Raw genomic sequence first — 112,808 nt, forward strand, 5'->3', positions numbered from 1 at the left:
TAAATTCTGCCGGAAACTGTCCAAACGAATCCGGTCGGCTCTCTAGCCGGCGCCCCCCGGCCGCACTCCTGCCTCCGCCAGCGCCTTGGCGCCGACATAGTCGGTCTTGCCGGTGCCCAGCAGCGGAATGCGCTCGACCTTCAGCACCACCTTCGGCACCAAAAGCTCGGCCAGGCCCCGGGTCCGGAAGTGGGCCAGAACCGCGTCCCGCGAAGCCTCGGCGCGGTCGGTCAGCATCACCAGTTGCTCGCCCTTCCTGTCGTCGGCCAGGGCGACCACCGCGTGCTGGTTGTCCGGCCACAACGCGGCCAGCTCGGCCTCGACCTTGCCCAACGACACCATCTCGCCGGCGATCTTGGCGAAGCGCTTGGCCCGGCCGACGATGCGCACGAAGCCCAGATCATCGATGGTGACGATGTCGCCGGTGTCATACCAGCCCTCGGGCGGCGGCTCCAGCTCGCCGGGCTTTTCCACCCGGTAATAGCCCAGCATGACATTGGGGCCCTTCACCCACAGCCGGCCGCCTTCGTCGATGCCGGGTATCGCTTCCAGGCGGTGCGAGATGCCCGGCAGCAGGCGGCCGACGCTGCCGGCCTGGAAGTGCATCGGCGTGTTGACCGCCAGCACCGGCGCCGTCTCGGTGGCGCCGTATCCTTCCAGGATGCGCAGGCCGAACTTGTCCATCCACACCCGCCGGGTCTCGTCCTTGACCTTCTCGGCGCCAGCGAAGACATAGCGCACGCTGTAGAAATCGTAAGCGTTGGCGACCCGGGCATAGCCCGACAGGAAGGTGTCGGTGCCGAACATGATGGTGGCATTGGTGTCGTAGACCAGCTCGGGCACGATGCGGTAATGCAGCGGGCTGGGATACAAGAACACCTTGATGCCGGCCAGCACCGGCAGCAGCAGCCCGCCGGTCAGCCCGAAGGAATGGAACACCGGTAGGGCGTTGAACACGATGTCGGTGGGGCTGAAGGCGACGCGGGCGGCCAACTGGGCGCAGTTGGACAAGATGTTGGCGTGCGACAGCACCACCCCCTTGGGCGTGCCTTCCGAGCCCGAGGTGAACAAGATCACCGCCGGATCATCGGGCTTGGCCCCGGTGCGGCGATGGATGGCGGCGGCGAAGGGCCGGGCCAGCAGGGCGCGGACCTTGTCGAACGGCCCCATGCCGCCGCCGATATCTTCCAGGTACAGCACCCGGACCTTGGCCTCCAGTGCCTCGCTCATGGCCGACAGGCGGGCCTGGTCGATGAAGCGGCGCGAGGTGACGATGGTGGCGATGCGGGCCGCCTCGCAGGCCGCCAGCACATTGCCGGCCCCGGTCGAGAAATTCAGCATGGCCGGCACCCGCGCCGTCGCCTGCAGAGCGAAGAAGGTGGCGGCGGTGGCGGCGGCGTTGGGCAACAGCAGGCCGACTGCCTCGCCCGGGCGGGTGACGGCCGACAGTACCCGGCCCAAGGCCAGGCCAGAGGCCACCAGCCGGTCATAGGTCAGCGGCTTGCGGTTGACGTCATCGACCGCCAGCGCCTCGCCGCCATGGATGCGGGCGGTGTCCAACAGGGCGCCGAACAAGGTGCGGTCGCGGTGCGCGGTCTCGAACATCATCGCCGACATGACGTCGTAAAGGGCGATTCCGATGTGGCGGCGGCGGGCGCGGCCCTTGATCTCGTCCGGCACGTCGAAACGCCGGGGCGGCAGCACGGTGATGGTGATGGTGGGGAACCACCGCAGGCGCAGCTTGCCCTTGAGGCGCGAGAAGGGGGTGAACTCGGCGCCGTCGATGCGGATCGGCACCACCGGTGCCCCGGCGCGGTCGGCGATCATTCCCGGCCCCTCGTAGATCTTCATCAGCGCGCCGGTGACGGTCAGGCGGCCCTCGGGGAAGATCACCAGGCTCTTGCCCTCTTGCACCACGCGGATCAGGCTTTTGGTCGACATCGGGTTGGTGGGATCGACCTGGAAGGCATCGACCACCCGCAGGAACGGCTTTACCCACCATTGCCTGGCGGTGAAGGTGTTGATGGCGAAGACCGGCTTTTGGGGGAAGAAGGCGGCCAGCAGCGCCGGGTCGAGGAACGAGGTGTGGTTGACCACGATCACCGCGGGTTCGCCAGCCTTGGGCAGGTTTTCCAGGCCGCGCACCTTGACGCGGTACATCCGGCGGAACAACCAGGCGAACAGGCCCTTCAGCACGGCATCGGGCAGCAGGCCGCAGATATGGATGGCCACTCCCAGATTGGCCAGACCCAGGGTCAGGAAGATGTCGGTGGCGGTGAAGCCGGCCGCCAGCAAGGCAGCGCTGGCCAGGGCGGCGGCGACGATGAAGGCGGCGTTGACCAGATTGTTGGCGGCCACCACGCGCGAGCGCTCGGCTTCGTCGGAATGGGCCTGCAAGATGGCGTAAAGCGGCACGATATAGATGCCGCCGCACACGGCGAAGGCCAGCAGGTCGGCCAGCACCCGCCAGCATTCCGGCCGGGCCAGGAACTCGGACAGGCCGGCCAGGCCCGGCCCCCCCGCCGCAGGTCCCGCGGCGAACCACAGATCCAGCGCGAACAGGGTCATGCCCAGGGCGGCGAAGGGGACGTGGCGGGCCGAGACCTCGCCGTTCAGCATGCGGCCGCACAGCACCGACCCCACGCCGATGCCGATCGAGAACATGGTCAGCATCAGCGTCACCACATGCTCGTCGGCGATCAGCACCTCCTTGGCGAAGGCGGGGAATTGCGACAGATAGGTCGCGCCCACCAGCCAGAACCACGAAATGCCCATCACCGACAAGAACAGGTCGCGCCGTTTCCTGACCAGGCCGTAAAGCGTGGCGGTCTCGCGCATCAGGTTCAGGCCGACCTTGACCTGGGGATTGGCCCCATGGGCCTTGGGCAGCGCCAGGCTGGCGGCGAAGCCTAAGGTCGCCAGCGCCACCATCGACCAGGCGACGATGGAAAGGCCGTTCTCGACCAGCACCAAGGTCCCGCCGGCGATGGTGCCCAGCAAGATGGCCAGGAAGGTGCCGCCCTCGATCAGGGCGTTGCCGCCGATCAGTTCGTCTTCCTTCAGATATTCCGGCAGCACGGCGTACTTGATCGGGCTGGTGAAGGTCGATTGCAGGCCCAGCAGGAACAGCGCGATCAGCATGCCGGTCACGTTTTCGGCCATCAGCGCCCAGGCGCCCAGGGCGGAAATGGCGATCTCGGCCGCTTTCCAGCCCTTCATCAGCACGGATTTTTCGTAGCGGTCGGCCATCTGGCCGGCGGTGGCCGAGAACAGGAAATAGGGCGAGATGAACAAGCCGGCCGCCACCGTCGCCAGCACCTGCGGCTCCATGCCGGCCCGTGCCCCCAATTGGTAGACCACCAGGATGACCAGCGCGTTCTTGAAGAAATTGTCGTTGGCGGCGCCGAAGAACTGGCTGATGAACAGCGGCAGGAAGCGGCGCCGCGCCAACAGGTGGAAGGTTTTGTCAACCATGGGGGGCCTCGGTGGGATTGAGCGCGCGCCAGCAGGCGTTGGCGATAGTATCGGTGAAACGGGACAGGGGGGCGTCCAGGCGGCCATAGACGATGGCGGTGGCCGGCTGCAGCATCAGCCCCAGGATCATGGCAGTGCCCAAGGCGGCATCGGTCAAGGTCACCTCGCCGTCGCGGATGCCTTGCTCGACCAGGGAATGCAGCACCGAGACCGGGTTGTCCTCGCCGTCGTGGACGCGTGGCAACGCCTGATGCTGGACCAGCAGCAGGAAGCGGAACAGGGTCGGGTTGTCGTCGTGGAAGCGAAACAATTCGGCCACCAAGGCCGCCAGCCGGGCGCGAAAGCCGACGATGGGTCGCCCAAGCTCGGCCAGCCGGCGGGCGAAGGCGGCGTAGTTGCTGGCGAACAGGTCGGCGACCAGATCGTCCTTCGAGGCGTAGTGGCGATAAAGGGTGCCTTCGGCGATGCCGGCGGCCTGGGCCAGGTCGCGCACGCTGGTCTCGGTCACGCCCTTGGTGACGAACAGCGTCAGCGCCGCGTCGTGAATGCGCAGTTTGGTCGCTCGTCCGTCCCGCATGATCCCACCTTACTAATGTGAACGTTCACTCACAATGGCAGGAGAACATGCCGCCGTCAAGACGGCAGCCTGCTAAGTCAGCGGGACGCCGGGCAGGGTGAAGGTGAAGACGCTGCCTTCACCGGGGGTGGATTCCACCGAGATGGTGCCGCCCAGGCGTTCGACGATGCTGCGGCACATGGTCAGGCCGATCCCGGTGCCTTCGGCGGTGGAATTGGGGTCTAGCCGCTGAAACATGTCGAAGACCTTATCGAAATATTGCGGCTCGATGCCGATTCCGTTGTCGGCGATGGCGAACCTCCACAGGTTTTCGCTGTGGCGGCGGGCCGACAGCGAAACCTTCAAGGTCCGATTCGGGGAACAATACTTGATGGCGTTGCCGATCAGATTCTGGAACAGGCTGGCGATCAGCGAGTTCTCGCCCATGACCGATGGCATTTCGCCGACGACGACCACGCCCCCAGTCTTGGCCAGATCAGGCTCGAAGATCTGCAGCACCTTGCTCACCACATCGCCGACATAGACCGGGTGCAGGTTTTCCGCCTTGCGCCCGACCCGGGAATATTCCAGCAGGTCGGTGATCAGGCTGCGCATCTGCTTCGAGCCGTCGATGATGAAGTCCATGTATTCCCGGGCATCGCCATCCAGCTGCGTGCGCAGCTTGCGTTCCAGCAATTGGGTGTAGTTGATGATGTTGCGCAGCGGCGTCTGCAGGTCGTGCGAGGCGACATAGGCGTAACGCTCGAGATCGGCATTGGCCTTGCGCAGCGTCAGCTCGACCTGCTTGCGCCGGGTGATGTCGCTGAAGACCGCGATGTAATGGGCGATCTGGCCCTTGTCGTCGCGCAGGGAATTGATCGACAGCCATTCGTGATAGGTTTCGCCGTTCTTGCGCCGGTTCTGGATTTCGCCTTCCCAGCAACCGCGCTCCTGCAGCGTCCGCCACATGTTGGCGTAGAATTCGGGCGAGTGGACCCCCGATTTCAGCATGTTCGGCGAATGACCGACGATCTCGTCCGGGGTGTAGCCGGTGATTTCCGAGAAGGCCCGGTTGACCGAGATGATGACGTTGTTGGCGTCGGTGATGATGGTGCCTTCCGAGGCGTTCTCGAACACCTTGGACGACAGTTCCAGCTTGTCCTCGGCCAGCTTCTTGTCGGTGACGTCGGTGATGATGATCACCACGCCGTGGGTGTCGCGCTGGGTCGTATCGACATAGGGTGTCAGACGCATGACGTAGCGGCGGCCGTCATTGCGGACGATATCCAGCTCGTCGGTGCGCCCCGAGGTCAGGACCCGGCTGATATGGCCCAGGATGTGGGCCTCGTCGAAATGCGTGGTGATGGCGGCCAGGTTCTGCGGCTTGTCGGCGGGAATGTCGAAGAACTCGAGGGCGACCTGGTTGTAGCGGGTGACGAACATGTTGGCATCGACCACGATCAACGCCATCTGCAGGCTGTTGAGAATGTTGGTCAGGTCGTTGTTGGTCTCGGCAAGCTCGGTGCTGCGCACGCCCAGCTCGTCGTTGACGGTGACCAGTTCCTCGTTCGAGGCCTGCAATTCCTCGTTGGCGGTTTCCAGTTCCTCGTTGGAGGCCTGCAATTCCTCGTTGGCCGCCTGGGCCTCTTCGTTGAGGGATTGCAGTTCCTCGTTGGCGGTCTCCAGTTCCTCGATCACCGTCTGCAGGTTCTCGCGGTTGAGGACGATTTCCTGCTCGAGGGCGGAAATGCGTTCCGTCGCCTCGTGCCCCGCCGGGCCGGACACCTTGGCGCCGACCGCGGTGCCGGCCTGCGGCTCGAAGCAGACCAGCAGCAATGTGTCGTTCTCTTCGTCGGTCTGGCCGACGAAATGCACCGCCATGCGGTACAGCGTCCCCGCTGGGGTGCCGGGGATTTCCTGCGGTTGGGTGAAGGCGCTTTCGCGGGTGCGGCTGACCCGATGGGCGAAGGCCCGCAATTCCGACCGGAACTGCGAGATGATCAGCGTGAAGACGTTGAAGTCGGCCTTGCCTTGCCGGATGGTCAGGAAACGGCCGCAATCGCCGTAGATTTCGATGATCTCGCCGCTGGCCCCGACCAGGACGCTGGGCGGGGCATAGACCTCGAACAACCGGTCCTGTCCCAGGGCGAAGTTGGGAGACGTCTGTCGACCCGGCTTGGCCGGCAGTCGGCGTTCAGGGAAATCCGCCACGCCTTTCATCCGCGAGAATCCGCCCAGCAGCGGCGTGGCGATCTGGCGACGTCCGTAGATCTTGTTCTTGCGGTCTCGTTCGGTGAAAAGTTCGCCCAGACGGCCCACGGATTCCGACTTGCCGAGGAACAGCGCGCCGCTGTCGCACAAGGCATAGTGGAAGATCTTCAAGACCCGTTCCTGCAACTCGGTCTTGAAATAGATCAGCAGGTTGCGGCAGCTGATCATGTCCAGGCGCACGAAGGGCGGGTCCTGCACCAGGTCCTGGCGCGCGAACAAGGTCATGGCGCGCAGGCTCTTGTCGATCTGGTACATGCCGTTCTGCGCGCTGAAATAGCGGGTGATCAACCGGCTGTCGATGCCGCTGAGCGCCGATTCCGGATAGATGCCGGCCCGCGCGGTGGCGATGGCCTCGGCGTTGATGTCGGTGGCGAAAAGCTGGATGCGGTATTTGTCGCATTCCTCGCCCAATTCCTCGGACAGGATGATGGCCAGCGAGTAGACCTCCTCGCCGGTGGCGCAGCCCGGGACCCAGATCCGAATGTCGTCGCCGGGACGCTTGAGCTTCAACAACTCGCGCAGGCATCGGCGCGCCGCCTCGAAGGCGTCGGGGTCGCGAAAGAACGAGGTCACGCAGATCAGGAAGTTGCCGGCCAATTCCGATAATTCGCGTCGGTGCGACGAGATGTACTCGCCATAGGCGTCCAGGCTGGGAATCTGGATCGCCGCCATGCGGCGCAGAATCTGGCGCGAAATGGTGGCGTCCTTGTAGTTGCTGAAATCCATCCCGGTATAGGTGGCGATCTGGCGAATGATGCCGCGGATGGTCGAGGGCGGCGTGTCTTCGGTTTCCTCGGCGATGGGGGGCCTGGGGCGGCGGACGATGGCGCCCAGCTGGGCGGCAATGTCGTGCGGCGGCAGGACCACGTCGGCGCCGCCGGCGCGGATGGCCGCCTGCGGCATGCTGTCGTACTTCGCCGATTTCGGTTCCTGGGCGATGGTGATGCCGCCGGCGGCCTTGATCGCCTTGATGCCGCGGGCGCCGTCGGACCCGGTGCCCGACAAGATGATGCCGATCACCTGATCTTCCTGGTCGTCGGCCAGGCTGATGAAGAAACGATCCACCGACGGCTTGGGACCGATGGTATTGGTCGGCTTGCTGATGCGAATCTTGCCGCCATTGACCGTCACGTCGGAATTGGGCGGCACCACATAGATGGTGTCGGCCTGGGGGGCAAGATTGTTGGTGGCTTCCTCGATCTTCAGCTTGGTTTCGCGGCTCAGCAGTTCGACCATCAGGCTGCGATGGTCCGGCGACATGTGCTGGGCCACGATATAGGTCATGTTGGCCTTGACCGGCAGCCCGGCGACGAAGGGGCGTAGCGCCTCGAGCCCGCCGGCGGACGCGCCGATGCCGACGAAGTACAGCGAGCCCTCGCCGGGCGTGTTCTGGCTAGCGGTGGACTTGCTCGCCCGGCCGGCCGCCGAAGTCTTGCGGGGCGCCGCACTGGGCTTCGCGCCCCCGTCGGCGGCGGTCGGCAAGGTGGCCTTTCCGCTCGGACGATTCTGAGTCTTTGCCATGCCCGGCCGCCCTCCCAACCCAACCCATCGCACGGACCCAATGCCCGGCGCACGAATCACAAGGCAGTCCAGACAAGCTATACAGGGGATTATATCCCATCAAGACGCGATCGGCGCCCTTATCCGTCTTGCATAGGGTGCAGGAAGGAAGCGCACAAAGCGGAAACTCCTGGGAATGGTGACGGCGCGATGGGGAAGCGTCTTCGGATCGAGGATGCTGGAATCTTCGATTGTGCGCTAACCGCTTTTTAAGTGCGATCGCCGATTCTATCTCCCAGAACAGAGGGTGGGACGTGGGGATGCCGAACCGGGTTGGCGCCGTCATCTGGATCACCGGCCTTTCGGGGGCGGGGAAAAGCACCTTGGGGCATCTGGTGTGGAATGCCCTTAAAGAGGCCGGCCAGCCGGCGCTGTATCTCGACGGCGACGTGCTGCGCGAGATGCTGGGCGCGGTCGATGCCCATGGGCCGGACCAGCGTTTGGCCCTGGCTCACACCTATGGCCGCATGTGCAAGGTGCTGGCCGAGCAAGGGGCCGTGGTGGTGTGCTCGACCATCTCGATGTTCCATGCGGTCCGGCGGTGGAACCGCGACCATATCCCCGGTTATGTCGAGATCTATCTGAAGGTGCCGCTGGATGAACTGGTGCGCCGCGACCCCAAGGGCCTTTACGCCAAGGGGGTGAACATGCAGGGCCTGGATCTGCCGTTCGAGGAGCCCGAGGCCCCCGATCTGGTGATCGACAATTTCGGCGCCACGGCGCCCGATCAGGCCGTGAACCTTATTCTGGACCATCTGAAAGGACATCCGTCATGACCAGTTCGTTGCGTCCCGGAGATTTCTCGCGGCTGGCCGACGATTATTCCGCCTATCGGCCCGGCTATTGCCCGTCGGTGCTGTCGGCCCTGCTGGGGCTTTATCCGTCCTGCGCCATCGATTGCGCCGATGTCGGCGCCGGGACCGGCATCTGGACGCGAATGGTGGCGGCCGCCGGGGTGCGCTCGGTGGTGGCGGTCGAGCCCGACGATTCCATGCGCGCCAACGGCGAGCGCGATAGCGCCGGCACCGGCATCGTCTGGCGCAAGGGCACCGGCGACGCCACCGGATTGGGCGACGCAAGCGTCGATTGGCTCAGCATGGCGTCGTCGTTCCACTGGGTCGATACGGCGGTGGGGCTGGCCGAGTTCGCCCGCGTGCTGCGGCCCGGCGGGCGCTTCGTCGCCCTGTGGAACCCGCGCTGGATCGAGGCCAATCCGCTGCTGGTCGAGATCGAGTCCACTTTGACCGAGCTTTGCCCCGACCTCAAGCGGGTGTCGTCGGGACGCTCGGGCGTGACCGAAACCTTGGCCGCCACCTTGCGCGCCCATCCGCTGTACGAGGATGTGTTGTACCTTGAGGGCGAGCACGTCGCCCGCCAGAGCCCGGCCCAGTATCTGGGCGCCTGGCGCTCGGTCAACGATGTGCAGGCCCAGTTGGGGGCCGAGCGCTTCGCCACCTTCCTGGCCCGGACCGAGGCCCGCATCAAGGACATGGACTTCATCGAAACCACCTACCGCACCCGCGCCTGGACGGCCAGGCGAAAAGGATAGACATGGGCTTCGTCTTTCGCAGCAAGGCGGAAACGCTGGAGGCGCTGGCCGGGCGCCTGCAATCGGCGTCGGTCCTGCCCTTGTTCCATGTCGGTGCCGCCGAGTGGAAAGCCGACCGCGACGGCGTGCTGGCCCGCTTAGGACGGCTGGATTGGGCGGGGTCCCCGCTGATCGTGCGCTCCAGCGCCGAGGGCGAGGATGGCGACGGCTGTTCCATGGCCGGCAAGTTCCTGTCCTTGCCCGATGTCGGATTGGCCGAGGCTGCGGCGGCCATCGACCGGGTGATCGCCGCCTATGGCCGCGACAATCCCAACGACCGCGTGCTGATCCAGCCGATGCTGGCGGGTGTCGCCGCGTCGGGCGTGGCCTTCACCCGCGACCCCTCGACCGGCTCGCCCTATCTGGTGGTCAATGGCGCCGAGGGCGCCGATACCTCGGTGGTGACCGGCGGCAAGGCCGGCGCCACCTGGTGCCACACCCATTGGCGCTTCGGCCCGGAACCGCAAGACGACCGCATCCGCCCGATCCTGCTGCTGGCCCGCGAGCTGATCGCCATCACCGGCCGCGACGCGCTGGATATCGAGTTCGCCTTCGACCAGGGCGGCCGCCTGTGGCTGCTGCAGGTCCGCCCGTTGGCGGTGGCCACCGGAATCGCGGATGCCGAGCTGGGCCGCGCCACCCTTCAGGTGATGGCCAAGGTCGGCCAGGCGATGTGCCCGCATCCGCTGTTGAAGGGTGCCCGTACGGTGTTCGGCATCATGCCCGACTGGAACCCGGCCGAGATCATCGGCGTGCGTCCCAGTCCGCTGGCCTTGTCGCTGTACCGCGAATTGGTCACCGACAGCATCTGGGCCTATCAGCGGCACAATTACGGCTATCGCAACCTTCGAAGCTTTCCGCTGCTGGTCCATTTCCACGGGCTGCCCTATATCGACGTCCGCGTCAGCTTCAATTCCTTCGTGCCGCGCGATGTCGACGGCGAACTGGCGGAAAAGCTGGTCGATTATTACATCGAGCGCCTGCTGGCCCGGCCCAGCCTGCACGACAAGGTCGAGTTCGAGATCGTGCTTTCGGCCTACACCTTCGACATGGACCAGCGGCTGGAGACCTTGGCCGCCCACGGTTTTTCCGAAGGCGAGTGCACCGGCCTGGCCGACGCGCTGCGGCGACTGACCAACACCATCATCAATCGCAAGACCGGCCTGTGGCAGGCCGACATCGAGAAGGTGAGGGTGCTGGAGGAACGCCGCCAGTTGATCCTTTCCAGCCGGATGTCGGCGCGAGAAAAGGTCTATTGGCTGCTGGAGGACTGCAAGCGCTATGGCACGCTGCCTTTCGCCGGCCTGGCGCGGGCCGGCTTCGTCGCCGTGCAGATGCTGCGCTCGCTGGTGGCGGCCGGCGTGCTGGCGCCCGAGGAACTGAACGCCTTCCTGGGCGGGCTCAACACCGTCGGCTCGGAACTGGCGCACGACACCAAGATTTTGGACAAGGCGGCCTTCCTGGCCAAATACGGCCATCTGCGCCCCGGTACCTATGATCTGCGCTCGCCCCGCTATGACCGCGCCCCCGACCTGTATGGCATCGGCGAGGGTGGCGGCGGCGAGCCGCCGCCCCGGCCGCGCTTCGCCCTGTCGCTGCCGCAGATGCGCGCCATCGAATCCTTGCTGGCCCAGCACGGCCTGGACAACGACGTGGTCGGCCTGTTCGATTTCTTCCAGGCGGCGATCGAGGGGCGCGAGAAGTCCAAGTTCATCTTCACCCGCGCTTTGTCCGACGCGCTGGAATTGCTGGCCGAACTGGGCGAAAGCGCCGGCTTCGCCCGCGACGACATGGCCTTCGCCGATATCGCCGTGGTGCGCGAGTGGCAGGCATCTTGCGCCGATGACGCCGATACGTTGGCCGCCTCCATCGCCCGCGGCCGGGCGCAATACCGCCTGACCCAGGCCTTGCTGCTGCCGGCCTTGATCGCCGTTCCCGGCGACGTGTGGTCGTTCGCCACCCTGGACACCGATCCCAACTTCATCACCTTGAAGTCGGTCACCGCCCCGGCCCGGCGCACCGGCGATTCCAGCCTGAAAGGTGCCATCGTCTGTATCGAAAGCGCCGATCCCGGCTTCGACTGGATTTTCGCCCATGGGATCGCCGGCCTGATCACCGCCTTCGGCGGCACCAACTCGCACATGGCCATCCGCGCCGCCGAGCTGGGCATTCCGGCGGTGATCGGGGCCGGCCTGGCCAAGTATAGCCGCTGGGCCAATGCTTCGGTGCTGCATCTGGATTGCGCCAACCGCAAGGTCGAGGTGGTGCGATGACCCGCCTGGTCGGACTGAGCCAGCGGGTGGTGATCGATGCCCGGACCGGCGAACGGCGCGACGCCTTGGATCAGCGCTGGGCGCCATTCCTGGCCGCCTGTGGCATGACCGGCGTACCATTGCCCAACCATCCCGAATCGGCGCTGAAAGTGGCGCAAGCCTGCGGCCTGGCGGCGCTGATCCTGACCGGCGGCAACGATCTGGCGGCGCTGGGCGGCGACGCGCCCGAACGCGACGAAACCGAGCGGGCCCTGCTGGACTGGGCGGCCGAGCGGCTGCCGGTCTTGGGGGTATGCCGCGGTGCCCAGCATCTGGCCTTTCTTTCCGGTGGGCAGCTGGAACGTGTTGCCGGCCATGCCGGCACCCGCCACCAGGTCGAGCCCCTGGTCCGCGAGGTCAACAGCTACCATGATTGGGCCATTACCCTGGCCCCACCTGGCGCCGATGTGCTGGCCCGGGCCGGGGACGGCAGCATCGAGGCCTTCCGCCTGGGCAATCGCACCGCCATCTTGTGGCACCCCGAGCGTGAGCCGGTTCCCCATCCCGACGATGTCGCCCTGCTGAAAGGTTTGTGATGAAGGCCCTGATCCTGGCCGCCGGACGCGGCAGCCGCATGCTGGCCCTGACCGAGGACCGCCCCAAGGGGTTAGTGGAACTGGCCGGCCGGCCGCTGCTGGATTACCAATTGGCCGCCCTGAACGGGGCCGGGTGCGGCCCCATCGGCGCCGTCACCGGCTATATGGCCGGCGCGCTCGAGGGCAGGGGGCTGACCTTGTTCCACAATCCGCGCTGGGCCGAAACCAACATGGTCGCCTCGTTGGCCTGCGCCGAGGAATGGCTTATGGACGGGCCGGTTTTGGTGTCGTACTCGGACATTTTCTACCAGGCCCAGGCGGTCCAGGCGCTGCTGGCCGCCGATGCCGACATCGCCATCACCTTCGATCCCCATTGGCGTGATCTGTGGCAGGCTCGCTTCGCCGACCCGCTGGCCGACGCCGAGACTTTCCGTCGCGACGATCAGGGCTTCCTGGTCGAGATCGGGGCCAGGGCCGCCAGCCTGGATCAGATCGAAGGCCAGTATATGGGCCTGCTGCGCTTCACCCCGGCCGGCTGGCGCAGGGTTCAGGACCTGCGGCAAAGCCTGAGCCCGGAACAGCGCGACCGGCTGGACATGACCGGCATGCTGCGCCGGCTGCTGGAGCAAGGTACGCGGATCCAGGCCGTGCCGGCCCCCTTCCCGTGGGGCGAGGTCGATGCCGAAACCGACCTGGCGGTCTATCAGGCCAAACCGAAAAGCTTCGGCCTGCCAGAATAACGGCTAAGCTATCTCGTCTTGGAAGGCGAGATTTTAGACACAGATGAACACAGATACCCGCTTCGCGGGACACAGATGAAAGGAAAGGTATATAATTTCATCTGTGTTTATCTGTGTTCATCTGTGTCTTAGAGCCGCGCACATAAAATCATGATCAGCCTTTCTTTGTCGTCATTGCCGGGCTTGACCCGGCAATCCATGGACCCCCGGATCAAGTCCGGGGGTGACGGCAGAGGGTATGAACCAGATTAAAGGCTCGATGGTCTAACAGGCGCGCCGCCCTAATGGCTCATCAACACCGGCAGGGTCATGTGCTTGAGGATGTGGCGGGTGCCGCCGCCCTTGAAGAAGGGCAACCCCTCGCCGCTCAGCGCGCCCATCACCAAAAGATCGGCGCCCTGGTCGCAGGCCCGCGACAGCAGCAGGTCCATCACCCCGATATCGTCGCCGGCCAGCACCTCGCGGGTCACCTTGGCGCCGTGGCGGGCCAGGTGGTCGGTGATGGACAAGGGCGGCAGGCCGGCCGCCGGCACGGTCGCCTCGCCCCGGCGCACCGACACCACCTCGACCACATCGGCACCTTCCAGCAGGGCCATCGAATCATTCAAGGCGCGGGCCGCCTCGCGTCCGCCGTTCCACGCCACCAGGGCATTCGAGCCGATGGTCGGATAGTCCCCCACCGACGGCAGAATCAGAACCGGCCGGCCCGATTGCACCACCACCTGCTCGATCAGTTGCTCGGGCGCGTTCTTGCCGTCGTGATGCTGGCCCAGGATGGTGAGATCGTGGAAACGGGCGCACACCGCGGTCTCGGCCAGAACGTGCGCCGGCTCGCCATGGGCCAGGCGCCACCAGCGGCTATCCAGGCCCGATCCGTCCAGGCACGCGGCGAACTGGCGCTCGGACTGGGACGCGGCCGCCTCGAAGGCGTCGGAAGCGCGATGGGCCACCACCGCCAGCCCCTGATGCTCGAGCCGGGCGAACAGGCCGGTCAGCCGGCCGCCGAACCGCTTGGCCAACGCCATCGCCGCCGTGATGCGCAAGGGATCGCGCTCGCCGCCGTCCAGATGGACCAGGATGTCCTTGAACATGGTTCTTTCTCCGAATGGGATCAGGCGTCGATACCGCGCTTCTTCAGCCAGGGGGCGAACACGCCGACGATACCGGCCCGGAAAGCCAGGACGCAGATGACGAAGATGATGCCCTGGATGATGGTCACCCACGATCCGGCGGTGGCGAAATAGTTCTGGATGGTCACCACCAGGAAGGCTCCGGCGGTCGGCCCCAGCACGGTGCCGACGCCGCCCAGCAGGGTCATCAGCACCACCTCGCCCGAGGCATGCCAATGGACATCGGCCAGCGAGGCCAGCTGGAACACCAGGCTTTTGGTCGAGCCGGCCAGCCCGGCCAGGCCGGCCGAGATGACGAAGGCCACCAGCTTGTAGCGTTCCACCTGATAGCCCAGCGAGATGGCGCGCGGCTCGTTGTCGCGGATGGCCTTCAGGACCTGGCCGAACGGCGAATGCACCACCCGGTACAGGAAGAACACGCCCACCAGGAAGATCGCCAGCACGAAGTAATACATGTTCATGGTGTCGTTCAGGTCGATCAGCCCGAACAGATGGCCGCGCGGCACGCCCTGGATGCCGTCCTCGCCATGGGTGAACGGGGCCTGCAATGCCACGAAGAACATCAATTGCGAAAGCGCCAGGGTGATCATGGCAAAATAGATGCCCTGGCGGCGGATGGCCAGCCAGCCGACCACCGCACCCAGGCCGGCCGCGCACACAGTGCCCAGCAAGATGGCCAGTTCCGGGGTCAGCCCCCATTCCTTGGCGGCATGGGCGGTGATATAGGCCGACCAGCCGAAGAACATCGCATGGCCGAACGACAGCAGGCCGACATAGCCCAGCAGCAGGTTGAAGGCGGCGGCGAACAGGGCGAAGCACAGACCCTTCATCAGGAACACCGGATAGACGGCGAAGGGTGCGGCCAGGGCCACGATCACCAGCACCGCCACGAACAGCGACTGGCGCCTGGAAGAGGCGGCGACGGCGGGGGCCTGAACCGCCAGGGAAACCGGGGAATGGGTCATGGCGTCACGCTCCCTTGCCGAACAGGCCGGCGGGCTTGATCAGCAGCACCACCACCATCACCATGAAGATGACCGTGCTGGCCGCTTCGGGGTAGATCACCTTGGTCAGGCCTTCCAGCATGCCCAGCATGAAGCCGGTGACCACCGAGCCCAGGATCGAGCCCATGCCGCCGATCACCACCACGGCGAACACCACGATGATCAGGTTCGAGCCCATCAGCGGATTGACCGAATAGATGGGTGCTGCCAGCACGCCGGCGATGCCGGCCAGGGCCACGCCGAAGCCGTAGGTCAGGGTGATCATCACCGGCACGTTGATGCCGAAGGCCTGGACCAGGGCGGGGTTCTCGGTGGCGGCGCGCAAATAGGCGCCCAGCTTGGTCTTCTCGATCAACAGCCAGGTGCCCAGGCACAGCACCAGCGAGGCCACCACCACCCAGGCGCGATAGATCGGCAGATACATGAAGCCCAGATTCCAGCCGCCGGCCAGTTCCTTCGGCACCGCATAGGGCATGCCGGAAATGCCGTAAAGCTGGCGGAAGATGCCTTCGATGATCAAGGCCAGGCCGAAGGTCAGCAGCAGGCCGTACAGATGGTCCAGCTTGTAAAGCCTGGACAGCATGGTCCGTTCCAGGACAATGCCGAAGGCGGCCACCGCCAGCGGCGCCAGCACCAGGGCGACCCAGTAATTGGCCCCCAGATAGGTCAAGGCCAGCCAGGCGACGAAGGCCCCCATCATGTATTGGGCGCCGTGCGAGAAATTGATGATGTTGAGCAGGCCGAAAATCAGCGCCAACCCCAGGCTGAGCATGGCGTAAAAGGCGCCGTTGATCAGTCCGAGCAGCAATTGCCCGAACAAGGCGGCGGTGGGGATGCCGAACAGGGTCATCATGGCTATCGGGCCTCGCTTGGGCGGGTTCCGCCCGGGACGGGGCGCCTTGATCGCGCCCCGCCCCGGTCGGACGTCATCTTACTTCTTCACCAGATCGCACTTGCTGTCGGCCAGCGGCTGATAGGCCTCGTCGCCGGGGATGGTGCGGGTGATCTTGTAGTAATCCCAGGGGCCCTTCGATTCGGCCGGCTTCTTGACCTGGGCCAGATACATGTCGTGGACCATGCGGCCGTCGGCGCGGATCTTGCCGTTCTTGGCGAAGCCGCTGGCATCCTTGATGGGCAGGGCGCGCATCTGGTCGGCGACCTTCATGCCGTCGTCGGTCTTGGCGGCGGCCAGGGCCTTCAGGTAATGGATCACCGACGAATAGGTGCCGGCATGGACCATCGACGGCATCTTGCCGTCCATCTTGGCCGACCAGCGCTTGGATCAGGCGCGGGTCTCGTCATCCATGTCCCAGTAATAGCCGGTGGTCATCATCATGCCCTGGGCGGTGTCCAGCCCCAGCGAGTGGATGTCGGTGATGAACACCAGCAGACCGGCCAGCGACTGGCCGCCCTGGGTGATGCCGAATTCCTTGGCCTGCTTGATCGAGTTGATGGTGTCGGCGCCGGCATTGGCCAGGCCGATGATCTGGGCGCCCGAGCTTTGCGCCTGCAGCAGGAAGGACGAGAAATCCGAATTGGGGAAGGGATGGCGCACCGCGCCCTTGATCTCGCCGCCATTGGCCTTGACCACGCGCTCGGTCTGGGCCTGCAGATCGTGGCCGAAGGCGTAGTCGGCGGTCAGGAAGTACCACGACTTGCCGCCGTTCTTGACCACCGCGTTGGCGGTGCCGTTGGCCAGCGCCGCGGTGTCGTAGGTCCAGTGGAAGCCGGTGGGCGAGCACTTGGCGTTGGTCAGCGCGGTCGAGGCCGCCCCCGACACCAGGTCGATCTTGCCCTTTTCCTTCGACACCTCGCGCACCGCCACGGCGGCCGCGGTGGTCACCAGTTCGGCGATGGCGTCGACCTGCTCGGTGTCATACCACTTGCGGGCGATGGACGAGGCGATGTCGGCCTTGTTCTGATGGTCGGCCGAGACGATCTCGACCGGCACGCCGTTGACCTTGCCGCCGAAATCCTCGACCGCCATCTGGGCGGCGATGATGGTTCCCTTGCCGGCCAGGTCGGAATAGGTGCCCGACAGGTCGGTCAGGATGCCGATCTTGATCTTGTTGTCGCTATAGGCCTGCTGGGCCTGGGCCTGGGCGACGGTCATGGCGGTCAGACAGGCCGCTCCGATCAAAGCTTTCTTCAACATCGTCTCTACTCCCGTTTGGTTTTATCTTGTCCTTAAACGCCCAAATATCCCTTCAGCTTGTCCATGCTTTGGGACAGCTGATCGTTGGGGATCATGTCGATGACCTTGCCGTGCTCGACCACGTAATGGCGGTCGGCGACGGTCGCGGCGAAGTGGAAGTTCTGTTCCACCAGCAAGATGGTGAAGCCCCTGGATTTCAGTTGGCGGATGATGTCGCCGATATGCTGGACGATCACCGGGGCCAGGCCCTCGGTCGGCTCGTCCAGCAGCAAAAGCTTGGCGCCGGTGCGCAAGATGCGGGCGATGGCCAGCATCTGCTGCTCGCCGCCCGACAATTTGGTGCCCTGGCTGGAAGCACGCTCCAGCAGGCGCGGGAACAGGCCGTAGACCTCGTCCAGGCTCATGCCGCCGTCTTGCACCACCGGCGGCAGCACCATGTTCTCGCGCACGTTCAGCGAGGCGAAGATGCCGCGCTCTTCCGGGCACAGGGCGATGCCCAACCGGGCGATGCGGTTCGACGCCAGGCCGACGGTCTCGGTGCCGCCGAAGGTGACGCTGCCCTGGCGCTTGGCCACCATGCCCATGATCGACTTCATGGTGGTGGTCTTGCCGGCGCCGTTGCGGCCCAGCAGGGTGACCACTTCGCCGGCCGCCACCTCGAAGTCCATGCCGTGCAGGATGTGCGATTCGCCGTACCAGGCTTCCAGCCCAGAGACCTTCAACAGCGCGTCGGGCTTATGCATGGCTGCCCACTCCGTGTCCCATATAGGCCTCGATCACTTCCGGGTTCTTGGAAATCTCGCCGTACGGCCCCTCGGCCAGCACCTTGCCCAGCTTGAGGACGGTGATGGTGTCGGACAGGTCGGCGACCACCGACAGATTGTGCTCGACCATCAGCACCGTGCGGCTGGCCGATACCCGCCGGATCAATTGGGCGGTGCGGGCGACGTCCTCGCTGCCCATGCCGGCCATCGGCTCGTCCAGCAGCAGCATTTCGGGCTCGAGCGCCAAGGTGGTGGCGATTTCCAGCGCCCGCTTGCGGCCATAGGACAATTCACCGGCGGCGATGTCGCGGTATTCCAGCATGCCGACATCGTCCAGCAATTGCTCGGCCCGCTCGTTCAGGCTGTCGAGCGAGCGGTCGGACTGCCAGAAATGCATTGAATTGCCCTGCTTGCGCTGCAGCGCCACGCGAACGTTTTCCAGCGCGGTCAGATGGCCGAACACCGCCGAGATCTGGAAACTGCGCACCATGCCCAGCCGGGCGATGGCCGCCGGCTCGGTCCTGGTGATGTCGCGGCCGTTCAGCAAGATCTGCCCGCGCGACGGCTGCAGGAATTTGGTGATCAGGTTGAAGCAGGTGGTCTTGCCGGCGCCGTTGGGGCCGATCAGCGCGTGGATGGTATGGCGACGAACCCGCAGATTGACGTCCGAGACCGCGACGAATCCCTTGAACTCCTTGGTCAGATTCTTCGTCTCGACGATGAAATCGTCACCCATTCCCGCCTCCCGCAGTCACACCGGCGCCTTGGTCGCTGCCAAGATTGCAGATTGGATTGCCATGTCGGAATTGCAACCCAGCCATCCAAATTTGCCGATGAAAATTGTCATGCAGGACAGAAGAAGTCAAAGGTAATATTGTTCACAAACAATAGTGAATTTGAAATGATTAGTATTGTTTGCGTACAATTCGTTACAATTGATGTAATGATGCGATGCTAGGCTGGGCCTCATCTGTGAGTGCGGCCCACAAGCGTTTGCGCCGCGACGCCAAAATTCAAATCGGACAGAAGTGGATCACGTCCGGGCATGACGGAAATGGGGGCTAAGGCGCCATGTCGGCGCCTTTCCGACCCTGTCAGACCGGATCGGGCGCCAGGACGGCGATGCCGGCGGCGGCGATCTCGCAATCCTGGTCTTCGTGGGCGCCGGATATTCCCAACGCGCCGATCAACTCGCCCGCCACGAAGACCGGGACGCCGCCGCCGATGGGGATGAAGCCGGCGCGGCCGTTCAGTCCTTCCAGCACATGGGGCCGGTCGCCGATGCGTGCCTTCCACGCCGCCGTGGGGACGCCGAAGCCGGCGGCCGTCTTGGCCTTGTCGGTCGAGATCACCACCCCGTGAAAGGGGGCGCCGTCCATGCGCAACAGCGCCTTGGGATGGCCGCCGGCATCGACCGCGACGGCGGTGATCTTCAGCCCCATCGCCTTTGCCCGGATCACCGCCGCATTCACGGCGGCCAAAGCCTGTTCTTCGGTCATGAAAGGTCTCCTGTCGGTCAAACCCAGCCCATCGCGCCGGCTCCGGCGCCGACGGCGATCAGCCATAACGGATTAAGCCTGGTCTTCACCATCACCCCCAGGGCGGCGGCGAACAGCAGGCCTTGCGCCCAGTCGTGGACGGTCATGGTGGTGAGCGACCAGGCGGTGGCGCCGACCATGCCGATGGGTAAGGGCATGATAGCGCGGCGGATGGTCGCCCCCCAGCCGCCCCAGCGGATCTTGGCGCCGAAATGCAGCGACGCCATGGCCAGGATCGAGGGCGGCACGATCAGCGCGGTGGTGGCGGCGACGGCCCCGGTCAGGCCGGCCGCCTGCATGCCGACCAAGGTGGCGAACAAAAGATTGGGGCCGGGCGCGATCTGGGCCAGGGTGAAGCATTCGACGAAGACCTGGGGCGTCATCCACGGATGGGTCTCGGTGACGAAGCGCAGCATTTCCGGGGTCAGCGCCAGCACGCCGCCGCCGATGGCCATCATCGACAACAAGGCGAAATGCAGGAACAAGCTGACCGAGATTTCCAGATCGCTGTTCATCGCCGCTTCCCCCAATGGCCGATGGCGATGGCGGCCGTGGCCAGCACCGCCATCACCGCCGGCAACGGCCAGTGCATCACGCCGACGCCGGCGAACATGGCCAAAGCGAACAGCACCGGCACCGGGGCCAAGGGCAGCGAGCGGATCATCGCCAGCGCCATCGCCGCCACCATGGCGGCGGCCACGACCGACATGCCGCGAATGACGTCCTGGACCAGCGGCACGGTGCCGACCCGCTGGTAGATTGCGCCCAGCGCCAGAACGACCATCGACGGCAGCAGGACCATGCCGGTGACGGCGGCTATCGCGCCGGGGACCCCACGGCGGCGTTGGCCGATGATGATGGCCAGGTTGCAGATGGTCGGGCCGGGCAGCACCTGGGCGAAGGCGAAGATTTCGGCGAATTCCTCGGGCGTCAGCAATTTCTTCTGTTCGACCAGCGCGCGCCGCGCCCACGGCATGACGCCGCCGAAGCCGATCAAGGCCAGCCGCGAGAACAAGACGAACAATCCCCACACGGTGGGGTTCTCGCGGGGCTTATCCATGGGCGGGGCGTCCGAAGGCGGGCAGGCCGACGGCATGCAGGCGAATGCCGTCCAGGATGGCCTGGGCGATGGGCGGCAGCAGCGCGCCATCCCTCAGCGTCAGGCCGATCTGGCGGGTGGTCTGGCCCAGCGGCACCTGCAGCTCGACCAGCACGCCGGACTCGATTTCCACCTGCAACTGGCGCGGCGACATCGCCGTCAGCATGTCGCTGCTGCCCAGCAATTGCCGCACGATGGCCAGATCGCCGGTCTCGACCGAGGCCTCGGGCGGGGTCAGGCCCAGTTCGGCGAAGGAATCGTCGATCAGCCGGCGGCCGGGGGCGTCGGGGCGCGGCAGGATCCATTGCTCGTTCAGCAGGCTTTCCAGCGCGATCATCGGCCGGTCCGCCCATGGATGGCCGGCGCGGGCGACGATGCCGATGCGGTCCTCGAACAGCGATTCGGTCAGCAGGCCGCGGCACAGCGCCTCGGGCCTCAGTGCGCCGAAGATCAGGTCGATGTCGCCGGTGCGCAGGCCCGACACCAGCACGTCATAGGGGGCCTCGACCATCTTGACCCGGATCTTGGGGAAGCGCTTCAAGGTATGGGCGATGGCGGTGGGCAGGATGTAGGTGCGCCCCAGCGGCAGGGCGCCGATGATCACCGTGCCGGTCTGGGTGCCGGCCAGGCCCGAGATGTCGGCCTCCATGTGGCGCAGCTCGGCGAAGATGCGCTTGGCCGCCGCCACCAGCTTGTCGGCCTTGTCGCTGGCCACCATGCCCTGCGGCATGCGGTGGAACAAAGGCTGGCCGATGGCGCCCTCGATCCGAGACAGCGCCATGCTGGCCCCGGCCTGCGACATCCCCAGCTTTTCCGCCGCCGCCGACAGGTGGCGCAGTTCGGCCAATTGTTCCAGCATCTGCAGTTTGCGGCCGCTGAACATCAGGTTGGCAAGCACGTTGCGCGAAATCGCCCCCAGCGCGCGCGAGCGGCACAGTTCCTCGACGGTCTGCTCGGCCTGGTCGTTGATGCGCAAAGCTCGGCGCAGCACCGCCTCGCCATAGGCCGACAGCAGCATGCCGCGCGGCTTTCGCTCGAACAGCACCACGCCCAGCGCGCGTTCCAGCTCGCGGATCGAGCGGGTGATCGCCGACGAGGCCTTGAAGATGTCGTCGGACGATTTGGTGATGCTGCCGGTGATGGCCACCGACAGGAAGGCCCGCAGATGCGTCAGCGTCAGTTCCGGCGTGATGGCGTCGGCATGGACAATGTTCATCGAACCGAAGGCTCCAACATGACGTGCACCCGGCGAAAGCCTGTCGCACAACCTTATCTTAGGCCAACAGATGGCCGCTGTAGAAGGGACCATCACAAAAATAGAATGCAGTTTCACGAATGGGCAATGTCTTGTCGGCCGACCGGGCGCGTATAGTCACAGTCACAAAAAGCGAGCTGTCGTGGGCTGATTCATGGCCGGCGGCTGACCGAGAAGGCAGGAGGAGGACAGTCCATGTTCAGGAAGATGTTGGGGGCCGCGATGGCGGTCGCCGTGATGGGTGGCGCCTCGGGTGCCGATGCCCAGGAAGTGACCTTGAAGGTGCACCACTTTCTTGGGCCGCAGGCGCCGCAGCATGCCGCCGTTCTGGCGCCCTGGTGCGACAAGCTGGCCAAGGAATCGAACGACAAGCTGAAGTGCCAGATCTTTCCGGCCATGCAGTTGGGCGGCACGCCGCCCCAGCTTTACGATCAGGCCCGTGACGGCATCGCCGACGTCATCCTGGTTCTGGCCGGCTATGCCGCCAACCGCTTCCCGCGCATGGAAGTGTTCGAACTGCCCTTCATGATGACCAATGCCGAGGCCACCAGCCGCGCCGCCTGGGATTACCAAGAGACCCTGGCCAAGGACGAGTTCGCCGAGACCAAGCTGCTGGCGACCTTCGTGCACGGTCCGGGCAACATCTACACCACCAAGAAGAAGATCGAGAAGCTGGACGACTTCAAGGGTCTGAAGCTTCGCGCCCCGACCCGCCAGACCAACAAGCTGTTGGCGATGATGGGCGCTTCGCCGGTCGGCATGCCGGTGCCGGCGGTGCCCGAGGCCATTTCCAAGGGCGTCATCGACGGCGCGGTCATTCCCTACGAGGTGGCGCCCGCCATCAAGATGAACGAGCTGGTCAAGCACACCGCCGAGACCGACCGGTCCTACAACGCGCTTTATACCGCGGTGTTCCTGGTGGCGATGAACAAGGCCAAGTACGATTCGCTGCCGGCCGACCTGAAGAAGGTGCTGGACGCCAATTCGGGCGGCGAGGTGTCGGGCATGTTCGGCAAGGCCATGCTGGCCGCCGACGCGCCGGCCAAGGAGAAGATGCTGGCCTCGGGCGTCGAGATCAACGTGATCCCGGCCGCCGAGCTCGACAAGTGGAAGAAGGCCTCGGACGCCTTGGACGATGCCTGGGTCAAGGACATGGATGCCAAGGGCTTCGACGGCAAGAAGCTGCTGCTCTCGGCCCAGGACCTGACCAAGAAGTACACCAAGTAGACCGCATTTCGGGGGCGGCCTTTGGGCCGCCCCCTCCCCGAAATTCAGGAGGGTGTCATGGCTGACGCCATTTACACCGAGACGGACACGCAATACGGTCCGATCGGAAGGGTGCTTGACGCCCTGTCCAAGGCCTTCGCCATCGCGGCGGGAATCGTGCTGACCGTGCTGGCGATCTTGTCATTGGTCAGCATCATCGGGCGCTCGGCCTTCGCCATGCCGGTGATGGGCGATTACGAACTGGTGCAGATCATGTCGGCGGTGGCCGTGGCCATGTCGCTGCCGTTCTGCCAGATGGTGCGCGGTCACGTGATCGTCGATTTCTTCACCCATAATTGCCCGCCCAAGCTCAACCGCTTCCTTGACCTGATCGCCAACCTGCTGCTGGCCTTCGGCGCCTTCCTGTTCGCCTGGCGCAACGCGGTCGGCTTGATGGAGCTCAGGAAGTCGGGCGACGCCTCGATGCTGCTCGATATCCCCACCTGGGTCGGCTACGTCCCCTTCATCCTGTCCTTCGCCCTGCTGGGCTGCACCGCGCTGTACTCGGCCTGGGAAGATTTCACCGGAGAGCGCAAATGAGCGGTATCGAGTATGGCCTGATCATCGGCGGCCTGATGATCCTGCTGCTGGCGCTCCGCGTCCATATCGGCGGCGCGATGCTGATCGCCGGCACCATCGGCTATTACTGGTTCAGCGGCGCCGATCCGGTCTTGAGCTATTTCAAGCACGCGGCCTATGCCCGCTTTTCGGTCTATGACCTGTCGGTGGTGCCGCTTTTCCTGCTGATGGGCCAGTTCGCCACCCATGGCGGCCTGTCCAAGGCGCTGTTCAAGGCCGGCAACGCCATGATCGGCCATTGGCGCGGCGGCATGGCCATGGCCGGCGTCTCGGCCTGCGCCGGCTTCGGGGCCATCTGCGGCTCGTCGCTGGCGACTGCCGCCACCATGGCCCAGGTGGCCCTGCCGGAACTGCGCAGCCACGGCTATTCGCCGCGCCTGGCCGGCGCCGCCCTGGCTGCCGGCGGCACGCTGGGCATCCTGATCCCGCCCTCGGTGCCGCTGGTGATCTATGCCATCTTGACCGAACAAAGCATCGGCAAGCTGTTCATGGCCGCCTTCATTCCCGGCATCATCGCAGCCCTCGGCTACATGGCGGTGATCTCGATCATCGCGCGGCTGTCGCCGGGCGACGCCCCGGCCGGCGACCGCTTCAGCTGGGGCCAGCGCCTGCAGGCCATCATCGATACCTGGCCGGTCATCTTGATCTTCGCCGTGGTGATCATCGGCATCTATGGCGGCTGGTTCACGCCGACCGAGGCGGCCTCGGTCGGCACGGTCGCCACCGCCTTCGTCGCCTGGAAGTCGGGCGGTCTGAAGGGCAGGGGCTTCCTGGAATGCGTCTACGGCGCCGCCAAGGCCACCGGCATGATCTTCCTGATCCTGCTGGGCGCCGACGTGCTGAACGTGTTCCTGGCGCTGACCCAGATGCCGGCCGAATTGGCCCGCTGGGTGGTCGGGTTGAACCTGCCGCCCCTGATGATCATCTTCACCATCATCGCCATCTACCTGTTCCTGGGCTGCATCATGGACAGCCTGTCGATGCTGATGCTGACCATTCCGATCTTCTTCCCGATCATCGTCGGCACCGATTTCTGGGGCATGGAGCTGGAACCCAAGGCGATCTGGTTCGGTATCGTCGCCCTGATGACGGTGGAAATCGGTCTGATCACGCCGCCGGTCGGCATGAACGTCTACATCATCAGCTCGATGGCCAAGGACATTCCCATGAAGGAGGTGTTCAAGGGCATCGTGCCGTTCCTGTGCTCGGACCTGGCGCGCATCGTTTTGCTGGTGTTCTTCCCCTCGATCACGCTGATCGCGCTTAACTTCTAGGAGAGCGTTTCATGGCCCGCATCATCGGCGGCATCGCCTGTTCCCATACGCCCACCATCGGTTTCGCCGTCGATGGCGACAAGCGCAACGATCCCGTATGGAAGCCGATCTTCGACGGCTTCGAGCCGGCCCGCCAATGGCTGGCCGACACCAAGCCCGACGTCTTGTTCATGATCTTCAACGATCATGTCACCTCGTTCTTCTTCGACCATTACTCGGCCTTCACCCTGGGCATCGACAGCCAGTACGGCGTCGCCGACGAAGGCGGTGGGGCGCGTGACCTGCCAATGGTGCCGGCCCACGCCGCGCTGGCCCAGCATATCGGCGCCTCGCTGATGGCCGACGAGTTCGACATGTCCTTCTTCCAGGACAAGAAGCTGGACCATGGCAGCCTGTCGCCGCTGTCGATGCTGTGCGACCATCCCGACGGTTCCTGGCCCATCCCGATCGTGCCGCTGGCGGTCGGCGTGCTGCAATTGCCGGTTCCGTCGGCCAAGCGCTGCTGGAAGCTGGGCAAGGCCTTGCGCCGGGCGGTGGAAAGCTATCCGGAAGATCTGAAGGTGGCGGTGATCGCCACCGGCGGCCTGTCGCATCAGGTCCACGGCGCCCGGGCCGGCTTCACCAACCAGGAATGGGACCACCAGTTCCTGGACTTGTTCGAGAAGGACCCCGAATCCCTGACCCGGCTGACCATCGCCGACCTGGCCGAGCTGGGCGGCGTCGAAGGGGCGGAAGTGATCATGTGGCTGATCATGCGCGGCGCGCTGTCGGCCGGCATCAAGAAGCTGCACCAATCCTATTACCTGCCGTCGATGACCGGCATCGCCATCGCCGTCTATGAGAACCAGGACCAGACGCTGCCCAAGGACAAGGAAGCCGAACAGCGCGCCCATATCGGGCACCAACTGGCCGGGGCCGAGCAGATTTCCGGCATCCATCCCTTCACCCTGGCGACCAGCGTCAGGGCTTATCGGCTTAACAAGTTCCTGCACCGCATGATCGAGCCCGATCATCGCCAGCGTTTCCTGGCCGACCCCGAAGGTGCCTTCGCCGAATGGGGCCTGACCGAGGAAGAGAGTGACATGGTGCGCCGCCGCGACTGGGACGCGTTGATCCGGTACGGCGTGATCTTCTTCATGCTGGAAAAGCTGGGCGCGGTGGTCGGTGTTTCCAACCTGCACATCTATGCCGCCATGCGCGGCGAAACGCTGGAACAGTTCCTGGCCACCCGCAACCAGCCGACCGCCCTGTACTCGGTCGCCGGCAAGGAGGGCATGAAGGACCTGAAATGGGATAAGGCCAGTTAAGAACAACAACAGGACGACCATCATGATCATCGATATCCACGGGCACTACACCACGGCACCCAAGGCGTTGGAGGATTGGCGCAACCGCCAGATCGCCGGCCTGAAGGACCCAAGCCAGGCCCCGAAAGTGTCCGAGCTGGCCATCAGCGACGACGAATTGCGCGAAAGCATCGAGACCAACCAGTTGGCCAAGATGAAGGAACGCGGGTCGGACCTGACGGTGTTCTCGCCCCGGGCCAGCTTCATGGCCCACCATATCGGTGATTTCGCCACCAGCTCGACCTGGGCCGCCATCTGCAACGAGCTGTGCGCCCGGGTGGCGGGGCTGTTCCCCGACAATTTCATCGGGGCGGCGATGCTGCCGCAATCGCCGGGAATCGATCCCAAGACCTGCATCCCCGAGATCGAGAAGTGCGTCAAGGAATACGGCTTCGTCGCCATCAACCTCAATCCCGACCCGTCGGGCGGACATTGGACCTCGCCGCCCTTGTCCGACCGCCATTGGTACCCGATCTACGAGGCGATGGTCGAATACGAGCTGCCGGCCATGGTCCACGTCTCGACCTCGTGCAATGCCTGTTTCCACACCACCGGGGCGCATTACCTGAACGCCGACACCACCGCCTTCATGCAGTGCCTGACCAGCGACCTGTTCAAGGACTTCCCGACCTTGAAGTTCATCATCCCCCATGGCGGCGGGGCGGTGCCCTATCATTGGGGCCGCTTCCGGGGCCTGGCGCAGGAGCTGAAGAAGCCTCTCTTACGCGAGCATCTGCTCCACAACATCTTCTTCGACACCTGCGTCTACCATCAGCCGGGCATCGACCTGCTGACCAAGGTCATCCCGGTGGACAACATCTTGTTCGCGTCCGAGATGATCGGGGCGGTGCGCGGCATCGACCCCGAGACCGGGCATTATTACGACGACACCAAGCGCTATATCGAGGCGACGCTGAACCTGTCGGCCGAGGACCGTTACAAGGTCTATGAGGGCAACGCGCGCCGCGTCTATCCCCGCCTGGACCGGGCGCTGAAGGCTAAGGGAAAGTGACCATGAACAATCTGGGAATCGTGAAGCGCAATATCGACCGCGCCGACCGGGCGGCGGTGGAAAAGCTGGCCGGCTTCGGAATCGCCACCATCCACGAGGCCATGGGCCGGGTCGGGCTGATGAAGCCCACTATGCGGCCGATCTATCCGGGCGCCCGGCTTTGCGGCACCGCGGTCACGGTCTTGCTGCATCCCGGCGACAATTGGATGATGCATGTGGCGGCCGAGCAGATACAGCCCGGCGACGTGGTGGTGGCGGCGATTTCCGCCGAATGCACCGACGGCTTCTTCGGCGACCTGCTGGCCACCTCGTTTCGGGCCCGCGGCGCGGTGGGTCTGGTGATCGATGCCGGCGTGCGCGACGTGCGCGACCTGACCGAGATGGGATTCCCGGTCTTTTCCAAATGCATCAGCGCCAAGGGCACCATCAAGGCGACCTTGGGCAGCGTCAACATCCCCGTCGTCTGCGCCGGGGCATTGGTCAATCCCGGCGACGTGGTGGCCGCCGACGATGACGGCGTGGTGGTGGTTCCGGCTGCAGTGGCTGCCCAAGCAGCGGAAGCGGCCGCCGCGCGCGAGGCCAACGAGGCGTCGAAGCGCGCCCGCCTGGCTGCCGGCGAACTGGGGCTGGACATGTATGACATGCGCGGCGCCCTGGCCAAGGCGGGGCTGAAATATATCGACTGAGCCTCACTCCTCGAACGGCAATCCGACATAGTTCTCGGCCAGGGTGGTGCGGCCGGCGTGGGAATGCAGGACGTAATCCAGCTCGGCTTCCAATGCCCGTTGCTCGAAGGGCAGGGTGTCGGGGAACACGTGCAACAGGTTGGTCATCCACCAGGAAAAACGCTCGGCTTTCCACACGCGGCGCAGGGCTCGTTCGGAATAGCGGTCGATCCCGTGCGAACTGCCGCCGTAATACTCGATCAAGGCGTGGCCCAGAAAGCGCACGTCCGACGCCGCCAGGTTCAGGCCCTTGGCCCCGGTCGGCGGCACGATATGGGCGGCGTCGCCGGCCAGGAACAGCCGGCCGAAGCGCATCGGCTCGGCGACGAAGCTGCGCAACGGGGCGATGCTTTTTTCCAGGGCCGGGCCGGTGACCAGCGACTGCCGGGCCTCTGCGTCCAGGCGCAGGCGTAATTCGTCCCAGAAGCGTTGATCCGACCAGTCGTCGACCTTGTCCGACAGTGGCACCTGCAGATAATAGCGCGACCGCGTCCGCGATCGCATCGAGCACAGGGCGAAGCCGCGCGGGTGCTTGGCATAGATCAGCTCGTCGCAGACCGGCGGCGTGTCGGACAACAGGCCCAGCCAGCCGAATGGATAGATCCGCTCGAAAAGCCGGATGGAATCCTTCGGCACCGAAGCCCGGCACACGCCGTGGAAGCCGTCGCAGCCGGCGATGAAATCGCAGTGAATGTCGTGGCGGATTCCGTCCTTCACATAGCTGACGGTGGGGTGATCGCCGTCGAAGCCGCTGATGGCCACCTCCTTGGCTTCGTAGACCGTCGTCAGGCCGGCCGCCTTGCGCGCGTCCATCAGGTCGCGGGTCAGCTCGGTCTGGCCATAGACCATCACCTGCTTGCCGCCGGTCAGGCCGTGCAGGTCGATGCGGTGGCGCTTTCCCTCGACCAGCAGCTCGATGCCGTGATGGGGCAGGCCTTGGGCATGCATGCGCGCGCCGACGCCTGCTTCGTCCAGCAGGTCGACGCACACCTGTTCCAGCACACCGGCGCGGATGCGGCCCAGAACATACTCGCCGGTATGGGCCTCGAGGATGATGGCATCGATGCCGGCTTTCGCCAGCAACTGCCCGAGAATCAAGCCGGAGGGGCCGGCTCCGATAATGGCGACTTGAACTTTCATCTCTCGTCTCCGTCCGGCCCCCCCGTTGTGTCGAAGGCGTCTACAGGCTTTCCATCGCCAGCGTTCCGGCGGCGGTGTTCGAGATGGGGATGTGGTAGTTGCGGTGGACCACACCAACCTTGTCGCCCAGGGCGCCGCGGCAGGTGACCCAGTTCAGCAGCTCGACACCTTGCGTGCCGGTCAGCTCGACGATGTCGGGGATGGAATATTGGCTGACCCAGTCGGGGTCGGTGACCAGCTTGTCCATGAATTCCAGGTCGAACGTCTTGTTGATGAAGCCGGCCCGTTCGCCGTCCAGCTGATGCGACAGGCCGCCGGTGCCCAGCACCACCACCCGGGCATCCGAATCCCACGATTCGATGGCCTTCCTGATGGCCCGACCGAAGGCCAGGCACCGCTTCGCCGACGGCAGCGGGAACTGCACGGTGTTCTGGCACACCGGAACGGTGCGGATCGAGCCGGCCTGGCGGTTGGGCAGCAACAGGTCGATGGGGATGGTGAAGGCGTGATCGACCAGCATTTCCTGACAGGTGGTCAGGTCGAACTCGTCCTCGATCAGGCTGTCGATCATGTGCCACGACAGGTCCTGGTCACCCATGAACGAGCCGGTGGTGGGAATGCCCCAGCCCTCGTCGGCATGGTGGTATTCGGGCGCGGCGCCGATCGAGAAGGTCGGCATCTTGTCGAGGAAGAAGTTCAGGCCATGGTCGTTATAGACCACCACCGCGACGTCCGGCTTGACCTTGTCCAGCCAGGCGTGGATCGGCGGGAAGCCGTCGAAGAAAGGCTTCCAATAGGGGTCCTGGTGAAGATTCTTGGCGATGGCGCGTCCGATATAGGGGACATGGGTGGTGCAGATGCCGCCGACGATCTTGGCCATGTCAGTTTCTCCCCGCTTCGACCAGCTTGGCCATGAATTCTTCCTTGGTGACGCCGGTCTGCTGGGCGCCGACATCTTGCATGTCCAGCTTGTAGATGCCGCCCAGCTTGGCGATGAAATAGGCGTTGCCGCCGGCCGCCAGCATGTCCAAGACCTGCAGCGACAAGACGGCCTTTTTCTGTTGGTGGTTCAGGGCGAACTTGTCGCAATAGGCGGCGGGGTCGGCCAGGAATTCCTGGCGGTTTTCCTCGGAATTGAACGAATAGCACATCTTGTTCAGGGCATAGCCCTTGCGGGCCATGTCGCCGTCGAAGATGGTCGTGCCGGGGATGACACGTTTGGTCTTGCTAGCCACGGTGGTTTCCTCCTGTATCGAATTCTTCCGTGTCGATTTCGCTCTGGGTGGCGGGGTTGTATCTGGCCCCTGACACGGTGGATGGGTTGATGAGTTGGTCCAGCCGCCGGGTGATATCGGCGGGCAGGGCGACGGCGTCGGCACCCAGGTTTTCTTCCAGGTGGCCGGTTGATTTGGTGCCGAACAACGCGACGATGTGGTCGCCCTTGGACAGCACCCAGGCCAGGGCCAATTGCGCCGGCGTGCAGCCGATTTCAGCCGCGATGGCGAAGAAGCCCGGCAACAGGTCCAGATTCTTGCGGTAATGCGCTTCGTCGAAGCGGGGCATCTGGCGGCGGATATCCTTGTCTTCCAACTGACGGGCCGGATCGGTCAGGGTGCCGGTCAGGAAGCCGCGCGCCAGCGGGCTGAAGGCGACCAGGGCCGCGCCCAGCTCGCGACAGGTTTCCAGCACGGCGATTTCCGGGTTGCGGGTCCACAGCGAATATTCGCTTTGCACCGCCGTCACCGGATGGACGCTATGGGCACGGCGGATGGTGGCGGCCGACACTTCCGACAGGCCGATGGTCCTGATCTTGCCGGCGGTCACCAGATCGGCCAGGGCGCCGGTGCTGTCCTCGATCGGGACCTGCTTGTCCAGGCGGTGCAGGTAGTAAAGGTCGATCACCTCGGTCCCCAGGCGGGCCAGGGCCTCGTCGCAGGTGCGTTTGATGGTCTCGGGGCGGCCGTCGATGACCCGCTTGCCGTCCACCCCGGTCATGCCGCACTTGCTGGCCAGCACGATACGGTCGCGGTAGGGCTTCAGGATCGGCCCGACCAGGGATTCGTTGGCCCCGAAGCCGTACAGCGCCGCGGTGTCGAAGAAATCGACGCCCCGGTCCAGGGCGGTCAGCAGCACCCGTTCGGCGGTCGCCCGGTCGGGCGGCGTGCCATAGGCGTGGCTGAGATTCATGCAGCCCAGCGACAGGCCGGCGACGTCGAAGGGGCCTATGGCGCGACGGATGCGCATGGTCTAGCGCCCGTTCAATTGCTGTTCCAGGGCGTGCAGCGTCTGGTAGCAGGGCAGCACCTTGCCCACCGAGGCGTTGGGCTCGCGGCCCTCGCGGATGGCGGCGACGAATTCGCGGTCCTGCAGCTCGATGCCGTTCATCGACACGTCGACCGTCGAGACGTCGATGGCCTGTTCCTTGCCGTCCACCAGATCGTCATAGCGGGCGATATAGGTGCCGCTGTCGCCGATATAGCGAAAGAAAGTCCCCAGCGGGCCGTCATTGTTGAAGGACAAGGACAGGGTGCAGATGGCGCCGGTGCTGGCTTTCAACTGGATCGACATATCCATGGCGATGCCCAGGGTCGGATGGATCGGGCCTTGCATGGCGTTGGCGGCGACGATGGCGCCGCCGGCCTGATAGGCGAACAGATCGACGGTGTGGGCGGCGTGGTGCCACAGCAGATGGTCGGTCCAGCAGCGCGGCTGGCCCAGGGCGTTGATGTTGGTCCGGCGGAAGAAATAGGTCTGCACATCCATCTGCTGGATGGTGAACTGGCCGGCCTTGATCTTGTTGTGGACCCATTGATGGCTGGGATTGAAGCGCCGGGTATGGCCGCACATGGCGACCAGGCCGGTCTGCTGTTGCAGGGCGACCACCGCTTCGGCGTCGGCCAGGCTGTCGGCCAGCGGAATCTCGATCATCACATGCTTGCCGGCCTTCAGGCAGGCCATGCCCTGCGCGGCGTGCAGCGGCGTCGGCGTGGTCAGGATCACCGCGTCCACCTCGGGCCGGGCCAGGCAATCGGCCAGATCATGGGCGACATGACCAATGCCGTACTTGGCCGCCACCTCTTCCGGCTTGTCCTCGGGCCGGCTGGCCAGCGACACCACGCGAACGCCATCGATGGCCTTCAGGGCGTCGAGATGCTTGATGCCGAAGGCGCCGGCCCCGACCAGGGCGATGTTGACGGGCTTGCTCATCGGGGTCAGATCCTTTCTTGGGGCCAATAAAGCCGCATGGGGTTGTCGACCAGCAGCTTCTTCTGCAATTCGGCGGTCGGTGCGATGTGGGGGATGAAATCGACCAGAAGCCCGTCATCGGGCATGTGATCCTTCAGGTTGGGATGCGGCCAGTCGGTGCCCCACAGAACGCGATCGGGGAAGGTTTCGACGATCCGCCGCGCGAAGGGGACCACGTCGCGATAGGCCGCCTGCTGGCCGTCCAGGGCCGGGGGGCCGGACAGCGACAGGCGCTCGGGGCAGCTGACCTTGCTCCAGACATTGGCATGCTCGCGCATGAATTTGACGAACAGTTCGAATTCGGGGCCGTCGACCGGCTTGGCGACGTCGGGCCGGCCCATATGATCGACCACCAATTCGGTCGGCAGGGCGGTGAAGAAGTCCCACAGTTCGGGCAGGTCGGCCGCCTCGAAATAGATCACCACGTGCCAGCCCAGGGGGGCGATGCGGGCGGCGATCTCCATCAACTCGTCCTTGGGGGTGAAATCGACCAGACGGCGGACGAAATTGAAGCGCACGCCGCGCACGCCGGCTTCGTGCATCGCCTGCAGGTCCTGGTCGGTGACGGTGCGCCGGACGGTGGCGATTCCGCGCGCCTTGCCGCCCGAATGGACCAGCGCATCGACCAAGGCGGAATTGTCGGCGCCGTGGCAGGTGGCCTGGACCACCACGTTGCGGGCAAAGCCCAGACGGTCGCGAAGGGCGAACAATTGGTCCTTCGAGGCGTCGCACGGGGTGTATTTGCGCTCGGGCGCGAAGGGAAAGCGCTCGCCGGGGCCGAAGACGTGGCAATGGGCATCCACCGCGCCGGCCGGCAGGCGGAACTTGGGGGAAGAGGGGCCTTGGTACCAATCCAACCAGCCCGGGGTCTTTTCGAAACGGCTCACTGGGCTTGATCCTTCAGCATGGCGATGATGCGGTCGGCCTCGGTGCGCCAGTCGCAGGATTTGGCGAAGCCGGGCGTGCCGCGTTGCCCGAACAATCCCTGGTCGGCCAGGTCGGCCATCTGCGCCTGACGCTCGGCGGTGCCGGCGGCCGATAAGGGGGCCAAGCCCATCTCGCTGACGGTGCGGGCGGATTCGCGCATTTCCTCGGCGCGGCGGCGGCCGTGCTGGATCACCCGCTGGAAGAAGTAGCTGCCCAGCTTTTCCCATTCCATGCCGGGGAAGGTCTCGACCAGCGAGGCGATCACCTGATCCTCGACGCCATAGGCCCTGGCGGCGGTGAAGCTTTCGATCACCATGGCTTCCAGGCCCTTGATCATCACCGAGCGGCACATCTTGGTGGCCGAAGCCACCCCCAGTTGGTCCGACGCCACCGTGGCGGCAAAGCCCAAGGCGTTGAGGCGGGGTTCCAACGCGGCGGCGTCGGGGCCGCCCAGCAGCAGCGGCACCTGGATGCGGGTCGGCGGCACCGAGGTCATCACCGCACCCTCGACGAAGCGGCCGCCGACCCCGTTGACCAACTCGGCCGTCTCGATCTTGGCCTTGGGCGAGGCCGAATTGAAATCCAGGAACCAGGTGCCGGCGCCGATGCCCGGCACCGCGGCCCTGGCCGCCGACACCGATTGCGAGGCGGTCACCGCCGAGATGATCAGATCGGATCGGGCCGCCAGGGCGGCGTGGTCGGCGACCAGCTCCACCCCGAAGCGGGCGGCATGCTCGGCCAGTTCGGCCTTGGACGGGCCGGCCTGCTTGATGTCGTGGGCGAAGATGGCGATCTTTCGCGCCCGCAGATCCTCGGCCAGGATGCGGGCGACCTCGCCATAACCGATCAGGCCGATGGTGCGGATGTCCCTGTCCATCACCGTCTCCCGTCCCAGATCGCGGTGGGAATCATCACCTCGCCCTTCATCAACAGGCGCGCGGTGCGCAGAAGTGCTGCGCGCAGCACCTTTTGCCGATCGACCGGGTCCAGTTCCAGCTCGACACTGAATTCGCCGGTCGGATGCTCGACGGCGACGGTCTTGACCGAGCCGGCCGGCACCACGGCGATGCCGTCGGCGACGCTGCCGTCCAGCACGCAAGCGGTGGCCACCGTGACGGCGGCCAGCACGCCGATGGCGTCATGACAGACATGGGGAATGAAACAGCGTGTCGCCACCGCGCCGCCGGCCGTCGGCGGGGCGATCAGGCACATTTTCGGGTAGTTCTTCGGCCCGACGTCGCCCAGGCCCATCAACAGGCCGGCCTTCAGGCGAAGCGCCTCGATCCGGGCCTTCAATTCGGTGTCGGCATTCATCGCCTCGACGCTTTCGGCGCCGGTGCGGCCCATGTCGGCGGCCCTGAACAGCACCATCGGCATGCCGTTGTCGATGCAGGTGACGTCCAGTCCGTCGATGCTGTCCTTGACCCGGCCGGTCGGCAGCAGGCCCGAACAGACCGAACCGGCGGTATCAAGGAAATTGATGGCGATCGGGGCCGAGGTGCCGGGCACGCCGTCGATGCGGGCGTCGCCGTCATAGGCGACGCGGCCGTTCGGGGTGCGCACCGTGATGTCGCACTGCATGTCGGTATTCAGCGTCAAGACGCGAAGCGTGGTGGTGTCGCCTTGCGGCGTGACGATGCCGCGCTCCAAGGCAAAGGGCACGACGGCGGCCAGCATGTTGCCGCAATTGGGGGTGGTGTCGACACTGTCCTTGTCGGGCTGCAACTGGGCGAACAGGAAATCCAGATCGACCCCCGGGCGGGTGCTTGGCCGGACGATGCCGACCTTGCTGGTCAGCGGATGGCCGCCGCCCAACCCGTCGATCTGGCGGGCGTGCGGGCTGCCCATCACCGCCAGCAGCACCTTGTCGCGCAAGGTGACATCCGCCGGCAGGTCGCTTTCCAGGAAGAAAGGCCCGCGCGAGGTGCCGCCGCGCATGAAGTGACAAGGGATCGGGGTCTGCATTCAATCTCTCCCAGGCATCGACCGTGTCATGGTGACAAAATCCAACGCCCGGACCAAGGCCCGGGCGTCACTTTTAGCTATAGCAAATTGTTATGGCTTGGGCGTTTTCAGCCCATTTCGGTGCGGACCAAATCGCGCAACAGCGCCATGGCCCGCCGGCCCAGGGGGGTGATCGGCTTGTGCGCCGAAACCGCCAGGAACAAGGTGCTGGTCACCGCCGGCTCGATCAGACGGCGCAGGCTGAAGCTGCCCGAGCGGCGCCACGCCACCAGGGCGGTCTGGGTCAGCACGGCGCTGCCGTAACCGGCGGCCACCAGATCCAGGATCGACGGGATCGACGACACTTCCATCACCACCTTCAGGCGCACCCCGGCCAGGGCGGCCTGGGTCTCCAACAGGCGGCGCATGGCGTGCGAGCGTTCGGGCAGGATCAGCGGGATCGACCCCAGTTCCGACCACAGCAGGGTCGGCGGATAATCGCCGGCCGGCACCACCAGGCCCAAGGGCTCGTCCATCAGGGGCGACACCTCGATGGCCGGGCTGGGCTCGGGATTGTGGACCAGGCCGACATCGACGCGGCCGCCGGCGATCCATTCGGTGACATGGGTCGACAGCCCCTCGACGATGGCCGGGCGGGCCTTGGGCAGGGTGCGGCGAAAGGCCTCGACCAGCGGCAGGGTCAGGCGCCGCCCGACACTGGGCGGCAGGCCGATGACGATGCGCCCGGCCGGCTCGTCGCGGGCCGATTCCAGGTCCTCGGCGGCGCGCTCGACCGATTGCAGGATGCCGACCGAATGTTCGAACAATCGCCGCCCGGCCTCGGTCAGGGCGACGCCGCGGCCGTTGCGGGTCAACAGCGCCACCCGCAGGTCGGTTTCCAGCAGGCGGACCTGGCGGGACAGTGCCGGCTGGGCGATGTCCAGCACCATGGCGGCCTTGGAAAAGCTGCCCAGCTCGGCGACGCGGACGAAATATTCGAGCTGACGCAGGTTCATGCCCGGCGCTCAGGCGATCTGGCTGCAGGCCAGCATCGCCTCGCGTTCGGCGAACCACAGATCGGCATAGCCGCAGGTCCGGTACTCGTTGAAATAGGGGCCGCCGATGGTGTAGTGCAGCAGCGAGATCTGATCGGCCGGCACGTCCGGGTCGTAATCCACCAGATGGCCCCAGCGATGGGGAATCTCGCCGATCAGACCGTCATCTTCCAGCCACTTGAACTGGTGCAGTTCCAAGCCGCTGGCCGTGTTGACATAGTCGGGTGTCAGTGTGGTGCAGCGGGCATTGTTGAACAGCATGACGCTGGACCAGTTCTTCTTCTCGTACTTGGTCTGCACCGCGCCCAGGAACTTGACGTCCTCGACCGGATGATGCTGGTGCTTGATCACCTGCACCGCGAAGCGATCGTCGGCCAGGGCGAACAATCGGGCGATGTCGTCTTGCACCAGCATGTCGCAATCGATGAACAGCGACCAGCCCTGATAGCCGGACAAATAGGGGGTCAGGAAGCGCGAGAAGGAAAACTCGGTCGATTGCAGCGGGTTCCTGGCCCGGGTCATCAGCTGGCCCAATTGCTTCAACGCCACCGGGGTAATGGATACCGGCCGGCTGGCCCGGGTCAGGATCGAATGGGCCAGGACGTTGAAGGCTACCGTTTCGGCCGGATCGAAGCCGATGAAGACCCGAAGCGGTAGAATCGTCTGATCCATGGCGGCATCTTCCTGGTCAATAATTGGCCGGATCGCAGGATTGGCGATGCAGCTTCAAGGTCTTGCACAATTTGGCGGCGGCGGCCTTGTTGGCCACCGGGCCTGCGACCACTCGCCAGCGGGCCGGCTTGCCGGCGGCGGCGACGTTGCGATAGCCGGCGCTCATCTTGCCCAGTTCCTCGGGGAACTTGGCCTTGATGCGTTCCCACACCGCCTGGGCGTCCTCTTCCGACTTGGCCGCGGCGAGGTTGATGCCCCAATTCTTGGCCGCCCCGTTGGTGGCGGTGCCCTGGGCCGGGGCCGGGCGGGCGCCGCTGGCGGTGCCGGCCACCGAATGGGCGCCGATCACCGTTTCGTAATTGCGCTCGATGGCGGCGCGCTCTTTCTGGGCCTCGTCGGCGGTGATCAGGCCGGCGGCGCGCAGCCGTTCCAGTCGGCCGACCGCCTGGCCGGCCTCCAGCATGTCGCGCGGCGGCAGGGGCGGGTTGTCCAGCCGCTTGGGCTTGTCGGGCAGCAGGGCGTCCAGGATCACCGTGCGTTCGGCGGAGTGCTGGGCCGGGGTGATGGCCCGGGTCTCCAGCGTCGCCGTCAGGTCGCGCAGGCGGGTGGCGACGGCGTCTTCCGACGGAATCGGCCGCTCGAGGCCAGCGGCGCCCGGCTGCAGGGTATAGGGCAGCAACGCGCCGGCATTGGCGGCGCGGCGGCGGGCGAATTCGTCGGCGGTGATCAGGCCGTCGTCCAGCAGGCGCTTCAGGATGCGGAAGCGGCCGGCCACGTTGGTTTCGGCGTCCGACACCCGGATCGGCATGCCGGTCTGGCCGATCGGGTCCATGCCGCCGGCCGACACCATCGGGCGCGGCGCGCCGGGATACAGGGCCTGGGCGCCGTCCATCGACGGCAAGGGCGGCCCGCCGATGGCCGAAGCACCGGGCGCGCGGCCGGATTCGGCGGCGCTGCGCGGGATGTGGCGGCCGGTGATCTTGTCGATCAGCGCCATGTTGGCGCGCGCCACGTCGATGATCGAGCGCGGCATCACCACGCCGCCGTCGCCGGGCGCCATGATCGAACCGGGGGTCTGGGTGGTGATGATCACCTCGTAATACTGGCGGGCCAGGTCATAGCGCCCCATGCCCTGATAGGCCATGCCGGCGACCACCAGGGCGGTCGCGTCCTTGGGATTGTAGTGCAGAGCCACCATCGCCTGGCGCTCGGCGGTGACGTAATCGCCCCTGGTCAGCGCGCTCATGGCCCGGTCGGCCGCGCCGGAATTGGCAATTCCGCCCATGGTGTTGTTGGCGCCTTGCGGATCGACGAACGGGGCGCAGGCGGCGAACGCCAGCACGACGACCGCCATGGCGGTGGACCGACCCAAACCAGAAAGGGTGCTCATGCGTTGCCCCCGAAACCGCGAACACGAGACGCGAATGTGGGCGACCTTGCCTGCGATTTTGGGATCGTTCAAGTGCCGCCAACCGATAATGTCATTGGCAAGAATGACCGGAAGCGGTTCATACTTCCTTAATGGCATCGGCCGGAGGGGGGCATGAGCAGCGGGGAGATCGAGCTCAAGTTGGTCGTCGCAGCCGACGATCTGGCGCGGGTGGCGCGGCTACGGTCCAAACTGGGCGCGCCGGCGGGGCCGATGCGGTCGATCCATCAGGTCACCACCTATTTCGACACGCCCGAGCGCACCCTGGCGGCGGCCGGCATCGGCTTGCGGGTCCGCAAGGTCGGCGACGCCCGCATTCAGACCGTCAAGGGGGCGGGGGTGGCGGCCGGCGGGTTGTTCCACCGGCCCGAGTGGGAAACCGCCATCGAGGGCGACCGCCCGCGCCTGGACCTGGCGGCCGAGGCCGGCCTGGCCGCCTTGGCCGAACCGGGCCTGGAAGACCGCCTGACCGCCTTGTTTCGCACCGACATCCGTCGTCGCCTGTGCCGGGTCGGCGGCGACGACTGGCAAGCCGAGCTGGCCCTGGACCACGGCAGGGTGGTGGCCGGCGAGCACAGCCAGCCGATCAATGAGATCGAGCTGGAGCTGATCAAGGGCAGCCCCGGCCATCTGTTCGCCGCCGCCCTGCAGATCGCCCAGCATGTGCCGGTGGGGCTGACCACGCTGACCAAGTCCGATCGCGGCCATGCCCTGGCGGAAGGCCGCGTGCCGGGTCCGGTCAAGGCCAAGGCGATCGTCTTGAAGGGCAAGCAATCGGTCGGCCAGGCCTTCATGACCATCGCGCGCAGTTGCCTGCACCAATTGCTGGCCAATCGGCCGGCCCTGCTGGACTCCCGCGATCCCGAGGCGATTCACCAGATGCGGGTGGCGCTGCGCCGCCTGCGCTCGGCCCTCAAGGTGTTCCGGTCGGCCCTGCCGGCGGCCTGCCCCGAACCGCTGGTGGCCGAGATGCGCTGGCTGCTGGGTGTGCTGGGGCCGGCCCGCGACGGTGACGTGTTCTTGTCGGAAATCCTGGGGCCGGTGATCGCCGACCATCCGGCCGAGCGCAGCCTGGCCCAGGTCGAGCGCCACTGGCGCGAGGCGCGCGACCGCGACTTCAAGGCCGCCTGCGAAGCGGTGGCCGATCCGCGCTACACCATGCTGCTGCTGCGCCTGGGCCATTGGATCGAGACGTTGGACTGGTCCGGGTCCGAAGGCGAACGGGTGGTGGCCTTCGCCCGGCGCACGCTGAACAAGCGGTTGAAACGTCTGGCCAAGGCGGCCGGGCGCTCTTTGCTGGATTTGTCGGCCGAGCAGCGCCATCAGGTTCGCATCCTGGGCAAGCAACTGCGCTATGGCGGCGATTTCCTGGCCTCGTTGTTCGCTGTGCCGTCCACCCAAGTCTTCCTGTCGGCATTGTCCGAGCTGCAGGATCATCTGGGGGAGTTGAACGACATCGCGGTGGCGGTGCCGCGCCTGTGCGCCGCCCATCAAAGCGGGCGTGCCGCCTGGGCCGCCGGCCTGATCGCCGGCTGGCACGAATCACGCCGACCGATCTTGCTGTCCGAGGCCGAGGCGGCATGGCGCCGCCTGCGCAAGCTGGATCCGTTCTGGCGGTAGGGGGATTCGTTCAATTGCGCGGCGGGCGCCGCGGGGATTCGTTCAATTGCGCGGCGGGCGCCGCACGGCCGAGAACCAATATTCCTCGACCGAATGAATGGCGCGGAACAACTGGTCCATATCGACCGGCTTGGCGATATAGCCCGAGGCCCCCAGGTCGTAGGACGCAACGATATCGCGCTCGACATCCGAGGTGGTCAGCACCACCACCGGAATATTGGCGAGAAGCGGATCCTCCTTCATCGCCCGCAGCACCTCGCGGCCGTTCATCTGCGGCATGTTCAGATCCAACAGGACCAGGTCCGGGGTGGGGGCGTCGGTGAAACGCGGCGCTTCCCGGCGCAGGACCGCCATCGCCTCCTTGCCGTTGATGGCGACCATCGTGTGGCACAGGAACCGTCCCTCGGCCAGCGCCAGCCGGACCAGATCGACGTCTCCCGGCTCGTCATCGACGATCAGGATGTTGAAACGGGAATCACTGTTGCTTTGCATGCGTCTACTCCGATCGCACCGGCAGGGCGAAGCGCACGCAGGCGCCGCCGCTGGCCGAGGATTCTATCCACACCCGCCCCCCGGCCGCCTCGACGATCTTCTTGACCAAGGGAAGTCCGATGCCGGTCCCCGCCTTGCCGTTCTCGGGATTCAGGCGTTCGAACACCCTGAACACCCGCTCGCGGAACTCCTCGGGGATGCCGGGGCCGCTATCCGATACCGAAAAGATCGCCATGCCGTCTTCTTGGCGGGCCGAGACCTCGATGAGGGGGGCCTGGTCGGGATGGTGATGGGTGGCGGCGTTCTCGACCAGGGCGCAGAATATGTCGACCAGGCGGTTCTGGTCGATGATGGCGGGGGGCAGGGGCGTGCGGCGAACCTCTGCGCCGGCGGCGGCCAGAACCTGATTCAGTCGGACCAGGCTGGAATTCAGCGCCATCTCGCAATCGGCGGGAGAATGGGCCGGCGGCAGCATGCCGACCGCCAGGTAAAGCTGGACGTCGCGCAACAGCGCGCGCAGGCGGGTGGCGCCATTGACCACATGGCCCAGGGCCTTGGACGCCTCGGTGTTTCCTGACAGGTCCAGCATTTTCTGCAGGCGGGCGGCAAAGGCCATCTGCAGACGCACCGGCTCTTGCAGATGGTGGGCCAGGACCTCGGTGAATTGTTCCATGTCGCGATTGCGCCGCTCGAGGTCGTTGCGCGCCGCGATCAATTCTCTCTCGCGCTGGCGCAGGTTGGCCTCGGTCGATTGCTGGCGCAGCGCCAGCATCATCAGCAGCGCCGACCCGGCCAGCAGCAGCACCGACCCGCCGATGCCGGTGGCCAGGAACAGCGCGTGTTCGTTGGCATGGACCTCGGCCATGGTGATCTGGGGGCGGCTGACGATCACCGCCAGCGGGAAATCGACCATCTGGCGGAAGGCGCCGATATGGGCCACCCCGTCCGAGGCGATGGCGCCCTCGACGATGCCTTCGCGCTGGTCCCACAGCTTGGCGAAATAGGGGGTGTCGGCGATGGATTGGCCCGGCGTGCGGTCGTCGCCGGCGGCGCGGGCCCGCTGGACGCCGTCACGGCCGACCACCACGATGGCGGCGTCACGGCCCAGATCGATCTGGCGGTAGATGTCGGTGATGTAGTCGGGCGACAGCGACACCACCATCACCCCGGCGAAGGTGCCGTCCGGCTGGTTCAGCCGCCGCGTCAGCTGGATCGACCATTTGCCCGAGGCGCGGCCCAGCACCGGCTTGCTGACGAACAAACGGCCATCGTCCTGGCCTTGATGGATGGCGAAATGTTCCCGGTCGCCCAGATGGACCCGGCCGGATATCGGTGCGGTCGAGACCATCAAGAAGCCGTCGGACCCAATGATTCCCACCTGGACCGACAATCCCGCCAGGATCGGGCTGCGGGCCACCATCGCCTTCAGGTCGAACCCGGTGGGGTTGTCCTCGTACTCGGCCTTCATGTGGGTGACCACCTGATCCAAGCCGCGAATGATGCTGTGGGTGTGGGATTCCAGCAGGCGGGAATAATTGGTCAGCTCAAGCAGGAAGGTGGCGGTGTTGAGCGCCTCGGCCCGGCGGTCCTGGGCCAAAATGGTCAGCCACAGAAGCGCCAGCAGGATCACGCCGAACAGCGGAATGAAAAGGCGCTGTGCGATCCAGGTACGGGTCATCACCACGGTCCGTGCATGTCGGTGCGTTATTCCTGAAAAAGCCCGTCGCCAGACGGAGCGACCCACCACCCCCGCCGCGACTATAGCATAGGGGGGAAGGGCGAAAAGCCCGAAAGTCGGCCCTTTCAATTCAACCGGCACCACCCGATATGGGAGCTATGGCGGTCGCGGGCGGCGATGCTGCACTGCACCACCCATGGGCTACCCGAAGTGATGGGGGGATCAAGGTAACCGAATATTGGTTAATGCGCCATACTGCATTGCAAAACAAGAAAAATCGCATGCGATAGTTCTTGCAAAATAGGTGAGCATCATTTACCCATCTTGAAAAATCAGCTCGGTTGACCGGTAGGGAGGACACATGGCTACACCCGCGAAACGCAAGGCCAAGGGGGCGGAGCCGAGTGCGGCTCAGCTGAACCGCTGGTACCGCGACATGCTGCTGATTCGCCGCTTCGAGGAAAAGGCCGGCCAGCTTTACGGCATGGGTCTGATCGGCGGCTTCTGCCATCTCTATATCGGCCAGGAAGCGGTGGTGGTCGGCATGCAATCGGCGGCCGGCGACACCGATTCGGTAATCACGTCCTATCGCGATCACGGCCAGATGCTGGTCTGCGGCATGGACCCCAAGGGGGTGATGGCCGAGCTGACCGGGCGCTCGGGCGGCTATTCGCGCGGCAAGGGCGGCTCGATGCACATGTTCAGCCGCGAGAAGCGCTTCTATGGCGGCCACGGCATCGTCGGCGCCCAGGTGCCGATCGGCACCGGCCTGGGCTTCGCCCACAAATATTCCGGCGACAACGGCGTCTGCCACGTCTATCTGGGCGATGGCGCGCTGAACCAGGGCCAGGTCTATGAAAGCTTCAACATGGCCGCCCTGTGGAAGCTGCCGGTGGTCTATGTCATCGAGAACAACAAGTACGCCATGGGCACCTCGTCCGAGCGCCACGCCGCCGGCACCGAGCTGTTCAAGCGCGGAAGCGCCTATGGCATCCCCGGCGAGGCGGTGGATGGCATGAGCGTCGAGGCGGTGCACGAAGCCGCGCTGCGCGCCCTGGACCATGCCCGCTCGGGCGAGGGTCCCTATATCCTGGAAATGAAGACCTACCGCTATCGCGGTCACTCGATGTCCGATCCGGCCAAGTACCGGACCAAGGAGGAGGTGACCAAGATGCGCGAGCAGCACGACCCCATCGACACGCTGAAGGCCAAGATGCTGGCCGCCGGCATGACCGACGAGGCGACGCTGAAAGAGCTGGACCGCGAGGTCAAGGCCATCGTCACCGAAGCGGCCGAGTTCGCGCAATCGAGCCCCGAGCCCGATGCGAGCGAGCTGTGGACCGACGTGTTGATCGAAGCCTAGGGGGAACGACGATGGCTATCGAAATCCTGATGCCGGCGCTGTCGCCGACCATGACCGAGGGCAAGCTGGCCCGTTGGTTGAAGAACGAAGGCGACGTGGTCAAGTCCGGCGACGTCATGGCCGAGATCGAGACCGACAAGGCGACCATGGAAATGGAAGCGGTGGACGAGGGGCGCATCGGCCGCATCCTGGTGCCGGCCGGTACCGAGGGCGTGGCGGTCAACACCCCCATCGCCATTCTGTTGGAAGAGGGCGAGACCGATGTCGCCGCCGCCATGGACAAGGTGATGGAGAATGCCGGCCCGTCCTGCGTGCCGGTGCCCCATTCCGGTCCGGTGCCGTCCTGCATGCCGGCGGTGCCGCCCAAGCCGGCCGAGGGCGAGAAGGTCTATGACAAGTTCACCCGCCAAACCGTGCGCGAAGCCTTGCGCGACGCCATGGCCGAGGAAATGCGCCGTGACGAGCAGGTGTTCCTGCTGGGCGAGGAAGTCGCCCAGTATCAGGGCGCCTACAAGGTCAGCCAAGGGCTTCTGGACGAGTTCGGGGGCAAGCGCGTCATCGACACCCCGATCACCGAGATGGGCTTCGCCGGCCTTGCGGTCGGTGCCGGTTTCGCCGGGCTGAAGCCGATCGTCGAGTTCATGACCATGAACTTCTCGATGCAGGCCATCGACCACGTCATCAATTCCGCCGCCAAGACCCTTTACATGTCCGGCGGCCAGCAGCCCTGTTCCATCGTGTTCCGCGGCCCCAACGGCGCGGCGTCAAGGGTGGGCGCCCAGCACAGCCAGGACTTCGCCTCGTGGTACGCCCATTGCCCGGGCCTCAAGGTGGTGGCGCCGTGGTCGGCCGCCGACGCCAAGGGCCTGTTGAAGGCCGCCATCCGTGATCCCAACCCGGTGGTGGTGCTGGAAAACGAGATCCTGTACGGCCAAAGCTTCGACGTGCCCGACGACCCGGATTTCATCCTTCCGATCGGCAAGGCCAAGATCGAGCGCAGCGGCGACCGCGTCACCATCGTCACCTATTCGCGCATGGTCGGCGTCGCCCTGGAAGCCGCCGCCCTGCTGGAAAAGGACGGCATCGAGGCCGAGGTGATCAACCTGCGCAGCTTGCGCCCCATCGACATCGGCACCATCGTCGCCTCGGTCCAGAAGACCAACCGCATCGTCAGCGTCGAGGAAGGCTGGGCCTATGCCGGCATCGGCTCGGAAATCGCCGCGCTGATGATGGAGCATTGCTTCGACTGGCTGGATGCGCCGGTGGTGCGGGTGTGCGGCGCCGATGTGCCGATGCCCTATGCCGCCAATCTGGAACGGATGTATCTGCCGACCGTGGAAGGCGTCGCCGACGCTGCCCGCAAGGTCTGCTACGCTTAAGGGGGACGGCACTCATGCCCATCGAAATCCTGATGCCGGCGCTGTCGCCGACCATGACCGAAGGCACCCTGGCCCGCTGGCTGAAGGCGGAAGGCGATGCCGTCAAGTCCGGCGACGTTTTGGCCGAGATCGAAACCGACAAGGCCACCATGGAGTTCGAGGCCGTCGACGAGGGCGTGCTGGGCAAGATCGTGGTGCCCGCCGGCACCTCGGGCGTTGCCGTCAACACGCTGATCGGCGTCATCCTGGCCGAAGGCGAAAGTGCCGCCGACATCAAGGCCGGCGCGCCGAAAGCCGCCGCCGCTCCGGCCGCTGCCGTCCCGACCGCCGCCGCTCCGGCCGCTGCCGCGCCCGTCGCCGCCGCCGCCCATTCCGGACCGCGCGTGTTCGCCAGCCCGCTGGCCAAGCGCATCGCCGCCGATGCCGGCATCGACCTGAAGGCGGTCGCGGGCTCTGGGCCTTATGGCCGCATCGTCAAGGCCGACGTCGAGAAGGCCAAGGCGGGGGGCACAGCCAAGCCCGCGCCGGTCGCTGCCTCTGCTCCCGCCGCCGCCGCGCCCAAGCCGGCGCCCGTGCCGGCCGCCGCCAATCCGTTCGAGCCGGCCTTCGAGGAAATCCCCAACTCGACCATGCGCAAGGTCATCGCCCGGCGCCTGACCGAGGCCAAGGCGACCATCCCGCATTTCTATCTGTCGATCGATTGCGAGCTGGACGCCCTGTTGAAGGTCCGGTCCGAACTGAATGGCCGGTCCGATGCCTACAAACTGTCGGTCAACGATTTCGTCATCCGCGCCGTCGCCCTGGCCTTGAAGAAGGTGCCCGCCGCCAACGCCAGTTGGGGCGAGGACGCGATCAAGCGCTATACCGATGTCGATGTTTCGGTGGCGGTGGCCACGCCGGCCGGCCTGATCACCCCGATCATCCGCCATGCCGACCACAAGGGCCTGGCCTCGATTTCGGCCGAGATGAAGGAACTGGCCGGCAAGGCCAAGGACAACAAGCTGAAGCCCGAGGAATTCCAGGGTGGCGGCTTCACCATCTCGAACCTGGGCATGTACGGGGTGAAGGATTTCGCCGCCATCATCAACCCGCCGCAGGGCGCCATCCTGGCGGTCGGCGCCGGCCTGCAGCGCCCGGTGGTCAAGGCCGGTGCCCTGGCCATCGCCACGGTGATGACCTGCACGCTGTCGGTCGATCACCGGGTCATCGACGGGGCGGTCGGCGCCGAGTTCCTGGCCGCCTTCAAGAAGCTGATCGAGGATCCGCTGTCGATGCTGCTTTAGGTCAGAAGGGGGGAGGAGCATCGACATGGACAAGGACGAGGTGGCTCGCATCATGCCGGGCATCCGTCAGGGTTTCGAGACCCTGAAGGAACATATGGCCGGCGGTCGCATGCACGCGGCCGAGCGCCTGTTGTTCGGCGGTTGCCTGCAATGGGGGGCGGAACTGGCCCGCATCTACGCCGACGACGATCGTGCGGCCTTGTCGGCGCGCGATCCCTTGACCCGGTTCTTCGTCACCCGCCTGCGCGGCATGCCCGAGCCGGCCTCGCTGGCCGACGCCCCGCCGGCCGGCCTGTTCCTGATGGCCTTCACCGCTTTTCCCTATCTCGACGCTTTGCTGGACGAATCGGCCATCGGCGAGCATCACGGCCTGGACGAGGACGGCAATCGTTTGGTTCGCCGCGTCGTCGCCGGCGAAGATGACGGCACCACGCTGCGCGCCAGCCGCCGGGGTCCCGATTGGTGCTTCGACCTGATGCCGGTGTACCAGGCCAAGGCCGCCGCCATGGAGGCCTTCATCGAGGCCGAGTTCCAGGGCGACTTTTCCGCCTTCCTGTGGCGATACGTCGCCGACCACGATTTGATGTTCGACATGGACCAGGCCTGGCGGCCCCTGGCGGAGGAGGCCTGAGCATGCGATTTCGTGTCCGCGACCTCGACCGTCCGTTGGCCGCCATGCCGGCCCTGCCTGAAAGCCATCCCTCGGCGGCCGAAAGCCAATTGGTCGCCGGCCTGATCGACATGATCGGCGGCAGCGCCCTGTTCGGCGAACAGATGCTGCTGGCCGAGGAGCAGGAACGCTGCTACCGCGCCATTTCGGATCTCAGGCGCCTGATCGGCGAAACCGGCGAGATGCTGCCGGCCGACGCCCTGGGCGCCGACGACCTGCTGGCGATGAAGGCGGCGTGCCGCAAATACCTGGATCTGGCCGAGGCCTGGGACAAGAAGTCCGGCCGGCGCTTTTCCATGCCGTCCTATCGCTTCTACCAGATGCTGGGGGCCTTTCGCGAGATGATGGGCCTGCATCTGTGGCGCTTGGGCGACCTGCACGATCTGGACGTGGACGGCCGCCTGGTCGCCTTCTTCCCCGGTTCCAAGGAATAGGTGCTCGTGAAAAAGTCCCTCGCTTTGCTCGGTGTACTTTTCCGCGCACAATGGATTAGGTTTTCTCGGAGGCATCAATGTCTGACAACAGCTTCGACGTGGTGGTGATCGGCGGCGGTCCCGGCGGCTATGTGGCGGCGATCCGCGCTGCCCAGCTGGGGATGAAGACCGGCCTGGTCGAGCGCGAGCATCTGGGCGGCATCTGCCTCAATTGGGGTTGCATCCCGACCAAGGCCTTGCTGCGCTCGGCCGACATCTTCCGCACCATGAAGCACGCCGAATCCTATGGTCTGGCCGCGCCCGGCGCCTCGTTCGACCTGGCCAAGATCGTGGCCCGCTCGCGCGGCGTGTCGAAGCAGTTGAATGCCGGCGTCAAGGGCCTGTTGAAGAAGAACAAGGTCACCGTCTTCGACGGCCACGGCAAGCTGGCGGGTAAGGGCAAGGTCGCCGTCGAGGGCGCCAATCCGGCCACGCTTTCGGCCAAGCACATCATCCTGGCCACCGGCGCCCGCGCCCGCGTGCTGCCGGGCCTGGAACCCGACCAGCAATCGGTGTGGACCTACAAGGAAGCCCTGGTGCCCCAGACCATGCCCAAGCGGCTGCTGGTCATCGGCTCGGGCGCCATCGGCATCGAGTTCGCCAGCTTCTTCAACGCGCTGGGGTCCGAGGTCACGGTAGTCGAGATGATGGACCGCGTGCTGCCGGTGGAAGACGAGGAAATTTCCGCGCTTGCCCGCAAATCCTTCGAGAAGCAGGGCATGCGCATCCTGACATCGGCCACCGTCAAGGGGGTGAAGAAGGCCGCGGGCACGGTGACGGTGCAGGTCGAAGCCGCCGGCAAGCTTGAAGACATCGTCGTCGACCGGGTGATCTCGGCCGTCGGCATCGTCGCCAATATCGAGAATATCGGCCTGGAAGGCACCAGGATCAAAGTCGAGAAGGGCCACGTGGTCACCGACCAGTGGTGCGCCACCGACGAGCCGGGCGTTTACGCCATCGGCGACCTGACCGCGCCGCCATGGCTGGCCCACAAGGCCAGCCACGAGGCGGTGATCTGCATCGAAAGGATCGCCGGCCTGAAGGACGTGCATCCGCTGGAAGTGATGAAGATTCCCGGCTGCACCTATTGCCATCCGCAGGTGGCCAGCGTCGGCATGACCGAGAAGAAGGCCAAGGACAAGGGGTATCAGGTCAAGGTCGGCCGCTTCCCGTTCATCGGCAACGGCAAGGCGATTGCCTTGGGCGAGACCGAGGGCATGATCAAGACGGTGTTCGACGCCAAGACCGGCGAGCTTTTGGGCGCCCACATGATCGGCGCCGAGGTCACCGAGATGATCCAGGGCTACACCATCGCCAAGACCCTGGAAACCACCGAGGCCGAGCTGATGCACACCGTCTTCCCGCATCCGACCCTGTCGGAAATGATGCACGAGGCGGTCCTGGACGCTTACGGTCGGGCGATCCATATCTGACCGGTTAAGGGGGAGGGGGGCGAGATTTCCTTGACCACTCCCCCTAAGCTGGACCATACCCAAACCATGACCGACAAACCCGTTCTCCGTCACCCGGAAAAGGCCCGTAAGCCGGATAACCCGTCGCCTCGAAAGCCCGAGTGGATTCGCGTCAAGGCTCCGACCTCGGCCGAGGCCGCCGAGGTGCGCCGCCTGATGCGCGACAAGAATCTCCATACGGTGTGCGAGGAAGCGGCCTGCCCGAATATCGGCGAGTGCTGGAAGCATCGCCACGCCACCTTCATGATCCTGGGCGATACCTGCACCCGGGCCTGCGCCTTCTGCAACGTCAAGACCGGCAACCCCAAGGGCGCCCTTGATCTGCTGGAGCCGGACAACGTCGCCGACAGCGTGCGATCCATGGGCTTGAAGCATGTGGTGATCACCTCGGTCGATCGCGACGATCTCGATGATGGCGGGGCCGGCCAGTTCGTCGCCTGCATCGAACGCATCCGCGCCACCAGCCCGGATTGCACCGTCGAGGTGCTGACGCCGGATTTCCGCGACAAGAAGGGCGCCATCGACCGCGTCGCCGCCGCCCGGCCCGACGTCTTCAACCACAATCTGGAAACGGTGCCGCGCCTGTATCCCGGCATCCGCCCGGGGGCGCGCTATTTCGATTCGCTGCGTCTGTTGCAGCGGGTCAAGGAAGTCGAGCCCGCCTGCTTCACCAAGTCCGGCATCATGGTCGGCCTGGGCGAGACCCGGGCCGAGGTGTTGCAGGTGATGGACGACATGCGCTCGGCCGGCATCGATTTCATCACCATCGGCCAGTATCTGCAGCCGACCTTGAAGCATGTCGCCGTCGATCGCTTCGTCACCCCCGACGAGTTCGAGGATTTCAAGAAGGTGGCTCGTTCCAAGGGCTTCTTGATGGTGTCGGCCTCGCCGCTGACCCGCTCGTCGCACCATGCCGACCGCGATTTCGCCGAACTGAAGGCCGCCCGCGCCGCCTTGAATGCCGGCTAGGGGACGAGTGTGCCCACCCACGCCGAAAAGCGCGAGATGCCGCACAGCCCCGAACAATTGTTCGGGCTGGTCGCCGACGTCGAGCGTTACCCGGAATTCCTGCCGTGGTGCGTCGGCGCCCGGATCAGGAAGCGCGACGGCAACGTCTTCTTCGCCGATCTGGTGATCGGCTTCAAGCTGATCCGCGAGCGCTATACCTCGAAGGTTAACCTTGACCCGGTTAATCGTCGCATCGACGTCACCTATACCGAGGGGCCGTTCCAGCATCTGAACAATCACTGGATCTTCGAGCCGACGCCAGATGGCGGCACGCGGATCGATTTCTACGTCGATTTCGAGTTTCGCTCGAAGCTGCTGCAGAAGATGATCGGGGCGCTGTTCAACGAGGCGGTCAAGCTGATGGTGGCGTCGTTCGAAAAGCGTGCCCGCCAGCTATACGGTCCCGACAGCCGGCAACCCACCGGGCAGGCGGCCCAGCCTTAGGCTGTCGGCGAAGCTTGCCGGCTCGACCGGGCGGGCGAAATGATAGCCCTGGATCAGGTCGCAGCCGATGGCATTCAGGCAGGCCAGCTGCGCTGCCGTTTCCACCCCTTCGGCGACCACCGTCAGCTTCAAGGAATGGCTGAGCGCCACGATAGCGGCGACGATCTCGCTTGAGGCCGGGTTGACGTCGATGTCGTGGACGAACGAGCGGTCGATCTTCAAGGTATCGACCGGGAATTTCTTCAGATAGGACAGCGACGAATAGCCGGTGCCGAAATCGTCGATGGCCACCGAGAACCCGGCCCGGTGCAGGGTCTCCAGGGTGGCGATGGCGCGCTCGGCGTGGCTCATCACCGCGCTTTCCGTCACTTCCAGCTCTAAAAGCGAGGGATCGACGCCGTGTTCGCCGACCATGGCCTGGATGCGTTCGGCCAGATCGGCCTGATGCAGCTGGTGGGCCGACAGGTTGACGGCGATCTTGACCGGGGCCAGGCCTTCTTGCTTCCACTGAACCATCTGGCGGCAGACCTGCTGCAGGACCCAGGCCCCGATGGTTACGATCAGGCCGTTTTCCTCGGCGATGGGGATGAACTGGGTCGGCGGCACCCGTCCGAACACCGGATGGGTCCAGCGCAGCAGCGCCTCGGCCCCGGTGATGGTGCCGCAGCTCTTGGCCTTGGCCTGGTAATGAACCTCGAGCTGGCCGCGCTCGATGGCGCGGCGCAGTTCGGTCTCGATGCCTAGGCGCTCGACCGAGTGGGCGTGCATTTCCGGGGTGTAGAACTGGTAAAGCCGTTCCGCCCCTTCCTTCGAGCGGTTCATGGCGGTTTCCGCCTTGCGCACCAGATCGTCGGGTTCGGTGCCGTCGGCCGGGGCCAGGGTGATGCCGAAGGCGGCGGAAACAAAGATTTCCTGGCCCGCCGCCTCGAAGGCGGTGTCGAACGACGCCCGCAGCCGGCCCAGCACCGGATGGATGTCGTGGATTGCGTCCAGGTCCGACAGCAGGCAGCAGAAGGTGTCGCCGCGCAGCCGGGCGATGGTGTCCTCGGTGCGCAGGGCTGCGCCCAGCCGGTCGGCGACCGCGCGCAGGACCAGATCGCCGGTCTGATGGCCCAGGGTTTCGTTGATCTGCTTGAAGCGGTCCAACCCGATCATGACCAGGGCGGTCAGGGTGCCGGCCCGGGGGGCGCGCTCCAGCGCCTGGCTCAGGCGGTCGGTGAACAGGTGGCGGTTGGGCAGGGCGGTGACCGGGTCGATATAGGTCAGGGTGCGGATGGTCTCTTCCGCCTGCTTGTTGCGCGAGATGTCGGAAAACACCCCGACATAGCGGGTGATCTGGCCGGAATCGTCGGCGATGGCGCGAATCGACAGCCATTCGGGATAGGCTTCGCCATTCTTGCGGCGGTTCCAGATTTCGCCTTCCCACTCGCCTTGTTCGCGGATGGCGTTCCACATCGCCTTATAGAATTCCGGGCCTTGCAGGCCCGACTTCAGCAGGCCGGCATTGGCGCCCAGCACTTCGTCGCGCTCGTAGCCGGAAATGGTGCAAAAAGCGTGGTTGACCCACAGCATGGTGCCGCGGCGGTCGGTGACCATCACGCCTTCCTTGGTGCATTCCAGCACTTTCTCGGCCACGTACAGGCGGGTGGCGGCCTTCTTGCGGGCGGTGATGTCGTGGAACAGCACGACGAAACCGCGCTCGGCATCCTGTTCCATTTCGGACAGCGACAATTCGGCCGGGAAGGCGGTGCCGTCCTGGCGCCGGGCCACCACCTCAAGGCGGCCGTTGAGGAAGCCCGAGGTGGCGTCCGAATTGTGGGCGCGCAAGCGTTCGCGCAATTGGTCGGCATGCGGGGCCGCCAGCAAGCCTTCCAGCGGCTCGCCGATGGCGTCGGCCGGCGGATAGCCGAACAGGCGCGAGAAAGCCGGGTTGACGTGGCGGATGATGCCGGCCGAATCGGTCAGGGCCAGGCCGTCGCCCAGGGTCACCATCATGGTGTCGAGGCTGGTGGCAGCCGAACGCTGCAGGCGCCGCGCCCGCGAGGCCGCCAGCGTGTCGCCCCTGAGCATCACGTGCTTGAGCAGCAGGAACATGAAGGCGGCCGACGCGACCAGCCAGCCGCTGGCCGCCATGGGCACCGGTTCGGCGAACACCGCCATCCCGCCCAGGCCGGCAAGCAGATATAACGAAGAAATCAGCGCCGGCATGCGTGCCGGTTCCGAAATGGCGCTGATCAAACGGGCGCTTCTGCCCGGTGGTGGCGGTGACACGATAGAAAAACCTTCCGGCATCGACCATGCACCCCCGCATGGATTGCCCGACCCATCACCAAGATAAGGTGTGCTCAGGTCTGTGCACAAGCCTTTAGCTCTGGAAGGACTTGTTTTTAGCACGGCATGAGGATGAAAGTGGTGTCTAGACTACATCCTAAGGGGCATTCATCTCGTTCTTTCGTGGTAGTATGACAAGATCGTTGGGTTGTCTTGTCTCCTCTCGTCGAAAGGTTCGTTGTTGCGTCCGATTTTTCTGTTCACCGATTACGGCGTGACCGGTCCCTATGTCGGCCAGGTGAAGGCGGCGCTGCTGGCGCGGGGCTTCGCCGGTCCGGTGATCGATCTGATGGCCGACGCGCCCGCCTTCGACCCCAAGGCGTCGGCCTATTTGCTGGCGGCGCTGCTGCCCCGCATGCCGGCCGACGCGGTCGGTCTTTGCGTCGTCGATCCCGGGGTCGGCGGTGACCGTGCCGCCCTGGTGGTCGAGGCCGACGGCCGGTTGCTGGTCGGACCCGACAACGGCCTGTTCGAACTGGCGGCCCGGCGCGCGACCATTCTTGGCCTCTGGCGCATCGTGTGGCAGCCCGACGAGCTGTCGGCCACCTTCCATGGCCGCGACCTGTTCGCGCCGGTGGCGGCCGACCTGGCCCAAGACCGGCGCCCGCAACCGCCTTGGTGCAGTCCGACCGACCGGATCGACAGGGGGGACTGGCCGAACGACTGGGCCGTCACCATCTATGTCGATGGGTTCGGCAATGTGATGACCGGACTGCGCGGCGAGGCGGTCGCCGGGGATGATGTCTTGGTGGTCAACGGCCGCCGTCTGACCGCCGCCCGTACTTTTTCCGATCTGCCGCCCGGCCAGCCTTTCTGGTATGTCAATTCGGTCGGTTTGGTCGAATTGGCCGTCAATGGCGGCCGTGCCGATCAATGTCTGGGGATCGCCGGGGGGGCGGTCGTCGAACTACAGAAAAACCAGGATGCGCCGGACGCCGCTTCGGCTTAGTCTGTCGCCGTCGCAACGGGAGAATTGCCGAGATGGGGTATTCGGTCAGGTTCTGGGGGGTGCGTGGAAGTATCGCCTGCGCTTCGCCTGACCATGTGGTTTACGGCGGCAACACCAGTTGCGTCGAAATCGATGTCGCCGGCCAGGTGCTGATCCTGGATGCCGGAACAGGTATTCGTTTCCTGGGTCAAAGCCTGATGAAGCGCAAGGTCCAGTCGGCGACCCTGCTGATGACCCACACCCACTGGGACCATATCAACGGCTTCCCGTTCTTCGTGCCGGCCTATGTGCCGACTTTTTCCTTGAAGATCATGGCCGGGCATCTGGGCGAGCGCATGGGCGGCATCAAGGGCGTGCTGACCAGCCAGATGCAGAATCCGACCTTCCCGGTGCCGATCGAGACCATGCGCGGCCAATTGTCGTTCGAGGACTTTCCCGCCGGCAGCAGTTTCTCGCCTTATCCCGAGGTGGTGGTGAAGACCACGGCCTTGAAGCATCCCAACGAGGCGACCGGATACCGCATCGAACATGCCGGCTTCGCCGTCTGCTACATCACCGATACCGAGCATACCCCCGGCAGCCCCGATCCCAACGTTCTGGCGCTGATCGAAGGCGCCGATCTGGTGATTTACGACTGCACCTACACCGACGACGAATTCCCCGCCAAGGTCGGCTGGGGCCATTCGACCTGGCAGGAAGGGGTGCGGCTGTGCGATCAGGCCGGGGTCAAGCGGCTGGTGGTGTTCCACCACGATCCCGACCATATCGATCCGGTGATGGCCGAGATCGAGGCCGCCGTCCAGGCGGCGCGGCCGGGCAGCATCGTCGCCCGCGACGGCATGGAAATCGTCTTGGTATAAGTCCTGTCAACGCGGGTTGACGTGGATCGAGACGCGGCGGTTCAGGGTCTGGTTGATCGGCAGGGCGGTGCCGTCCTCGCGACGGTTGGGCACGCGCGGCGCGAACTGGCCATAGGAAGACACCACCATCTGCTCGGGCGGCAGACCCAGGCTGGCCAATGCCCGCATGGTCACCAGGGCGCGGGCGGCTGCCAGGTCGAAGTTCGACGGGAATTGCGGGGTCTTGACCGGCGTGTCGTCGGTATGGCCCTGGATTTCGAAACGATAGGCGGCGAAGCGCGGATTGTTCAAGGTCGCCACCAGTTCGCGCATCAACGGCATGAATTCCGGCTTCATTTCGGCCGAGCCGGCAGTGAACATCGCACCCGAATCGAGGTTCAGCACCACGCCGCGATCGTCGGTGCCGACATCGGCGGCCTGGCCCGTGGTATCCAGCGCGTTGATCACCTGGGCCAGTTCGTTCTTCAAGGTCTCGATCGGGCGCTCGGACGGTTGCTTGCCCATCTCCGAGGTCATGCCCGACTGGACCTTCTCGTACAGGGTCGAATCGACCTTGGACACCGAGGCCATCAGGATGAAGAAGCACAGCAGAAGGGTGACCATGTCGCCATAGGTCTCCATCCAACTCCCGTCGACTTCTTCCTTTTTTTGCTCGAAGCGGCTCATTTGCTTTTCTGCTTATCGATGTCGAAATGGATCGACGGGTCGAGGAAGCTGTTCATCGCATCCTGGATGAAGCGGGGGTTCTTGCGTTCGGCCAACAGGACCAACCCCTCGGTCACCAGATAATTCCGGAAGCGGATGATTTCCTGGCGCTGCTGGATCTTGCTGGCCGCCGGCAGCAGCATCATGCGCGGCAGCAGCACGCCGTACAAGGTGGTGATCAGCGCCACCGCCATGCCCGGCCCCAGGGCGGCGGGGTCGGACCCCATCTGGCCCAGCATGATGACCAGGCCGATCAGGGTGCCGATCATGCCGTAGGCGGGGGCAGTGCCGGCCATGTTCTTCAAGATGTCGGCCGGCACGCACGAGCGCTGGAAGGTGGTCTCGACCGCGTTGGTCAGGATCGAGCGAACTTCGTCGCCGCTATAGCCGGCAATCACCAGATCGACGCCGTAGCCGAGGAACCGGTCCTGCTGCTTGAGCTTGGCGGTGTCGGCCTCGAGCGCGGCCAAGCCGCCTTTCTGGATCATGTAGCCCCAGCGGATGGCGCGGGCCACCTCGCCTTGCAGAACGCCACGCTGGATTTTCGGCGCGAAGAAGATCGACGCCATCAGGCGGAACGCCTGCATCACATACATGGGTTCATAGGAAATGAAGGTCGAGGCGAAGGTGCCGCCAACCACCATCACGAAGGACGGAAGATCGACGAAGGCCAGGTAATTGTCGGTCGAAATGAAGATCGACCCGAGAAACAGCACGATGCCGGCTAGAAACCCAATGATTGTCGCCAGCGACATGACGGCTCAACTCCCCTCGATCCGAGTGGCATTGTGCGTGAAAAGACCAAAACGGGCAAGGCCCCAGGGCGTCGGGCGGCGATCGCTCAGGCCGCTTCGGGCGGTTCGGGCGCGGTGACCATCGGGGTGGCCAGGTCGTATTCGACCTCGACGATGTCGCCATCGACGATCTTGACCTGCTTGAATCCCAGATGCTCGATGAATTTCAGCATGCGGGTATTGTCGCGCAGGACCTGGCCGACGATTTTGCCTGTCCCGCGTGAGCGGCAATACTCGATCATCTTGACCAGCAGCCTTTTGCCCAGGCCCGACCCCTTGAGGTCCGAGCGTACCACCACGGCGAATTCGGCCGCCTCGTTGTCGGGGTCGGTGACGGTGCGGACCACGCCCAGGGTCTCGTGGGTGCCGTCGCCGTTGGACAATTCGCCGATGAAGGCCATCTCGCGGTCGTAATCGATCTGGGTCAGGCGGGCCATTTCGGTGTGCGGCAACTCGTGCACCAGGCCGAAGAAGCGGAAACGGATATCCTCGGGCGTCAGCTTCGACACCAGCACATGGTGGTTGGGCTCGTCCTCGGGGCGGATCGGGCGCAACGTCACCGGCCGGCCGTCGGTCATGACGAACACCTCTTCCAACTCGGCCGGATAGGGGCGGATGGCCAGGCGTTCCTCGGCCGGCTTGGCCGGGGCGACCTTGATGGCGGCGTCCAGCGCCAGCACGCCCTCGGCGCCGCAGCGCAGCGGGTTGATGTCCAGCTCGGCGATTTCGGGGATGTCGATGATCAGCTGGCTGACCTTGATCAAGGTGGCGTGCAGGGCATCGACATTGGCCGGAGGCCGGCCGCGATAGCCCTTCAGCAGGCGCGACACCCGGGTCCGCTTGACCAGTTCGGCGGCCAGGTTGAGGTTCAGGGGCGGCAGCGCCACGGCGCGGTCGCCGATCACTTCCACCGCCACGCCGCCCTGGCCGAACAAGATCACCGGTCCGAAGATCGGATCGGTGGCGACGCCGACGATCAGTTCCAGCGTGCCGGGCTTGCGCACCACCATGCGCTGGACGGTGAAGCCCTCGATGCGGGCGTCGGGGAAGATCGAGCGGACCCGCTCCAGCATGGCGTGGGCGGCCTTTTCCACCTCGAACGGGCCGTCCAGGTTCAAGACCACGCCGCCGACATCGGATTTGTGGACGATGTCGGCCGACAGGATCTTCAAGGCGACCTCGCCGCCCAGTTCCTTGGCGATGCGGCTGGCCTCGGCCGGATTGTGGGCGATGCGGGTCTCGACGATGGGGATGCCATAGGCGGCCAGCACGCCCTTGGCCTCGGCCTCGGTCAGCATCGAATCGCCCCGGCCCAGCGCCGCACCGACGATGCGCCGGGCCTGGGCGGTGTCGGCGATGAAATCGACGGCCGCCGAGGCCGGGGTTTCCATCAACAGTTCCTGGTTGCGGCGATATTGCAGCAGGTGCAGATAGCCCTGGACGGCGGCGCGCGGCGTCTCGAAGGTCGGCACGCCTGCATCCGAGAACAGCTTGCGGGCCTTGGCGACCATGGCGTTGCCGGCCCAGCAGGTCATGATGTTGGCCCTGGGCTTGTCCTTGAACACCTTGATCACCGCCTCGGCCACCTCGGCCGGGTCGGAAATGGCGTTGGGGGCGTACATCACCAGCACCGCGTCGATGCATTTGCAATCCAGCAGGGCCTGCAAGGTCTTGGCATAGCGGGCACCGTCGGCGTCGCCGACGATGTCGATCGGGTTGCCGCGCGACCAGTTGGGCGGCAGGAAGGATTCCAGCTTTTCCAGCACGTCCAACGGCAGGTCGGCCAGTTCGCCGCCGCCATCGGCCAGGTCGTCGGCGGCGATCACGCCGATGCCGCCGCCATTGGTCAGGACCGCCAGGCGTTGGCCCTTCATCGGCCGCGAACGGGCCAGGGTCTCGACCGCGCCGAAGATTTCCTCGATGTCTTGCACCCGCAGCATGCCGGCACGGCGGATGGCGGCGTCGAACACCAGATCAGAACCGGCCAGGGCGCCGGTATGCGAGCTGGCGGCCAGGGCGCCGTCGGCCGAGCGGCCGGCCTTGATCACCAACAACGGCTTGTTGCGCGCGGCGGCGCGGGCCGCCGACATGAAGTTGCGCCGCTGGTCGATGGTTTCCATGTAAAGAAGGATCGCCCGGGTGTGCGGGTCGCTGCCCAGATAATCCAGCACGTCGCCGAACCCGACATCGCACGAATCGCCCAGATGGATGAAGTGCGAGAAGCCGATGCCCTTGGCGCAGGCCCAGTCCAAGACGGTGGTGCACAGCGCGCCCGATTGCGACACGAAGGCGATCTTGCCGGGCAGGGCGTTTTCCGGGGCGATCGAGGCGTTCAGGTTGATGCCCGGCACCAGCATGCCCATGCTGTTGGGACCCAACAGGCGGATGCCGTAGGTCTTGGCGGCCTCGCGGGCGGCGTCAAGCTGGGTGCGGCCGTCCTCGGTGTGGAAGTGGTGCAGCGCCGGGGTCATGATGCAGGCCGCGCGCGCACCCTTTTCGCCCAAAGCGTGGATGATGCCGGGAATGGTGGCGGCCGGCGTGCAGATCAGCGCCAGATCGGGCGCCTGCGGCAGCGAGGCGACGTCCGGATAGGCCAAGACGCCGCCGACGGAATTGTGGTCGGCGGTCACCGGCATGATCGGCCCGGCGAAATCGGCCTGCAAAAGGTTGCGCATCACCACCGAGCCCGCCGCCTTGGGCTCCGTCGTCGCGCCGATCACGGTGACCGATTGCGGACGGAAAAGGGCCTTAAGGTTGCGCACGCTCATGACGTCCCCCGTCTGGTACCTTCGCTTGAGCCGGCACTCTACGCCTGTATCTTGTGCGTCGCAACATAAGTGGTATGTCCAACGCCTTGGGGAAAACCCGTATGACCGATGTCAAATCGGTGATGCTTTGTCGCGCTTGGTTGTAACCTTCGGCCGACCGTGAAATTATGCCGCATCGCAGCACCGTGCGCGGTCGAAGGAGGGCATGATGATCGAGATGATGGAAAACCGGACCTGGGATGAGATCCGCATCGGCGACCAAGCCAGTTTGACCCGCACCTGCCGGATGGAGGATGTCGAGCTGTTCGGCGTCGCCACCGGTGACCTCAATCCCACCCATTACAATGCCGAGCAGGCGGAAAGCCTGGCGCATCATCGCAAGATCCTGGCCCATTCGTTGTGGGGCGGTTCGTTGCTGTCGGCGCTGTTGGGCAACGAATTGCCCGGTCCGGGCACCGTCTACAAGGGCCAGAACTTCGAATTCGACCAGCCGGTCGAGGTGGGTGACAGCCTGACCGTCACCATCACCGTCAAGTCCAAGGAAGCGCCGGCCGACGTGGTGTTCGACTGCGCCGCCGTCAACCAGCGCGGCGAGAAGGTCTTTCACGGCGAGGCCCGCGTGCTGGCGCCGACGACCAAGGTGGTGCAGCCCAAGACGGTGCTGCAGGAGGTGTCGCTGCATCGCGCGCATCATGTGTTCGAGGATCTGATCGAACGGTGCGGTCCGCTCGAGCCGATCTCGGTGGCGGTGTGCCATCCGTGCGATCAGGTGTCGCTGGAAGGCCCGGTCGAGGCGTTCAAGCGCGGACTGATCAATCCGATCCTGGTCGGGCCCGAGGCCAAGATCCGCTCGGTCGCCGCCGAGTTCGGCCTGGACCTGGACGGTATCCGCATCGTCGATACCCTGCATTCGCACGAATCGGCCGAAAGGTCGGTGGCGATGTGCCGCTCGGGTGAGGCCGAGGCGCTGATGAAGGGCAGCCTGCACACCGACGAGATGATGCACGAAGTGGCCAGCCGCGAGCGCGGCCTGCGCACCAGCCGCCGCATCAGCCACGTCTTCATCATGGACGTGCCGACCTATCCGCGCATGCTGCTGATCACCGACGCGGCGATCAACATCTATCCGACCCTGGAAGACAAGCAAGACATCGCCCAGAACTCCATCGACCTGGCCCATTGCCTGGGCGTGGCCCAGCCGAGGATGGCGATCTTGTCGGCGGTCGAGACGGTTTACCCCAAGATCAACTCGACCATCGAGGCCGCCGCCCTGTGCAAGATGGCCGATCGCGGCCAGATCACCGGCGCCATCCTGGACGGGCCGCTGGCCTTCGACAACGCCATCTCGGCCGAAGCGGCGCGCATCAAGAAGATCAATTCTCCGGTCGCCGGTGTCGCCGACATCTTGCTGGTGCCCGATCTGGAAGCCGGCAACATGCTGGCCAAGCAATTGTCCTATCTGGCCGACGCCGACGCCGCCGGTATCGTGGTCGGCGCCCGGGTGCCGATCGTCCTGACCAGCCGCGCCGATTCCGCGAAGGCCCGCCTGGCCAGTTGCGCCGTCGCCGTGCTGTTCGCCCACGCCCGGCGCGGCGGCGGCAAGAAAGCGGCGGAATAGGGGGACCCCGATGAAAGACGCCTATCTGGTCATCAATGCCGGCTCGTCCTCGATCAAGTTCTCGCTTTATTTCGCCAATGGCGATGCCAAGCCCCGACTGACCGCCAAGGGTCAGGTCGAGGGCATCAACGTGGCCCCGCATTTCATCGCCCAGGCGGTGGACGGGACGGTGCTGGCCGAACAGCGCTGGCCGGCCGACAGCAACCTGGTCCATCAGGATCTGTTGAAGCATCTGATCGACTGGGTCGAGGACCATCTGGACGGCGCCCGATTGGTCGCCGCCGGCCATCGTGTGGTCCATGGCGGCCCGCGCTGGAGTTCGCCGGCCCGCATCACCGACGAGTTGCTGGACGAGTTGGAAAGCCTGGTGCCGCTGGCACCGTTGCACCAGCCGCACAATCTGGCGCCGATCCGCGCCCTGGCGGTGGTGCATCCCGGTCTGGTGCAGGTGGCGTGCTTCGACACCGCCTTCCATCGCACCAATCCCAAGGTGGCCGAAACCTTTGCCCTGCCGCGCGAGCTGACCGACGAGGGGGTGCGCCGCTACGGCTTCCACGGCCTGTCCTACGAGTTCATCGCGCGCCGCTTCAAGGAAATCGATCCGGTTCGCGCCGCCGGAAAGGTGGTGGTGTGCCATCTGGGCTCGGGGGCGTCGATGTGCGCTATCGACAATGGCCGCTCGGTGGCGTCAACCATGGGGTTTACAGCGCTGGACGGCCTGCCCATGGGCACGCGCACCGGAACGCTGGATGCCGGCGTCGTCCTTTACCTGCTGCAGCAAAAGGGCATGAACGCCGCCGAAATCGAGACCCTTTTGTACAAGAAGTCGGGTCTTCTGGGGGTGTCGGGGGTGTCCAACGACATGCGGGTGCTGCTGGAAAGCGCCGATCCCCACGCCGCCGAAGCGGTCGATCTGTTCTGCTACCGCATTCGCCGCGAGCTGGGCTCGCTGGCCGGGGCCATGGGCGGCATCGATGCCTTGATCTTCACCGCCGGCATCGGCGAGCATTCCGCCCCGGTTCGGGCCATGGTGTGCGAGGGTGCCGGTTGGCTGGGTATCGAGCTGGACCCGGCGGCCAACGCGGCCCATGCCGACAAGATCACTACGCCCGCAAGTCGTCTGCCCGTCTACGTCATCCCCACCGATGAGGAAATGATGATCGCCAAACATACTCGCGCGGTATTGGCGGAATGATGCTTTCATTTTTGTGACTAGACCCCACATTTGCTTTAGGACAAGGTGTGGGACTATGGAAATGGTGGAAGGAACGGCGATGCGGAAGCTTAAGATTTCGGTGGGTAAGGTCCACCTCGAGGTCGAATTGCTCGACACACCGACGGCGGATGCCATTTTTGCTGCCGCTCCGTTCGAATCCCGTGCCGCCACCTGGGACGGCGAGGTTTACTTCACCATTCCGGTCAAGGCCGAGCGCGAGGCCGACGCCCGTGCCGTCGTCGAGCTGGGCGAACTGGCCTATCGCGTCGAGGGCGAGGCGGTGGTGATCGCGTTTGCGCCGACGCCGGCCTCGGTGGCCGACGAAATCCGCCTGGCGGCGCCCGAGAACATCTGGGCCAAGGGTCCGGTCGAGCCGCATGCCATGCTGAAGATCGAGCCGGGTGAGCTGGTCAAGGTCGAGCCGGTTTCCGCCTGACCTGGAACGGAGGACCCCATGCAAAGCGTCGTCGTCCTGGGGTCCGGCAAGATCGGGATCACCGTGGCGGCGATGTTGGCCGATAGCGGCGATTGGCGCGTAACTCTGGCCGATTCCCGGCCCGAAATGATGGCCGGGCAACGCCGCCCCGGCCTTGAACCCATCACTCTTGACGTTACCGACCCGTTCGCGCTGCGCGCGGCGCTGTCGGGTCATCATGCGGTGGTCTCGACGCTGCCCTACTTCCTGTGCGCCGAGGTGGCCGAGGCCGCCCTGGCCGAGGGTGTCCACTATTTCGATCCGACCGAGGACATCGCCACCGCCCACGCCATCCGCAAGCTGGCCCAAGGGGCGGCAACCGTGGCGGTGCCGCAATGCGGCCTGGCGCCAGGCTTCGTCTCGATCGCGGCGAAAAGCCTGGCCGACGGCTTCGACGAGATCCTGGATGTGCGCCTGCGGGTCGGCGCCCTTCCGCAATATCCCGACAACGCCTTGAAATATAACCTGACCTGGAGCACCGACGGGCTGATCAATGAATATTGCAACCCCTGTCAATCGGTGGTTGACGGTCGGCTGATCGAGGTGCTGCCGTTGGAAGGGCTGGAACATTTCTCGCTCGACGGCATCGCCTACGAGGCGTTTTCCACCTCGGGCGGCGTGGGAACCCTGTGCGAGACCCTGGCCGGCCGGGTCCGCAATCTCGATTACAAGACGGTGCGCTATCCCGGCCATCGCGACCTGATTCGCATGCTGGCCCGCGACCTGAAGCTGGCGGAGCGGCGCGAGCTGTTTCGCGACGTCATCGAGAACGCCATCCCGATCACCCGCCAGGACGTGGTGCTGATCTTCGTCACCGTGGTCGGGCGCAAGAGCGGGCGGCTGATGCAGGAAAGCTGGGTCCGCAAGATCTATGGCGACGATTGCCCGGGCGGGCGTTCGGCCATCCAGAAGACCACTGCCGGGGCCATCTGCGCCATGGTCGATCTGCATCAACGGGGCCAGATCCCGCAGACCGGCTTCGTGTGCCAGGAACAGGTGTCGTTGTCCGATTTCCTGGCCAACCGCTTCGGCGCCGTCTATGCCTGAAGGAATGAGGTTGCGAAGCCCCTCGGCTGTCCTATATTCGTCGCCATGAAACGCATCGCCGCCCTTCTTTCCCTTTGTGTGGTCCTGTCGGCCTGTGCGGTGGTCGATTTGGCCGCCCATGGCGTCAAGGAATACGAACGCTCGCGCGGCGAGAACGGCGCGCCGCCCGAGGATGAACTGCACGCCAGCTCTCAGGCGGCACAACCCGCGTCGGCGCAGAGGGTTCCGCTGGTCGAGCCCGCGGCCGAGCCGACCCAGCCGGTTCCGCCGCGTGAATCGGTCAATGTCGAAAGCCTGAAATAACCCGATTTCGGCATCGCGTTACCGAGTTTGTCATGTTATGACCCGAGAAGGGGCAGCGTGACTGATGGGCAATGGGTAACGCGGAAACCAGACTGACCAGGGATTTGACCATTCGCTATGTCGCCGTTCTGGCGATCATCGGCGGGCTGGCGATCGCCTCGTTCCTGGGGCTGGTCCGCATCTTGATGGATGCCGAGGCCGGCGGCGCCGTCATCGGTGTCGCCGCCCAGCAACGCCCGCTGGTCGAGCGGGTGGTGTTCGCCGTCGCCAATCTGACCCGCCCGTTGGAACCCCAGGCCCGCCTCGACGAACGCGCCGCCCTGGCCCTGGCGCTTGACCGGCTGGAATCGGCGCATTTCGGCCTGGTCGCCGGCATGCCCGAGGTCAAGGGGGCTGCGCCGCCATCGGCGGCGATCAAGGCGCTGCTGTTCGGTCCCGATGGCCGGTTGGATCACGAGATGCGGGGCTTCGTCGGCCAGGCCCGCGCCGTGCTGGCCAAGGCCGACCAGCGCCTGCCCGCCGACGATACCGACGCCAAGGCTTTGTCGCCGAGCCGGGTCGAGCCCTTGCTGGTCCTGCTGGATCGGCTGGTGACCCGTTACCGCGAGGAAAACGACAAGCGGCTGCGGCGCTTGTTCCTGTTTCACGGGGCTGCCCTGGCCGCCACCCTGGCCTTGCTGATCCTGTCGGCGGCGATGGTGTTCCGCCCGATGGTCAGCCGCATCAAGGACGATCTGGCCGAACGGGTCAAGGCGGCCCGCAAGCTCAAGGAATCCGAGGAACGGCTGTGGCGCATCCTCGAGGAAAGCCCGGTCGGCGTGTCGGTGTCGCGGCGCAGCGACGGCGCCGTGGTGTTCGCCAATTCCCGCTTCGTCGACATCATCAACACCACCCGCGATGACCTGATCGGCCACCCGGCCCGCGACCTGTTCCGTAACGAGAGCCAGCGCAAGGCGGTGGTCGAGGCCCTGAAGCGCGACGGCCATATCGACGATGCCGAGGTCCAGTTCATCCGCCGCGGCGGCGAGACCTTCTGGAGCCTCCTGACGCTCCGCTCGACCTTCTTCGAGGAAGAGCCGGTCAACCTGGCCTGGGTCTACGACATTTCCGCCATCAAGGCCGCCCAGGCCAAGGTCCGCCTGACCGCCCAGGTGGTGGAAAGCGCCAGCGAGGCGGTGGTGATCACCAACGCCGCCAACATCATCGAATACGTCAACCCGGCCTTCACCACCATCACCGGCTACGAATCGGCCGAAGTGATCGGGCGCGATCCCGGCTTCCTGAGTTCCGGCCGCCACGATGCCGATTTCTATCAGACGATGTGGGATGATCTGCGCGCCACCGGCCGCTGGCGCGGCGAGATTTGGAACCGTCGCAAGTCGGGCGAGTTCTATGCCGAGCAATTGTCGATCGTCGCCCTGATGAGCGATGACGGCCAGGCGGTCACCCACTATATCGCCATCTTCTCGGACATCACCAACCGCAAGGAAGACGAGGAGCGGATCTGGCGCCAGGCCAATTACGACGCCTTGACCGGTTTGCCCAACCGGTCCTTGTTCACCGACCGGCTGCAGCAGGCGGTGCGGCAAAGCCAGCGCGATGGCAGCCGGTTTGCCCTGATGTTCCTGGACCTCGACGGCTTCAAGGCGGTCAACGACACCCTGGGCCATGCCGCCGGCGACGAATTGCTGCAGCAGGCGGCCAAGCGGCTGGAAGATTGCGTGCGCGCCTCGGACACGGTGTCGCGCCTGGCCGGCGACGAGTTCACCTGCATCATCCCCGGCGTGCACGGCAAGGCCGACGTCGAGCGGGTCGCGGCCAAGATTCTGGAAGAGTTGGCCCAACCGTTCGAGCTCGAGGCGGGCAGGGCGGACGTGCGGGGCTCGATCGGCATCGCCATCTTCCCCGACGACGCCGATACCGGACCCGCCCTGGTCGGGCGCGCCGACGAGGCGATGTACGCGGTCAAGAAATCCGGGAAGAACGCCTTCCGCTTCGCCTGATCTAACAGGCTGCGGAAAAACACCGATCTGGTGTCCGAACGCCCCATTTTGTCATGCCCGGACTTGATCCGGGCATCCACGCGGCGCCGCCTAACTATCCGTTTCCAATGGAATTTTTGCGAAGACACGTGGATGGCCGGGTCAAGCCCGGCCATGACGGATTGAGCAAGCTGACAGCAACGCCGAGTTTTTCCGCTTCGCCTGATCTAACTCAGGCTGCGCAGGAACGGCTTGAACGGGCGGTCGTTGACGCGGACATGGTCCAGCAGCCATTCGCGCATGAATTGGGTGGTCTCGGTCACCAATTGGTGGGTCGCCGCGTCGTCCTCGTCGGCCTGGTCGAAGCGGTCGCGCAAGGTTTCGGCCTGGACCAGCAGGCGGTCATGGTCGGCCTTGTGCAAGGCCAGGCCCGGATAGCCGTGGCGATCCAGCAGCCGCTCTTCCGCGATGAAGTGGGCCTTGGTGCGCAGGATCAGGCGATCCAACAGGCCGGCCAGCTCCTCCAGGGGGGCGCCCCGATCGACAGCACTCAGATAGTGATTGCAATATTCGACCATCTCGCGATGGTCCTTGTCGATCGTCGGCAGGCCCAGTTGGTATTCCTCGCACCATTCGATGATTGGCATGGCCCGTCCCTGATTCCCCATTCCCACTTGGATTTAGGGCTTCCCGGCCGTCCTGTCCAGAAGGGTGGCAAGCGCCTGATGAAACATCGCCTCGGTCAGGCGCCCGGTATTGGTGTTGTAGCGCGAGCAATGATAGCTGTCGGTCATGATCAGGCCACCCGGAAGGGTGTGAACCGCACCGTGGGCGAACACGAAGGCGGACTTGCGTAAGGATAGCGCCGTCAATACCGCCTGATGGGCGTCGCGGCCGATGGCGAACAGGCCGGCCAGGTTGGGCATGGCCCGGATCTCGGCGGCCAGGAACGGCAGGCAGGCCTTGAATTCGGCCGGCAGCGGCTTGTTGGCCGGCGGCACGCAACGCACCGCGTTGGTGATCCGCGCGTCCTGCAAGGTGAAGCCGTCGGCGGGGTCGGCGCCATAGGTGCCGGTGGCCAAGCCGACGGACTTCAACGACGGATAAAGCAGGTCGCCGGCATAATCGCCGGTGAACGGCCGGCCGGTGCGGTTGGCGCCCTTCAGGCCGGGGGCCAGGCCGACGAACAGGAAGCGCGCCGACAAATCGCCGAACGAGGCGACGGCGCCGTTGTGCCAAGTGGGCTGGGCCGCGCGGTTGGTGTTGCGGTATTCGACCAGGCGGGGGCACAGGGCGCAATCGCGCCCGGGACACTCAGGCGGGGTCACGGGGCATCGCCGGGTCGCGTGGGCCGCCCGAGCGGGCGATCTGGGATTCCAGGTCCAGCAGCTCGATGAAGGTGTCGGCCTGGCGGCGCAATTCGTCGGCGATCATCGGCGGCTGCGACCGGATGGTCGACACCACCGAGACGCGGACCCCCTTGCGCTGCACCGCCTCGACCAGGCGGCGGAAATCGCCATCGCCGGAAAACAGCACCACATGGTCCATGTAGGGGGCCATCTCCATCACGTCGATGGCCAGCTCGATGTCCATGTTGCCCTTGATCTTGCGCCGGCCCAGCGCGTCGGTGAATTCCTTGGTCGGCTTGGTGACCATGGTGTAGCCGTTGTAATCCAGCCAATCGACCAGCGGACGGATCGGCGAATATTCCTGATCCTCGATCAGGGCGGTGTAATAGAAGGCGCGGATCAGCCGGCCCTTCGAGGCGAACAGCTGCAACAGCCGCTTATAGTCGATGTCGAAACCCAGCGCCTTGGCGGCGGCATAGAGGTTCGAGCCGTCGATGAACAGGCCGACCCGTTCGGTGTCATAGAAATGCATGGCAATCTCTACTAAATATAGGATGTGGCGGAAACGCGCCGGGAATAAGCCTAACCTAGGCATCATGGCGGCGGACCGCAAGGACCTTCGAGTCCGGCAGGTCTTGCCTTTTGTGGTGAGGCTGCTCTATAAGCTGGACTCTTTTTTCAGGTCAAATCTCAGTTCGAGGAAAATTCATGGCTCGCGTTACGGTCGAAGATTGCGTCGTCAAGGTTCCCAATCGCTTCGAGCTGGTTCTGATCGCCGCTCAGCGCGCGCGCGACATCTCGTCGGGCGGCCGCATCACCGTCGAACGCGACAACGACAAGAACCCCGTCGTCGCCCTGCGTGAGATCGCCGACGAGACCATCGGCCTCGACCCCTTGCGCAACGCGCTGGTCCAGGGCCTGCAGAAGCACGTCGAGAATGACGAGCCGGAAGAGGACGAGATGGAATCCTTCATGCCCGAGGGTGACCTGGGCTTCGAGGCGATGGCCTCGGAAGAGGATGCCGACGAGGCCGGCCTGACCGTCACCGACGGCGCCGATTTCGATCCCTCGGCCGGCGACCTCGCCGACGGGGACGTGGACTAACCCGATGCGGGCGGCGACGGCCCAGCCCCATCGCCAAGCGCCGCCCACCATGCCGCGCCACGGAAGGCCTTGGCCCGAGGTGGCGCCATGATGCGTCAGTTCGAACTGGTCGAGCGGGTCAAATCCTATGACCCGGCCGCCGACGAGGACGCCATCAATCGCGCCTATGTCTTCGCCATGAAGATGCACGGCTCGCAGAAGCGGGCCTCGGGCGATCCCTATTTCTCGCACCCCATCGAAGTGGCGGGCATCCTGACCCGCTACCGCCTCGATTCCGCCTCGATCATCACCGCGCTGCTGCACGACACCATCGAGGACACGCCGGCGACGCTGGACGATCTGGAAAAGCTGTTCGGGCCGGAAATCGCCCGGCTGGTCGATGGCGTCACCAAGCTTTCCCGTATCGAGCTGCAATCCGACCACGCCAAGCAGGCGGAAAACCTGCGCAAACTCGTCATCGCCATGAGCGAGGACATCCGCGTCCTTTTGGTCAAGCTGGCCGACCGCGTCCACAACATGCGCACGCTCAGCTATATCGCCAATCCCGACAAGCGCCGCCGTATCGCGCTTGAGACCATGGAAATCTATGCTCCGCTGGCCGAACGCATCGGCATGCAGGAAATCAAGATGGAGCTGGAGGACCTGGCCTTCGCCGAACTGCACGGCGATGCGCGCGGGTCCATCATCGCCCGGCTGAATTTCCTGCGCGAGCAGGGCGGCGACCTGATCGGTCGCATCCTGGAAGAACTGCGCAAGACCTTCGAGGAAGCCGGCGTCAAGGCCACGGTGTCGGGACGCGAGAAGACGCCTTACTCGATCTGGCTGAAGATGCAGCGCAAGAATGTCGGCTTCGAGCAATTGTCCGACATCATGGCCTTCCGCGTCGTGGTCGATTCCATGGAGGATTGCTACCGGGCCCTGGGCGTCATCCATTCGAAATATCCGATGGTGCCCAACCGCTTCAAGGACTACATCTCGACGCCCAAGCCCAACGGCTACCGTTCCTTGCATACCGGCGTGTTCGGACCCGAGCGTCACCGCATCGAAGTGCAGATTCGCACGGATGAAATGCACGAAGTGTCCGAGTTGGGCGTCGCCGCCCACTGGAAATACAAGTCCGGCGGCGGCCGCATGACCGACGGGCGGCAATATCGCTGGCTGCGTGAGCTGCTGGACATCCTGGAACACGCCTCGAACCCCGACGAATTCCTTGAGCACACCAAGCTCGAGATGTTCCAGGACCAGGTGTTCTGCTTCACGCCGAAGGGCGACCTGATCTCGCTGCCGTCGGGGGCGACCCCGGTCGATTTCGCCTATGCCGTCCATTCCGATGTCGGCGACACCTGCGTCGGCGCCAAGATCAACGGCCGCATCATGCCGCTTCGGTCGCGCCTGCATAACGGCGATCAGGTCGAGGTGATCACCTCGAAGGCGCAGACCCCCAACCCGACCTGGGAACGCTTCGTCGTCTCGGGCAAGGCGCGAGCCCGTATCCGCCGCTTTGTCCGCACCCAGCAGCGCGCCCAGTATCTCGATCTGGGCCGGGCCATCCTGGTGCGCGCCTTCCGCCAGGAAGGCTATGACCTGACCGAGCGGGCGCTGGAAGGGGTGATCAAGATCTTCAAGGCGCCCACCGCCGACGATCTGATGGCCATGGTGGGCGAGGGGACGGTCACCGCCAAGGATGTGGTGTCGTCGGTGTACCCAGAGCTGAAGAACGCCCAGAAGACCGACAATGTGGTCCATCTGGGCCGCACCAAGCCCAAGCCGGCCCACGAGCGCGAGAAGCGGGGCAACGCAGTCCCGATCCGCGGCCTGATCCCCGGCATGGCGGTGCATTTCGCCGGCTGCTGCCATCCGCTGCCGGGCGACCGCATCGTCGGCATCGTCACCACCGGCAAGGGGGTGACGGTTCACACCATCGATTGCGAGAATCTGGAACAATATGCCGAGACGCCGGAACGCTGGCTGGATATCTCGTGGGACGAGACCGAGGGCAAGGCCCATATCGGCCGCATCGATCTGGTGGTCAACAACGAGCCCGGCACGCTGTCGACGGTGACCACGGTGATCGCCAAGAACATGGGCAACATCACCAACCTGAAGATCACCAACCGCACCACCGAATTCTTCGAGATGCTGATCGACATCGAGGTCCGGGACGTCAAGCACCTGACCAATGTCATCGCCGCGCTGCGCGCGACGCCCTTGATCAATTCCGTCGATCGCGCCCGCAATTAGCCAAGGAACCATTCACATGTCCGCGCTGCCGCTCCGTCTGGGCGTCAACATCGATCACGTCGCCACCATCCGGAACGCCCGGGGGGGTCTGCATCCCGATCCGGTCCGTGCCGCCCATCTGGCCGCCGCCGCCGGTGCCGACGGCATCACCGCCCACCTGCGCGAGGATCGCCGCCATATTTCCGACCGCGACATCGAGCGCCTGGCCAACGAGATCCAGCTGCCGCTGAATTTCGAGATGGCGGCGACCGAGGAAATGGTCGCCATCGCGCTACGCCACCGCCCGCACGCCGCCTGCATCGTCCCGGAAAAGCGGGAAGAACGCACCACCGAGGGTGGGCTGGATGTCGCCGGCCATATCGATTCCTTGCGCCCGCTGGTCGGACGCCTGGTGGATGCCGGCATCCGCGTCTCGATGTTCATCGAGGCCGATCCGCGCCAACTGGACGCGTCCAAATCCATCGGCGCCCCGGTGGTCGAACTGCATACCGGCGCCTATTGCGACCATGACGGCGCCACCCGCGACGGCGAGCTGGCCCGGATCAGAACCGCTGCCGCCCACGCCGCCGCCATCGGGCTGGAATGCCATGCCGGCCACGGCTTGTCGTTCGACACCGTCAAGCCGATCGCCGCCATCGGCTCGATCGTTGAATTGAACATCGGCCATTTCCTGGTGGGCGAGGCGATCTTCATCGGCTTCGAGGCCTCGATCCGTCACATGCGCGCCCTGATGGACGAAGCCCGCAAGGGGGCGGGGCGGTGATCTTGGGCATCGGCAACGATCTGTGCGACATCCGCCGCGTCGAAAAGACGCTGGCCCGCTTCGGTGACCGTTTCACCCGTCGCGTCTTCACCGACATCGAGCGGGCCAAGGCCGAACGGCGCCCGCCCCAGCAGCGGGTGGCCACCTACGCCAAGCGCTTCGCCGCCAAGGAAGCCTGCGCCAAGGCGCTGGGTACCGGCTTCGCCAACGGCGTGTTCCTGAAGGATATCGGCGTGGTCAATCTGGCCAGCGGGCAGCCGACTTTCGCGCTGACCGGCGGCGCCGCCCGCCGGCTGGCGGAAATGGTGCCGGCCGGCATGATTGCCCAGCTTCTGCTGACCATGACCGACGAGCCGCCTCTGGCCGAGGCGGTGGTGGTGATCCAGGCCATTCCCGCCGCTTGACACAAGGCGGCGGGGCTGTTTTGCTCGGCGCCAGCCGGGCAGGGCGGTACCGGGTCGTGTTTTCAATTAAATCAAATAATTACGCGGTGATTTTATGTCAAAGGGTAAATTCGGCGGGACCTGGGAAACCATCAAGACCGTCTTTTACGCCATGGTGATCGCCGGCTTCGTGCGTACCGTGGCGTTCGAGCCGTTCAATATCCCGTCGGGTTCGATGATTCCGACCCTGCTGATTGGCGACTATCTGTTCGTGTCGAAATACGCCTATGGCTATTCCCGCCATTCGGTGCCTCTCTCGACGGGTCCCGCCATGACCGGCCGACTGGCCGAGAAGGTGCCGGAACGCGGCGACGTCGTGGTCTTCAAGAAGCCGCCCGAGCACAAGGTCGATTATATCAAGCGGGTGATCGGGCTGCCGGGCGACCGCGTCCAGGTGATCCGCGGCCTGCTGCACATCAACGGTGAGCCGGTCAAGCGCGAGCGCATCGACGATTTCGTCGAGTTCACCCGCGAAGGCAACATCATGCGGGCGCCGCAATATATCGAGACCCTGCCGAACGGCCGCCAGCACCGCATCATCGAATATGCCGGCGACAATGGCATCGCCGACAACACCCCGGTCTACACTGTGCCGGCCGGCCATTACTTCATGATGGGCGACAATCGCGACAATTCCGCCGATTCGCGCTTCCTGGACGAGGTCGGCTACGTGCCGGCGGAAAATCTGGTCGGCCGCGCCGAGGTGATCTTCTTCTCGGGCGATGGTTCGGCCTCGTGGTGGGAAGTGTGGAAATGGCCGTGGGCCATCCGCTTCGCCCGCCTGTTCGACGGGATCGACTAAGCCGATGAGCCGAATCCTGGCCGACCGCCTGGGCTATGCCTTCACTCGGCCGGACCTGCTGAGCCAGGCGCTCACCCATCCGTCGGTGACCCATGGCCGGGCGCCGCGCAAGGCGACCGCCTACGAGCGTCTGGAATTCCTGGGCGACCGCGTGTTGGGGCTGGTGGTGGCCGAGATGCTGTTCCACCGTTTCCCGACCGAGGCCGAGGGCGAGCTGGCCCGGCGCCATGCCGCGCTGGTCCGCCGCGATTCCCTGGCCCGGATCGCCGTTTCCTGGGGTATCCCGGATTATCTGCTGCTGGCGCGCGGCGAGGAAGAAGGCGGCGGGCGGGCCAATCCGGCGGTGCTGGCCGACGCTTGCGAGGCGGTGATCGGCGCGGTGTTCGCCGATGGCGGTCTTGATCCGGCCCGCAGGCTGGTGCTGGCCGCCTGGGCGCCGCTGATGGAAGAAAGCCCGGCCCCGCCCAAGGATGCCAAGACCGCGCTTCAGGAATGGGCGCAAGGATTGGGCCGGCCGCTGCCGGCCTACGAAACCCAAGGGGTCGAAGGGCCTCCCCACGAGCCGGTGTTCCTGGTGTCGGTAACCGTCGAGGGCGAGGCGCCGGTGTTGGGCCGCGGTCGTTCGAAGCGGTCGGCGGAACAAGCGGCGGCAACGGCCCTGTTGAAGAAGGTGAAGTCATGAACGAGGTGCCGGAAAACGAGCGGCGATGCGGCTATGTCGCGGTGGTCGGCGCGCCCAACGCCGGCAAGTCGACCCTGGTCAACGCCCTGGTCGGGACCAAGGTGTCGATCGTGTCGCCCAAGGTGCAGACCACGCGCTTTCGCGTGCTGGGCATCGTCATGGCCGGCCCGGCCCAGGTCATCCTGGTCGATACCCCCGGCATCTTCCAGCCCAAGCGCCGCCTGGACCGCGCCATGGTCGCCGCCGCCTGGGACGGCGCGCACGATGCCGAACAGATCTGTCTGCTGATCGACGCCTCGAAGGGCTATGACGACGACAGCCGCGCCATCGTCCTTCGCCTGAAACAGGTCAACCGCCAGGCCATCTTGATCCTCAACAAGGTTGATGTGGTCAAGAAGGAAAAGCTTTTGAAGCTGGCCCAGTCCCTGCACGACGAAGGCATCTTCACCGACATCTTCATGGTCTCGGCCCTGACCGGCAGCGGCCTGGACGCCCTGATGCCGGTGCTGGCCGAGCGCACCCCCATGGGGCCGTGGATGTTCCCCGAGGACGAGGTGTCGGACCTGCCGCAGCGTCTGCTGGCCGCCGAGATCACCCGCGAGAAGGCTTTCCTGCAACTGCACGAGGAACTGCCCTACGCCCTGACGGTCGAGACCGAATCCTGGGAGGAAAAGGAAGACGGCTCGGCCCGCATCGACCAGGTGATCTATGTCCAGCGCGAAAGCCAGAAGGGCATTGTCGTCGGCAAGCACGGCCACCAGATCAAGGCCATCGGCGCCGCCGCCCGCACCGAGCTGGAAGCCCTGCTGGAACGCCGGGTTCACCTGTTCTTGCACGTCAAGGTCCGCGAGGATTGGCAGGACAAGCGCTCGCATTACAACGAATTCGGCCTGGATTTCGATTCGTAAGGCCGAAGGCCGGCCCGGTGCCGGGCCCGTTCAGGCTTATAGGGGGGGCGATCGGCGGAGCATCATGGACGCACGCTCGCTTGGACTGATTCTGGTGTGGGTCGGCGCCATCTTGCTGGTCGCCGTGCTGCAGCAGCGCCTGCGCCAGGGCGCGCTGGGCGAGGAAGCCTTCGAGAACCCGCCGCCGGTCGCCCGCTGGGCGGTGGCCATCGCCAGTGCCGGCATGGCCTGTGCCGGCCTGGGCATTCTGCTGACAGTGTGGAGCTTCCTTTGATGGATTGGGACGACGACGCCATCGTGCTGTCGGCCCGCCGCCATGGGGAAAATGCCGCTGTCATCCATGTGTTGACAGTGGCGCACGGCCGCCATCCCGGGCTGGTCCCTGGGGGGATGGGCCGGGCCAATCGTGGCAGCCTGCAGCCGGGTAACCGGGTGCGGGTCGGCTGGCAGGGGCGTTTGGCCGAGCAATTGGGGCGCTTCCGGGTCGAACTGGTTCGCGCCGACGCTGCCCTGCATATGGCCGATCCAGACCGCCTGGCGGCCTTGTCGGCGGCCTGCGCCGTGGCCGACGCGGCCCTGCCCGAGCGCCAGCCGTTGCCGGCCGCCCACGCCGCCCTGACCGCCCTGCTGGACGCGCTGGACAGTGACGCATGGGCGACGGTGATGGTGCATTGGGAACTGGCGCTGCTTCGGGCTCTGGGGTTCGGGTTGGACCTGTCGGTCTGCGCCGTCAGCGGCACCAATGCGGACCTGGCCTATGTCAGCCCCAGGACCGGCCGCGCCGTCAGCCGCGCGGCCGGCCAGGACTGGCAAGACCGGCTGCTGGAACTGCCGGCCTTCCTGGTGGCCGGCGGCATCGGCAGTGCCCCCGATGTCGCCCTGGGCCTGAAACTGACCGGCTTCTTCCTGGAACGCCACGTCCTGGCGCCGCAGCACCGGCCAATGCCGGCGGCGCGGTTGCGATTGGTTGACCGCCTCCTGTCGTCGGGTACTATATGTTGATGCGACGTTTTGCCGCCTTTTGGGGACATTCATGACCGAACCTGCCGCTGCCGGCCTTATCCGCGAAACACCGCTGACCGAGGCGCTGGGCGAGCGTTATCTCGCCTATGCCATGTCGACCATCGTGTCGCGGTCTCTGCCCGACGTGCGCGACGGGCTGAAGCCGGTGCACCGCCGCCTGCTTTACGCCATGCGCCAATTGAAGCTGGACCCGCAGGGCGGCTTCAAGAAGTGCGCCCGCGTCGTCGGCGACGTTATCGGTAAGTACCACCCCCATGGCGACGTGGCCGTCTATGACGCCATGGTCCGCCTGGCCCAGGATTTCGCCGTGCGTTACCCGCTGGTCGAGGGCCAGGGCAATTTCGGCAATATCGACGGCGATAACGCGGCGGCCATGCGCTACACCGAGGCCAAGCTGACCGAGGTCGCCGCCGCCCTGATGGCCGGCCTGGACGAGGACGCGGTCGATTTCCGCCCGACCTATGACGGGTCCGAGGACGAGCCGGTGGTGATGCCGGCCGCCTTTCCCAACCTGCTGGCCAACGGTTCGGCCGGTATCGCGGTGGGCATGGCGACCAGCGTGCCGCCCCACAATGTCGGCGAGATCTGCGACGCCCTGAAGCTGTTGATCCGCGAGCCCGATTGTTCGGTCGATGCCCTGGTCGCCCACATGCCCGGCCCGGATTTCCCCACCGGCGGCGTCTTGGTGGAGACCCGCGAGGCGGTGCTGGAAGCCTATCGCACCGGCCGTGGCGCCTTTCGCCTGCGGGCGCGCTGGGCGGTCGAGAAGCTGTCGCACGGCCTTTACCAGATCGTCATCACCGAAATTCCCTATCAGGTGCAGAAATCCAAGGTGATCGAAAAGATCGCCGAGCTGCTGACCGACAAGAAATTGCCGCTCTTGGCCGACATCAGGGACGAATCGGCCGAGGACGTCCGCATCGTCCTCGAGCCCCGGAACCGCACGGTCGAGCCCGAGCATGTGATGGAACAATTGTTCCGCAACACCGACCTGGAAACCCGGGCCAGCCTGAACATGAACGTGCTGGGCGGCGACGGCGTGCCCCGGGTGATGAACCTGAAAGAGGTGCTGCAGGCCTTCCTGGATCACCGCATGGAGGTGCTGGAACGCCGTTCCCGCCACCGGCTGGACAAGATCGCCAAGCGGCTCGAGGTGTTGGAAGGCTATTTGATCGCCTATCTGAACCTGGACGAGGTGATCCGCATCATCCGCGAGGAGGACGAGGCCAAGCCGGCCTTGATGAAGGCGTTCGGGTTGTCGGATGCCCAGGCGGAAGCCATCTTGAACATGCGCCTGCGGTCGCTTCGCAAGCTGGAAGAGATGGAAATCCGCAAGGAGCATGATTCGCTGTCGGCCGAGCAGGCCGAGTTGCAGACCCTGCTGGCCGACCCGGCCAGGCGGTGGAAGGCGATCGCTGTCCAGATCGCCGAGACCCAGAAGAAGTTCGGCCAGGCCACCCCGTTGGGCAAACGGCGCACCGAACTGGGCGACGCGCCGGGCGCGGTGGTGGTGCCGATCGAGGCCTTCGTCGAGCGCGAGCCGATCACCGTTCTGCTGTCGGAAAAGGGGTGGATTCGCGCCATGAAGGGCCATATGGACCAACTGGACGGCGTGAAGTTCAAGGAAGGCGACCAATTGCGGTTCGCGCTGAAGGCGGAAACCACCGACAAGATCCTGTTCTTCGCCACCGACGGGCGCTTCTATACCGTCGGCGGCGACAAGCTGCCGTCGGGTCGCGGCTTCGGCGAGCCGCTGCGGCTGATGATCGACCTGGCCAACGACGCCGAGATCGCCCTGATCTTCGCCCATCGGCCCGGTCGCAAGCGTCTGGTCGCCACCGACGGCGGCCGCGGCTTCGTCGTCGATGAGGCCGAGGCGCTGGCCCAGACCAAATCGGGCAAGATGGTCCTGAACCTGGGCGACGGCGAGAAGGCCGCCTTCTGCATCCCGGTCGAGGGCGATGCCGTGGCGGTGATCGGTGACAACCGCAAGCTTCTGGTTTTCATGGCCGAGGAAATCCCGATGATGACCCGGGGCCGTGGCGTGATGCTGCAGAAATACCGCGACGGCGGCATGGCCGACATTAAGATCTTCACCCTGACCGAGGGACTGAGCTGGAAAAGCGGCGAACGCACGCGGACCGAAAGCGATCTGACGCCGTGGATCGGCAAGCGTGCCTCGGTCGGGCGCCTGCCGCCGACGGGGTTTCCGCGTAACAACAAGTTTACTTGAGGGGACTGGTCAGACCAATTCTTTCATGCGACCATCGGCGATCCCATGTTTTGAGTTCAAGCCTTTTCAAATCATAACGGGAGGAAAGCATGGAAAGACGTTCGTTTCTGAAGGCCGCCGGCCTGGGTGTGGCTTCGACCGCCGTGGCGGCGCCGGCCATCGCCCAGACCATGCCGGAAGTGAAGTGGCGCTTGGCGTCCAGCTTCCCGAAAAGCCTGGACACCATCTATGGCGGCGCCGAGGTGATGGCCAAGCGGGTGGCCGAGGCCACCGACGGCAAGTTCCAGATCCGCGTGTTCGCCGGCGGTGAAATCGTTCCCGGCCTGCAGGTGCTGGATGCGGTGTCCAACAACACCGTCGAGGCCGGTCATACCGTCAGCTACTACTATGTCGGCAAGGACGCGACCTTCGGCTTCGACGCCTCGATGCCGTTCGGCATGAACGCCCGTCAGCAGAACGCCTGGCTGTATCACGGCGGCGGCATGGAACTGATGCGCGCCTTCTTCAAGAATTACAACATCGTCAATTTCCCCGGCGGCAATACCGGCACCCAGATGGGCGGCTGGTTCCGCAAGGAAATCAAGACGGTCGAGGACATGAAGGGCCTCAAGATGCGCATCGGCGGTTACGCCGGCAAGGTGATGGAGAAGCTGGGCGTGGTGCCGCAGCAGATCGCCGGCGGCGACATCTATCCGTCGCTGGAAAAGGGCACCATCGACGCCGCCGAGTGGGTCGGCCCCTATGACGACGAGAAGCTGGCCTTCTACAAGGTCGCCAAATACTACTATTACCCCGGTTGGTGGGAAGGCGGCCCCAACGTGTCGTTCCTGGTCAACGACAAGGCCTATGACGCCCTGCCCAAGGCTTACAAGGCGGTCCTGGAAGCGGCCTGCGCCGAAGCCAATATGGACATGCAGGCCAAGTACGACGTCAAGAATCCCGAGGCCCTGAAGCGTCTGATCGCCGGCGGCGCCCAACTGCGTCCTTATTCCAAGGACATCATGGTCGCCTGCTACAAGGCGGCCCAGGCCACCTATGCCGAGGAAGCCTCGCGCAATCCGAACTTCAAGAAGGTCTACGAGCATTGGTCCGCCTTCCTGGCCGACCAGGTGTCGTGGTTCCGCGTCGCCGAGGCCGGCTTCGACGAGTTCATGCGTTACGGCATTCCGAAGAAGTAATCCTGCCCTGGAGGTCGCCCCGTTCCCCCGCGTCATGCCCGGACTTGATCCGGGCATCCATGGATCGCCGGGTCAAGCCCGGCGATGACGAAAGGGGGGGGCGGGGCCTCTCGCCCGCAAAGAAGAAGCCCCGCTCTGGATCAGAGCGGGGCTTTTTCATCACTTCTTGTCGGGCTCGGCCGGTTCGTCCTGCCCGCCCGGGCCGCCATACTGGCCGCCGCCGCCGCCGTAATCGGTCTGCGGCAGTTCGATCTGGATTTCCGAGGCGTCGATCACTTTGTCGCGGCCCAGGAAGTCGGTGACCATGCCGGGGAAACTGACCACCAGACAGACCATGATGATCTGGATGATGACGAACGGCACCGCGCCCCAATAAATCTGGCCGGTGGTGACCGCCGCCATCTGTTTCCCGGTGATCTTGTCCAGATAGTCGGTGCGCGGCGCGACCGAGCGCAGATAGAACAAGGCGAAGCCGAACGGCGGATGCATGAACGAGGTCTGCATGTTGACGCCCAGCAAAACGCCGAACCAGATCAGGTCGATGCCCATCTTCTCGGCCACCGGGCCCAGCAGCGGCACCAGGATGAAGGCCAGCTCGAAGAAATCGAGGAAGAAGGCCAGCACGAACATCAAGATGTTGACGAAGATCAGGAAACCCAACTGACCGCCGGGTAGGCCGGTCAGCAGATGCTCGACCCACAGGTCACCGTTGACGCCCCGGAACACCAGGCCGAACACCGTCGATCCCACCAGGATGAACACCACGAAGCTCGACAGCTTGGCGGTGGTGTCCATTGCCTGGCGCATCAGGCTCCAGCTCAGCTTGCGCCGGGCCAGGGCCAGGATCAGCGCGCCGGTCGCCCCCATGGCGCCGCCCTCGGTGGGGGTGGCGATGCCGATGAAGATGGTGCCCAACACCAGGAAGATCAGCACCAGCGGCGGCACCAGCGAAAAGATCACCCGGCTCAGCAATTTCATGCCATGCAACGAGCGCGCTTCCAACGGCAGGGCCGGGGCCATGGACGGCTTGAAAAGGGTGACCAGCAGGATGAAGCCGGTATAAAGGCCGGTCAGGATGAGGCCGGGCACGAAGGCGCCGGCATACATGTCGCCGACCGACCGACCCAACTGGTCGGCCATGATGATCAGCACCAGGGATGGCGGGATGATCTGGGCCAGGGTGCCCGACGCGGCGATGACGCCCGACGCCACCCGCCGGTCATAGCCGTAGCGCAGCATGATCGGCAGCGAGATCAGGCCCATCGAGATGACGCTGGCCGCCACCACGCCGGTCGTCGCTGCCAGCAGGGCGCCGACGAAGATCACCGCATAGGCCAGACCGCCGCGAATCGGGCCGAACAACTGCCCGACCGTATCCAGCAAATCCTCGGCCATGCCGGATCGTTCCAGAATCAACCCCATGAAGGTGAAGAACGGAATGGCCAGAAGCGTGTCGTTGCGCATGATGCCGAAAATGCGCTCGGGCAGGGCCTGGAACAGGTTGCCGCTCAACAGGCCCAGTTCCATGCCCAAAAGGCCGAACACGATGCCGTTGGCGGCCAGGGCGAAAGCGACCGGATAGCCGAACAGCAGGAAGAATACCAAGGCGCCGAACATCAACGGCGCCATGTTGGCGATGATGAACTCGGTCATTGATCGCCTCCATGATGGCCGTGGGCGGGAGCGCCGGCATCGGCGGTTGCCCCGGTCAGGAAGGCGATCTTCTTGATCAGCTCGGACAGGCCCTGCAGCAGCAGCAAGGTGAAGCCCAGCGGGATCATCAGTTTGACCGGCCAGCGGATCAGGCCGCCGGCGTCACTGGATTGCTCCATGCCGGTCAGCGACTGAACGAAGACCGGGATGGACAGCCACAGGATAACCCCGGCCATCGGCATCAGGAACAAAAGCGTGCCGATGACGTCGATCCATGCCTGGGTCCTGGGACTGAAGCGGCCAACGACGACGTCGATGCGGATATGTTCGTTCTTCAGCAAGGTGTAGGCCGAGCACAGCAGGAACACCGCCGAGAACAGGTACCACTGCACTTCCAGCCAGGCGTTCGAGCTGTTGTTGAAGGTATAGCGAACCATCGCGTTGCCCGAACTGATCAAAACCATCACCAGGATAAGCCACGTCACCGTGCGGCCGATCGACGCATTCATGCGATCGATCATGGCGCTCAACATCAGAAATGGAGCCAATGCCCATCCTCCCAGAAATGACCGATGGATTTTCCAGCTTTTTGCGTACTATGCCATGGCCTGATTGGTCAGACCAGTTGTCCCGTGGTGGAATTTCGGAAAACCACAGTCAGCGCAAGCTGTCGGCCGGTGAGTTCTGTCCGGGGGGCTGGGTGTCGGGGTCCAGCGGCAACCAGCCGTTGGGGCCAAAGGCTTCCAGCGGTTGGAAGCGGGCCTTATAGGACATCTTGCGGCTTTCGCCGATCCAATAGCCGAGATAGACGAAGGGCAACGAGCGGCGCCGGGCCTCGTCGATCAGCCACAGCACCACGGCGCTTCCCAGCGAGCGGGCCGCCGCGTCGGGTTCGAAGAAGGAATAGACCGCGCTCAGGCCGTCGGACATCCGATCGGCCAGGCAGCCGGCCATCAAGGTGCCGTCCGGCGAGCGGAATTCGACCATGAAGGTGTCGATCGGGCTGTCCTCGATCATCGAACGGTAGTCGTAGAAGCCCATCAGGGCCATGTCGCCGCCGGTATGGCGCGATTCCTGATAGCGCGAGAACAGGCGGAACTGCTCGGCGGTGGCCCGGGCAGGCACCGTGCGCACCGTCAGGCCGGCATTGGCCTTGGCCACCTTGCGCAAGGTCCGGTCGGGCTTGAAGCCGTCGACGACGATGCGCACCGGGATGCAGGCCGAGCAGCCGGGGCAGGCCGGGGTGTAGGCGATGGAATGCGAGCGGCGAAAACCGGCGCGCGACAGGGATTCGTGCAAGATCTCGGCGTCGGGGCCGTTCAATTCGGTGACGATCTTGCGTTCCAGCCGGTCGGCCAGATAGGGGCAGGGCAGCGGCGCCGTGGTGAAGAAGAAATGCGGCCGTTTGAGGGGAACGTGATCCATGCGGTCCGGTCTCGACGAAGCTTAAGGCGGCCGGGGGCTGCCCATGTCCCTCATATGGTGGCGTCGGCGGGAAGTGTCACTACTACGGTGCCGGCCAGCCAATCGTGAAATGTGCGACGCTTGGCGTTGAACAGTGCGACGATCAGAACCAGCCCGCCGGTCAAGGTCACCGAGCCATAGAACGCCACGATCTGGATGATGGCCTGGATCGGGGTCGGGCGTCCACCGAAACCATGCGGGATGGCGCTGATGCTGACCACCCTAAGCCCGAACAGTCGCATCCCGAAGGTCGCCTGGGCCGGCCCGGCGATCAGGCCGATGTGATAGGCCAGCGGCACCAGAGCCAAAACCAACGGCAGCAACGGCAACAACAGGCCGAACGACAACAGACCCAGGAAGATCATGGCGAACCACATCATGCCGGTGATGCCCAGCACGATGCCGGCATCGACGGCATAGGCCATGACGCGGCGCATGGTGACGGCGGAATAGAGTTCGGGGTGGCGCCACGGGTCCGACCAATCCTCGGACGGGACGGCCAGGGGAACCAGGGCGGTCTCGTCGGTCATGTCAGCCCTTGCGGCCGCCATTGGCGGGGGCGGGGCCGGGCTTGGTCGGGGCCGGCTGCTGGCTGGCCGGCAGTTCCGGCGGGCCGGTCAGGTCGTTCTCGCGCAGCAAGATGATGCTGATGCGGCGATTCCTGGGCGCCTTGGGGTCGGCGACCACATAGGGATCGACGTCGGCGCGGCCGACGATGCGGTCGATGCGGGCTTCCGGCACGCCCGAGGCCAGCAGGGCGCGGCGGCTGGCCAGGGCGCGGTCGGCCGACAATTCCCAGTTGGTGTAGCCGGACGGATCGCGGAACGGCACCGCGTCGGTATGGCCGGAAATGGCGATCTTGTTGGGCATCTGGTTGACGATGCGGCTGACCAGATCCAGAAGGGCGCGGGTATGGCCGAACATCGCCGAGCTGCCGGCCGGGAACATCGCCAGGCCTTCCTGGTCGGTGATCTGGATGCGCAGGCCTTCCGGCGTGTTGTCCACCGTCATCGAGCCCTGGAACTGCTTGAGCTCGGGGATACCCTTGACCGCCTGTTCCAGCTGTTCCTTGGCCTTGTCGAACTTCTGCTGCTCGCGCTCGGCCAGCTTTTCCTTGAATTCCTGCTCGTTCATCCCCTCCATCGGCTCGGTGGTGGCGGTGGTCAGGTCCTCGCCGCCAAGGCCGATCGATGGCGGCGGCAGATGCTGGACCAGACTGGGGGACGAGGTGTTCGAGGATTGGGCGCCCTGGCCGATCACCTGGCCGCCCAGGATGCCGCCGGCGCCCGACTGGGACTTCGAGGCCATGGACGGGGCGAAATAGTTGGAGATGCCGGTCAGCTGCTCTTCCGTCACGGCGTTCAGCAGCCACAACAGCAGGAAGAAGGCCATCATCGCCGTCACGAAGTCGGCATAGGCCACCTTCCACGCGCCGCCATGGTGGCCGCCGGCGACCTTCTTGTACCTTTTGATGATGATCTGTTGGCCTTCAGCCATGTCTCGGCCGCCTTACCCGGTCATCAATCGGGCGGAAGGTTGGTGACGGTCTCTTCCAGTTCCTGGAAGGTCGGGCGCAACTCGTCGGGCAGGATCTTGCGCGCGAACTCGACCGACACCTGGGGCGCGTAGCCCTGCATGTGGGCCAGCAGCCCGGCCTTCATCGCCAGGAAATAATAATGGTCGGAATCGAACGCCATCTGCATGTTGCGGGCGAACGGCGCGAAGAAGGCATAGGACAGCAGCACGCCCGAGAAGGTGCCGACCAGCGCCGCGCCGATCAGGTGGCCCAGCACCTCGGGCGGCTCGGTGATCGAGCCCATGGTGTGAATGACGCCCAGCACGGCGGCGACGATACCCAGCGCCGGCATGGCGTCGGACATCAGGTTCACGGCGTGGGAAATCTCGTGATAGTGCTTGTGGTGGGCTTCCATCTCGCCATCGACGATCGATTCGATCTCGTGGGCGTTCGAGGTGCCCAACGTCAAAAGGCGCAGATAGTCGCACAGGAAGGTGCGGCTGTGATGGTCGCCGGAAAACTTGGGGAACTTGCCGAACAGCGGGCTTTCATCAGGCTTTTCGACGTGGCTTTCCAGGGCCAGGTCGCCCTTGGTCTTGGCCAGCTTGAACACCGAGTAAAGCATCGACAGAAGTTCGACGTAATCGTCCTTCTTGTGATGCGGCCCCTTGAAGATGATGGCGAAATTCTTGGCGATGCCGGTAATCGTCGATTTCGGGTTGCCCAGAAGCAGGGACCCCACCGCAGCGCCCAGGATGATGATGAACTCGAAGGGCTGCCAGAGGACGTCCAGATGGCCGCCGCTGGCCGCGTATCCGCCGATCACGCAGGCAATGGTGGTGACGATACCGATGATCGCGAACATTCAAATCCCCAGTTACGGCCCGCGCGGCAAGCCGTTCGATCAGCAGGTTGCCCTGAACAATGCTATAATTCGTTCCCGCTGTCGCGAGTCAACTGCCGATTCGCACAATTTTTCGTCCGCCGGGGTTATGCACACCGCTGCGGACGGATCGGCATTTGACCGATGCGGTAGAACCTTACTAATCTGAAACAGTAGTTCCGCCATTTCCGCCGAGTGTTCCCATGACCGTAGACGACCGTTCCTTCCGCAAGGCCCTCGGGTGCTTCGCCTCTGGCGTGACCGTGGTGACCACCCTGACACCCGACAGCCGCCAGCCGGTGGGGGTGACGGTCAGTGCCTTTTCCTCGCTGTCGCTGGACCCGCCGCTGGTTCTGTTCTGCCTGGGGGCCAAGACCTCCAGCCTGGAAGCCTTCACCAATTTCGGTCATTTCGCCATCAACATGCTGGCCGAGACCCAGCGCGACCTGTCGATCCGCTTCGCCAGCCGGTCCGACGACAAGTGGGCCGGGGTGGACTGGAACGCAGGTAAGTCCGGGGTGCCGCTGATCAAGGGCTGCCTGGCCAGCCTGGAATGCTCGCTGGAAAACAAGATCGACGGCGGCGACCATCTGATTTTGATCGGCCGGGTCCAGTCGATCAAGCATCAGGAGGGCGGGGCGCCGCTGCTCTATTTCCGTGGCGCCTACATGAATTACGGACCGCCGCCGCCGCCGGCTCAGTAACTGGGAACCAGTTCCAACGTCGCCATATGGTCGAGGTGCTGGCCGATGGCGAAGCCGTTGCCGCTTCGCCAAGCCAGCGCCTGGTCGTCGTAATGGCGCGACAGCGGGTTGCCGGCCTGTCCGACCGCCACCACGAAGGTACTGGCCGACAGGTTCGACAGGTCGAACACCGCCCGCAGGCCGGCTCCGTGAACATGCTGGAAGCGACCGGGGGCGAAGGTGCCGCGGTTGACGGTGAAATCGTCGCCGCCGGTCTCGATCTCGGTGCGGCCCAGCCGCGACAGCATCGGGACCGCCGACAGGATCGGGTGGTCGAATACCGCCCGGTGGGCCGAACCCCACCGCCATGACACCACGCTGGCCCCATATTGGCCCGACAGGCGGGCCATGGCGCGATCCAGCGCATTCTGGACCTGCTCGTCACAGGATTCCGCCTTGGCGGTGGTGACGTCGTCGCACCAGTGGCGATGGCGGGTCAGGGCATCGATCAGTACGAATGGGCGGACGGCGCGGAAGTGGGCGAAATCCTCGCCCAGTTCGTCGGCGAACAGGCCCCGCCACACCTCCTCGATCCAGGCGTTGAGGATCAGGGGTTCGGGGCGGTCGGGCTCCATGCGGCCGTTCCACTCGGCCAGCAGACGCAGCGCCTCGTTGGCGCGCGGATCGGCGGTGGTCGGGCTGCCCAGCAGATCGCGCAGTTCCAAGGCCGGCAGCGACACCAGATCGGCCTGGATCGCGCTCATGTCGAAGGTGGTCAGGGCCTTGCGGTCCTGCAGCAACTGATCGATCCGCTCGGCGCGGGCGCCAATGGGCCAGTGGGCGGTGATCAGGAACGGATAGCGCGGGCCGACCACCTGGTTGTTGGCGTTGATCAGCCTTTTGGCCTTGGGGTTCAGGCTTTGCGGCAGCTTGTCGAACGGGATCCAGCCGATCCAGTCGCCGCGATCCGACCAGCCCTCGGCCGGCATGGTGCCGTCGCCGCTCTTGCGCCGGGGAATGCGGCCGGCGGTCATGAAGCCGATATTGCCCTCGACGTCGCCGTACATGACGTTCAGCGCCGGGCTGTGCAGGTCGCCGAGGGCCTGGGTGAAACCGCGCCAATCGACCGCGCGGCCCATCTTGAAGAAGGCCTGGGCGGTCAGGTCGTTGGCCTCGAGCGCGGTGGCGCGCAGGGCGACCATCTGGTCGGGTCGCGCCCCACCGATCAGGTCCGAGATGATCGGGCCGTGCTGGGTTTCGCGCACGGTCATGGTCACATCGGCGGCGTCCTTGACGCGGATGGTCTCGTCGCGGCGCAGGAACGGCCGGGCCTGCTTGCCGACCTGATAGGATTGGCCGTCGGCGCTGGGCTTTTCGATCACCAGATCGACGGTGTCGGCGTGGGTGGTGGTCATGCCCCAGGCGATGCGCCCGTTATGGCCGACCAGATGGAACGGCACGCCGGGAACGGTGCCGCCCGACACCATCAGGCCCGGTGCCTCGACGGTCAGCAGGTACCACAAGGACGGCGCCTGGAACGGCAGGTGGGGGTCGTTGGCCAACAGCGGCTTGCCCGATTCGGTCAAGGACCCGGACAGAACCCAGGCGTTCGAGGCCTGGCGCGGCCGTGCCGCCTCGGGGATCAGGGCCAGCAGCGACTGGGCCGTGGCGGCCGACAGGGTGATCGGGCCGTCGGCGGTGCCCGGCCACAATTCATTCAGTCGCTTGGCCTCCAGCCTTGTCGCCAACTTGGCCCGCAACAGGTCGTCCTTCCAGTCGCCGGCCAACTGCATGGCCATCATCCGCTGCCACACCAGCGAATCGGCGGGCCGCCACGGCTCGGGCTTGGTGCCCAGCAACAGGAATTCCGGAGGCAGGCGATGTCGATGGGCGTCAATCCACGCGTTGACACCCTCGGCATAGGCGATCAGGGCGTCGCGGGTCGGCTTGTCCAGGCGCTCGAAGCTGGCCTCGGCCAGGCGGTAAAGGCCCAGGGTGCGCATGAACTTGTCGGTTTCCACCGCCGGGGCGCCGACCAGTTCGGCCAGCCGTCCGGCACCGATGCGGCGCTGCCATTCCATCTGCCAGATGCGGTCCTGGGCGTGGACCCAGCCGATGCTGAAATATCCGTCACGCACCGAGCGGGCGGTAATGGTCGGCACGCCAATGGAATCGCGCGCCACCTTGGCCGGCAGTTCCAGTCCGTGCACCGGCACCTGGCCGTCGATGCGCGGCAGCGAGCTCATCACCCACACCACCGCGACAGCCACCGTCACCAACCCGGCGAGCATGACGGCATTGGCCAGGTGCTTCCACAGCGGCATCTCGCCCCCGATGAACAATTCGTCGGCATTGGGGGCGGGGCGCTCGTCGGCGGATGTCGGCAAGTCCTGCAAAGCGGACACGGGCTCCGGTCAATTCGGCGGCGGATGGGAAGTGGTAATGCGGCACGCTCACCGGCGCAAGCGAATATCGGAATTTGCGCCGAGCTATGCTATGAGGTCGGGATCAAACTTTGTTCGTCGAGGATTTTATGATCGGAAAGCTGAATCACGTCGCCATCGCCGTTCCCGACCTGACCGCCGCTGCCGCGCTTTACCGCGACACCCTGGGGGCCAAGGTGTCCGAGCCGGTGCCGCAGCCGGCCCACGGCGTCACCGTGATCTTCGTCGAGCTGCCCAACACCAAGATCGAGCTGTTGCATCCCTTGGGGGACAAGTCGCCGATTGCCGCCTTCCTGGAAAAGAACGCCTCGGGCGGCATCCACCATATCTGCTACGAGGTGGAAGACATCCTGTCGGCCCGCGACAAGCTGAAGGCGCAAGGGGCCCGCGTCCTGGGCGACGGCGAGCCGAAGATCGGCGCCCACGACAAGCCGGTGCTGTTCCTTCACCCGAAGGATTTCTGCGGCACCCTGGTCGAGCTGGAACAGGCCTGAGGCGGGCAGGGGGCATCGATGAGCTGGTATTGCGACATCGCCCCCGGCCACCCTGTCCACCAGCCGTACCACGATCTGGAATACGGCTTTCCCCAGACCGACGACAAGGTGCTGTTCGAGCGCCTGACCCTGGAAATCTTTCAGGCCGGCCTGTCGTGGGAAATCACCCTGAAGAAGCGGGCCGGCCTGGTCGCCGCCTTCGAAGGCTTCGATCCCGCCCGTGTCGCTCTTTATGGCGAGGCCGACATCCTGCGGCTGATGAACGATATCCGCATCATCAGGAACCGCCGCAAGATCGGCGCCACCATCGAGAACGCCAAGCGGCTGGTCGCGTTGGCGGCCGCGCACGAATCCTTCGCCGCCTGGATCAAGACCCATCATCCGCTGACCAAGCCCGAATGGGTCAAGCTGTTCAAGAAGACCTTCGTCTTCATGGGCGGCGAGGTGGTCGGCGAGTTCCTGATGAGTATCGGCTATCTGCCCGGGGCGCATCGCGAGGATTGCCCGATCTTTCAAAAGATCGCGCCGCTGGCCCCGGCCTGGATGGATAAGCCCTGAAACGAAGACGGCGGGACCGGTTGCCCGATCCCGCCGTTTCCTGCGTCTCCGCGCTTAGGCGACCCGTGGGTCCCCCAGCGACCTTCCTCCCTAAACTTGAGCCGCATTCCGGGTGCCTTTTGGCTTGTCCCGTGCCCGTCGGCGGGGCTTGGGGCGCAATGTACGCAATTTCGTGACGTACGTCACCCACTTTTTTTTAGATTGTTTCGTGTTCGCGGTCATTTTGGGATTTTCTTGCGCTCGCGCCGGTGGTGCGTCACGATTCCGGGTCTTCGCGTGTTTCAAGAAAGGAACCGTCCGATGTCGTCCGCCCGCGTCCTTCGCCTTGTATCGGCTGTCCTGGTGCTGTCGCCGCTGGCCGCCCACGCCCAGTCGAGCAGCCAGACCATCAAGATCACCAGTTCGGATTGCGCCAGGCTGGTGCGGCACAATCCGTCGGCCGATGTCGCCTATAAGCCGGGCGAGGGGGTGCGCGGCAAGAAGGTCGCCCCGGCCGACCTGCCCGGCAGCGGCAACGATATCGGCAAGCAATTGCTGCCCGAGGTGCTGGAAATCCCCATCCAGATTTCGCCCATGGCCGGCAAGGGCTATGCCACCAACGGCCTGGGCGACAGCCAGACCACGCTCGGCACCGTCAAGTACGACATGAACAAGGGCACCTTCACCCTGAACGGCCAGCCGATGGGCTCGGCCGACCAGCAGGAACTGGCCAATGCCTGCGCCAAGCGGGGGGTGAAATAGCGCATCCCTTGTGTTCGGGGCGGGCTTTGCCTAAAGTCCGGCCCCTGTGTTCGCGCGATTTTCCGAGGATTCCATGCGTCTGTCCCGATTCTTCCTGCCGACCCTCAAGGAAACCCCGTCCGAGGCGCAGATCGCGTCGCACCGGCTGATGCTGCGTGCCGGCATGATCCGTCAGTCGGCGTCGGGCATTTATACGTGGCTGCCGCTGGGCTGGAAGGTGCTGCAAAAGATCGAGCAGATCGTGCGCGAGGAGCAAGACGCGGCCGGCGCCCAGGAATTGCTGATGCCGACCATCCAGTCGGCCGACATCTGGCGCGAATCGGGCCGCTACGACGCCTATGGCAAGGAGATGCTGCGGTTCACCGATCGCCATGATCGCGAGATGCTGTATGGCCCGACCAACGAGGAACTGATCACCCAGATCTTCCGCGACAACGTCAAAAGCTACCGCGAGCTGCCGCAGATCCTGTACCACATCCAGTGGAAGTTCCGCGACGAGGTGCGGCCGCGCTTCGGCGTGATGCGCGGGCGCGAGTTCCTGATGAAGGATTCCTATTCCTTCGACATCGATTTCGACGGGGCCAAGCGGTCTTACGAGGCGATGTTCAACGCCTACCTGCGCACCTTCAAGCGCATGGGCCTGACCGCCATTCCCATGGCCGCCGATTCCGGCGCCATCGGCGGCAACCTGACCCACGAATTCCACGTGCTGGCCGAAACCGGCGAGTCGGGCGTGTTCTACGACGTCGCCTACGAGGAACTGGCCGCCAAGGACGCCATCGACCTGGAAGCCCTGTCCAAGCTTTATGCCGTCACCGACGAGAAGCACGATCCCAACTCGCCCGATTGCCCGCCGGCCGACCGGCTGAAGGTGGCGCGCGGTATCGAGGTCGGCCACATCTTCTATTTCGGCACCAAATATTCCGAGGCCATGGGGGCGCGCGTCGCCGGCCCCGACGGCAATCCGGTCACCGTCGAGATGGGGTCCTACGGCATCGGCGTGTCGCGCCTGGTCGGCGCCATCATCGAGGCCTATCACGACGAACGCGGCATCAAGTGGCCGGAAGCGGTCGCCCCCTTCAAGGTCGGCCTGGTCAATCTGAAGGCCGGCGACGCCGCCTGCGACGCGGTGTGCGAGGATGTCTACGCCAAGTTGGCGGGGGCGGGAGTCGAGGTGCTGTACGACGACCGCGACGAGCGGGCCGGCGTCAAGTTTGCCGACATGGACCTGATCGGCCTGCCGTGGCAGTTGGTCGCCGGTCCCAAGGGCGTGGCGCAAGGGCTGGTCGAGCTGAAGAACCGCCATACCGGCGAGAAGCAGGAATTGTCGGTCGAGGCGGCGCTGGCCAGGCTGACCGCTTAACGCTCCGCGGCGTTTGAGCGGGCCCGGCACGGGCAGCCACGGGCAGAATAGGGGGATTGGTGATGATCTTCGGGGCCTTCGAACGCATGGTGGCGTTCCGCTATCTGCGGGCACGTCGCAAGGAAGGCTTCATCTCGGTCATCGCCGGCTTCTCGCTGCTGGGCATCGGCCTGGGCGTCGCCACCTTGATCGTGGTGATGGCGGTGATGAACGGCTTCCGCCAGGAATTGCTGTCGCGCATCCTGGGGATCAACGGCCATGTCGGCGTCTACGGCCAGGGCATGGCCCTGGTCGATTACGACCCGCTGGCCGACGCCATCCGCAAGATGCCCGGGGTGGTGCGGACCATCCCCACCGTCGAGGGTCAGGTGATGGCGACTTCGCCGGCCGCCGCCGCCGGCGCCATCGTGCGCGGCGTGCGTCCCGACGATCTGCTGGCCCGCGATATCTTCCGCGCCAAGCTGGGCGGCTCGGCCGCCGAGTTCAAGGCTGGCGACGGCGTGCTGATCGGCTATCGGCTGGCGGAAAAGCTGGGCTTGATGGTCGGTGACACCATCACGCTGATCTCGCCCAAGGGCAACGCCACCGCGTTCGGCACCGTGCCGCGCATGCGCGGCTATGTGGTGGCCGGCACCTTCAATGTCGGCATGTTCGAATACGATTCCGGCTTCATCTTCATGCCGCTCGAGGCCGCCCAGACCTATTTCAAGCTGCCGCAGGCGGTGACCCAGATCGAGGTGTTCCTGGACAATCCCGACCGGGTGCCCCAGGCCCGTGCCGCCATCCATCAACTGACCGGCGGCAACGCCCGCATCTATGACTGGCAGCAGGCCAATGCCAGCTTCTTCAACGCCATCCAGGTCGAACGCAACGTCATGTTCCTGATCTTGACGCTGATCATCCTGGTGGCGGCCTTCAATATCATCTCGTCCCTGATCATGCTGGTGAAGGACAAGGGCCGCGACATCGCCATCCTGCGCACCATGGGGGCGACGCGTGGCATGATCATGCGCATTTTCTTCCTGTCGGGCGCCTCGGTCGGTGTCGCCGGCACGGTGGGCGGCACCCTTCTGGGCGTGTGGTTCGCCACCCACATCGAGGAAATCCGCCAGTTCATCCAGGGCATCATCGGGCGCGAGCTGTTCGCCGCCGAAATCTATTTCCTGACCCAGCTGCCGGCCCGGGTCGATTACAACGAAGTGGTGACCGTGGTGCTGATGGCGCTGGGCCTGTCGTTCGCCGCCACCATTTATCCCAGTTGGCGGGCCGCCGCCCTCGATCCGGTGGAGGCGCTTCGCTATGAGTGAGAAGGGGCTGAAACTCAAGGGCGTTCGCCGCTCGTTCCTGCAGGGCAAGGACCGCCTGGACGTGCTGGATGGCGCCGATCTGGCGGTCAAGCCGGGTGAAATCGTCGCCCTGGTCGGGCCGTCGGGGGCCGGCAAGTCGACGCTTCTGCACATCGCCGGGCTGCTGGAACGCCCCGACGAGGGCGAGGTGTGGCTGGGCGGCGAGGCGTGCGGCAAGCTGTCGGACGGCAAGCGCACCACGTTGCGCCGCTCGCATCTGGGTTTCGTCTACCAGTACCACCATCTGCTGCCGGAATTCTCGGCGGTGGAAAACGTCATCTTGCCGCAGATGATCGCCGGAACCGCCAGGTCGGCGGCCAAGGACCGGGCGCTGGACCTGTTGGGCCGCATGGGCCTGGCCGCTCGCGCCGAACATCGGCCCGGCCAATTGTCGGGCGGCGAGCAGCAGCGCGTCGCCATCTGCCGCGCCCTGGCCAACGCCCCCAAGGTGCTGCTGGCCGACGAGCCGACCGGCAATCTGGACCCCCACACCTCGGAATCGGTGTTCGGCGAGCTTTTGAAGCTGGTGCGCTCGACCGGGGTGGCGGCCTTGATCGCCACCCACAATCCCGAACTGGCCGGCCGCATGGACCGGGTGGTCCGCCTGGCCGACGGCAAGCTGGTCGGCGTGTAAGCCCGGTTGCCGGCACGCCTTCCGGTTGGTAGCATTCGCCAGGCTTTAGGGGAGGCGGGAGATGAGGGGTTGGATCGTGGCCATGTTGGCCTTGCTGGTCGGCGTCGCGCCGGCCGGGGCCCAGGAACTGAAGCTGGTCACCGCCCATCTGCCGCCCTTCACCATGGAAGGGACCGACCGCCCCGGCTTCGCCATCGAGATGATGCAGGAAGTGGCGCGCCGCGCCGGCCTGTCGCTTTCGGTCAATTTCCGCTCATGGGTCCGGGCGCAGGCCGATGCGCATAACGGCTCGGGCGTGGCCATCTTGCCGTTGGCCCGGACACCCGAGCGCGAAAACCGCTACACCTGGGTTGGCGAGATGTTCGGTATCGAGGTCAATTTCGTCGATGTCGCCGGCAAGGGCTATAGCCTTGACGCCGCCCGGTCGCTGAACAGCGTCATCGTCCAGGAGGGAACGTCCTTCGTCCACTCGCTGAAAAGCGCCGGCTTCGGCAATCTGATCACCCGGCCCGATACCACCACCAACGGGCGGATGCTGCTGGCGGGACGGGCCGAGGCCTGGTACGTCGCCCGTCTCGAGGCGCTGTGGGTGTGGAAGAACGCTGGATTTCCAGGCAAGCCGACCATCGGGCCGAAGGTCGAGGACGAAAAGCAATGGCTGGCCTTGTCGCCGGGGGCCGACCCGGCCTTGGTCGAGCGCCTGCGCGCAGCCATGGCCTCGGTGATCGCCGACGGCACCCGCGACCGCATCATCCGCTCCTATCTCGAATAGGTCGGCCAAGTCTGCCGGAAAGCATGGACCGGCCCAAGGACAGGCGCGCATAATCTCTTCCGCTGGCCCGCCCCAGCGGCTATCTTCCGGCTGTTTCGTAATGTGCTTAAGGGTTGATCCATATGCCTGAATACCGTTCCCGGACTTCCACCCACGGTCGTAACATGTCGGGTGCCCGCGGCCTGTGGCGCGCCACCGGCATGAAGGACGAGGATTTCGGCAAGCCGATCATCGCGGTGGTCAATTCCTTCACCCAGTTCGTGCCCGGCCATGTCCACTTGAAGGATCTGGGCCAGATGGTGGCGCGCGAGATCGAGAAGGCCGGCGGTGTCGCCAAGGAATTCAACACCATCGCCATCGATGACGGCATCGCCATGGGCCATGCCGGCATGCTGTATTCGCTGCCGAGCCGAGAGATCATCGCCGATTCGGTCGAGTACATGGTCAATGCCCATACCGCCGACGCCATGGTGTGCATCTCGAACTGCGACAAGATCACGCCTGGCATGCTGATGGCCAGCCTGCGTCTCAACATTCCGACCATCTTCGTCTCGGGCGGGCCGATGGAGGCCGGCAAGGTCACCTTCAAGGGCGAGACCCACGCCGTCGATCTGATCGACGCCATGATCAAGGGCGCCGACAAGAATGTGTCCGACGAAGAAGCCATGGCCTTCGAGCGCGAAAGCTGCCCGACCTGCGGCTCGTGCTCGGGCATGTTCACCGCCAATTCGATGAATTGCCTGACCGAGGCGCTGGGCCTGTCGCTGCCCGGCAACGGCACGGTGGTCGCCACCCATGCCGACCGCAAGGAATTGTTCCTGGAAGCCGGCCGGCGCATCGTCGCCATCACCAGGGCCTATTACGAAGGCGGCAATTCCTCGGTGCTGCCGCGTTCGATCGCCACCTTCGAGGCGTTCGAGAACGCCATGACCCTGGACATCGCCATGGGCGGCTCGACCAACACGGTCCTGCACATTCTGGCCGCCGCGCAGGAAGCCGGTGTGAATTTCGGCATGGCCGACATCGATACCTTAAGCCGCCGGGTGCCGTGCCTGTGCAAGGTCGCCCCCAACATCGCCGACGTCCATATCGAGGATGTCCACCGGGCCGGCGGCATCTTCGGCATCCTGGGCCAGCTGGAAAAGGGCGGTTTGCTGCACGGGTCGTGCGGCACCGTCCATGCCAAGACCCTGGCCGACGGTCTGGCCAAGTGGGACATCAGCCGCACCAACGATCCGGCTGTTCAGGAACTGTATCGCGCCGCTCCCGGCGGCGTGCGCACCACCGAGGCCTTCAGCCAGGCCAAGCGCTGGGACAGCCTGGATAAGGACCGCGCCAAGGGTGTCATCCGCTCGGTTGACAGTGCCTTTTCCAAGGATGGCGGCCTGGCGGTGCTGTTCGGAAACATCGCTGTGGACGGCTGCATCGTCAAGACCGCCGGCGTCGATGAGAGCAACCTGACCTTCAAGGGGCCGGCGGTGATCTGCGAAAGCCAGGAAGAGGCGGTGGCCAAGATCCTGGGCGGCGGCGTCAAGGCCGGCGATGTCGTGGTGGTCCGCTACGAAGGCCCCAAGGGCGGCCCCGGCATGCAGGAGATGCTGTACCCGACCAGCTATCTGAAGAGCATGGGCCTGGGCAAGGCCTGCGCCCTGATCACCGACGGCCGCTTTTCGGGCGGGACTTCGGGCCTGTCCATCGGCCATGCCTCTCCGGAAGCGGCCGAGGGCGGCGCCATCGGCCTGGTCGAGGAGGGCGACACCATCGTCATCGACATCCCCAACCGCATCATCAAGGTCGATCTGCCCGATACCGAACTGGAACGTCGTCGCCAGGCGATGGAGGCCAAGGGTGCCAAGGCCTGGAAGCCGGAGGGTCGTGATCGCCAGGTCAGCGCGGCGCTGAAGGCCTATGCGGCCATGACCACTTCGGCCGCCCGGGGCGCGGTGCGCGACGTCAGCCAACTGGATCGCCGCTGATGGCGGGCATCGCCTGGAGCGAGATGATGAGTGTCGGCGTCCCTGTCCTGGACGCCGACCACAAGACCCTGGTAGGCCTTGTCAACCATCTGCACCGCTCGATCGGCGATGCCGAGGAATACGCCACGCTGGGCAGCGTGCTGCAGGCCCTGCAGGATTACGCCGATCACCATTTCGCCCGCGAGGAACGGGTGATGGAGGTCTGCCGCTATCCGTCGCTGGACACCCACGCCCGCATCCATCGCCGCCTGGCCTTGGAAGTGCGCGAGCTGAAGACGCGTTACGATGGCGACCGCTCGACGGTGCGGGCCAAGGATTGCCTGGATTTTCTGCATAAGTGGCTGTTCGAGCACATCTGCTCGACCGACATGGATTACCGCGCCTGGGTGGTTGGCCATCCCGAGGCGGCCGGGGCGGCCGAATCGGTCAGCCTGACCGACAGCCGGCCAGGCAAGGCCCAGTTGGACTGGAAGGCCTTGCGGATCCTGGTGGTCGACGACAACGTGAATTTTGCCCAGATCATGCGCACGATCCTGGAAGGGGTGGGGGTGGTCGACATCCGCACCGCCGCCGACCTGGACGGCGCCAAGGCCATTCTGGCCGGGACCGAGCTGGATATCGTGGTGTCTGATTGGCATGTCGGGTCGGAAAGCGGACTGGATCTGGTGGCCTGGATCCGGCGTCAGCCCGAATTGGCCAAGATACCGGTGCTGGTGCTGTCCGGCCACGAGCGGGTGGCCAGCCGCGACGTGGCACTTGCGGCCGGCGCCGATGAATTCATGGAAAAGCCGATTTCGGCCCGGGGATTGCTGATCTGCCTGTCGCGGCTGGCGCGCAAGGGGGGATGATGAGCTTGACCGATCTGGTCGTCGAGAAGGATGGACGCCGGCTTCTGCCGGATTTCGTCCATCCGTTGCCCAACCTGCTGGACATGAGCGCCGAGCAGGTGCTGGACTCCTTCCGCGACAGCCAGCGCACCGACTTCACCGCCATCGTCGCCCAGGCCGAGCGTCCCGGCTCGCCCTTGCATGAAGTGTTCGCCCGGCTGGGCGAAGGCGTGGCGGCCGACAATCCGTTCCACCGGATCGCCCTGTTCAAGCCCGGCGCACTCGAGGATTTGTTCCTCGACCTGCACGACCATGTGATGAGCCATCCGGTGTGGCGTCACCCATTCTTCGTTCGGGTGTTCGAGGGCCGCATCGACGTGCCGCAGGTCATGCGCTTCTCGGTGGCCTATTTCAACCAGATCAAGAACACGCGCCAATGCGTCGCCCTGGCCATCGGTCGCTTCCACGGGCTGATGGACCTGCCGTTCGGTCCGCTGAACGAGCATGTGTCGGAAATCACCCAGATCGCCCTGGCCCAGCTGGTCGCCGACGAATATGGCGTCGGCGTCCATGCGGTCGAGGATTATCCCGACCTGGCCCGTTTGCTGAAGGCGCGCACCCACATCGCCCTGTACCGCCAGATGTTCGCCGGGCTCGGCATTCCCGACGGCCAGCAGGACCGGCCGATGCTGTGGGGGGTGGCCGATAACGTGCTGACCCAGCGCCTGGTTGCCGGCCATCCGGCCTTTTCACCGCTGGAAGCCTTGTCCTCGGTCGGGCTGGGCATGGAGTGGGGCGTCCCGGAATTCTTCAGCCTGCTGCTGGGCGGCCTGATCCGGGTGGCCAGCCGTGAGGGCCTGCCGCTGTCGGCCCACCATCTGGAAGTGTTCATCGCCCATGTCCGCTATGACGTCTTGCACGCGGTGTCGGTGATGCTGGTGACCAGCCTGCATATGAAGGGGGCCAGCGACGCGGGGGTGGTCAAGAACGCCTGCAATACCCTGATGGCCGGGCGCTACGGCATGATGGGCGACCTTTACCGCGACGTGTTCGGCGAGGATTGTCCCGGCTTGGCCGATATCGGGCTGGAACGGCGTTACCACCTGACCGACCGCCGCATCGAATCGGCGTTGCTTGAGGCGCGCGCCACCATCGATCCGTCACGGGTCGAGCAGGGTGCCGATTATCGCCGGCACAAAGCCACGCCGTTCGTCTTCGCCTGATTTATTTCTCGGCGAACGCCTTCTCGATGACATAGTCGCCGATTCCGGCATGGCTGCCCTGGTCGAAACCCTGGGCTTCCAGTTGCTCGATCAGCTCGGTCATCATGTGCGGGTTGCCGCAGATCATTACCCGATCCTCGGCCCGGTTCAGCGCCGGCAAGCCAAGGTCGGCGAACAGCTTGCCGTTGGCCACCAGATCGGTGATGCGGCCCTGGTTGCGGAACGGCTCACGCGTGACCGTCGGATAATACAACAGCTTGTGGCGCGCCTCGGCGCCGAAGAACTCGTTCTTGGGCAGCTCCTCGGTGATGAAGTCGCGGTAAGCCAGGTCGGCGATGTGGCGGACGCTGTGGACCAGGACCACCTGGTCGAAGCGCTCGTACAATTCCGGGTCCTTGATGATCGACAGGAACGGCGCCAGGCCGGTGCCGGTGGCCAACAGATAGACCCGCTTGCCCGGGCGCAGATTGTCCAGCACCAGGGTCCCGGTGGTCTTTTTGTTGACCAGGATGGTGTCGCCCGGCTTGACCTCGGCCAGTCGCGAGGTCAGCGGACCGTTCGGCACCTTGATCGACAGGAATTCCAGATGCTCCTCGTAATTGGCGCTGACCATCGAATAGGCGCGCATCAGCGGCCGGCCGTCCACCATCAGGCCGATCATCGCGAACTGGCCGTTGTCGAAACGAAACCCCGGATCGCGGTTCAGCCGAAGGGTGAACAACGTGTCGGTCCAGTGATGGATATCCAGAACGGTCTTTTCGATGATGTTCGACATGGAGCTGGTCGGTCCCTTGCCTCGGTGCGGTGCAAAAAACTTCTAACAATTATGATAGTCACTCGCAAACATTAAAATGTGGTTTGCGTCAGAAAAAACAAATACACAATGTAAATAAGGGTATTGCCGATCAGGCCAATTCGACCCAGACCGGCGTATGGTCGCTGGCTTTGTCCCTGCCGCGCGGGGCCTTGTCGATGTCGCAGGCGACCAGACGATCGGCCGCCTGGGGCGACAGCAGCAGGTGGTCGATGCGCAATCCCTCGCCGCGCGGCCAGGCGCCGCCCTGATAATCCCAGAAGCTGTAGCGGCCCGGCTCGGGATGCAGGGCGCGGAACGCCTCGGTCAGGCCCAGATGGCACAGCTCGCGATAAAGAGCGCGGCTTTCGGGCCGGCACAGGGCATCGGCCTTCCAGCCTTCCGGGTCGTAGACGTCGGCTGCGGTGGGGCAGACGTTGTAGTCGCCGGCCAGCACCAACGGCCGCCCCTCGGCCAGCAGCGCCTGAGCGCGGTCGATCATCCGGCGCATCCAGCCCAGCTTGTAGTCGAACTTTTCGCCGGGCGCCGGATTGCCGTTGGGCAAGTACAAGGACACCACGCGGATGCCGGCGATGTCGGCCTCGATCCAGCGGGCCTGTTCGTCGGCGGGGTCTCCGGGCAGTCCGGTCGCCACATTGTCGATCGGATGGCGCGCCAGGATGGCGACGCCGTTATAGGATTTCTGCCCATGCACGGCGACACGCCAGCCGGCCGCCTCGAATTCCAGCCGTGGAAACTTGTCGTCGGGGCATTTGATCTCCTGCAGGGCCAGGATGTCGGGCTTGGCGTCGGCCAGCCACTCCATCACATTGCTAAGACGGGCATTGACGGAATTGACGTTCCAGGTCGCAATACGGATGGTCATGCGGGAGACTCGGGGCTTGAAAGGTTCGGCGTCAGTGTTAGCCCATTATCGCCTGGTGGCGAAGGGTCTGTCGATGGCGGCGGTGGCGCTGGCCTGGGCCGGGACGGCCGAGGCGGCACCGGCCTGTCCGCCCCCGATCCAGGGGTGGGAGCGCCCTGCCATCGTCACCCTCGATACCGGCAAGGCTCAACCGGTCTACCGTCACGACCGTACCGTCAATGATCTCAGCGTCGGCGTGCTGCGCCGCCAAGGGCTGACCAACGTTCAAACCCAGCTGCAATTGTCGGTCGAGGTGGAAATCGTCCCGGTTCCGCCGCAATCGGCCTGCTACCGTCTGAAGACCGTCAAGGGGCGATGGCAGATCATCAATATCGAGGTGTTCATCGCCTTCGAGCACCAGCCCGGCAGCTGCAGCTATACCGCCACCCGCGACCACGAGAACCAGCATGTGGCGGTGGCCCAGACCACCTATGATGCGCACTTGCCTGTGGTGACCGCCGCCTTGACCTCGGCTGCCAATCGGGTCAGGCCGTTTCAAAGCGTGCGTGACGACGGCACGATCACCAACAATCTGGTCAAACAATTACAGGCCGAACTGGCGCCGACCTTGGCCGCCTACGAGGCCGAGATCAAGCGCCGCAACGGGGATCTGGATACGCCGGGGAGCTACCGCGAGGTGGCATCGCGCTGCAAGGTCTGGCCAAAGTGAATTCGATCAGCCGAACACGATGACCAGCAGTTCCAGCAAGGCGGTGATGGCTGGGTTGATGACCAGATCGAACAAGTCGATGCGCGTGCCCAGCAGTGAACTGACCGGCGGCAACACCATCAGCAGGCCGACGACGATCAACATGCCATATTGTTCAAGCCGGGCCAGCGGATAGCCCAAGCTGCGCGGCAACAGGCCGACGGCGACGCGGCCGCCGTCCAGCGGCGGGATGGGGATCATGTTGAACACCGCCAGCAGCAGGTTCAGATAAATGGCGTTGGCCAGGTTAAGACGCGCCCAGTCGATGCCGGATTCCGGCAGATCGCCGACCAGGCGGATGGTCAGGATGGCGATGATCGCCATCACCACGTTGGCGGCCGGGCCAGCAGCGGCAACCAGCACCATGCCGAAGCGGGGATTGCGCAGGCGGCGGAAATCGACCGGAACCGGCTTGGCCCAGCCGAACAGGAAGCCGCCGGCCAGCATCAACAGGCCGGGCACGACGATGCTGCCGACCGGGTCGATATGGCGGATGGGGTTGAGCGACAATCGGCCCGCCCGCTTGGCGGTGTCGTCGCCCAGCGCCAAGGCCGCATAGCCGTGCGCGGCCTCGTGGAAGGTGATGGCGAAAATCAGCGGCAGGGCCGAGACCGCGATTTGCTGGACCAGGCCCGCACCGCTCATCATGCCAACGCCCTTTCGATCTCGAGGGCGGCGGCGGCGCGGTCAAATGGCTGGGGCCGCCGCTTGCGCCGCGCGGCCAGGGCGACACGCTCGCGCGCGGTCTCGGTCATGGGCGGCAATTGCTGGGCGATCTCGGCCATTTCGTCCATGTCGCCGTTGCAATGAAGCACCAGGTCGCAGCCGGAATCCAACGCCCGAATCGTTCGCTCGCTGAAACTACCGCCCAGGGCCTTCATGGACAAATCGTCCGATATCAGGACGCCCTGGAACCCGATGATTCCACGAATGATTTCGCCGATGACCTTGGCCGATAGCGTCGCCGGGGCGCCATCGTCGATGGCGGTGTAGACCACATGGGCGGTCATCGCCCACGGCTGGTCGGCCAGGGCCTTGAAGGGGGCGAAGTCGCTCGCTTCCAGCTCGGCCATCGAGGCCGTCACCACCGGCAGGTCAAGGTGCGAATCGACCAGGGCCCGGCCGTGGCCGGGTATGTGCTTGATGACCGGCAGCACGCCTTCATCCAGCAGGCCGTCGCAGACGGCGCGGCCCAGCGCGATGATCCGGGCTGGCATGGTGCCATAGGCGCGGTCGCCGATGACATCGTGGGCGCCGGGCACCGGCACGTCCAGCACCGGGGCGCAATCGACGTCGATGCCCAAGTCTGCCAGTTCGGCCCCGATCAGGCGGAAATTCAGCCGGGCCAGACGCGCGGCCAGGGCCTGGTCGGCCAGATTGGCGAAGGCCATGCCGGTGGGGGCGGCCCGCCAATGGGGCGGGCGCAGCCGCTGGACCCGGCCGCCTTCCTGGTCGATCAGCACCGGGGCATCGGCGCGGCCGACGGACGCGCGCAGATCGGCCACCAGGGCGCGGACCTGATCGGGCGATTGGATGTTGCGGGCGAACAAGATGAAGCCCAGCGGATTGGTCGCGGCGAAGAAGCGGCGCTCCTCGTCGGTCAGCGTCGGGCCGGCGCAGCCCAGGATGGCGGCAGCCGCGATGGCGTTACTTGCGGGCAATGATGCAGCCTTGGTTGCGGGCCTTCAACTCGGTGCACATCTGCTTGGCGGCGGCTTCCGACAGCGGGCCGGCGCGCAGGCGCCAGAAAATGCCCTTTTCGCCCAGCTCGACGCGGACGACGTCGGATTTCAGGGTGCCCAGCAGGTCGGCATTGGCCTTCTGGATGCGCGACCATTCCTTTTCGGCGTCGGGAGCCGAGCGGAGCGCGCCCAACTGGATCAGATAGTCGCCGCCGGCCGGAGCCGCCTTGGTCACCGCCGGAGCCGGAGCGGGCGCCGGAGCCGGAGCCGCCGGCATGGCCTTGGGCAAAATCGGTTCGACCGGCTTGGCCACCACCGGCTCGGGGGGCTTGGGCTTGATCGGTTCGGGGGCGGGGGCCTGCGCCACCGGGGCAGGCGCGGGCGCCACCGGCTTGGGCGTCTCGGCCACCGGCGCGGGGGCGGGAGCGGGGGCAGGGGCCGGGGCTGCGACCTTCGGCGGCGCTTGCGGCTTTTCCGGGGCCGGCAGCAGGCGCTCGACCTTGGAATCCCCCTCGCCGGGTTCCAGGCGTTCGTAGATCAGCTTGTCCTGGTTGGGCACCTGCATGCCGCCGCGATCGTCGGGGCGGATCTTGATGGGCCGCTCGTCGGCCTTGATCACCGGGATTCCCGGTCCCACCGCCTTCTTGCCGCCCATGAAGTGCCAGCCGGCGGCGACGATGCCGCCGACCGCCACCACGGCGGCGACCAGGGTCACGGTGGCGCGCAGGCGCGATCCGGCGCGGGCCTGACGGGAATCGGCGTCGGCGTCATAGCGGGCCGGGATGATATCCAGGATGTCGCGATCGAAATCGTCGCCGGGTCTGTCAGCCATGTCAGCGCATTTCCTCCACCGGCTCGACGCCGAAGATTGCCAGGCCCGACGCGATCACCGCCGCCACCGCCTTCAACAGGGCCAGACGGGCGACCGACAGCTCGCGGTCCTCTTCCAGCAGGAAGCGCAGCTGAACGTCGTCCTTGCCCTTGTTCCACAGGCCGTGGAAGCCGGCCGCCACCTCGGTCAGGTAGAAGGCGACGCGGTGCGGCTCGTGGGCCTCGGCGGCGCTTTCGACCAGACGCGGCCAACCGGCCAGCAGCTTGATCAAACCAAGCTCGGCCGGATCGGTCAAGCGGCCCAAAGCCGCTTTGGCCAACGCTTGGCCCGACAAATCCTGGTCGGGCCACAGGGCGGCGCCGTGGCGGCTCACCGATTGGCAGCGGGCATGGGCGTATTGGACATAGAAGACCGGATTGTCGCGCGACTGTTCCAGCACCTTGTCGAGGTCGAAATCCAGGTGGGCATCGTTCTTGCGGGTCAGCATGATGAAGCGGACCACATCCTTGCCGACCGCTTCGACCAGATCGCGAAGCGTGACGAAGGTGCCGGCCCGCTTGCTCATCTTGTAGGGCTGGCCGCCCTTCAGCAGATTGACCATCTGGCACAGCTTGACGTCCAGGGCGCCCTGGCCCTCGCTGACCGCCTTGACGGCGGCCTGCATGCGCTTGACGTAACCGCCATGGTCGGCGCCCCAGATGTCGATCTGGTCGGCGAAGCCGCGGCGGAACTTGTCCTGGTGATAGGCGATGTCGGACGCGAAATAGGTCCACGACCCATCGGACTTCTTCAAGGGGCGATCGACGTCGTCGCCGAATTGGGTGGCGCGGAACAGCACCTGCGGGCGCGGCTCCCAATCATCCAGGACCTTGCCCTTGGGCGGCTCCAGGATGCCGGTATAGACCTCGCCGCGCTCTTCCAGGAAGGCCAGCGCCGCATCGACCTTGCCGCCCTCGACCAGGCCGCGTTCCGAGGTGAAGACGTCGTGCACCACGCCCAAGGCCGCCAGATCGTCGCGGATCATGTCCATCATCGCGTCCACCGCGATGGGGCGGATGATGGCCAGGCCTTCGGCCTCGTCCTTGGCCTTGAGATCGGCTCCGAAGCGGTCGGCCAGCAATTGGCCCAGGGGCTTCAGATACTCGCCCGGATACAGGCCCTCGGGGATGTCGCCGATGTCTTCGCCCAAGGCCTCGCGATAGCGCAAGTAAGCCGAGCGGGCCAGCACGTCGATCTGGCCGCCGGCATCGTTGATGTAATATTCGCGGGTGACGTCGAAGCCGGCCTTGGCCAGCAGCGAGGCCAAGGCGTCGCCGACCACGGCGCCGCGCGCGTGTCCGATATGCATCGGTCCGGTCGGGTTGGCCGAGACATATTCGACATTGACCCGGTGGTTCTTGGGCGCGCCCGCGCCGTAAGCCGGGCCGGCGGCGACGATGTCGGCCAGCCGCTCGGCCCAGAAGGAATCGGCCAGGCGCAGATTGATGAAGCCGGGGCCGGCGATCTCGACATCGGTGACGGCGGGCAGTTGGCGCAGCTCGGCGGCCAACTTTTCCGCCAGGTCGCGCGGCTTCATGTTGGCGGCCTTGGCCAGCACCATGGCGGCATTGGTGGCGACGTCGCCGTGGGCGGCCTCGCGCGGGGGCTCGGCGGTGACGCGGGCGGTATCCAGACCGGGAACGATACGGTCGACAATGGCGACGATGTCGTCGCGGAAGGCAGCGAAAAGGTTCATGTCTCTCGGTTTCACCAGGGTTGCCGCAGGGCTGCCGGACTGTGCCATCCACGGGCGCGACTGTCCACCTTTGACCGCCGCTTACGGCTTTTCCTGCATGTCGAACAGCCGCCGATGTTCGTCCAGCGCGAAGCGGTCGGTCATGCCGGCGATATAGTCGGCCACCACCCGGGCGGTCTTGGCGGTGCCCGGCCCGTCGGACAGGCGGCGCCATTCGGGCGGCAGGCATTCCGGTTCCGCATGCAGCAGATGAAACAGGTCCTTCACCACCCGGCGGCCCTTGCTGGTCATGCGGTTGACGGTGAAGTGGCGGTACATGTTGGGGAACAAAAACGCCTTCAACGCCCGGTCATTGGCCCGCATCTCGTCGGAGAAAGCCACCAATGGTTCGGGCAGGGCGCGCACATCGGCGGCCGTTTCCGGCTTGTGCTTGTCGATGCGCCGTCTGGTCTCGGCGATGCAGTCCAGGATCATCATGCCGATCATCCGGCGCACCACCTCGTGGATATGCAAGGACAACTCGGCATCGGGGTATTCGGCGGCGACCGCCCGGAACACCGGCCCGACCAGCGGCACGTCGGCCAGGTCGCGAATGGTGAACAGGCCGGCCCGCAAACCATCGTCGATGTCGTGGTTGTTATAGGCGATGTCGTCGGCCAGGGCCGCCACCTGGGCCTCGGCGCTGGCGAAGGTGGCCAGTTCCAAATCGTGGCGGGCGACATATTCGGTGATGGCGCCCGGCAGCACCTTGTCGGGCTTGACCGCCAGCGGCCCGGTCAAGGGGCCGTTATGCTTGACCAGTCCTTCCAGCGTCTCCCAGGTCAGGTTCAGGCCGTCGAACTCGACATAGCGGCGTTCCAGCTTGGTGACCACCCGCAGCGACTGGGCGTTGTGGTCGAAGCCGCCGAAATCGGCCAGCACCTCTTGCAGCGCGTCCTCGCCGGCATGGCCGAAAGGGGTGTGGCCCAGATCGTGGGCCAAAGCCAGCGATTCGGCCAGATCCTCGTCCAGGCCCAGGACGCGGGCGATGGAACGGGCGATCTGCGACACTTCCAGCGAATGGGTCAGGCGGGTGCGGAAATTGTCGCCCTCGTGATAGACGAAGACCTGGGTCTTGTATTGCAGGCGGCGGAAGGCGGCGGAATGGATGATGCGGTCGCGGTCGCGCTGGAACGGCGTGCGCGTGCTGCTTTCCGGTTCGGCATGCAGCCGCCCGCGCGAGGCGCCGGCCTGACAGGCATAGGGGGCGAGGAAGCTGTTCATGCCAGGACACTACAAGCGCGCATCGGCCCATGCAACCGGTTGGACTTTACGGGGCGCATGCCCATTTGGTAGTTTTGGAACAATTCCGCATTCCGACACCGAATTCGAGGTCCGAAAATCCATGTCCAACGTGTCCCTGACCATCAGCGCCGCCGAGCGCGTCCAGTCCCTGATCGCCATCGAAGGCAAGCCCAACCTGATGCTGCGTCTGGCGGTGTCGGGCGGCGGCTGCTCGGGCTTCCAGTACGGCATCACCCTTGACGACAAGGTCAATGACGACGACGTCGTCTCGGAACAGCACGGAGTCAAGCTGGTGGTCGATGAAACCTCGATGAGCTTCCTGGACGGCACCGAGCTGGATTTCGTGGAAGACATGATGGGGGCCAGCTTCCAGTTCCGCAATCCCAACGCCACCTCGACCTGCGGCTGCGGCTCCAGCTTCTCGGCTTAAGCGGGTCCCCTGGCTTTTTCCCGCAGGGTCATGTTATGGTGTGTCATCATGTTGGTGACACAAGATATAGCGTGATCATGCAGGGCGACGTTTTCCAGGCCGACGAACACGGGCCGGCCGAGCAGCCGGGCGAACGGCTGCTGCTGGATCTCGACGGATTCGAGGGGCCGCTGGACGTTCTGCTGGCCCTGGCGCGCGAGCAGAAGGTCGATCTTGCCAAGCTGTCGATCCTGAAGCTGGCCGACCAATATCTGGAATTCGTCGCCCGCGTCCGCCAGCATCATCTGGACCTGGCCGCCGAATATCTGGTGATGGCGGCGTGGCTGGCCTATCTGAAGTCGCGCCTGCTGCTGCCCGAACCCGAGCCCGAGCCGGGCGAGCAGCCGACCGCCGCCGAGATGGCGGAAATCCTGGCCTTCCGCCTGCGCCGGCTGGAAGCGATGCAAAGTGCCGGCACCGCCTTGATGGGCCGGCCGCAACTGGGCCGGCATTTCTTCGCCCGCGGCGAACCGGAAGGAATCGAGGTGGTCACCCGCTCGCTGTACGACGTGCAATTGTTCGACCTGCTGAAGGCCTATGCCGACCATGTGGTGCGGACCTCGGTGCGCACGCTGCATATCGAGGCGCCCGATCTTTATTCGGTCGAGGACGCTTTGCGCCGGTTGGAGCGCATGCTGGGCCGCATGCCCGACTGGTCGGTGCTGTCGTCCTATCTGCCGGCCATCCTGGGCGACCCGTTGAAGATGAAGTCGGCCATCGCCTCGACCTTCATCGCCGCCCTGGAACTGGCCAAGCAGGGCCGGGTGCAGTTGCGCCAGGATGGCGGACCCTATTCGCCGATCTACATCAAGGCCGGCGGGGTGGCGGCATGACCGATCCCGATCACATCCGCCTGGTCGAGGCCCTGCTGTTCGCCAGCCACCAGCCGTTGGACGAGCGGACCCTGGCCGACAATCTGCCACCCGATACCGATGTCGCCGCCATATTGGTTGATTTGCAGCAAGATTATGCAAGTCGCGGCGTCAATCTGGTGTGTCGGGGCGGAAAATGGGCGTTTCGCACCGCCGACGACCTGGCCGGCCGCCTGGCGGTCGAGCAGGTCCAGGCCCGCCGCCTGTCGCGCGCCGCCATCGAGGTGCTGGCGATCATCGCCTACAACCAGCCGATCACCCGCGCCGAGATCGAGGAGGTGCGCGGTGTCGCCCTGTCCAAGGGCACGCTGGACCTGTTGTTCGAGGCCGGCTGGATCAGGCCGCGCGGCCGGCGGCGCTCGCCCGGCAAGCCGCTTCTGTGGGGGACCTCGGACGGCTTTTTGGATCAGTTCGGTCTGGAAAGCCTGGACGATCTGCCGTCCTTGAAGGAACTGAAGGCCGCCGGCCTGCTTGATGCCCGCCCGGCCGCCGACGCCTATGGCAATCGCGCCGTCGATGGCCTGATCCCTGTCGATACCGACGAGGACGAAGCCGAGCCCGAACTGGACCTGCTGGACAGCGAGGACGATGACGAGGTGTTGGGCCTGGCGGAGTAGGGGGCAATCCGGCGTTGCCAATTGCGAGTGATTGGCAATATCCTGGCCAAGCCCGCATGATCCGTGGGGGCATCTTCCTGCTTCGACGGACCGATGGCCGATCTCGACCTTGCCGAAACCTTCCATGATCCCGTCGCGCCGGTGCCGACCGCGCCGGCCCGGCGCTTTTCCGGCTGGAGTGCGGCGTCGCTGGTGATCGCCATCCTGGTCGGTGCGCCGGTTCTGGTGGTGGCCGGGCATCTGTTCGCGCCCTCGGGCGAGGTATGGGCCCATCTGGCCGCCACGGTGCTGGCCGATTACATCGTCAATTCCCTGTGGCTGATGGTCGGCGTCGGCGCCGGGGTGACCTTCGGCGGCGTCGGTGTCGCCTGGCTGGTGACCATGTGCCGCTTCCCCGGTTCGCGCATGCTGGAATGGGCGCTGCTGCTGCCGATGGCCATGCCGGCTTATGTGGTGGCCTACACCTATACCGGCCTGTTGGATTACGCCGGTCCGGTGCAGTCGGGTTTGCGGGCCGTGTTCGGCTGGTCGTCGGCCCGTGATTATTGGTTCCCCGAAATCCGCTCGCTGGGGGGCGCCATCTGGGTGATGACCATGGTGCTGTACCCCTATGTCTACATGCTGGCGCGTGCGGCTTTCCTGGAACAGTCGGTCTGCGTGCTGGAAGCCAGCCGCACCCTGGGGCGCAGCCCGTGGCGGGCTTTCCGCGAGGTGGCGCTGCCGCTGGCGCGTCCGGCCATCGCCGCCGGGGTGGCGCTGGCCCTGATGGAAACCCTGAACGATTTCGGCACCGTCCATTATTTCGCCGTCGATACCTTCACCACCGGCATCTACCGCACCTGGCTGGGCCTGGGCCAGCCGGCAGTGGCCGCGCAGCTGGGGGCGGTCTTGATGGTGTTCGTGCTGGGGCTGGTGCTGGTGGAACGGATGTCGCGCGGCGCCGGGCGCACCCACCACACCACCAGCCGCTGGCGCACGCTGCCGCGCTTTCGCCTGAAAGGCCTGCGCGCCCTGGCCGCGCAAATCTTCTGTTGCGCGCCGCTGCTGCTGGGTTTCCTGGTTCCGGCCGCCACCCTGGCCGCCTGGTCGTGGGAGGTCGGGGCCGACCAGGTGTTCGCTGCCGACTTCGCCGGCCTGGTGACCAACAGTTTCATCCTGGCCGCCGTGGCGGCGGGGGCTGCGGTGCTGGTGGCGGTGGTGCTGGGGTACGCCCAGCGCCTTGATCCGTCGGGCCTGAACCTTGGCGCGGTGCGGCTGGCCAGCCTGGGCTATGCCGTGCCGGGATCGGTAATCGCGGTGGGAACCCTGGTGGCGCTGGGCTTTGTCAATCAGGTTGTCGGATTGATGCTGATCGGCAGCGTCGCCGCCCTGGTCTATGCCTATCTGGTCCGTTTCCTGGCGGTGTCGTTCAATGCGGTCGAGGCCTCGCTGGGCAAGGTCACCGCCTCGATCGAGGCGGCGTCGCGCACCCTGGGCAAAGGCCCGTTCGCCACCTTGTGGCGGGTCCATGTGCCGATCATCCGGGGCTCGCTGCTGTCGGCGGCGCTTCTGGTGTTCGTCGATGTCATGAAGGAATTGCCGGCCACCTTGATCATGCGCCCGTTCAATTTCGACACGCTGGCGGTCCGAGCCTTTTCGCTGGCCTCGGACGAGCGCCTGGCCGATGCGGCGGCGCCGGCCTTGGCCATTGTGCTGGTCGGCCTGGTGCCGGTCATCGGTTTAAGCCGCGCCATCGCCCGTTCGCGCCCCGGAGGAGGAGAATGACCGAAGGAACCGCCGAGACCTGCCCGGCCGGTCTGTATCTCGACGCCATCTCGCATTCCTATGGCGCCCAGCCGGTGGTGCAAGGGGTCACCCTGGCGGTGCCGCCCGGCCAGTTGGTGTGCCTGCTGGGGCCGTCGGGCTGCGGCAAGACCACCACCTTGCGCATCGCCGCCGGGCTGGAGCGGCCGTCCCGGGGCCGGGTGCTGCTGAACTGCCAGACGGTGTCGGGTGACGGGCTGCACCTGCCGCCCGAGGCCCGCAATGTCGGCTTCCTGTTCCAGGATTACGCCCTGTTTCCCCATCTGAACGTCGCCGCCAATGTCGCTTTCGGCCTGGACAAGATGGCCCGCGCCGAACGCGCCCAACGGGTGGTCGAGATGCTGCGCCAGGTCGGCATGGAATCCTATGCCGAGGCGTGGCCGCACCAATTGTCGGGCGGCCAGCAGCAGCGGGTCGCCCTGGCCCGCGCGCTCGCGCCCCGGCCGCGCCTGATGCTGCTGGACGAGCCGTTCTCCGGCCTGGACAAGCGCCTGCGCGATCAGGTCCGCGACGAGACCCTGCATGTTCTGAAATCGTCGGGTGTCTCGACCCTGATGGTGACCCACGACCCGGAAGAGGCGATGTTCATGGCCGATTCCATCGCCCTGATGAAGGATGGAAGGGTGGTCCAGATGGGCACGCCCGAGGAATTGTACCTGAACCCGGAGACGCCGTTCGTCGCCTCGTTCTTCGGCGAGGTCAACCTGATCCCGGTGACGGTCAGGAACGGCGCCGTCGAGACGCCCTTCGGCCCGGTGGCGGCGCCCGATCTGGGCGAGGGCGCCCCGGCCGAGTTGCTGATCCGCCCCGAAGGCCTGACCCTGGTCCCCGACAGCGCCGGCATTGCCGAGGTGCTGGCGTCTCGCATGCTGGGCCGGGTGTCGCTGATCCACCTGAGGGCCGGCGGGCTGCACCTGCATGCCCGCGTGCCCGGTCGTTTCATGCCGGCCGAGGGCACCAGGCTGGCGGTCCGCCTGGATCACAGCCAGGCCCACGTCTACGCCGCCGAGCCGGGAAATTCTTAAGGGGGCGGTTGCTCTTGGCCCGCTCATCTGCGATGATCCGCGCCCACACCTTTTTCACCCTTGGCCTGGGAGATACGTTTCATGGGTAGCTTCAGCATCTGGCACTGGCTGATCGTGCTGGTCATCGTGCTGCTGCTGTTCGGCGCGGGCAAGATTCCGAAGCTGATGGGCGACATGGCGAAGGGCGTCAAGGCCTTCAAGAAGGGCTTGAACGAGGACGAGGACGGTGCCGCGACGCCGGCCGCGCCCGCTGCCGGCTCGCCGCAGATCGACGGACAGGCCCAGCCGAAGCCGGCCGAAAAGGAACCGGCCAAGCACTAGGTTCGGCGTCACGCCGGGCTTGTCGCCGCTGGGGGACCATCGCGCATGTTCGATGTCGGTTGGGATGAGATGGCTTTGGTGGCCGTGGTGGCGTTGATCGTCATCGGCCCGAAAGACTTGCCCGCCGTGTTGCGGCAGATGGGGATGTGGACCCGCAAGGCCCGCGAATTGGCCGGCGAGTTCCAGCGCGGCGTCGATGACATGGTGCGCGAGACCGAAATCTCGGACTTGAAGGCCCAGGTCGAGAAGGCCACCGATCCCAACGCGCTTCGCCGCGAGATCGAAAAGACCATCGACCCGACCGGCGACATCGCCAAAAGCCTGGAAGCGCCCAGCCTGCCGTCGCTTGACGCGGCCCCCACCCAGCCCGAGCCCACGGCCGCCCCGGTCGAAACCCCGTCAAGGCCGCCCGCGCCGTGAGCACCGACGACAAGACCATGCCCCTGCTCGAACATCTGGTCGAGCTGCGCCGCCGGCTGTTGTGGTCGGCGCTGGCCTTCATCGTCACCTTCGCGGTCTGCTTCTATTTCTCGGCCCATATCTACGCCTTCCTGATGGACCCTTACGCCTCGGTGGCGCTGGCCAAGGGCGGCATGCGCCGGCTGATCTATACCGCGCCGACCGAGGCCTTCTTCACCTATGTCAAGGTCTCGGCCTTCACGGCGGCGGTGATCTGCTTCCCGGTATGGGCCGGCCAATTGTGGGCCTTCGTGGCGCCCGGCCTTTACAAGAACGAGCGCCAGGCCTTCCTGCCGTTCCTGTTCGCGACGCCGGTGCTGTTCGCCATGGGCGCGGCCCTGGTGTACTTCCTGGTTCTGCCCATGCTGTACACCTATCTGCTGGGCTTCGAGAATCTGGTGCCGCAGGCCGATGAACTGCCGATCCAGCTGGAAGCCAAGGTCAGCGAATCGCTGTCCTTGATCATGACCCTGATCTTCGCCTTCGGCCTGGCCTTCCAGATGCCGGTGCTGCTGACCCTGCTGGCCCGCGTCGGCCTGGTCACCGCCGCCGGCCTGGCGGAAAAGCGCCGTTTCGCCATCGTGGGCGTGTTCGTCTTCGCCGCCGTGGTGACGCCGCCCGACGTGGTCAGCCAATTGTCTTTGGCCATTCCGATGGTCATCTTGTACGAGGCCTCGATCATTTCGGCCCGCATGGCGGAAAAGAAGCGCGCCAAGGAAGACGAGGACGGCGAGGACGAGGAAGACGAGCCGCCGCCCGAAACCGATTTCAACGGCTAGAGCGGCGCTTGAGCGGCCCGGCACGGGTCAGACATAAGACTCTCGACCGGCCGGGGGCAAGCCCCGGTATTTGCTGATGTGGATGGAATCCGATGCACGATCTGAAGGCGATTCGCGATAATGGGGCGGCGTTCGATGCCGGCCTGGCCCGCCGGGGCCTGGAAGGCCGCAGCGCCCAAATTCTTCATCTCGATTCCGAGCGTCGCCAGGCCCAGACCCGCCTGCAGGAGATGCAGGCCCGGCGCAACGAGGCATCGAAGCAGATCGGTCTGTTGAAGAAGCAGGGCGAGGACGCCTCGGGCGTGATGGCCGACATCGCCCGGTTGAAGGACGACATCACCCTTCTGGAGGCCCAGGACAAGTCTTTGGGCGAGGAAGTCGATACCCTGCTGGCCTCGTTGCCCAACCTGCCGGGCGCCGACGTGCCCGATGGTCCCGACGAGGACCACAATGTCGAAATCCGCCGCTGGGGCACGCCTGCCGCCTTCGATTTCAAGCCGCTGGAACATGATGCCATCGGCGAGACGCTGGGGCTGATGGATTTCGACGGCGCCGCCAAGCTGTCGGGTGCGCGCTTCGTGGTGCTGAAAGGGGCGCTGGCCCGGCTGGAACGCGCCCTGGCCTCGTTCATGCTGGACGTCCAGACCGGCGAGCACGGCTATACCGAAATGAGCCCGCCGACCCTGGTCAAGGATTCCGCCCTGTTCGGCACCGGCCAGTTGCCCAAGTTCGGCGACGATCTGTTCAAGACCTCGACCGGCCACTGGCTGATCCCCACCGCCGAGGTGCCGCTGACCAATCTGGTCGCCGACCAGATCCTGGACGAAGCCCAATTGCCGATCCGCATGACCGCGCTGACGCCGTGCTATCGCTCGGAAGCCGGCGCCGCCGGCAAGGACACCCGCGGCATGATCCGCCAGCATCAGTTCTGGAAGGTCGAGATGGTGTCGATCGCCCATCCCGACCAGTCGGATGCCGAACACCAGCGCATGACCCAATGCGCCGAAACCATCCTGCAGCGCCTGGGCCTGCCCTATCGCACCATCGTCTTGTGCACCGGCGACATGGGCTTTTCCGCCCAGAAGACCTTTGACATCGAAGTGTGGTTGCCGGGGCAGGGCCGCTACCGCGAGATTTCGTCCTGCTCGAATTGCGGCGACTTTCAGGCCCGGCGCATGAAGGCCCGCTTCCGTTCGGACAAGGGCAACCGTTTCGTCCACACCCTGAACGGCTCGGGCCTGGCGGTCGGCCGGACCCTGGTGGCGGTGCTGGAAAACTACCAGCAGGCCGACGGCCGCGTGCGGGTGCCCGATGTGTTGCGGCCCTATATGGGCGGTCTCGAGATCATCGGGTGACGCCATGGGCCCGATCGCCGACCTCGCCAACGCCCGCATCCTGATTTCCAACGATGACGGCATCCAGGCGCCGGGCATCAAGGTGCTGGAAAAGATCGCCCGGGCCATTTCCAAGGATGTGTGGGTGGTCGCCCCCGAGACCGAGCAATCGGCCGCCGGCCACTCGCTGACCATCCGCCGCCCGCTGCGGGTGCGCCGGGTGTCGCGGCGGCGCTTCGCCGTCGATGGCACGCCGACCGACGCCGTTCTGCTGGGCATCAACCATGTGTTGAAGGGCAAGAAGCCCGATTTGATGCTGTCGGGCGTCAATCGCGGCGC

107 protein-coding genes and 1 pseudogene (1 of these 108 running past the window's edge) are annotated in these 112,808 nt (G+C 65.3%); 61 read left to right on the forward strand and 47 right to left on the reverse strand.

All coding sequences use genetic code 11. The features are described from left to right. Positions 1–42: 42 nt before the first annotated feature. The 3 genes from MTBLM5_RS02990 to MTBLM5_RS03000 all read right to left on the reverse strand — a co-directional run bounded on the left by MTBLM5_RS02990 (position 43) and on the right by MTBLM5_RS03000 (position 7,822). Positions 43–3,474: an acyl-[ACP]--phospholipid O-acyltransferase gene (locus MTBLM5_RS02990; RefSeq protein WP_173974321.1), complete on the reverse strand. Its 3,432-nt coding sequence runs from the start codon at positions 3,472–3,474 to the stop codon at positions 43–45. Further along, the gene (locus MTBLM5_RS02995) at positions 3,467–4,051 is read right to left on the reverse strand and encodes a TetR/AcrR family transcriptional regulator (RefSeq protein WP_173974322.1); all 585 of its coding nucleotides are present in this window, start codon (positions 4,049–4,051) and stop codon (positions 3,467–3,469) included. Before MTBLM5_RS02995 ends, MTBLM5_RS02990 begins: the two co-directional genes overlap by 8 nt. A gap of 72 nt (positions 4,052–4,123) precedes the next feature. Continuing rightward, positions 4,124–7,822, reverse strand: a complete 3,699-nt coding sequence (locus tag MTBLM5_RS03000; RefSeq protein WP_173974323.1) for a chemotaxis protein CheB — start codon at positions 7,820–7,822, stop codon at positions 4,124–4,126. Positions 7,823–8,121: 299 nt separating this feature from the next. On the opposite strand from MTBLM5_RS03000, the gene MTBLM5_RS03005 reads away from it, so the two are divergent. The 5 genes from MTBLM5_RS03005 to MTBLM5_RS03025 are packed head-to-tail and all read left to right on the forward strand — an operon-like array spanning position 8,122 to position 13,037. Further along, positions 8,122–8,637, forward strand: coding sequence for an adenylyl-sulfate kinase (locus tag MTBLM5_RS03005; RefSeq protein ID WP_173974324.1), 516 nt, complete (start codon positions 8,122–8,124; stop codon positions 8,635–8,637). Further along, complete coding sequence (locus MTBLM5_RS03010; protein ID WP_173974325.1) at positions 8,634–9,410, forward strand: class I SAM-dependent methyltransferase; 777 nt, start codon at positions 8,634–8,636, stop codon at positions 9,408–9,410. Before MTBLM5_RS03005 ends, MTBLM5_RS03010 begins: the two co-directional genes overlap by 4 nt. A 2-nt stretch (positions 9,411–9,412) precedes the next feature. Continuing rightward, a complete protein-coding gene (locus MTBLM5_RS03015) occupies positions 9,413–11,722 on the forward strand; it encodes a PEP/pyruvate-binding domain-containing protein (RefSeq protein WP_173974326.1) in 2,310 nt (769 codons plus the stop codon). Then, complete coding sequence (locus MTBLM5_RS03020; protein ID WP_173974327.1) at positions 11,719–12,297, forward strand: gamma-glutamyl-gamma-aminobutyrate hydrolase family protein; 579 nt, start codon at positions 11,719–11,721, stop codon at positions 12,295–12,297. The genes MTBLM5_RS03015 and MTBLM5_RS03020 overlap by 4 nt, the downstream gene beginning before the upstream one ends. Next, positions 12,297–13,037, forward strand: a complete 741-nt coding sequence (locus MTBLM5_RS03025; protein ID WP_173974328.1) for an NTP transferase domain-containing protein — start codon at positions 12,297–12,299, stop codon at positions 13,035–13,037. The genes MTBLM5_RS03020 and MTBLM5_RS03025 overlap by 1 nt, the downstream gene beginning before the upstream one ends. 281 nt (positions 13,038–13,318) lie before the next feature. Here MTBLM5_RS03025 and MTBLM5_RS03030 read toward each other — a convergent pair whose 3' ends face one another. The 10 genes and pseudogenes from MTBLM5_RS03030 to MTBLM5_RS03075 all read right to left on the reverse strand — a co-directional run bounded on the left by MTBLM5_RS03030 (position 13,319) and on the right by MTBLM5_RS03075 (position 21,943). Further along, the gene (locus MTBLM5_RS03030; RefSeq protein WP_173974329.1) at positions 13,319–14,128 is read right to left on the reverse strand and encodes a universal stress protein; all 810 of its coding nucleotides are present in this window, start codon (positions 14,126–14,128) and stop codon (positions 13,319–13,321) included. A gap of 20 nt (positions 14,129–14,148) precedes the next feature. Beyond that, entirely contained in the window at positions 14,149–15,132 is a 984-nt protein-coding gene (locus MTBLM5_RS03035) for a branched-chain amino acid ABC transporter permease (RefSeq protein WP_173974330.1), read from the reverse strand. Positions 15,133–15,136: 4 nt separating this feature from the next. Continuing rightward, entirely contained in the window at positions 15,137–16,021 is an 885-nt protein-coding gene (locus MTBLM5_RS03040) for a branched-chain amino acid ABC transporter permease (protein ID WP_217424961.1), read from the reverse strand. Between the two features lie 81 nt (positions 16,022–16,102). Further along, positions 16,103–17,326: pseudogene (locus tag MTBLM5_RS03045) on the reverse strand (ABC transporter substrate-binding protein). 32 nt (positions 17,327–17,358) lie between these two features. After that, positions 17,359–18,069 (reverse strand): ABC transporter ATP-binding protein, encoded by a 711-nt coding sequence (locus MTBLM5_RS03050; protein ID WP_173974332.1) that lies wholly within the window; start codon positions 18,067–18,069, stop codon positions 17,359–17,361. Continuing rightward, on the reverse strand, positions 18,062–18,826 hold the full coding sequence (locus tag MTBLM5_RS03055) for an ABC transporter ATP-binding protein (protein WP_173974333.1): 765 nt from the start codon (positions 18,824–18,826) through the stop codon (positions 18,062–18,064). The genes MTBLM5_RS03050 and MTBLM5_RS03055 overlap by 8 nt, the downstream gene beginning before the upstream one ends. Positions 18,827–19,184: 358 nt before the next feature. Beyond that, positions 19,185–19,589, reverse strand: coding sequence for a heme-binding protein (locus tag MTBLM5_RS03060; RefSeq protein WP_173974334.1), 405 nt, complete (start codon positions 19,587–19,589; stop codon positions 19,185–19,187). Positions 19,590–19,606: 17 nt separating this feature from the next. Next, positions 19,607–20,143 (reverse strand): chromate transporter, encoded by a 537-nt coding sequence (locus tag MTBLM5_RS03065; RefSeq protein ID WP_173974335.1) that lies wholly within the window; start codon positions 20,141–20,143, stop codon positions 19,607–19,609. Beyond that, entirely contained in the window at positions 20,140–20,688 is a 549-nt protein-coding gene (locus MTBLM5_RS03070) for a chromate transporter (RefSeq protein ID WP_173974336.1), read from the reverse strand. The genes MTBLM5_RS03065 and MTBLM5_RS03070 overlap by 4 nt, the downstream gene beginning before the upstream one ends. Beyond that, the gene (locus tag MTBLM5_RS03075; protein WP_173974337.1) at positions 20,681–21,943 is read right to left on the reverse strand and encodes a LysR family transcriptional regulator; all 1,263 of its coding nucleotides are present in this window, start codon (positions 21,941–21,943) and stop codon (positions 20,681–20,683) included. Before MTBLM5_RS03075 ends, MTBLM5_RS03070 begins: the two co-directional genes overlap by 8 nt. A 234-nt stretch (positions 21,944–22,177) precedes the next feature. Between MTBLM5_RS03075 and MTBLM5_RS03080 the strand changes: the two genes are divergently transcribed. The 6 genes from MTBLM5_RS03080 to ligK are packed head-to-tail and all read left to right on the forward strand — an operon-like array spanning position 22,178 to position 28,145. Beyond that, positions 22,178–23,209, forward strand: coding sequence for a TRAP transporter substrate-binding protein (locus tag MTBLM5_RS03080; protein WP_173974338.1), 1,032 nt, complete (start codon positions 22,178–22,180; stop codon positions 23,207–23,209). 57 nt (positions 23,210–23,266) lie between these two features. Beyond that, positions 23,267–23,788, forward strand: a complete 522-nt coding sequence (locus MTBLM5_RS03085) for a TRAP transporter small permease (RefSeq protein ID WP_173974339.1) — start codon at positions 23,267–23,269, stop codon at positions 23,786–23,788. After that, positions 23,785–25,101, forward strand: coding sequence for a TRAP transporter large permease (locus MTBLM5_RS03090; RefSeq protein ID WP_173974340.1), 1,317 nt, complete (start codon positions 23,785–23,787; stop codon positions 25,099–25,101). Before MTBLM5_RS03085 ends, MTBLM5_RS03090 begins: the two co-directional genes overlap by 4 nt. Before the next feature lie 11 nt (positions 25,102–25,112). After that, the gene (locus MTBLM5_RS03095) at positions 25,113–26,408 is read left to right on the forward strand and encodes a gallate dioxygenase (RefSeq protein WP_173974341.1); all 1,296 of its coding nucleotides are present in this window, start codon (positions 25,113–25,115) and stop codon (positions 26,406–26,408) included. A gap of 22 nt (positions 26,409–26,430) precedes the next feature. Beyond that, a complete protein-coding gene (locus tag MTBLM5_RS03100) occupies positions 26,431–27,459 on the forward strand; it encodes an amidohydrolase family protein (protein WP_173974342.1) in 1,029 nt (342 codons plus the stop codon). A 2-nt stretch (positions 27,460–27,461) separates the two neighbouring features. Continuing rightward, positions 27,462–28,145: a 4-carboxy-4-hydroxy-2-oxoadipate aldolase/oxaloacetate decarboxylase gene (gene ligK / locus MTBLM5_RS03105; protein WP_173974343.1), complete on the forward strand. Its 684-nt coding sequence runs from the start codon at positions 27,462–27,464 to the stop codon at positions 28,143–28,145. A gap of 3 nt (positions 28,146–28,148) precedes the next feature. On the opposite strand, the gene pobA is transcribed toward ligK, so the two are convergent. The 11 genes from pobA to MTBLM5_RS03160 form a co-directional block, all read right to left on the reverse strand. Next, entirely contained in the window at positions 28,149–29,324 is a 1,176-nt protein-coding gene (gene pobA, locus MTBLM5_RS03110; protein ID WP_173974344.1) for a 4-hydroxybenzoate 3-monooxygenase, read from the reverse strand. Between the two features lie 40 nt (positions 29,325–29,364). Then, positions 29,365–30,204 (reverse strand): class III extradiol dioxygenase family protein, encoded by an 840-nt coding sequence (locus MTBLM5_RS03115; RefSeq protein ID WP_173974345.1) that lies wholly within the window; start codon positions 30,202–30,204, stop codon positions 29,365–29,367. A gap of 1 nt (position 30,205) precedes the next feature. Next, positions 30,206–30,559, reverse strand: coding sequence for a protocatechuate 4,5-dioxygenase subunit alpha (locus MTBLM5_RS03120; protein ID WP_173974346.1), 354 nt, complete (start codon positions 30,557–30,559; stop codon positions 30,206–30,208). After that, positions 30,552–31,568 (reverse strand): aldo/keto reductase, encoded by a 1,017-nt coding sequence (locus MTBLM5_RS03125; protein ID WP_173974347.1) that lies wholly within the window; start codon positions 31,566–31,568, stop codon positions 30,552–30,554. The genes MTBLM5_RS03120 and MTBLM5_RS03125 overlap by 8 nt, the downstream gene beginning before the upstream one ends. A 3-nt stretch (positions 31,569–31,571) precedes the next feature. Beyond that, the gene (locus MTBLM5_RS03130; protein WP_173974348.1) at positions 31,572–32,531 is read right to left on the reverse strand and encodes a Gfo/Idh/MocA family oxidoreductase; all 960 of its coding nucleotides are present in this window, start codon (positions 32,529–32,531) and stop codon (positions 31,572–31,574) included. A 5-nt stretch (positions 32,532–32,536) separates the two neighbouring features. Beyond that, the gene (locus tag MTBLM5_RS03135; RefSeq protein ID WP_173974349.1) at positions 32,537–33,457 is read right to left on the reverse strand and encodes an amidohydrolase family protein; all 921 of its coding nucleotides are present in this window, start codon (positions 33,455–33,457) and stop codon (positions 32,537–32,539) included. Beyond that, positions 33,454–34,374: a DUF1932 domain-containing protein gene (locus MTBLM5_RS03140; RefSeq protein ID WP_173974350.1), complete on the reverse strand. Its 921-nt coding sequence runs from the start codon at positions 34,372–34,374 to the stop codon at positions 33,454–33,456. The genes MTBLM5_RS03135 and MTBLM5_RS03140 overlap by 4 nt, the downstream gene beginning before the upstream one ends. Continuing rightward, a complete protein-coding gene (locus MTBLM5_RS03145) occupies positions 34,374–35,462 on the reverse strand; it encodes a 4-oxalomesaconate tautomerase (RefSeq protein ID WP_173974351.1) in 1,089 nt (362 codons plus the stop codon). Before MTBLM5_RS03145 ends, MTBLM5_RS03140 begins: the two co-directional genes overlap by 1 nt. A 107-nt stretch (positions 35,463–35,569) precedes the next feature. Then, a complete protein-coding gene (locus tag MTBLM5_RS03150; protein ID WP_173974352.1) occupies positions 35,570–36,457 on the reverse strand; it encodes a LysR family transcriptional regulator in 888 nt (295 codons plus the stop codon). A 9-nt stretch (positions 36,458–36,466) separates the two neighbouring features. Then, positions 36,467–37,168, reverse strand: a complete 702-nt coding sequence (locus MTBLM5_RS03155) for a glycosyltransferase (protein WP_173974353.1) — start codon at positions 37,166–37,168, stop codon at positions 36,467–36,469. A 16-nt stretch (positions 37,169–37,184) separates the two neighbouring features. Beyond that, positions 37,185–38,558: an SPOR domain-containing protein gene (locus MTBLM5_RS03160; RefSeq protein ID WP_173974354.1), complete on the reverse strand. Its 1,374-nt coding sequence runs from the start codon at positions 38,556–38,558 to the stop codon at positions 37,185–37,187. Between the two features lie 153 nt (positions 38,559–38,711). Here MTBLM5_RS03160 and MTBLM5_RS03165 point away from each other — a divergent pair, with 153 nt between their 5' ends. Then, positions 38,712–40,217, forward strand: a complete 1,506-nt coding sequence (locus MTBLM5_RS03165) for a CYTH and CHAD domain-containing protein (protein ID WP_173974355.1) — start codon at positions 38,712–38,714, stop codon at positions 40,215–40,217. Positions 40,218–40,259: 42 nt separating this feature from the next. Here MTBLM5_RS03165 and MTBLM5_RS03170 read toward each other — a convergent pair whose 3' ends face one another. Next, positions 40,260–40,709 (reverse strand): response regulator, encoded by a 450-nt coding sequence (locus MTBLM5_RS03170; RefSeq protein WP_173974356.1) that lies wholly within the window; start codon positions 40,707–40,709, stop codon positions 40,260–40,262. A 4-nt stretch (positions 40,710–40,713) separates the two neighbouring features. Further along, on the reverse strand, positions 40,714–42,387 hold the full coding sequence (locus MTBLM5_RS03175) for an ATP-binding protein (RefSeq protein ID WP_173974357.1): 1,674 nt from the start codon (positions 42,385–42,387) through the stop codon (positions 40,714–40,716). A gap of 361 nt (positions 42,388–42,748) precedes the next feature. On the opposite strand from MTBLM5_RS03175, the gene pdhA reads away from it, so the two are divergent. From pdhA to MTBLM5_RS03215, 8 genes are all read left to right on the forward strand, one after another. After that, entirely contained in the window at positions 42,749–43,750 is a 1,002-nt protein-coding gene (gene pdhA / locus MTBLM5_RS03180; RefSeq protein WP_173974358.1) for a pyruvate dehydrogenase (acetyl-transferring) E1 component subunit alpha, read from the forward strand. A gap of 11 nt (positions 43,751–43,761) precedes the next feature. Then, positions 43,762–45,129 (forward strand): pyruvate dehydrogenase complex E1 component subunit beta, encoded by a 1,368-nt coding sequence (locus MTBLM5_RS03185; RefSeq protein WP_173974359.1) that lies wholly within the window; start codon positions 43,762–43,764, stop codon positions 45,127–45,129. Positions 45,130–45,143: 14 nt separating this feature from the next. Further along, positions 45,144–46,412, forward strand: coding sequence for a pyruvate dehydrogenase complex dihydrolipoamide acetyltransferase (locus tag MTBLM5_RS03190; RefSeq protein WP_173974360.1), 1,269 nt, complete (start codon positions 45,144–45,146; stop codon positions 46,410–46,412). A 25-nt stretch (positions 46,413–46,437) separates the two neighbouring features. Next, the gene (locus MTBLM5_RS03195) at positions 46,438–47,043 is read left to right on the forward strand and encodes a hypothetical protein (RefSeq protein ID WP_173974361.1); all 606 of its coding nucleotides are present in this window, start codon (positions 46,438–46,440) and stop codon (positions 47,041–47,043) included. A 2-nt stretch (positions 47,044–47,045) separates the two neighbouring features. Then, the gene (locus tag MTBLM5_RS03200) at positions 47,046–47,516 is read left to right on the forward strand and encodes a hypothetical protein (RefSeq protein WP_254430885.1); all 471 of its coding nucleotides are present in this window, start codon (positions 47,046–47,048) and stop codon (positions 47,514–47,516) included. Between the two features lie 77 nt (positions 47,517–47,593). Continuing rightward, the gene (lpdA, locus tag MTBLM5_RS03205; protein ID WP_173974362.1) at positions 47,594–48,988 is read left to right on the forward strand and encodes a dihydrolipoyl dehydrogenase; all 1,395 of its coding nucleotides are present in this window, start codon (positions 47,594–47,596) and stop codon (positions 48,986–48,988) included. Between the two features lie 66 nt (positions 48,989–49,054). After that, the gene (gene lipA / locus MTBLM5_RS03210; RefSeq protein WP_173974363.1) at positions 49,055–49,996 is read left to right on the forward strand and encodes a lipoyl synthase; all 942 of its coding nucleotides are present in this window, start codon (positions 49,055–49,057) and stop codon (positions 49,994–49,996) included. 9 nt (positions 49,997–50,005) lie between these two features. After that, on the forward strand, positions 50,006–50,479 hold the full coding sequence (locus MTBLM5_RS03215) for a type II toxin-antitoxin system RatA family toxin (RefSeq protein WP_173974364.1): 474 nt from the start codon (positions 50,006–50,008) through the stop codon (positions 50,477–50,479). On the opposite strand, the gene MTBLM5_RS03220 is transcribed toward MTBLM5_RS03215, so the two are convergent. After that, entirely contained in the window at positions 50,429–52,687 is a 2,259-nt protein-coding gene (locus MTBLM5_RS03220) for a bifunctional diguanylate cyclase/phosphodiesterase (RefSeq protein ID WP_173974365.1), read from the reverse strand. The genes MTBLM5_RS03215 and MTBLM5_RS03220 overlap by 51 nt on opposite strands. 304 nt (positions 52,688–52,991) lie before the next feature. On the opposite strand from MTBLM5_RS03220, the gene MTBLM5_RS03225 reads away from it, so the two are divergent. Beyond that, complete coding sequence (locus MTBLM5_RS03225; protein ID WP_254430886.1) at positions 52,992–53,759, forward strand: S-adenosyl-l-methionine hydroxide adenosyltransferase family protein; 768 nt, start codon at positions 52,992–52,994, stop codon at positions 53,757–53,759. Positions 53,760–53,791: 32 nt separating this feature from the next. Then, positions 53,792–54,619 (forward strand): MBL fold metallo-hydrolase, encoded by an 828-nt coding sequence (locus MTBLM5_RS03230; protein ID WP_173974366.1) that lies wholly within the window; start codon positions 53,792–53,794, stop codon positions 54,617–54,619. A gap of 6 nt (positions 54,620–54,625) precedes the next feature. On the opposite strand, the gene MTBLM5_RS03235 is transcribed toward MTBLM5_RS03230, so the two are convergent. The 3 genes from MTBLM5_RS03235 to MTBLM5_RS03245 form a co-directional block, all read right to left on the reverse strand. Next, on the reverse strand, positions 54,626–55,285 hold the full coding sequence (locus tag MTBLM5_RS03235; protein WP_173974367.1) for a flagellar motor protein MotB: 660 nt from the start codon (positions 55,283–55,285) through the stop codon (positions 54,626–54,628). Beyond that, positions 55,282–56,079, reverse strand: a complete 798-nt coding sequence (locus MTBLM5_RS03240) for a motility protein A (protein ID WP_173974368.1) — start codon at positions 56,077–56,079, stop codon at positions 55,282–55,284. The genes MTBLM5_RS03235 and MTBLM5_RS03240 overlap by 4 nt, the downstream gene beginning before the upstream one ends. A gap of 86 nt (positions 56,080–56,165) precedes the next feature. Next, the gene (locus MTBLM5_RS03245) at positions 56,166–58,886 is read right to left on the reverse strand and encodes a bifunctional acetate--CoA ligase family protein/GNAT family N-acetyltransferase (RefSeq protein WP_173974369.1); all 2,721 of its coding nucleotides are present in this window, start codon (positions 58,884–58,886) and stop codon (positions 56,166–56,168) included. A gap of 208 nt (positions 58,887–59,094) precedes the next feature. On the opposite strand from MTBLM5_RS03245, the gene MTBLM5_RS03250 reads away from it, so the two are divergent. The 6 genes from MTBLM5_RS03250 (at position 59,095) to MTBLM5_RS03275 (ending at position 65,548) form a co-directional block, all read left to right on the forward strand. Further along, positions 59,095–60,504: a bifunctional enoyl-CoA hydratase/phosphate acetyltransferase gene (locus tag MTBLM5_RS03250; RefSeq protein ID WP_217424963.1), complete on the forward strand. Its 1,410-nt coding sequence runs from the start codon at positions 59,095–59,097 to the stop codon at positions 60,502–60,504. A gap of 10 nt (positions 60,505–60,514) precedes the next feature. Next, a complete protein-coding gene (locus MTBLM5_RS03255) occupies positions 60,515–61,699 on the forward strand; it encodes an acetate/propionate family kinase (protein ID WP_173974370.1) in 1,185 nt (394 codons plus the stop codon). Positions 61,700–61,778: 79 nt separating this feature from the next. Continuing rightward, positions 61,779–62,156 carry a cyclophilin-like family protein gene (locus MTBLM5_RS03260; RefSeq protein ID WP_173974371.1) on the forward strand — a complete coding sequence of 126 codons (378 nt, stop codon included), beginning with the start codon at positions 61,779–61,781 and terminating at the stop codon, positions 62,154–62,156. Between the two features lie 18 nt (positions 62,157–62,174). Further along, positions 62,175–63,242, forward strand: coding sequence for a saccharopine dehydrogenase C-terminal domain-containing protein (locus MTBLM5_RS03265; RefSeq protein ID WP_173974372.1), 1,068 nt, complete (start codon positions 62,175–62,177; stop codon positions 63,240–63,242). A 45-nt stretch (positions 63,243–63,287) separates the two neighbouring features. After that, positions 63,288–63,545 (forward strand): hypothetical protein, encoded by a 258-nt coding sequence (locus tag MTBLM5_RS03270; protein WP_173974373.1) that lies wholly within the window; start codon positions 63,288–63,290, stop codon positions 63,543–63,545. Between the two features lie 71 nt (positions 63,546–63,616). Then, the gene (locus MTBLM5_RS03275) at positions 63,617–65,548 is read left to right on the forward strand and encodes a diguanylate cyclase domain-containing protein (RefSeq protein ID WP_173974374.1); all 1,932 of its coding nucleotides are present in this window, start codon (positions 63,617–63,619) and stop codon (positions 65,546–65,548) included. A gap of 206 nt (positions 65,549–65,754) precedes the next feature. Here the strand turns inward: MTBLM5_RS03275 and MTBLM5_RS03280 are convergent, their stop codons facing one another. From MTBLM5_RS03280 to MTBLM5_RS03290, 3 genes are read right to left on the reverse strand one after another with little or no spacing between them, the layout of a single operon-like run. Beyond that, positions 65,755–66,174, reverse strand: a complete 420-nt coding sequence (locus MTBLM5_RS03280) for a bacteriohemerythrin (protein WP_173974375.1) — start codon at positions 66,172–66,174, stop codon at positions 65,755–65,757. Positions 66,175–66,207: 33 nt separating this feature from the next. Then, positions 66,208–66,855, reverse strand: a complete 648-nt coding sequence (locus MTBLM5_RS03285; RefSeq protein WP_173974376.1) for a uracil-DNA glycosylase — start codon at positions 66,853–66,855, stop codon at positions 66,208–66,210. Continuing rightward, positions 66,842–67,408: an NYN domain-containing protein gene (locus tag MTBLM5_RS03290; protein ID WP_068497612.1), complete on the reverse strand. Its 567-nt coding sequence runs from the start codon at positions 67,406–67,408 to the stop codon at positions 66,842–66,844. Before MTBLM5_RS03290 ends, MTBLM5_RS03285 begins: the two co-directional genes overlap by 14 nt. A gap of 176 nt (positions 67,409–67,584) precedes the next feature. On the opposite strand from MTBLM5_RS03290, the gene rpoZ reads away from it, so the two are divergent. The 11 genes from rpoZ to MTBLM5_RS03345 all read left to right on the forward strand — a co-directional run bounded on the left by rpoZ (position 67,585) and on the right by MTBLM5_RS03345 (position 78,253). Continuing rightward, positions 67,585–67,980 carry a DNA-directed RNA polymerase subunit omega gene (gene rpoZ / locus MTBLM5_RS03295; RefSeq protein WP_173974377.1) on the forward strand — a complete coding sequence of 132 codons (396 nt, stop codon included), beginning with the start codon at positions 67,585–67,587 and terminating at the stop codon, positions 67,978–67,980. 87 nt (positions 67,981–68,067) lie between these two features. After that, positions 68,068–70,221 carry a bifunctional (p)ppGpp synthetase/guanosine-3',5'-bis(diphosphate) 3'-pyrophosphohydrolase gene (locus MTBLM5_RS03300; protein ID WP_173974378.1) on the forward strand — a complete coding sequence of 718 codons (2,154 nt, stop codon included), beginning with the start codon at positions 68,068–68,070 and terminating at the stop codon, positions 70,219–70,221. A gap of 16 nt (positions 70,222–70,237) precedes the next feature. After that, positions 70,238–70,984, forward strand: a complete 747-nt coding sequence (locus MTBLM5_RS03305; protein WP_173974379.1) for a pyridoxine 5'-phosphate synthase — start codon at positions 70,238–70,240, stop codon at positions 70,982–70,984. After that, positions 70,981–71,388, forward strand: a complete 408-nt coding sequence (gene acpS / locus MTBLM5_RS03310; RefSeq protein ID WP_173974380.1) for a holo-ACP synthase — start codon at positions 70,981–70,983, stop codon at positions 71,386–71,388. The genes MTBLM5_RS03305 and acpS overlap by 4 nt, the downstream gene beginning before the upstream one ends. A gap of 94 nt (positions 71,389–71,482) precedes the next feature. Beyond that, positions 71,483–72,229 (forward strand): signal peptidase I, encoded by a 747-nt coding sequence (lepB, locus tag MTBLM5_RS03315; RefSeq protein WP_173974381.1) that lies wholly within the window; start codon positions 71,483–71,485, stop codon positions 72,227–72,229. A 4-nt stretch (positions 72,230–72,233) separates the two neighbouring features. Next, a complete protein-coding gene (rnc, locus tag MTBLM5_RS03320; RefSeq protein ID WP_173974382.1) occupies positions 72,234–72,911 on the forward strand; it encodes a ribonuclease III in 678 nt (225 codons plus the stop codon). Further along, positions 72,908–73,819: a GTPase Era gene (gene era, locus MTBLM5_RS03325; protein ID WP_173974383.1), complete on the forward strand. Its 912-nt coding sequence runs from the start codon at positions 72,908–72,910 to the stop codon at positions 73,817–73,819. Before rnc ends, era begins: the two co-directional genes overlap by 4 nt. Before the next feature lie 64 nt (positions 73,820–73,883). Then, positions 73,884–74,093: a hypothetical protein gene (locus tag MTBLM5_RS03330; RefSeq protein WP_173974384.1), complete on the forward strand. Its 210-nt coding sequence runs from the start codon at positions 73,884–73,886 to the stop codon at positions 74,091–74,093. After that, complete coding sequence (recO, locus tag MTBLM5_RS03335; protein ID WP_173974385.1) at positions 74,090–74,821, forward strand: DNA repair protein RecO; 732 nt, start codon at positions 74,090–74,092, stop codon at positions 74,819–74,821. The genes MTBLM5_RS03330 and recO overlap by 4 nt, the downstream gene beginning before the upstream one ends. Before the next feature lie 31 nt (positions 74,822–74,852). After that, positions 74,853–77,075, forward strand: coding sequence for a DNA topoisomerase IV subunit A (parC, locus tag MTBLM5_RS03340; RefSeq protein WP_173974386.1), 2,223 nt, complete (start codon positions 74,853–74,855; stop codon positions 77,073–77,075). A gap of 89 nt (positions 77,076–77,164) precedes the next feature. After that, positions 77,165–78,253, forward strand: a complete 1,089-nt coding sequence (locus MTBLM5_RS03345; RefSeq protein ID WP_173974387.1) for a TRAP transporter substrate-binding protein — start codon at positions 77,165–77,167, stop codon at positions 78,251–78,253. 159 nt (positions 78,254–78,412) lie between these two features. Here the strand turns inward: MTBLM5_RS03345 and MTBLM5_RS03350 are convergent, their stop codons facing one another. From MTBLM5_RS03350 to motA, 6 genes are all read right to left on the reverse strand, one after another. Beyond that, positions 78,413–79,906, reverse strand: a complete 1,494-nt coding sequence (locus MTBLM5_RS03350) for a TRAP transporter large permease subunit (protein WP_173974388.1) — start codon at positions 79,904–79,906, stop codon at positions 78,413–78,415. Next, entirely contained in the window at positions 79,903–80,427 is a 525-nt protein-coding gene (locus MTBLM5_RS03355; protein ID WP_254430887.1) for a TRAP transporter small permease subunit, read from the reverse strand. Before MTBLM5_RS03355 ends, MTBLM5_RS03350 begins: the two co-directional genes overlap by 4 nt. Positions 80,428–80,563: 136 nt before the next feature. Then, positions 80,564–81,331 carry an arginyltransferase gene (locus MTBLM5_RS03360; RefSeq protein ID WP_173974390.1) on the reverse strand — a complete coding sequence of 256 codons (768 nt, stop codon included), beginning with the start codon at positions 81,329–81,331 and terminating at the stop codon, positions 80,564–80,566. A 50-nt stretch (positions 81,332–81,381) separates the two neighbouring features. Further along, on the reverse strand, positions 81,382–81,900 hold the full coding sequence (locus MTBLM5_RS03365) for an RDD family protein (RefSeq protein WP_173974391.1): 519 nt from the start codon (positions 81,898–81,900) through the stop codon (positions 81,382–81,384). 1 nt (position 81,901) lies between these two features. Continuing rightward, positions 81,902–82,867: a flagellar motor protein MotB gene (locus MTBLM5_RS03370; protein WP_173974392.1), complete on the reverse strand. Its 966-nt coding sequence runs from the start codon at positions 82,865–82,867 to the stop codon at positions 81,902–81,904. A 23-nt stretch (positions 82,868–82,890) separates the two neighbouring features. Beyond that, positions 82,891–83,751, reverse strand: a complete 861-nt coding sequence (gene motA / locus MTBLM5_RS03375) for a flagellar motor stator protein MotA (RefSeq protein ID WP_068504678.1) — start codon at positions 83,749–83,751, stop codon at positions 82,891–82,893. Positions 83,752–83,972: 221 nt separating this feature from the next. Between motA and MTBLM5_RS03380 the strand changes: the two genes are divergently transcribed. Further along, positions 83,973–84,473 carry a flavin reductase family protein gene (locus MTBLM5_RS03380; protein ID WP_173974393.1) on the forward strand — a complete coding sequence of 167 codons (501 nt, stop codon included), beginning with the start codon at positions 83,973–83,975 and terminating at the stop codon, positions 84,471–84,473. Here the strand turns inward: MTBLM5_RS03380 and MTBLM5_RS03385 are convergent. Continuing rightward, positions 84,467–86,857 (reverse strand): penicillin acylase family protein, encoded by a 2,391-nt coding sequence (locus MTBLM5_RS03385; protein WP_173974394.1) that lies wholly within the window; start codon positions 86,855–86,857, stop codon positions 84,467–84,469. The two genes, MTBLM5_RS03380 and MTBLM5_RS03385, sit on opposite strands and share 7 nt — an antisense overlap. 128 nt (positions 86,858–86,985) lie before the next feature. On the opposite strand from MTBLM5_RS03385, the gene mce reads away from it, so the two are divergent. From mce to MTBLM5_RS03435, 10 genes are all read left to right on the forward strand, one after another. After that, complete coding sequence (gene mce / locus MTBLM5_RS03390) at positions 86,986–87,390, forward strand: methylmalonyl-CoA epimerase (protein WP_173974395.1); 405 nt, start codon at positions 86,986–86,988, stop codon at positions 87,388–87,390. A gap of 18 nt (positions 87,391–87,408) precedes the next feature. Beyond that, complete coding sequence (locus MTBLM5_RS03395; protein WP_173974396.1) at positions 87,409–87,948, forward strand: DNA-3-methyladenine glycosylase I; 540 nt, start codon at positions 87,409–87,411, stop codon at positions 87,946–87,948. A gap of 300 nt (positions 87,949–88,248) precedes the next feature. Next, a complete protein-coding gene (locus tag MTBLM5_RS03400; protein ID WP_173974397.1) occupies positions 88,249–88,689 on the forward strand; it encodes a hypothetical protein in 441 nt (146 codons plus the stop codon). Between the two features lie 73 nt (positions 88,690–88,762). Next, the gene (gene proS, locus MTBLM5_RS03405; RefSeq protein WP_173974398.1) at positions 88,763–90,052 is read left to right on the forward strand and encodes a proline--tRNA ligase; all 1,290 of its coding nucleotides are present in this window, start codon (positions 88,763–88,765) and stop codon (positions 90,050–90,052) included. 62 nt (positions 90,053–90,114) lie between these two features. Next, complete coding sequence (locus MTBLM5_RS03410) at positions 90,115–91,359, forward strand: lipoprotein-releasing ABC transporter permease subunit (RefSeq protein WP_173974399.1); 1,245 nt, start codon at positions 90,115–90,117, stop codon at positions 91,357–91,359. Next, positions 91,352–92,032: an ABC transporter ATP-binding protein gene (locus MTBLM5_RS03415; protein ID WP_173974400.1), complete on the forward strand. Its 681-nt coding sequence runs from the start codon at positions 91,352–91,354 to the stop codon at positions 92,030–92,032. Before MTBLM5_RS03410 ends, MTBLM5_RS03415 begins: the two co-directional genes overlap by 8 nt. 61 nt (positions 92,033–92,093) lie before the next feature. Further along, the gene (locus tag MTBLM5_RS03420; RefSeq protein ID WP_173974401.1) at positions 92,094–92,804 is read left to right on the forward strand and encodes an ABC transporter substrate-binding protein; all 711 of its coding nucleotides are present in this window, start codon (positions 92,094–92,096) and stop codon (positions 92,802–92,804) included. A gap of 122 nt (positions 92,805–92,926) precedes the next feature. Further along, on the forward strand, positions 92,927–94,780 hold the full coding sequence (gene ilvD, locus MTBLM5_RS03425) for a dihydroxy-acid dehydratase (protein WP_173974402.1): 1,854 nt from the start codon (positions 92,927–92,929) through the stop codon (positions 94,778–94,780). Continuing rightward, positions 94,780–95,628, forward strand: a complete 849-nt coding sequence (locus tag MTBLM5_RS03430; RefSeq protein WP_173974403.1) for a bacteriohemerythrin — start codon at positions 94,780–94,782, stop codon at positions 95,626–95,628. The genes ilvD and MTBLM5_RS03430 overlap by 1 nt, the downstream gene beginning before the upstream one ends. Before the next feature lie 5 nt (positions 95,629–95,633). Further along, the gene (locus MTBLM5_RS03435; protein ID WP_173974404.1) at positions 95,634–96,830 is read left to right on the forward strand and encodes a hypothetical protein; all 1,197 of its coding nucleotides are present in this window, start codon (positions 95,634–95,636) and stop codon (positions 96,828–96,830) included. A 1-nt stretch (position 96,831) separates the two neighbouring features. On the opposite strand, the gene MTBLM5_RS03440 is transcribed toward MTBLM5_RS03435, so the two are convergent. Further along, positions 96,832–97,605, reverse strand: coding sequence for a ferredoxin--NADP reductase (locus MTBLM5_RS03440; protein WP_173974405.1), 774 nt, complete (start codon positions 97,603–97,605; stop codon positions 96,832–96,834). A gap of 130 nt (positions 97,606–97,735) precedes the next feature. Further along, positions 97,736–98,509 carry an exodeoxyribonuclease III gene (locus MTBLM5_RS03445; RefSeq protein WP_217424959.1) on the reverse strand — a complete coding sequence of 258 codons (774 nt, stop codon included), beginning with the start codon at positions 98,507–98,509 and terminating at the stop codon, positions 97,736–97,738. A 34-nt stretch (positions 98,510–98,543) separates the two neighbouring features. On the opposite strand from MTBLM5_RS03445, the gene MTBLM5_RS03450 reads away from it, so the two are divergent. After that, on the forward strand, positions 98,544–99,218 hold the full coding sequence (locus MTBLM5_RS03450) for a hypothetical protein (protein WP_173974406.1): 675 nt from the start codon (positions 98,544–98,546) through the stop codon (positions 99,216–99,218). 6 nt (positions 99,219–99,224) lie between these two features. Here MTBLM5_RS03450 and MTBLM5_RS03455 read toward each other — a convergent pair whose 3' ends face one another. The 5 genes from MTBLM5_RS03455 to MTBLM5_RS03475 all read right to left on the reverse strand — a co-directional run bounded on the left by MTBLM5_RS03455 (position 99,225) and on the right by MTBLM5_RS03475 (position 104,769). Next, complete coding sequence (locus MTBLM5_RS03455; RefSeq protein WP_217424960.1) at positions 99,225–99,905, reverse strand: site-2 protease family protein; 681 nt, start codon at positions 99,903–99,905, stop codon at positions 99,225–99,227. Continuing rightward, positions 99,902–100,918 (reverse strand): beta-N-acetylhexosaminidase, encoded by a 1,017-nt coding sequence (gene nagZ, locus MTBLM5_RS03460; protein WP_173974407.1) that lies wholly within the window; start codon positions 100,916–100,918, stop codon positions 99,902–99,904. The genes MTBLM5_RS03455 and nagZ overlap by 4 nt, the downstream gene beginning before the upstream one ends. Further along, positions 100,905–101,771 (reverse strand): SPOR domain-containing protein, encoded by an 867-nt coding sequence (locus MTBLM5_RS03465; RefSeq protein ID WP_173974408.1) that lies wholly within the window; start codon positions 101,769–101,771, stop codon positions 100,905–100,907. The genes nagZ and MTBLM5_RS03465 overlap by 14 nt, the downstream gene beginning before the upstream one ends. 1 nt (position 101,772) lies before the next feature. After that, entirely contained in the window at positions 101,773–103,506 is a 1,734-nt protein-coding gene (argS, locus tag MTBLM5_RS03470) for an arginine--tRNA ligase (RefSeq protein ID WP_173974409.1), read from the reverse strand. Positions 103,507–103,587: 81 nt separating this feature from the next. Further along, complete coding sequence (locus tag MTBLM5_RS03475) at positions 103,588–104,769, reverse strand: deoxyguanosinetriphosphate triphosphohydrolase (RefSeq protein WP_173974410.1); 1,182 nt, start codon at positions 104,767–104,769, stop codon at positions 103,588–103,590. Positions 104,770–104,890: 121 nt separating this feature from the next. Here MTBLM5_RS03475 and erpA point away from each other — a divergent pair, with 121 nt between their 5' ends. The 10 genes from erpA to surE form a co-directional block, all read left to right on the forward strand. Next, the gene (erpA, locus tag MTBLM5_RS03480) at positions 104,891–105,220 is read left to right on the forward strand and encodes an iron-sulfur cluster insertion protein ErpA (RefSeq protein WP_068502298.1); all 330 of its coding nucleotides are present in this window, start codon (positions 104,891–104,893) and stop codon (positions 105,218–105,220) included. A 77-nt stretch (positions 105,221–105,297) separates the two neighbouring features. Then, positions 105,298–106,092 (forward strand): ScpA family protein, encoded by a 795-nt coding sequence (locus MTBLM5_RS03485; protein ID WP_173974411.1) that lies wholly within the window; start codon positions 105,298–105,300, stop codon positions 106,090–106,092. Then, positions 106,089–106,748 (forward strand): SMC-Scp complex subunit ScpB, encoded by a 660-nt coding sequence (scpB, locus tag MTBLM5_RS03490; protein ID WP_173974412.1) that lies wholly within the window; start codon positions 106,089–106,091, stop codon positions 106,746–106,748. Before MTBLM5_RS03485 ends, scpB begins: the two co-directional genes overlap by 4 nt. A 93-nt stretch (positions 106,749–106,841) precedes the next feature. Continuing rightward, the gene (locus MTBLM5_RS03495) at positions 106,842–108,512 is read left to right on the forward strand and encodes an iron ABC transporter permease (RefSeq protein ID WP_173974413.1); all 1,671 of its coding nucleotides are present in this window, start codon (positions 106,842–106,844) and stop codon (positions 108,510–108,512) included. Further along, complete coding sequence (locus MTBLM5_RS03500) at positions 108,509–109,576, forward strand: ABC transporter ATP-binding protein (RefSeq protein ID WP_173974414.1); 1,068 nt, start codon at positions 108,509–108,511, stop codon at positions 109,574–109,576. Before MTBLM5_RS03495 ends, MTBLM5_RS03500 begins: the two co-directional genes overlap by 4 nt. An 81-nt stretch (positions 109,577–109,657) precedes the next feature. Continuing rightward, positions 109,658–109,897, forward strand: a complete 240-nt coding sequence (locus MTBLM5_RS03505; protein WP_068502309.1) for a twin-arginine translocase TatA/TatE family subunit — start codon at positions 109,658–109,660, stop codon at positions 109,895–109,897. Between the two features lie 45 nt (positions 109,898–109,942). Further along, the gene (gene tatB / locus MTBLM5_RS03510) at positions 109,943–110,317 is read left to right on the forward strand and encodes a Sec-independent protein translocase protein TatB (protein ID WP_173974415.1); all 375 of its coding nucleotides are present in this window, start codon (positions 109,943–109,945) and stop codon (positions 110,315–110,317) included. After that, positions 110,314–111,135, forward strand: coding sequence for a twin-arginine translocase subunit TatC (gene tatC, locus MTBLM5_RS03515; RefSeq protein ID WP_371813997.1), 822 nt, complete (start codon positions 110,314–110,316; stop codon positions 111,133–111,135). The genes tatB and tatC overlap by 4 nt, the downstream gene beginning before the upstream one ends. Positions 111,136–111,227: 92 nt before the next feature. Further along, entirely contained in the window at positions 111,228–112,490 is a 1,263-nt protein-coding gene (serS, locus tag MTBLM5_RS03520; protein ID WP_173974416.1) for a serine--tRNA ligase, read from the forward strand. A 4-nt stretch (positions 112,491–112,494) separates the two neighbouring features. Further along, positions 112,495–112,808: the start of a 5'/3'-nucleotidase SurE gene (gene surE, locus MTBLM5_RS03525; protein WP_173974417.1), read on the forward strand. It continues 466 nt past the right edge of the window; only the first 314 of its 780 coding nucleotides appear in the window; it begins with the start codon at positions 112,495–112,497; its stop codon lies beyond the right edge, outside the window.

It is taken from the genome of Magnetospirillum sp. LM-5, from assembly GCF_902729445.1.
Taxonomy (GTDB): domain Bacteria; phylum Pseudomonadota; class Alphaproteobacteria; order Rhodospirillales; family Magnetospirillaceae; genus Magnetospirillum.

Coding starts and splice junctions, on each gene's coding strand:
- MTBLM5_RS02990 (WP_173974321.1), bottom strand. CDS start 3,474: ATGGTTGACAAAACCTTCCACCTGTTGGCGCGGCGCCGCTTCCTGCCG.
- MTBLM5_RS02995 (WP_173974322.1), bottom strand. CDS start 4,051: ATGCGGGACGGACGAGCGACCAAACTGCGCATTCACGACGCGGCGCTG.
- MTBLM5_RS03000 (WP_173974323.1), bottom strand. CDS start 7,822: ATGGCAAAGACTCAGAATCGTCCGAGCGGAAAGGCCACCTTGCCGACC.
- MTBLM5_RS03005 (WP_173974324.1), top strand. CDS start 8,122: ATGCCGAACCGGGTTGGCGCCGTCATCTGGATCACCGGCCTTTCGGGG.
- MTBLM5_RS03010 (WP_173974325.1), top strand. CDS start 8,634: ATGACCAGTTCGTTGCGTCCCGGAGATTTCTCGCGGCTGGCCGACGAT.
- MTBLM5_RS03015 (WP_173974326.1), top strand. CDS start 9,413: ATGGGCTTCGTCTTTCGCAGCAAGGCGGAAACGCTGGAGGCGCTGGCC.
- MTBLM5_RS03020 (WP_173974327.1), top strand. CDS start 11,719: ATGACCCGCCTGGTCGGACTGAGCCAGCGGGTGGTGATCGATGCCCGG.
- MTBLM5_RS03025 (WP_173974328.1), top strand. CDS start 12,297: ATGAAGGCCCTGATCCTGGCCGCCGGACGCGGCAGCCGCATGCTGGCC.
- MTBLM5_RS03030 (WP_173974329.1), bottom strand. CDS start 14,128: ATGTTCAAGGACATCCTGGTCCATCTGGACGGCGGCGAGCGCGATCCC.
- MTBLM5_RS03035 (WP_173974330.1), bottom strand. CDS start 15,132: ATGACCCATTCCCCGGTTTCCCTGGCGGTTCAGGCCCCCGCCGTCGCC.
- MTBLM5_RS03040 (WP_217424961.1), bottom strand. CDS start 16,021: ATGACCCTGTTCGGCATCCCCACCGCCGCCTTGTTCGGGCAATTGCTG.
- MTBLM5_RS03050 (WP_173974332.1), bottom strand. CDS start 18,069: ATGCATAAGCCCGACGCGCTGTTGAAGGTCTCTGGGCTGGAAGCCTGG.
- MTBLM5_RS03055 (WP_173974333.1), bottom strand. CDS start 18,826: ATGGGTGACGATTTCATCGTCGAGACGAAGAATCTGACCAAGGAGTTC.
- MTBLM5_RS03060 (WP_173974334.1), bottom strand. CDS start 19,589: ATGACCGAAGAACAGGCTTTGGCCGCCGTGAATGCGGCGGTGATCCGG.
- MTBLM5_RS03065 (WP_173974335.1), bottom strand. CDS start 20,143: ATGAACAGCGATCTGGAAATCTCGGTCAGCTTGTTCCTGCATTTCGCC.
- MTBLM5_RS03070 (WP_173974336.1), bottom strand. CDS start 20,688: ATGGATAAGCCCCGCGAGAACCCCACCGTGTGGGGATTGTTCGTCTTG.
- MTBLM5_RS03075 (WP_173974337.1), bottom strand. CDS start 21,943: ATGAACATTGTCCATGCCGACGCCATCACGCCGGAACTGACGCTGACG.
- MTBLM5_RS03080 (WP_173974338.1), top strand. CDS start 22,178: ATGTTCAGGAAGATGTTGGGGGCCGCGATGGCGGTCGCCGTGATGGGT.
- MTBLM5_RS03085 (WP_173974339.1), top strand. CDS start 23,267: ATGGCTGACGCCATTTACACCGAGACGGACACGCAATACGGTCCGATC.
- MTBLM5_RS03090 (WP_173974340.1), top strand. CDS start 23,785: ATGAGCGGTATCGAGTATGGCCTGATCATCGGCGGCCTGATGATCCTG.
- MTBLM5_RS03095 (WP_173974341.1), top strand. CDS start 25,113: ATGGCCCGCATCATCGGCGGCATCGCCTGTTCCCATACGCCCACCATC.
- MTBLM5_RS03100 (WP_173974342.1), top strand. CDS start 26,431: ATGATCATCGATATCCACGGGCACTACACCACGGCACCCAAGGCGTTG.
- ligK (WP_173974343.1), top strand. CDS start 27,462: ATGAACAATCTGGGAATCGTGAAGCGCAATATCGACCGCGCCGACCGG.
- pobA (WP_173974344.1), bottom strand. CDS start 29,324: ATGAAAGTTCAAGTCGCCATTATCGGAGCCGGCCCCTCCGGCTTGATT.
- MTBLM5_RS03115 (WP_173974345.1), bottom strand. CDS start 30,204: ATGGCCAAGATCGTCGGCGGCATCTGCACCACCCATGTCCCCTATATC.
- MTBLM5_RS03125 (WP_173974347.1), bottom strand. CDS start 31,568: ATGCGCATCCGTCGCGCCATAGGCCCCTTCGACGTCGCCGGCCTGTCG.
- MTBLM5_RS03130 (WP_173974348.1), bottom strand. CDS start 32,531: ATGAGCAAGCCCGTCAACATCGCCCTGGTCGGGGCCGGCGCCTTCGGC.
- MTBLM5_RS03140 (WP_173974350.1), bottom strand. CDS start 34,374: ATGGACAGGGACATCCGCACCATCGGCCTGATCGGTTATGGCGAGGTC.
- MTBLM5_RS03145 (WP_173974351.1), bottom strand. CDS start 35,462: ATGCAGACCCCGATCCCTTGTCACTTCATGCGCGGCGGCACCTCGCGC.
- MTBLM5_RS03150 (WP_173974352.1), bottom strand. CDS start 36,457: ATGAACCTGCGTCAGCTCGAATATTTCGTCCGCGTCGCCGAGCTGGGC.
- MTBLM5_RS03155 (WP_173974353.1), bottom strand. CDS start 37,168: ATGGATCAGACGATTCTACCGCTTCGGGTCTTCATCGGCTTCGATCCG.
- MTBLM5_RS03160 (WP_173974354.1), bottom strand. CDS start 38,558: ATGAGCACCCTTTCTGGTTTGGGTCGGTCCACCGCCATGGCGGTCGTC.
- MTBLM5_RS03165 (WP_173974355.1), top strand. CDS start 38,712: ATGAGCAGCGGGGAGATCGAGCTCAAGTTGGTCGTCGCAGCCGACGAT.
- MTBLM5_RS03170 (WP_173974356.1), bottom strand. CDS start 40,709: ATGCAAAGCAACAGTGATTCCCGTTTCAACATCCTGATCGTCGATGAC.
- MTBLM5_RS03175 (WP_173974357.1), bottom strand. CDS start 42,387: ATGACCCGTACCTGGATCGCACAGCGCCTTTTCATTCCGCTGTTCGGC.
- pdhA (WP_173974358.1), top strand. CDS start 42,749: ATGGCTACACCCGCGAAACGCAAGGCCAAGGGGGCGGAGCCGAGTGCG.
- MTBLM5_RS03185 (WP_173974359.1), top strand. CDS start 43,762: ATGGCTATCGAAATCCTGATGCCGGCGCTGTCGCCGACCATGACCGAG.
- MTBLM5_RS03190 (WP_173974360.1), top strand. CDS start 45,144: ATGCCCATCGAAATCCTGATGCCGGCGCTGTCGCCGACCATGACCGAA.
- MTBLM5_RS03195 (WP_173974361.1), top strand. CDS start 46,438: ATGGACAAGGACGAGGTGGCTCGCATCATGCCGGGCATCCGTCAGGGT.
- MTBLM5_RS03200 (WP_254430885.1), top strand. CDS start 47,046: ATGCGATTTCGTGTCCGCGACCTCGACCGTCCGTTGGCCGCCATGCCG.
- lpdA (WP_173974362.1), top strand. CDS start 47,594: ATGTCTGACAACAGCTTCGACGTGGTGGTGATCGGCGGCGGTCCCGGC.
- lipA (WP_173974363.1), top strand. CDS start 49,055: ATGACCGACAAACCCGTTCTCCGTCACCCGGAAAAGGCCCGTAAGCCG.
- MTBLM5_RS03220 (WP_173974365.1), bottom strand. CDS start 52,687: ATGCCGGCGCTGATTTCTTCGTTATATCTGCTTGCCGGCCTGGGCGGG.
- MTBLM5_RS03230 (WP_173974366.1), top strand. CDS start 53,792: ATGGGGTATTCGGTCAGGTTCTGGGGGGTGCGTGGAAGTATCGCCTGC.
- MTBLM5_RS03235 (WP_173974367.1), bottom strand. CDS start 55,285: ATGAGCCGCTTCGAGCAAAAAAAGGAAGAAGTCGACGGGAGTTGGATG.
- MTBLM5_RS03240 (WP_173974368.1), bottom strand. CDS start 56,079: ATGTCGCTGGCGACAATCATTGGGTTTCTAGCCGGCATCGTGCTGTTT.
- MTBLM5_RS03245 (WP_173974369.1), bottom strand. CDS start 58,886: ATGAGCGTGCGCAACCTTAAGGCCCTTTTCCGTCCGCAATCGGTCACC.
- MTBLM5_RS03250 (WP_217424963.1), top strand. CDS start 59,095: ATGATCGAGATGATGGAAAACCGGACCTGGGATGAGATCCGCATCGGC.
- MTBLM5_RS03255 (WP_173974370.1), top strand. CDS start 60,515: ATGAAAGACGCCTATCTGGTCATCAATGCCGGCTCGTCCTCGATCAAG.
- MTBLM5_RS03260 (WP_173974371.1), top strand. CDS start 61,779: ATGCGGAAGCTTAAGATTTCGGTGGGTAAGGTCCACCTCGAGGTCGAA.
- MTBLM5_RS03265 (WP_173974372.1), top strand. CDS start 62,175: ATGCAAAGCGTCGTCGTCCTGGGGTCCGGCAAGATCGGGATCACCGTG.
- MTBLM5_RS03270 (WP_173974373.1), top strand. CDS start 63,288: ATGAAACGCATCGCCGCCCTTCTTTCCCTTTGTGTGGTCCTGTCGGCC.
- MTBLM5_RS03275 (WP_173974374.1), top strand. CDS start 63,617: ATGGGTAACGCGGAAACCAGACTGACCAGGGATTTGACCATTCGCTAT.
- MTBLM5_RS03280 (WP_173974375.1), bottom strand. CDS start 66,174: ATGCCAATCATCGAATGGTGCGAGGAATACCAACTGGGCCTGCCGACG.
- MTBLM5_RS03290 (WP_068497612.1), bottom strand. CDS start 67,408: ATGCATTTCTATGACACCGAACGGGTCGGCCTGTTCATCGACGGCTCG.
- rpoZ (WP_173974377.1), top strand. CDS start 67,585: ATGGCTCGCGTTACGGTCGAAGATTGCGTCGTCAAGGTTCCCAATCGC.
- MTBLM5_RS03300 (WP_173974378.1), top strand. CDS start 68,068: ATGATGCGTCAGTTCGAACTGGTCGAGCGGGTCAAATCCTATGACCCG.
- MTBLM5_RS03305 (WP_173974379.1), top strand. CDS start 70,238: ATGTCCGCGCTGCCGCTCCGTCTGGGCGTCAACATCGATCACGTCGCC.
- lepB (WP_173974381.1), top strand. CDS start 71,483: ATGTCAAAGGGTAAATTCGGCGGGACCTGGGAAACCATCAAGACCGTC.
- rnc (WP_173974382.1), top strand. CDS start 72,234: ATGAGCCGAATCCTGGCCGACCGCCTGGGCTATGCCTTCACTCGGCCG.
- era (WP_173974383.1), top strand. CDS start 72,908: ATGAACGAGGTGCCGGAAAACGAGCGGCGATGCGGCTATGTCGCGGTG.
- MTBLM5_RS03330 (WP_173974384.1), top strand. CDS start 73,884: ATGGACGCACGCTCGCTTGGACTGATTCTGGTGTGGGTCGGCGCCATC.
- parC (WP_173974386.1), top strand. CDS start 74,853: ATGACCGAACCTGCCGCTGCCGGCCTTATCCGCGAAACACCGCTGACC.
- MTBLM5_RS03345 (WP_173974387.1), top strand. CDS start 77,165: ATGGAAAGACGTTCGTTTCTGAAGGCCGCCGGCCTGGGTGTGGCTTCG.
- MTBLM5_RS03350 (WP_173974388.1), bottom strand. CDS start 79,906: ATGACCGAGTTCATCATCGCCAACATGGCGCCGTTGATGTTCGGCGCC.
- MTBLM5_RS03355 (WP_254430887.1), bottom strand. CDS start 80,427: ATGATCGATCGCATGAATGCGTCGATCGGCCGCACGGTGACGTGGCTT.
- MTBLM5_RS03360 (WP_173974390.1), bottom strand. CDS start 81,331: ATGGATCACGTTCCCCTCAAACGGCCGCATTTCTTCTTCACCACGGCG.
- MTBLM5_RS03365 (WP_173974391.1), bottom strand. CDS start 81,900: ATGACCGACGAGACCGCCCTGGTTCCCCTGGCCGTCCCGTCCGAGGAT.
- MTBLM5_RS03370 (WP_173974392.1), bottom strand. CDS start 82,867: ATGGCTGAAGGCCAACAGATCATCATCAAAAGGTACAAGAAGGTCGCC.
- motA (WP_068504678.1), bottom strand. CDS start 83,751: ATGTTCGCGATCATCGGTATCGTCACCACCATTGCCTGCGTGATCGGC.
- MTBLM5_RS03380 (WP_173974393.1), top strand. CDS start 83,973: ATGACCGTAGACGACCGTTCCTTCCGCAAGGCCCTCGGGTGCTTCGCC.
- mce (WP_173974395.1), top strand. CDS start 86,986: ATGATCGGAAAGCTGAATCACGTCGCCATCGCCGTTCCCGACCTGACC.
- MTBLM5_RS03395 (WP_173974396.1), top strand. CDS start 87,409: ATGAGCTGGTATTGCGACATCGCCCCCGGCCACCCTGTCCACCAGCCG.
- MTBLM5_RS03400 (WP_173974397.1), top strand. CDS start 88,249: ATGTCGTCCGCCCGCGTCCTTCGCCTTGTATCGGCTGTCCTGGTGCTG.
- proS (WP_173974398.1), top strand. CDS start 88,763: ATGCGTCTGTCCCGATTCTTCCTGCCGACCCTCAAGGAAACCCCGTCC.
- MTBLM5_RS03410 (WP_173974399.1), top strand. CDS start 90,115: ATGATCTTCGGGGCCTTCGAACGCATGGTGGCGTTCCGCTATCTGCGG.
- MTBLM5_RS03415 (WP_173974400.1), top strand. CDS start 91,352: ATGAGTGAGAAGGGGCTGAAACTCAAGGGCGTTCGCCGCTCGTTCCTG.
- MTBLM5_RS03420 (WP_173974401.1), top strand. CDS start 92,094: ATGAGGGGTTGGATCGTGGCCATGTTGGCCTTGCTGGTCGGCGTCGCG.
- ilvD (WP_173974402.1), top strand. CDS start 92,927: ATGCCTGAATACCGTTCCCGGACTTCCACCCACGGTCGTAACATGTCG.
- MTBLM5_RS03430 (WP_173974403.1), top strand. CDS start 94,780: ATGGCGGGCATCGCCTGGAGCGAGATGATGAGTGTCGGCGTCCCTGTC.
- MTBLM5_RS03440 (WP_173974405.1), bottom strand. CDS start 97,605: ATGTCGAACATCATCGAAAAGACCGTTCTGGATATCCATCACTGGACC.
- MTBLM5_RS03445 (WP_217424959.1), bottom strand. CDS start 98,509: ATGACCATCCGTATTGCGACCTGGAACGTCAATTCCGTCAATGCCCGT.
- MTBLM5_RS03455 (WP_217424960.1), bottom strand. CDS start 99,905: ATGATGAGCGGTGCGGGCCTGGTCCAGCAAATCGCGGTCTCGGCCCTG.
- MTBLM5_RS03465 (WP_173974408.1), bottom strand. CDS start 101,771: ATGGCTGACAGACCCGGCGACGATTTCGATCGCGACATCCTGGATATC.
- argS (WP_173974409.1), bottom strand. CDS start 103,506: ATGAACCTTTTCGCTGCCTTCCGCGACGACATCGTCGCCATTGTCGAC.
- MTBLM5_RS03475 (WP_173974410.1), bottom strand. CDS start 104,769: ATGAACAGCTTCCTCGCCCCCTATGCCTGTCAGGCCGGCGCCTCGCGC.
- erpA (WP_068502298.1), top strand. CDS start 104,891: ATGTCCAACGTGTCCCTGACCATCAGCGCCGCCGAGCGCGTCCAGTCC.
- MTBLM5_RS03485 (WP_173974411.1), top strand. CDS start 105,298: ATGCAGGGCGACGTTTTCCAGGCCGACGAACACGGGCCGGCCGAGCAG.
- scpB (WP_173974412.1), top strand. CDS start 106,089: ATGACCGATCCCGATCACATCCGCCTGGTCGAGGCCCTGCTGTTCGCC.
- MTBLM5_RS03495 (WP_173974413.1), top strand. CDS start 106,842: ATGGCCGATCTCGACCTTGCCGAAACCTTCCATGATCCCGTCGCGCCG.
- MTBLM5_RS03500 (WP_173974414.1), top strand. CDS start 108,509: ATGACCGAAGGAACCGCCGAGACCTGCCCGGCCGGTCTGTATCTCGAC.
- MTBLM5_RS03505 (WP_068502309.1), top strand. CDS start 109,658: ATGGGTAGCTTCAGCATCTGGCACTGGCTGATCGTGCTGGTCATCGTG.
- tatB (WP_173974415.1), top strand. CDS start 109,943: ATGTTCGATGTCGGTTGGGATGAGATGGCTTTGGTGGCCGTGGTGGCG.
- serS (WP_173974416.1), top strand. CDS start 111,228: ATGCACGATCTGAAGGCGATTCGCGATAATGGGGCGGCGTTCGATGCC.